At 60.4% G+C, this 115,343-nt stretch carries 92 protein-coding genes (2 of these 92 running past the window's edge); 47 read left to right on the forward strand and 45 right to left on the reverse strand.

The features are described 5' to 3' along the window. Positions 1-1,267, forward strand: the 3' portion of a protein-coding gene (locus tag BW979_RS16815) for an amidase (protein WP_083714407.1). Its footprint begins 191 nt before the window's first position; 1,267 of the gene's 1,458 nt are visible here — the last part of the coding sequence; the start codon falls outside the window, past its left edge; the stop codon is at positions 1,265-1,267. 106 nt (positions 1,268-1,373) lie between these two features. Here BW979_RS16815 and BW979_RS16820 read toward each other — a convergent pair whose 3' ends face one another. Then, positions 1,374-1,808, reverse strand: coding sequence for an Rrf2 family transcriptional regulator (locus BW979_RS16820; RefSeq protein ID WP_047229136.1), 435 nt, complete (start codon positions 1,806-1,808; stop codon positions 1,374-1,376). Positions 1,809-1,955: 147 nt separating this feature from the next. Here BW979_RS16820 and BW979_RS16825 point away from each other — a divergent pair, with 147 nt between their 5' ends. Beyond that, on the forward strand, positions 1,956-2,849 hold the full coding sequence (locus BW979_RS16825) for an NAD(P)/FAD-dependent oxidoreductase (protein ID WP_047229135.1): 894 nt from the start codon (positions 1,956-1,958) through the stop codon (positions 2,847-2,849). A gap of 23 nt (positions 2,850-2,872) precedes the next feature. On the opposite strand, the gene BW979_RS16830 is transcribed toward BW979_RS16825, so the two are convergent. The 3 genes from BW979_RS16830 to BW979_RS16840 are packed head-to-tail and all read right to left on the reverse strand — an operon-like array spanning position 2,873 to position 5,900. After that, complete coding sequence (locus BW979_RS16830) at positions 2,873-4,180, reverse strand: CitMHS family transporter (RefSeq protein WP_047229134.1); 1,308 nt, start codon at positions 4,178-4,180, stop codon at positions 2,873-2,875. A 50-nt stretch (positions 4,181-4,230) separates the two neighbouring features. Next, on the reverse strand, positions 4,231-4,554 hold the full coding sequence (locus BW979_RS16835; RefSeq protein WP_172833796.1) for an AtuA-related protein: 324 nt from the start codon (positions 4,552-4,554) through the stop codon (positions 4,231-4,233). Continuing rightward, complete coding sequence (locus BW979_RS16840; protein ID WP_076384571.1) at positions 4,554-5,900, reverse strand: acyclic terpene utilization AtuA family protein; 1,347 nt, start codon at positions 5,898-5,900, stop codon at positions 4,554-4,556. Before BW979_RS16840 ends, BW979_RS16835 begins: the two co-directional genes overlap by 1 nt. A 101-nt stretch (positions 5,901-6,001) precedes the next feature. Between BW979_RS16840 and BW979_RS16845 the strand changes: the two genes are divergently transcribed. After that, positions 6,002-6,880: a LysR family transcriptional regulator gene (locus BW979_RS16845; protein ID WP_076384573.1), complete on the forward strand. Its 879-nt coding sequence runs from the start codon at positions 6,002-6,004 to the stop codon at positions 6,878-6,880. A gap of 114 nt (positions 6,881-6,994) precedes the next feature. Here BW979_RS16845 and BW979_RS16850 read toward each other — a convergent pair whose 3' ends face one another. Both BW979_RS16850 and BW979_RS16855 read right to left on the reverse strand, forming a co-directional pair. Further along, on the reverse strand, positions 6,995-7,846 hold the full coding sequence (locus tag BW979_RS16850; protein ID WP_047229130.1) for a CAP domain-containing protein: 852 nt from the start codon (positions 7,844-7,846) through the stop codon (positions 6,995-6,997). 193 nt (positions 7,847-8,039) lie between these two features. Then, positions 8,040-8,813, reverse strand: a complete 774-nt coding sequence (locus BW979_RS16855) for an L-iditol 2-dehydrogenase (RefSeq protein WP_076384575.1) — start codon at positions 8,811-8,813, stop codon at positions 8,040-8,042. Positions 8,814-9,061: 248 nt separating this feature from the next. Here BW979_RS16855 and BW979_RS16860 point away from each other — a divergent pair, with 248 nt between their 5' ends. Next, positions 9,062-9,973 (forward strand): AraC family transcriptional regulator, encoded by a 912-nt coding sequence (locus tag BW979_RS16860; RefSeq protein WP_076384577.1) that lies wholly within the window; start codon positions 9,062-9,064, stop codon positions 9,971-9,973. Here BW979_RS16860 and BW979_RS16865 read toward each other — a convergent pair. Continuing rightward, positions 9,963-11,597 (reverse strand): methyl-accepting chemotaxis protein, encoded by a 1,635-nt coding sequence (locus BW979_RS16865; protein WP_076384579.1) that lies wholly within the window; start codon positions 11,595-11,597, stop codon positions 9,963-9,965. The genes BW979_RS16860 and BW979_RS16865 overlap by 11 nt on opposite strands. A 270-nt stretch (positions 11,598-11,867) precedes the next feature. Between BW979_RS16865 and BW979_RS16870 the strand changes: the two genes are divergently transcribed. Further along, complete coding sequence (locus tag BW979_RS16870; RefSeq protein ID WP_047229126.1) at positions 11,868-12,698, forward strand: undecaprenyl-diphosphate phosphatase; 831 nt, start codon at positions 11,868-11,870, stop codon at positions 12,696-12,698. Further along, positions 12,695-13,105, forward strand: coding sequence for a DUF1294 domain-containing protein (locus tag BW979_RS16875; protein WP_076384581.1), 411 nt, complete (start codon positions 12,695-12,697; stop codon positions 13,103-13,105). Before BW979_RS16870 ends, BW979_RS16875 begins: the two co-directional genes overlap by 4 nt. Before the next feature lie 3 nt (positions 13,106-13,108). On the opposite strand, the gene BW979_RS16880 is transcribed toward BW979_RS16875, so the two are convergent. Together BW979_RS16880 and BW979_RS16885 are read right to left on the reverse strand one after the other, a co-directional pair. Next, on the reverse strand, positions 13,109-13,462 hold the full coding sequence (locus tag BW979_RS16880; protein ID WP_047229124.1) for an MmcQ/YjbR family DNA-binding protein: 354 nt from the start codon (positions 13,460-13,462) through the stop codon (positions 13,109-13,111). After that, positions 13,459-14,367: a LysR substrate-binding domain-containing protein gene (locus BW979_RS16885; RefSeq protein WP_047229123.1), complete on the reverse strand. Its 909-nt coding sequence runs from the start codon at positions 14,365-14,367 to the stop codon at positions 13,459-13,461. Before BW979_RS16885 ends, BW979_RS16880 begins: the two co-directional genes overlap by 4 nt. A gap of 129 nt (positions 14,368-14,496) precedes the next feature. Here BW979_RS16885 and BW979_RS16890 point away from each other — a divergent pair, with 129 nt between their 5' ends. Continuing rightward, the gene (locus BW979_RS16890) at positions 14,497-15,105 is read left to right on the forward strand and encodes an FMN-dependent NADH-azoreductase (RefSeq protein ID WP_047229122.1); all 609 of its coding nucleotides are present in this window, start codon (positions 14,497-14,499) and stop codon (positions 15,103-15,105) included. A 61-nt stretch (positions 15,106-15,166) separates the two neighbouring features. Here the strand turns inward: BW979_RS16890 and BW979_RS16895 are convergent, their stop codons facing one another. Further along, positions 15,167-16,360 (reverse strand): MFS transporter, encoded by a 1,194-nt coding sequence (locus tag BW979_RS16895; protein ID WP_047229121.1) that lies wholly within the window; start codon positions 16,358-16,360, stop codon positions 15,167-15,169. Between the two features lie 338 nt (positions 16,361-16,698). Continuing rightward, positions 16,699-18,288: an ABC-F family ATPase gene (locus BW979_RS16900; protein ID WP_076384583.1), complete on the reverse strand. Its 1,590-nt coding sequence runs from the start codon at positions 18,286-18,288 to the stop codon at positions 16,699-16,701. 403 nt (positions 18,289-18,691) lie between these two features. On the opposite strand from BW979_RS16900, the gene lpxO reads away from it, so the two are divergent. Further along, the gene (gene lpxO / locus BW979_RS16905) at positions 18,692-19,591 is read left to right on the forward strand and encodes a lipid A hydroxylase LpxO (RefSeq protein ID WP_076386642.1); all 900 of its coding nucleotides are present in this window, start codon (positions 18,692-18,694) and stop codon (positions 19,589-19,591) included. A 23-nt stretch (positions 19,592-19,614) separates the two neighbouring features. Here lpxO and ligD (BW979_RS16910) read toward each other — a convergent pair whose 3' ends face one another. Both ligD (BW979_RS16910) and ku read right to left on the reverse strand, forming a co-directional pair. Further along, positions 19,615-21,600, reverse strand: a complete 1,986-nt coding sequence (ligD, locus tag BW979_RS16910; RefSeq protein WP_076384585.1) for a DNA ligase D — start codon at positions 21,598-21,600, stop codon at positions 19,615-19,617. Positions 21,601-21,633: 33 nt separating this feature from the next. Beyond that, a complete protein-coding gene (gene ku / locus BW979_RS16915) occupies positions 21,634-22,524 on the reverse strand; it encodes a non-homologous end joining protein Ku (protein ID WP_076384587.1) in 891 nt (296 codons plus the stop codon). Between the two features lie 198 nt (positions 22,525-22,722). Between ku and BW979_RS16920 the strand changes: the two genes are divergently transcribed. The 4 genes from BW979_RS16920 (at position 22,723) to BW979_RS16935 (ending at position 26,126) form a co-directional block, all read left to right on the forward strand. Then, entirely contained in the window at positions 22,723-23,064 is a 342-nt protein-coding gene (locus BW979_RS16920; RefSeq protein WP_047229118.1) for a hypothetical protein, read from the forward strand. 47 nt (positions 23,065-23,111) lie between these two features. Then, positions 23,112-24,260 carry a PQQ-dependent sugar dehydrogenase gene (locus BW979_RS16925; protein WP_076384589.1) on the forward strand — a complete coding sequence of 383 codons (1,149 nt, stop codon included), beginning with the start codon at positions 23,112-23,114 and terminating at the stop codon, positions 24,258-24,260. Positions 24,261-24,458: 198 nt separating this feature from the next. After that, complete coding sequence (gene ilvA / locus BW979_RS16930) at positions 24,459-25,466, forward strand: threonine ammonia-lyase, biosynthetic (RefSeq protein WP_076384591.1); 1,008 nt, start codon at positions 24,459-24,461, stop codon at positions 25,464-25,466. Positions 25,467-25,847: 381 nt separating this feature from the next. After that, positions 25,848-26,126 carry a DUF1652 domain-containing protein gene (locus BW979_RS16935; RefSeq protein WP_047229116.1) on the forward strand — a complete coding sequence of 93 codons (279 nt, stop codon included), beginning with the start codon at positions 25,848-25,850 and terminating at the stop codon, positions 26,124-26,126. Positions 26,127-26,205: 79 nt separating this feature from the next. On the opposite strand, the gene BW979_RS16940 is transcribed toward BW979_RS16935, so the two are convergent. The 10 genes from BW979_RS16940 to BW979_RS16985 all read right to left on the reverse strand — a co-directional run bounded on the left by BW979_RS16940 (position 26,206) and on the right by BW979_RS16985 (position 37,774). Continuing rightward, positions 26,206-27,144, reverse strand: a complete 939-nt coding sequence (locus tag BW979_RS16940; RefSeq protein WP_076384593.1) for a carbohydrate kinase family protein — start codon at positions 27,142-27,144, stop codon at positions 26,206-26,208. A 12-nt stretch (positions 27,145-27,156) separates the two neighbouring features. Continuing rightward, positions 27,157-28,644, reverse strand: coding sequence for a xylulokinase (xylB, locus tag BW979_RS16945; RefSeq protein WP_076384595.1), 1,488 nt, complete (start codon positions 28,642-28,644; stop codon positions 27,157-27,159). Between the two features lie 210 nt (positions 28,645-28,854). Then, complete coding sequence (locus tag BW979_RS16950; RefSeq protein WP_076384597.1) at positions 28,855-30,336, reverse strand: mannitol dehydrogenase family protein; 1,482 nt, start codon at positions 30,334-30,336, stop codon at positions 28,855-28,857. Positions 30,337-30,351: 15 nt separating this feature from the next. Further along, positions 30,352-31,455 (reverse strand): ABC transporter ATP-binding protein, encoded by a 1,104-nt coding sequence (locus BW979_RS16955; RefSeq protein ID WP_047229112.1) that lies wholly within the window; start codon positions 31,453-31,455, stop codon positions 30,352-30,354. Positions 31,456-31,494: 39 nt separating this feature from the next. Continuing rightward, positions 31,495-32,325, reverse strand: a complete 831-nt coding sequence (locus tag BW979_RS16960) for a carbohydrate ABC transporter permease (RefSeq protein ID WP_047229111.1) — start codon at positions 32,323-32,325, stop codon at positions 31,495-31,497. Between the two features lie 10 nt (positions 32,326-32,335). Then, a complete protein-coding gene (locus BW979_RS16965; protein WP_076384599.1) occupies positions 32,336-33,268 on the reverse strand; it encodes a carbohydrate ABC transporter permease in 933 nt (310 codons plus the stop codon). 140 nt (positions 33,269-33,408) lie between these two features. After that, positions 33,409-34,719, reverse strand: coding sequence for an ABC transporter substrate-binding protein (locus BW979_RS16970; protein WP_047229109.1), 1,311 nt, complete (start codon positions 34,717-34,719; stop codon positions 33,409-33,411). Positions 34,720-35,045: 326 nt separating this feature from the next. Beyond that, positions 35,046-35,951 carry an AraC family transcriptional regulator gene (locus tag BW979_RS16975; protein ID WP_047229108.1) on the reverse strand — a complete coding sequence of 302 codons (906 nt, stop codon included), beginning with the start codon at positions 35,949-35,951 and terminating at the stop codon, positions 35,046-35,048. A 57-nt stretch (positions 35,952-36,008) separates the two neighbouring features. Further along, the gene (locus BW979_RS16980; RefSeq protein ID WP_076384601.1) at positions 36,009-37,322 is read right to left on the reverse strand and encodes a glycosyltransferase; all 1,314 of its coding nucleotides are present in this window, start codon (positions 37,320-37,322) and stop codon (positions 36,009-36,011) included. 80 nt (positions 37,323-37,402) lie between these two features. Next, positions 37,403-37,774, reverse strand: a complete 372-nt coding sequence (locus tag BW979_RS16985) for a response regulator (RefSeq protein ID WP_047229106.1) — start codon at positions 37,772-37,774, stop codon at positions 37,403-37,405. 247 nt (positions 37,775-38,021) lie between these two features. Between BW979_RS16985 and BW979_RS16990 the strand changes: the two genes are divergently transcribed. From BW979_RS16990 to BW979_RS17010, 5 genes are read left to right on the forward strand one after another with little or no spacing between them, the layout of a single operon-like run. Further along, the gene (locus tag BW979_RS16990; protein ID WP_076386644.1) at positions 38,022-41,507 is read left to right on the forward strand and encodes a response regulator; all 3,486 of its coding nucleotides are present in this window, start codon (positions 38,022-38,024) and stop codon (positions 41,505-41,507) included. Continuing rightward, positions 41,507-42,322: a CheR family methyltransferase gene (locus BW979_RS16995; RefSeq protein WP_047229105.1), complete on the forward strand. Its 816-nt coding sequence runs from the start codon at positions 41,507-41,509 to the stop codon at positions 42,320-42,322. Before BW979_RS16990 ends, BW979_RS16995 begins: the two co-directional genes overlap by 1 nt. Then, positions 42,319-42,906, forward strand: coding sequence for a chemotaxis protein CheB (locus BW979_RS17000; RefSeq protein WP_047229104.1), 588 nt, complete (start codon positions 42,319-42,321; stop codon positions 42,904-42,906). Before BW979_RS16995 ends, BW979_RS17000 begins: the two co-directional genes overlap by 4 nt. 5 nt (positions 42,907-42,911) lie before the next feature. Beyond that, positions 42,912-44,192, forward strand: coding sequence for a hybrid sensor histidine kinase/response regulator (locus tag BW979_RS17005; RefSeq protein WP_047229103.1), 1,281 nt, complete (start codon positions 42,912-42,914; stop codon positions 44,190-44,192). After that, positions 44,185-44,562 carry a response regulator gene (locus BW979_RS17010; RefSeq protein WP_047229102.1) on the forward strand — a complete coding sequence of 126 codons (378 nt, stop codon included), beginning with the start codon at positions 44,185-44,187 and terminating at the stop codon, positions 44,560-44,562. The genes BW979_RS17005 and BW979_RS17010 overlap by 8 nt, the downstream gene beginning before the upstream one ends. Before the next feature lie 103 nt (positions 44,563-44,665). Here the strand turns inward: BW979_RS17010 and BW979_RS17015 are convergent, their stop codons facing one another. The 8 genes from BW979_RS17015 to BW979_RS17050 all read right to left on the reverse strand — a co-directional run bounded on the left by BW979_RS17015 (position 44,666) and on the right by BW979_RS17050 (position 57,210). Continuing rightward, positions 44,666-46,336, reverse strand: a complete 1,671-nt coding sequence (locus BW979_RS17015; protein WP_047229101.1) for an ATP-binding protein — start codon at positions 46,334-46,336, stop codon at positions 44,666-44,668. Further along, positions 46,333-47,835, reverse strand: coding sequence for an ATPase domain-containing protein (locus tag BW979_RS17020; RefSeq protein ID WP_076384603.1), 1,503 nt, complete (start codon positions 47,833-47,835; stop codon positions 46,333-46,335). Before BW979_RS17020 ends, BW979_RS17015 begins: the two co-directional genes overlap by 4 nt. Before the next feature lie 153 nt (positions 47,836-47,988). Then, positions 47,989-49,044, reverse strand: a complete 1,056-nt coding sequence (locus BW979_RS17025; RefSeq protein ID WP_076384605.1) for a HEAT repeat domain-containing protein — start codon at positions 49,042-49,044, stop codon at positions 47,989-47,991. A gap of 286 nt (positions 49,045-49,330) precedes the next feature. After that, a complete protein-coding gene (locus tag BW979_RS17030; RefSeq protein ID WP_076384607.1) occupies positions 49,331-50,752 on the reverse strand; it encodes an efflux transporter outer membrane subunit in 1,422 nt (473 codons plus the stop codon). Continuing rightward, positions 50,749-53,928 (reverse strand): efflux RND transporter permease subunit, encoded by a 3,180-nt coding sequence (locus BW979_RS17035; RefSeq protein ID WP_047229097.1) that lies wholly within the window; start codon positions 53,926-53,928, stop codon positions 50,749-50,751. The genes BW979_RS17030 and BW979_RS17035 overlap by 4 nt, the downstream gene beginning before the upstream one ends. A 15-nt stretch (positions 53,929-53,943) precedes the next feature. Continuing rightward, on the reverse strand, positions 53,944-55,197 hold the full coding sequence (mexE, locus tag BW979_RS17040) for a multidrug efflux RND transporter periplasmic adaptor subunit MexE (RefSeq protein ID WP_076384609.1): 1,254 nt from the start codon (positions 55,195-55,197) through the stop codon (positions 53,944-53,946). A gap of 208 nt (positions 55,198-55,405) precedes the next feature. Next, positions 55,406-56,170 (reverse strand): substrate-binding periplasmic protein, encoded by a 765-nt coding sequence (locus tag BW979_RS17045; protein ID WP_076386646.1) that lies wholly within the window; start codon positions 56,168-56,170, stop codon positions 55,406-55,408. Between the two features lie 164 nt (positions 56,171-56,334). After that, entirely contained in the window at positions 56,335-57,210 is an 876-nt protein-coding gene (locus BW979_RS17050; protein WP_076384611.1) for a LysR family transcriptional regulator, read from the reverse strand. 102 nt (positions 57,211-57,312) lie between these two features. Between BW979_RS17050 and BW979_RS17055 the strand changes: the two genes are divergently transcribed. The 5 genes from BW979_RS17055 (at position 57,313) to BW979_RS17075 (ending at position 65,940) form a co-directional block, all read left to right on the forward strand. Beyond that, the gene (locus tag BW979_RS17055) at positions 57,313-57,738 is read left to right on the forward strand and encodes a VOC family protein (RefSeq protein WP_076384613.1); all 426 of its coding nucleotides are present in this window, start codon (positions 57,313-57,315) and stop codon (positions 57,736-57,738) included. Between the two features lie 232 nt (positions 57,739-57,970). Beyond that, positions 57,971-59,686, forward strand: a complete 1,716-nt coding sequence (locus BW979_RS17060; protein ID WP_076384615.1) for a type I secretion system permease/ATPase — start codon at positions 57,971-57,973, stop codon at positions 59,684-59,686. 18 nt (positions 59,687-59,704) lie between these two features. Beyond that, entirely contained in the window at positions 59,705-61,024 is a 1,320-nt protein-coding gene (locus BW979_RS17065) for an HlyD family type I secretion periplasmic adaptor subunit (RefSeq protein ID WP_076384617.1), read from the forward strand. 1 nt (position 61,025) lies between these two features. Beyond that, a complete protein-coding gene (locus BW979_RS17070) occupies positions 61,026-62,354 on the forward strand; it encodes a TolC family outer membrane protein (protein WP_047229091.1) in 1,329 nt (442 codons plus the stop codon). 109 nt (positions 62,355-62,463) lie between these two features. Then, on the forward strand, positions 62,464-65,940 hold the full coding sequence (locus BW979_RS17075) for a M10 family metallopeptidase C-terminal domain-containing protein (RefSeq protein ID WP_076384619.1): 3,477 nt from the start codon (positions 62,464-62,466) through the stop codon (positions 65,938-65,940). Positions 65,941-65,997: 57 nt separating this feature from the next. Here the strand turns inward: BW979_RS17075 and BW979_RS17080 are convergent, their stop codons facing one another. From BW979_RS17080 to BW979_RS17105, 6 genes are all read right to left on the reverse strand, one after another. Further along, complete coding sequence (locus BW979_RS17080) at positions 65,998-66,990, reverse strand: LacI family DNA-binding transcriptional regulator (RefSeq protein ID WP_047226423.1); 993 nt, start codon at positions 66,988-66,990, stop codon at positions 65,998-66,000. A gap of 75 nt (positions 66,991-67,065) precedes the next feature. Continuing rightward, positions 67,066-68,568, reverse strand: a complete 1,503-nt coding sequence (locus tag BW979_RS17085) for a glycoside hydrolase family 32 protein (RefSeq protein ID WP_076384621.1) — start codon at positions 68,566-68,568, stop codon at positions 67,066-67,068. After that, entirely contained in the window at positions 68,565-69,710 is a 1,146-nt protein-coding gene (locus tag BW979_RS17090) for an ABC transporter ATP-binding protein (protein WP_076384623.1), read from the reverse strand. The genes BW979_RS17085 and BW979_RS17090 overlap by 4 nt, the downstream gene beginning before the upstream one ends. Before the next feature lie 27 nt (positions 69,711-69,737). Further along, positions 69,738-70,580 (reverse strand): carbohydrate ABC transporter permease, encoded by an 843-nt coding sequence (locus BW979_RS17095; RefSeq protein WP_047226425.1) that lies wholly within the window; start codon positions 70,578-70,580, stop codon positions 69,738-69,740. Next, positions 70,577-71,539, reverse strand: a complete 963-nt coding sequence (locus BW979_RS17100) for a carbohydrate ABC transporter permease (RefSeq protein WP_076384625.1) — start codon at positions 71,537-71,539, stop codon at positions 70,577-70,579. Before BW979_RS17100 ends, BW979_RS17095 begins: the two co-directional genes overlap by 4 nt. A gap of 22 nt (positions 71,540-71,561) precedes the next feature. Further along, positions 71,562-72,836, reverse strand: coding sequence for an ABC transporter substrate-binding protein (locus BW979_RS17105; RefSeq protein ID WP_076384627.1), 1,275 nt, complete (start codon positions 72,834-72,836; stop codon positions 71,562-71,564). A 167-nt stretch (positions 72,837-73,003) separates the two neighbouring features. Between BW979_RS17105 and BW979_RS17110 the strand changes: the two genes are divergently transcribed. Beyond that, the gene (locus tag BW979_RS17110) at positions 73,004-74,566 is read left to right on the forward strand and encodes a carbohydrate porin (RefSeq protein WP_076384629.1); all 1,563 of its coding nucleotides are present in this window, start codon (positions 73,004-73,006) and stop codon (positions 74,564-74,566) included. Between the two features lie 182 nt (positions 74,567-74,748). Here BW979_RS17110 and BW979_RS17115 read toward each other — a convergent pair whose 3' ends face one another. Continuing rightward, the gene (locus tag BW979_RS17115) at positions 74,749-75,663 is read right to left on the reverse strand and encodes a LysR family transcriptional regulator (protein WP_076384631.1); all 915 of its coding nucleotides are present in this window, start codon (positions 75,661-75,663) and stop codon (positions 74,749-74,751) included. A 258-nt stretch (positions 75,664-75,921) separates the two neighbouring features. On the opposite strand from BW979_RS17115, the gene BW979_RS17120 reads away from it, so the two are divergent. From BW979_RS17120 to BW979_RS17140, 5 genes are all read left to right on the forward strand, one after another. Beyond that, positions 75,922-76,947 (forward strand): zinc-dependent alcohol dehydrogenase family protein, encoded by a 1,026-nt coding sequence (locus tag BW979_RS17120; RefSeq protein WP_076384633.1) that lies wholly within the window; start codon positions 75,922-75,924, stop codon positions 76,945-76,947. A gap of 684 nt (positions 76,948-77,631) precedes the next feature. Continuing rightward, the gene (locus BW979_RS17125; protein WP_076384635.1) at positions 77,632-79,119 is read left to right on the forward strand and encodes a hypothetical protein; all 1,488 of its coding nucleotides are present in this window, start codon (positions 77,632-77,634) and stop codon (positions 79,117-79,119) included. Between the two features lie 48 nt (positions 79,120-79,167). Further along, the gene (locus tag BW979_RS17130; RefSeq protein ID WP_047226437.1) at positions 79,168-80,565 is read left to right on the forward strand and encodes an aminotransferase-like domain-containing protein; all 1,398 of its coding nucleotides are present in this window, start codon (positions 79,168-79,170) and stop codon (positions 80,563-80,565) included. Between the two features lie 91 nt (positions 80,566-80,656). Further along, complete coding sequence (gene pgm / locus BW979_RS17135) at positions 80,657-82,303, forward strand: phosphoglucomutase (alpha-D-glucose-1,6-bisphosphate-dependent) (protein WP_076384637.1); 1,647 nt, start codon at positions 80,657-80,659, stop codon at positions 82,301-82,303. Positions 82,304-82,528: 225 nt separating this feature from the next. Then, complete coding sequence (locus tag BW979_RS17140) at positions 82,529-84,997, forward strand: UvrD-helicase domain-containing protein (RefSeq protein ID WP_076384639.1); 2,469 nt, start codon at positions 82,529-82,531, stop codon at positions 84,995-84,997. A 64-nt stretch (positions 84,998-85,061) separates the two neighbouring features. Here the strand turns inward: BW979_RS17140 and BW979_RS17145 are convergent, their stop codons facing one another. Both BW979_RS17145 and BW979_RS17150 read right to left on the reverse strand, forming a co-directional pair. Beyond that, complete coding sequence (locus BW979_RS17145) at positions 85,062-85,340, reverse strand: DUF1652 domain-containing protein (RefSeq protein WP_047226440.1); 279 nt, start codon at positions 85,338-85,340, stop codon at positions 85,062-85,064. A gap of 190 nt (positions 85,341-85,530) precedes the next feature. Further along, the gene (locus BW979_RS17150; protein ID WP_076384641.1) at positions 85,531-86,997 is read right to left on the reverse strand and encodes an MFS transporter; all 1,467 of its coding nucleotides are present in this window, start codon (positions 86,995-86,997) and stop codon (positions 85,531-85,533) included. A 132-nt stretch (positions 86,998-87,129) separates the two neighbouring features. On the opposite strand from BW979_RS17150, the gene BW979_RS17155 reads away from it, so the two are divergent. The 8 genes from BW979_RS17155 to BW979_RS17190 all read left to right on the forward strand — a co-directional run bounded on the left by BW979_RS17155 (position 87,130) and on the right by BW979_RS17190 (position 97,288). Continuing rightward, positions 87,130-88,035: a LysR family transcriptional regulator gene (locus BW979_RS17155; protein WP_076384643.1), complete on the forward strand. Its 906-nt coding sequence runs from the start codon at positions 87,130-87,132 to the stop codon at positions 88,033-88,035. A 335-nt stretch (positions 88,036-88,370) separates the two neighbouring features. Continuing rightward, a complete protein-coding gene (locus BW979_RS17160) occupies positions 88,371-89,828 on the forward strand; it encodes a serralysin family metalloprotease (protein WP_076384645.1) in 1,458 nt (485 codons plus the stop codon). Positions 89,829-89,940: 112 nt separating this feature from the next. Further along, complete coding sequence (locus tag BW979_RS17165) at positions 89,941-90,309, forward strand: AprI/Inh family metalloprotease inhibitor (protein ID WP_231990575.1); 369 nt, start codon at positions 89,941-89,943, stop codon at positions 90,307-90,309. Positions 90,310-90,441: 132 nt separating this feature from the next. Then, positions 90,442-92,217: a type I secretion system permease/ATPase gene (locus BW979_RS17170; protein WP_076384649.1), complete on the forward strand. Its 1,776-nt coding sequence runs from the start codon at positions 90,442-90,444 to the stop codon at positions 92,215-92,217. After that, on the forward strand, positions 92,214-93,548 hold the full coding sequence (locus BW979_RS17175; protein ID WP_076384651.1) for an HlyD family type I secretion periplasmic adaptor subunit: 1,335 nt from the start codon (positions 92,214-92,216) through the stop codon (positions 93,546-93,548). The genes BW979_RS17170 and BW979_RS17175 overlap by 4 nt, the downstream gene beginning before the upstream one ends. A gap of 14 nt (positions 93,549-93,562) precedes the next feature. Next, positions 93,563-94,912, forward strand: coding sequence for a TolC family outer membrane protein (locus BW979_RS17180; protein WP_047226629.1), 1,350 nt, complete (start codon positions 93,563-93,565; stop codon positions 94,910-94,912). Between the two features lie 67 nt (positions 94,913-94,979). Then, complete coding sequence (locus tag BW979_RS17185) at positions 94,980-96,830, forward strand: polyurethane esterase (protein WP_076384653.1); 1,851 nt, start codon at positions 94,980-94,982, stop codon at positions 96,828-96,830. Between the two features lie 71 nt (positions 96,831-96,901). After that, positions 96,902-97,288: a hypothetical protein gene (locus BW979_RS17190; protein ID WP_316913193.1), complete on the forward strand. Its 387-nt coding sequence runs from the start codon at positions 96,902-96,904 to the stop codon at positions 97,286-97,288. Positions 97,289-97,330: 42 nt separating this feature from the next. On the opposite strand, the gene BW979_RS17195 is transcribed toward BW979_RS17190, so the two are convergent. After that, a complete protein-coding gene (locus BW979_RS17195) occupies positions 97,331-97,555 on the reverse strand; it encodes a YgdI/YgdR family lipoprotein (RefSeq protein ID WP_047226447.1) in 225 nt (74 codons plus the stop codon). A 208-nt stretch (positions 97,556-97,763) separates the two neighbouring features. Between BW979_RS17195 and BW979_RS17200 the strand changes: the two genes are divergently transcribed. The 3 genes from BW979_RS17200 to BW979_RS17210 all read left to right on the forward strand — a co-directional run bounded on the left by BW979_RS17200 (position 97,764) and on the right by BW979_RS17210 (position 103,791). Beyond that, complete coding sequence (locus BW979_RS17200; RefSeq protein ID WP_076384655.1) at positions 97,764-99,431, forward strand: VRR-NUC domain-containing protein; 1,668 nt, start codon at positions 97,764-97,766, stop codon at positions 99,429-99,431. Next, a complete protein-coding gene (locus BW979_RS17205; RefSeq protein ID WP_076384657.1) occupies positions 99,428-101,749 on the forward strand; it encodes an ATP-dependent DNA helicase in 2,322 nt (773 codons plus the stop codon). The genes BW979_RS17200 and BW979_RS17205 overlap by 4 nt, the downstream gene beginning before the upstream one ends. Before the next feature lie 110 nt (positions 101,750-101,859). Further along, positions 101,860-103,791, forward strand: coding sequence for a hybrid sensor histidine kinase/response regulator (locus BW979_RS17210; protein WP_047226631.1), 1,932 nt, complete (start codon positions 101,860-101,862; stop codon positions 103,789-103,791). A 25-nt stretch (positions 103,792-103,816) separates the two neighbouring features. Here the strand turns inward: BW979_RS17210 and BW979_RS17215 are convergent, their stop codons facing one another. Then, positions 103,817-104,047 (reverse strand): hypothetical protein, encoded by a 231-nt coding sequence (locus BW979_RS17215; protein WP_047226450.1) that lies wholly within the window; start codon positions 104,045-104,047, stop codon positions 103,817-103,819. A gap of 156 nt (positions 104,048-104,203) precedes the next feature. Between BW979_RS17215 and BW979_RS17220 the strand changes: the two genes are divergently transcribed. Next, positions 104,204-104,740, forward strand: coding sequence for a hypothetical protein (locus BW979_RS17220; protein WP_076384659.1), 537 nt, complete (start codon positions 104,204-104,206; stop codon positions 104,738-104,740). A 4-nt stretch (positions 104,741-104,744) separates the two neighbouring features. Here BW979_RS17220 and BW979_RS17225 read toward each other — a convergent pair whose 3' ends face one another. Further along, positions 104,745-106,082, reverse strand: a complete 1,338-nt coding sequence (locus tag BW979_RS17225) for a cation:proton antiporter (protein WP_076384661.1) — start codon at positions 106,080-106,082, stop codon at positions 104,745-104,747. Between the two features lie 249 nt (positions 106,083-106,331). Here BW979_RS17225 and BW979_RS17230 point away from each other — a divergent pair, with 249 nt between their 5' ends. Genes BW979_RS17230 through ligD (BW979_RS17245) form a run of 4 tightly spaced genes read left to right on the forward strand, consistent with a single transcriptional unit; the run spans position 106,332 to position 112,453 of the window. Beyond that, positions 106,332-107,717: an iron-containing redox enzyme family protein gene (locus BW979_RS17230; RefSeq protein ID WP_076384663.1), complete on the forward strand. Its 1,386-nt coding sequence runs from the start codon at positions 106,332-106,334 to the stop codon at positions 107,715-107,717. An 8-nt stretch (positions 107,718-107,725) separates the two neighbouring features. Next, positions 107,726-108,727, forward strand: a complete 1,002-nt coding sequence (locus BW979_RS17235; RefSeq protein ID WP_047226454.1) for a methyltransferase — start codon at positions 107,726-107,728, stop codon at positions 108,725-108,727. Next, positions 108,699-109,862 (forward strand): carboxylate-amine ligase, encoded by a 1,164-nt coding sequence (locus tag BW979_RS17240; RefSeq protein ID WP_076384665.1) that lies wholly within the window; start codon positions 108,699-108,701, stop codon positions 109,860-109,862. The genes BW979_RS17235 and BW979_RS17240 overlap by 29 nt, the downstream gene beginning before the upstream one ends. Beyond that, positions 109,859-112,453 (forward strand): DNA ligase D, encoded by a 2,595-nt coding sequence (gene ligD / locus BW979_RS17245; protein ID WP_076384667.1) that lies wholly within the window; start codon positions 109,859-109,861, stop codon positions 112,451-112,453. The genes BW979_RS17240 and ligD (BW979_RS17245) overlap by 4 nt, the downstream gene beginning before the upstream one ends. A gap of 22 nt (positions 112,454-112,475) precedes the next feature. On the opposite strand, the gene BW979_RS17250 is transcribed toward ligD (BW979_RS17245), so the two are convergent. Then, positions 112,476-113,090 carry a Yip1 family protein gene (locus BW979_RS17250; protein ID WP_047226457.1) on the reverse strand — a complete coding sequence of 205 codons (615 nt, stop codon included), beginning with the start codon at positions 113,088-113,090 and terminating at the stop codon, positions 112,476-112,478. Between the two features lie 166 nt (positions 113,091-113,256). Between BW979_RS17250 and BW979_RS17255 the strand changes: the two genes are divergently transcribed. Genes BW979_RS17255 through BW979_RS17265 form a run of 3 tightly spaced genes read left to right on the forward strand, consistent with a single transcriptional unit; the run spans position 113,257 to position 114,739 of the window. Beyond that, positions 113,257-113,757 carry a CinA family protein gene (locus BW979_RS17255; RefSeq protein ID WP_047226632.1) on the forward strand — a complete coding sequence of 167 codons (501 nt, stop codon included), beginning with the start codon at positions 113,257-113,259 and terminating at the stop codon, positions 113,755-113,757. A 9-nt stretch (positions 113,758-113,766) separates the two neighbouring features. Further along, positions 113,767-114,285, forward strand: coding sequence for a hypothetical protein (locus BW979_RS17260; RefSeq protein WP_047226458.1), 519 nt, complete (start codon positions 113,767-113,769; stop codon positions 114,283-114,285). A 7-nt stretch (positions 114,286-114,292) separates the two neighbouring features. Continuing rightward, positions 114,293-114,739, forward strand: a complete 447-nt coding sequence (locus tag BW979_RS17265) for a DUF421 domain-containing protein (protein ID WP_047226459.1) — start codon at positions 114,293-114,295, stop codon at positions 114,737-114,739. Positions 114,740-114,806: 67 nt separating this feature from the next. Here BW979_RS17265 and BW979_RS17270 read toward each other — a convergent pair whose 3' ends face one another. Beyond that, positions 114,807-115,343, reverse strand: the 3' portion of a protein-coding gene (locus tag BW979_RS17270; RefSeq protein WP_047226460.1) for an SDR family oxidoreductase. Its footprint extends 321 nt past the window's final position; 537 of the gene's 858 nt are visible here — the last part of the coding sequence; its start codon lies off the right edge, out of view; it ends in the stop codon at positions 114,807-114,809.

A 115,343-nucleotide genomic window follows, 5' to 3' on the forward strand; every position in this document is an offset into this window, starting at 1 on the left:
GCCTGAGGTCGGGCAAGGTCTGTTGGCGGGCGTGCCGACGTTGATCAAGGACCTGTTTTCGCCCGTTGCGGGGGCGGCAATGACCAACGGTTCACGCTCATTGGGGGATTTTCGCGCGGATTTCGAATCCGAAGTCGTCACCCGCTTGCGCCGTGCGGGCTGTCAGGTAATGGGCACCAGCACTTCACCGGAGTTCGGCACGTCGTACTCCACCGAATCTTTGCGGTTTGGCGCCACCCGAAACCCTTGGAGCACCCGGCATAGCGCCGGTGGTTCCAGCGGTGGCGCGGCAGCGCTGGTGGCGGCCCGGGTCGTGCCGTTCGCCCACGGCAACGATGGCGGCGGGTCGTTGCGCGTGCCGGCGTCATGCTGTGGCGTCTTCGGGTTCAAGCCAAGCCGTGGCCTGCTGCCGTCAGGGCCGATGATCGGCGAGGGGTGGGCGGGGATGGGCACGCCCCATGCGATCACCTTGTCGGTGCGCGACAGCGCCGCACTGTTGGACGCCACCGCCGGAATGGACCTGGGAGCGCCCTATGCCGCGCCGGTCCAGACGTTGCCCTATGTGACGGCGTTGCAGCGCGATCCGCAACCGTTGCGCATTGCCCTGGTGGAGCAACTCGGTCCCTGGCCAACATCGCCACAGAGCCTGAAGGCCGTAGGCGAGGCGGCGCGGTTGTGTGAGTCCCTCGGCCACCGTGTCGAACCAGTAAACCTGCCGGTGGTATTACCGGAGTTTCTCGATCAGGTCTTCACCATCATCGGCGCAAGCACTCGCCATTACGTTGACCTGCTGGGCCAGATGCGCGGGTTCGCGGTACAGGCCGAGGAGCTGGAGGTGCGCACCCGGATCATCCTGCGGGACAAGGGCAACGTCAGCGGCGCCCAGTACGCGGCTGCAGTGGAGTGGATTCATACCCTGGGTCGACAACTGGCGACGTTCATGCACGATTACGACCTGATCCTCACCCCGGTCCTGACCCGTGAACCGGTACCGATTGGCGAGCTGGACGTTGAGGACGTGTGCATGAGCCTCGATCAACTGCTGGAGCGCTACCACAGCTACTCGCCATTCACCGCGCTGTTCAATGCCAGCGGTCAGCCGGCGATGTCCGTGCCGTTGTCCTGGAGCAGCAACGGCCTGCCGATGGGCGCGCACTTCGCCGGTCGCTTTGGCGAAGAAAGCACCCTGCTGGCCCTGGCCGCGCAATTGGAACGTGCCCAGCCGTGGCGTGGCCGGGTGCCTGCGGTGAACGCCTGTCGTCGTTGAAGGCGGCGATGTCTCAATAAAGTGAAGCGGGCCGGTTCCAAGCACGGAACATCCAGCGTCGATGGAGTGCCGATCTCGATGCCTGATCAGGCCCGCTTCCCACCACTCAGCCGTGCCCCTCCCGAAAACGCTGATCAAAATCCTCCGCCAACTGCGCCAGAGTGATGCTGCCCAAACGCTTGAGCAGCAGCGCCTGAGCCTCATCGAACGCATCCGTCAGCGCCGCATTCACCGCTTGTTCCACCAGGCACTGCGGGTGATCGGTGGACAGGCCGATGGCAAAAATCGACGTGCTACCCAAGGCCTGATGGATGTCGAGCAGGGTCATCTCTGCCAGGGATTTGCTCAACGTCCAGCCGCCGCGATGGCCTTTCTCTGACGTGACATAGCCCTGTTCCTTGAGCAGTGCCATGGTCCGGCGCACCACCACTGGGTTGGTGCCGAGCATCTGCGCGATGGTGTCGGAGGTGGCGGATTGCTGGTGACGGTCCATGTGGATGAGTACATGAAGCATGCGGGACAGGCGCGTGTCGTTTCTCATGGTAACGGCGTTGTTCTGTGGTTGAGACGGGGTGGAGTATCGCCTGTAATTACAAAAGTTACGAGATCGTTGACAGGCGCTTTTCAAGGAACTTACGATGTGTCGAGACTTTAGCGGTCCTTCGAAAACCACCCTTGGAGAGAGATCATGAGCTACGACGTCATCATTACAGGCGGCAGCTACGCGGGTATGTCGGCAGGACTTCAACTGGCACGGGCCCGGCGAAAGGTGCTGGTGATCGATGGGGGGCAACGCCGTAACCGGTTCGCCGCGACTTCCCACGGGTTTCTTGGCCAGGATGGCCGCGCACCCGCTGACATCGCCGAGGATGCCCGCGCCCAGCTCATGGCTTATCCGACGGTGGAGTGGGTGTCGGACACCGTGGTCCAGGCGCGCAAGGAGGAGGGCGGCTTCACCCTGGAAACTGCCCGTGGGCAACATTTCCAAGCCCAACGCCTGCTGCTGGCCACCGGAGTGGTCGATGATTTGCCGGCGGTGCAAGGCCTGGCTGAGCGCTGGGGCAAAAGCGTTTTCCACTGTCCTTACTGCCACGGCTATGAGTTGGACCAAGGGCCGATAGGCGTGCTGGCGACGTCGCCAATGTCGCTGCACCACGCCTTGATGCTTCCCGACTGGGGGCCGACGACGTTCTTCACCAATGGCGTATTCGAGCCCGATCCGGAGCAGCGGGCCAGCCTGGAACTACGTGGGGTGACGCTGTTAGCCGAACCGGTCGAACGCATTGAAGGCGAACGGGCGAATGTGGTCCTGGAAGGGGGGCGCGTGGTTGTCATCGATGGTCTGTTCGTCTTGCCCCGCACCCGCGTGGGCAGTTCGTTGGCTGCGTCTCTGGGGTGTGAGTTCGAGGACGGCCCGCTCGGTGCCTTCATCCACACTGACATGACCCGCGAAACCAGCGTGCCGGGATTGTTTGCCTGTGGTGATGCGGCCATGCCGTTCGGCTCGGTGGCACTGTCGGTGGGCGATGGTGTGCGGGCGGGGTCGGGCGTGCACCGATCGTTGATCTTCGGCACACACTGAAAACCCGCTTCCCGCGCTGCCCCCTAAACCTGTACCGCCCCGGTCGCCACGGCGAAGGCGAGCATCACCAGGCTGACGCCCCAGGCCCAGAAAAAGGTGTAGGCCATGTGTTTGCGCAACTCGACGCCGGACAACGCCAGGGCCAGGTACACGCTGGGCACCACCGGGCTGATGGAGAAACCGGTGTTTTCACCGATCAGCATGGCCCGGGCCACCGCTTCCAGGGGAACGCCCGCGGCGGCGGCCACATCCCTGATCACCGGCAACAGGGCAAAGTAGTAGGCGTCCGGCGAAAAGATCATCCCCAGGGGAACGCCAAAGAATCCGACGATCACATGCAGGTACTGAGCGGATCCGCCAGGCAGAAAGTCGATCAGCGCCAAGGCCATGCCGTCGGACATTTTTGCTCCGGACAGCACACCCAGCAACACGGCGGCGGCCATCATCACCAGCACCATTTGCAGGGCATCGGATGCGTGGGCCTTGAGACGTTCGGCCTGGGCATCCAGGGAAGGGAAGTTCAGCGGCAGGGCAATGCCCAATCCCACCATGAAACAGGCATAGAGCGGAAAGATACCGGTGAACAGGCAAGCCAGGATCGCGCCGGTCAGGGCCACGTTCAGCCAGTACCGCAGGTTGCGGGGCGAGAGGCCGAACTCGCGACCTTCGGTGGACAGACTGTCCAGATCGACGCTGGCGGCCGCTCCCAGTGACATTGGCCGGCGACGCTGGGCTCGCGAGCCCAGCACGGTGGCCACCAGCAACATGCAGACCAGCCCCACCAACTGCACCGGCAGTAAACCTAGCCAAAGCTCCGTGGCGTCCAGCCCGGAAACTGCGGCAGCCCGAGCGGTGGTGCCACCCCAAGGCACCATGTTGATGACCCCGGCGGTGGTGCCCACCAGGCACAACAGCATGGCCGGGCTCATGTTCAGACGCTTGTACAACGGCAACAGCGCCGGAATGGTCAGCAAAAATGTCGCGGCGCCCACCCCGTCCAGATGCACCACTGACGTCACCAGCACCGTGACCAGCGCCACAGCCAGCGGCTTGCCACCGGTACTGCGGATCAGCAGGTTGACCAGCGGGTCGAACAGCCCGCGATCACGCATGATCCCGAAGAACAGAATGGCAAACAGAAACAGCGCGGCGGTGGGCGCCACGGTGATCAGCCCGGCCTTGATGAACTCGCCGATCTGTCCGGGGTTGAAACCGGCCAGCAGGCAAGCGGCGACGGGGAGGGTGGTGAAGGCGACGACGGGGCTGATCCTGCGCAGCAATATCAGCCCGATGATGACCAGCATCATCAAAAAACCCAACGTTGTAATCATGGTGCAGCCTCTCTTTTTATTGTTGTCGACGGTACGGGCGCGTGAATCCTTCAGCCCTGTGGTTGGGGCAGGCGCAGGGACAGCAGCAGATAACTCAAACTCTTGCCGTGGCGATCAAGGCCGCAACTGAGGTTTACGCCGCCTTCCAGAGCGTCTTCGAGGACGAAATTCAGCGCATGCAGGTTCGGCAGTTCATAGCGATGCACCTTGGCAGGCCGGCGCGTGGCGAATTGTTCGGCGACTCGTTCGCAGGTCAGTTCGCGCAGCAACCATGGGTAGTGCGCCGGATCGAGGGGGAATACCGCAATGCTGAGGATATTGCCTTTGTCTCCGGCACGAGCGTGGGCGAAGTCGGCGAGGGTGACCAGCTTCATCAGTACCACTCCAGGGTTGTGTGGATTTCGCTGCGCGGCAGCAGGAAGCTGCGGGTGGTGACGGCTTCAGCGAGGTGCCGGCGCACGCCGCCACCGCCGGCCGGACCGTTGGTGTAGAGCGATTCCACCTCGGCCAACAGCGTCTGAACCATTGCCTGGTCGGTATGGGTCAGGCCGACGCGCACACGTACATCATCGAGGGCCGGCGCCAGGGCCAGTCGTTGTTGCAGATAGCGGCCACCGTGGTCATTGAACAGACTGGCGACACCCGACAAATCGATCCAGGGCTGTACGCCTGGCGCCAATCGGTCAAAACGTTGCAGCAGAATTTCCCGGGCCAGGACGGCACGGGCCACGGCACCGGGGCCAGCATAGGAAATTTCCGCCTCGCCGAACCAGAGCCCACGCACACCGGCCAGGCCCTTGAGCGTATCGGGGCGCGGATGGCCCAGCAGGCCGCTGATCTCAACGCGGTCATCACCCAGGTCCCGGACGCGGGCCTGCCCCAGGTCCAGCACCACATCCGGGGTCAGGTAGCGGCGCGGATCATGCACCTCGTAAAGCAATTGTTCCTTGACCGTTTGCTCGCTGACGCAGCCCCCGCAGCCCTGGGTTTTGCCGATGATCAAACGCCCATCCTCATGGATTTCGGCAATGGGGCAACCGAGGTTCGCCGGGTCCGGGATCTCTTTGATCCCAGGGTGGGCAAAGTACCCGCCGGTGACCTGGGTGCAGCACTCCAGCAAATGCCCGGTCGCGGTGGCGATGGCCATTTTCTGCCAATCGTCGGCGGCCCAACCCAGCCCGTGGCGAATCGCGCCCACCGCCAGCGAAGGGTCGGCCACTCGCCCGCACAGCACGATACCGGCACCTTCTTGCAGCGCCGTATGAATGCCGTCGGCACCGGTGTAGACGTTGACCGAAACCACGTCTGCCGGGTCCACGGGCAGCCATTGCTTGAAGCGCGGTGTGGTTTCTTCCAGCAGGTCATCGCCCAGTACGCAGGCAATTTTCAAACTCGGATAGCGTCCTGCCAGTGTTGCTCGCAGGCGCTGCGCGGCGGCTCTGGGATTGGCTGCCCCCCCATTGGTAATGATGGGGATGCCGGCGTCGATACACACATCCAGCATCGGCTCGAGGAAATCGAACAGGCGAGAGGCGTATCCGGCTTGAGGATCGAGGCCCCTGCGCAGTTGCGCTTCGGCCAGCGTCCGTTCGGCCAGCAACTCCAGCATGATGTAGCGCTGGCCGTTTCGTTGCGCCAGGTCCTGGGCCAGGCGCAAGGCGGCGTCCGGGCGATCATTGGCAAAACCGGCGCCGCATCCGACGAGAATTGTTTTTGTCATGTCCGTTTCCACTGATGGGATGGCCCATAGTGGCGGCCATGGATTGTTCTGTGAATTTTAAAGGTAGAATCAATTGATCCATTATCTTTATAAGTACGGCCATGAACGTTTCTTTCCGACAGCTTCGTGCCTTTATCCTGATCGCTGAAACCTCAAGCTTCACGCGCACCGCTGAACAGCTTCACCTGTCCCAGCCAGCGCTGAGCTACAGCATCCGCAAACTGGAGGAGACCATGGGTCTGCAGTTGCTGGCGCGTAACACCCGCAGTGTCGAACTGACGCTGGCCGGTGAACACTTTCTGCCCCAGGCCAGGCGCATGCTCAGGGACATGGACGATGCCGTACGGGACGCCCGCGACACCCTCAGCCTGAGTCGTGGCTCCCTTCGCCTGGCGGCACTGCCCACGGCCGCCGCTTCGTTCCTGCCTGTGGTCATCGCTTCGTTCCAGCGCAAACACCCGGGTGTAAGGGTGAGCGTACTGGATGGTCGGGCCGGGGAGATCATGGGGTGGGTGCAGCGCGGTGAGGTGGACGCGGGCATTACCTCGTTACCCGACGACCTGTCCGGGCTGAGCTTCGTGCGCCTGTTGGATGACAATCTGGTGTTGCTGACCCACAAGGATCATCAGCGCGACAGTCTGGACGACTGGAAACGCAGGCCCTACATTGCCCTGACTCCCGACACGAGCATCCGGCCCTTGGCCGACGCAGCGTTGCGCTACCTGAATGTCGAGCCTGAGCCGGCTTGGGAGGTGGCGCACATGAGTACCGCCACTGCGCTTGTACGCGAAGGGTTGGGATTTTCCCTGCTGCCGGCCAGTTGCACGGCGGTGTTCAATATTGGCGAGCAATGCGAGGTGATTGCCATCGACCAGCCCGGCAAGCGTTCGATCGGCCTGTTGCAACGCAAGCCAGTGGCCCAGTCGCCGTCGTTGAGCCAGTTCATGCAGCATTTGCGGCAGACGCTGCGTCAGCAATGACAGTTCCATGCTCATCGCGAGCAGGCTCGCTCCCACAGTGTGTAGAACCCTTGTGGGAGCGAGCCTGCTCGCGATAGCGGGATTGCCGCCAGTGCCAAGCGATCTGATCAAACGCTATTGGGTGCCAAACATCGCTGTCCAATAAATCCCCGCATCGCTCTTCGGGTCCACCGCATAGCCGGCGCCCAGTTCCTTGAACTGCGGGTTCATCAGATTGGCGCAATGACCGGGGCTTGCCAGCCAGCCGTCCACCACTTTGAGGGCCGTATCCTGTCCGGCGGCGATGTTCTCACCGATCAATTGGCCGAGGTAACCGGCCAACTCGGCGCGGTCGCCCGGCATGCGGCTGTCGCGATCCTTGTGGTCAAAGAAGTTGTTGTTGGCCATGGCCCGAGTGTGGTTCACGGCGGCCAGGGCCAACGTAGCGTTCCAGGCCAGCGGCGTCGTCGCCGTGAAGGCTTCGGTGCCGCAGCGGCGCGGTTGGGCACGAGCACTGTTGATCAGCTTCAGTAGCTTCTGACCTTCGGCTTGCCAGTCTCCCAGACGCGCCGACAATAGCGGGCGCGCCAACACGATGCGCCATTCGCGATCCAGGCGACTGACGCCGATGTCGACGAACTGTGGATCCAGCACCACCTGGCAGAAGCTTTCCTGCACGGCCTTCATCGCGGCTTGCGCGTCCCGTGGCCCGGACAGGCTGATGGCCTGTACGTTGACCATCGGGTAGGCCGTGCGGGCCAACGCCTGCTGCAGGTCACCAATGCCGTTGGCCGACAGGATCAGCCGCGAATCCATGGCCAGCGGCGGTAGCTCCAGAGAGGCCTGATCCGCACAACTTTGCGACTGACTGCGATAAAGGTTGATGGACTCGACCAGTTGCGTCTCTTCGGTGGCCAGGACACTGGTGGCGAAGGCCAGCCCCAACGACAGCCCGATAAGACGCATGACGGATGAAATGGCACGCATGTAAATCTCCCTTGAGCGGACGGCGCCTATGATGCGCAATTTTTGCCCGGCTGGGGCAACGGTATTCACGCTCTCTTGAAATCCCTTGCAACGGCACCGTTGGGTACCGTTTGGGACAATCCTCAAGTAGTGGGATCAATTTTCAGGCAAATAAGTCCATATCCGTCGATTCAAGGGCAAAACTTGCGAATTATCAGCTCATCCAGTTCCCGCCATCGACGTTATATGTCTGTGCTACCACATATTCGCTTTCCGCCAAGGCCAGGAATATCGCCATCCCCACCAGGTCCTGCGCGGTGCCCATCCGGCCATAGGGCACTTGCGCGCCGACCTGACGCTTTTTCTCTCCCAGGGGCAGGTTTTCATGATGGGCGAACAGCGCATCCACACCATCCCAGTGCTCACCCTCCACCACACCAGGGGCAATGGCGTTGACGTTGATTCGATGCTTGATCAAATCAAGGCCGGCCGACTGGGTCAGGCTGATCACCGCAGCCTTGGTGGCGCAATACACCGCCACCAGAGCTTCTCCACGTCGGCCGGCCTGGCTGGCCATGTTGATGATTTTGCCGCCATGCCCCTGGCGGATCATCTGCCGGGCGGCGGCCTGCAGCGTGAACAGTGTGCCGGCGACATTGATGCAAAACAGCCGTTCGTAGCTTTGGCGCGTAATCTCCACGATAGGCGCCAGGTCGAAAAGCGCTGCGTTATTGACGAGGATATCGAGCTTGCCCGTCCGGGCCACGACCGCCTCGATGGCCTGGTCAATCGAAGCTTGTTCAGTGACGTCCATTTTGACCGCGTAGGCGCTGTCGCCCAGTTCGGCGGCGGTGGCTTGGGCGCTTCCAAGATCGATATCGGCAATCGCCACAGTAGCCCCTTCGTTGATATAGGCCTGGGCGAACGTCCTGCCAATACCACGGGCAGCACCGGTGACCAGGGCGCTTTTTCCTTCCAGTCGTTTCATGGGTTGTCCTGTCTCGAATGACAAAATAAACAGCAGGGGAGCGCGGCTCACCTTCAATGACGTGCCGATTACAGCAGCGCCATTGGCGCCGGACAAACGCAGGAGGGATCATCGGCTGGTACTTTTTTTAACGCCGTGACGTGTCCCTTGGCCGGGTTAAAAAAGTATCGGTGGACGATCAGGTCAGGGCTGGTGAACCGGTGCGCGCCGAGCGTAAGGTGCTGCCTACAGCGATAGAGACGCGCGACATGCCTGATCACCCAACGCCCCTGTTCGAGCAGCCACCCGCCGAACTTGAAGTCATCCTGCCTGAGCCCGAGCACAGTTTTCGCTGGTATGAGCACGACTATCCGTATCCGCTGGCGCGCTGGAACCACCATCCCGAATTCGAGATCCATCTCATTCGTCGGGGCAGCGGTAAATTGCTGGCGGGCGATTATATTGGTCCATTCGGCCCCGGCCACGTGGCGATGATCGGCCCGGGCTTGCCCCACGATTGGATGGGCGACCTGGCCCCGGGCGAGTACCTGGCTGGAAGGGACGTGGTGCTGCAATTCGATGGCGCAACGCTGTTGAGCCTGCGCCGGACGCTACCTGAACTCGGGGATTTACAGCCGCTGTTCGAAAGGGCACGACGAGGTCTGGTCTTCAGCGACGACACCGCGGTGAACGCCGCAAGGCTGTTGGAGAGCATCGGCCCGGCCCAGGGACTCGGGCGGCTGGCATTGTTTCTCCAACTGCTCAACACACTCAATCTCGCCCCGCAGGAGCAGGCCCAATGCCTGGCCAGCCCTTGTTATGCACCCAGCCTGGATGCCCGCAGTTCCGAACGCATCCACAAGGCCTTCGAGTACCTGCAGACTGAACTCACGGGTGACCTGCGCCTGTCGGTGATTGCTCGGCAACTGGGCATGAGCGAGCCCGGTTTTTCGCGTTTCTTCAAACGCATCACCGGACACGGTTTCATTGACCTGATGCGCAAGCTCCGAGTCCAGCGAGCCTGCCGGTTGCTGTTGCACAGTGAAATGCCGGTGACCGATATCTGTTTTGAGGTGGGTTACAACAACCTGTCCAACTTCAATCGGCACTTTCGCATCGAGATGCACCAGACGCCCAGCGAGTATCGATCAGGCGCTAGTGGCCAGGCCACTAGACCCTGAACTGCTTCAGCAACCCGTTCAATTGCTCACTCAGCGACTTGAGACGGGTACTCGCCAGGCTCGATTGTTCAGCCGCCAGGGCGGTGCTGTGGGAGAGGCCGGCGGCCTGGGTCACGTTCTGGTTGATGTCTTCCACCACATGGGCCTGTTGCAGCGTGGCGCTGGCGATGGAGGCGTTCAGGCTGTTGAGATTGCGCAGGGCCTGGCCGATGGCGTTGAGGCTGGCGCCGGCCAGCCCGGCTTGCTCAATGGTCAATTGCGAAGCACGGCTGCTGTCGCTGATGACTTTCACCGCCGCTTCGGAGTGGTTCTGCAAGCGTTCGATCATCGCCTGGATCTCGGCGGTGGACTTCTGCGTACGCTGGGCCAGCAGCCGCACTTCATCGGCCACCACGGCAAAGCCCCGACCTTGTTCACCGGCGCGGGCCGCTTCGATCGCGGCGTTGAGGGCCAGCAGGTTGGTCTGCTCGGCAATGGAGCGGATCACCTCCAGCACACTGCCGATCTGGGTGCTTTCGCTGGCCAGGGTACGAATCACCTCGACCGCCTGATCAATGGTCTGGGACAGTCGGTCAATCTGCTGCAAGCTGCCATCGATATTCACCTGGCCCTGCTGGGCCTGGGATTCGGCGTCGCGCATTTCGCTGGCGGCGTGTTCGGCATTCTTGGCGACGTCTTGCACGCCGTAGGTCACTTCGTTGATCGCAGTCGCCACCAGTTCCATCTGTTGCGATTGTTGCTGGCTGCGCTCCTGGGCTTGGACGGCGTCGTTACCCAGGTCGTTGGACGATTGCCCCAGGGCCCTGGCCGAGTCCTGCAACTGGCTGACTACTTCGCGCAGTTTGGCGGTAAAGGCATTGAAATGCCGGGCCAGTTGCGTCACTTCATCCTGGCCGTGGGTGTCGAGGGTGCGGGTCAGGTCGCTTTCACCGCTGGCAATGTTGGCCATGGCATTGACCGTTTCCTGCAGCGGCCGAACGATGCTGCGCACGATCAGGGTCAGGAGCAGGCCCATGAGCAGGGTGATCGCCAGGCCGATCAGCGAAGCCTTGATCACTTGAGAGCGGAATTCGGCCTCCACGTCATCCACATACACGCCTGAACCGATGATCCAGCCCCACGGCTCGAACAGTTTGACGTAAGAGGTTTTCGCCACCGGCGCCTCGGCGCCCGGTTTCGGCCAGAGGTAATCCACCATCCCGGCGCCCTTGGCCTTGGCAATGGCGACCATCTCGTTGAACAGCGCAAAACCATTCGGGTCGCGAATCGCCGAGAGGTTCTGACCTTCGAGTTTCGGGTTGGTCGGGTGCATGACCATCACAGGCGTCAGGTCATTGATCCAGAAGTAATCACTCTGGTCATAGCGCAAGCCGCGCACCGCGCTAAGGGCCTGCTTCTGCGCAACCTCGCGAGTCAGGGTGCCAGCCGTTTCCAGACCATGGTAGTAGCTCAGCACGCCGCTGGCAGTCTGGACCACATGCTGGGTTTTCTGCACCTTGGCCTGATACAGGTCGGTGTGGATCTGCTTAAGCATGAACGCGCCTAACGTGAACAACATCACGATGGACACGACCAAGATGAGCCACAAGCGTCGGCTGATCGACACACTGCGCAAGCTATTCATACGCTGTCACTCCGGTTTCTTATTCTTGTCATCTGCGACCGCCTGAGTCTGGCGTCAGGCGGGTATGCCTTTGTGTCCTGAGTCATAACGCGGCAGCGTTATCAGGGCTTGTCTGATAGGATTTCGGCCCCGCGGCGCAAAACCTGAGCCTGTTCCGGTTTTTTCATTGGTTTTTTTGAGAAATCGCAGTCACCGTGCGCCTGCTGTTTACACCTGCATAACGCTTAAATTTTGATGAGACGTGCGCAAGCATAGTCTTTTGGGGGATGAATGGATTTGTGGACCGCCTTTCAGGCACTGATTCTTGGCGTGGTAGAAGGCTTGACGGAGTTCCTGCCGATCTCCAGTACGGGGCACCAGATCATTGTCGCGGACTTGCTCGAGTTCGGCGGCGAGCGCGCGATGGCGTTCAACATCATCATCCAGCTCGGGGCGATCCTGGCGGTGGTGTGGGAGTTTCGGCGCAAGATCTTCGACGTGGTACTGGGTTTGCGCACCCAGCCCAGCGCTCGTCGGTTTACGGCCAACCTGCTGATTGCCTTCATGCCCGCTGTGGTATTGGGCGTGTTGTTTGCAGACCTGATCCATGAATACCTGTTCAACCCGATCACGGTGGCCATGGCGTTGGTGCTGGGCGGTTTCGTGATGCTCTGGGCCGAGAAGCGCCAGCACACAGTGCACGCCGAAACGGTAGACGACATCACCTGGAAGGATGCACTGAAAGTCGGCTTCGCCCAGTGCCTTGCGATGATTCCCGGCACCTCCCGCTCAGGTTCGACCATCATCGGTGGCTTGCTGTTCGGGCTGTCGCGCAAGACCGCGACCGAGTTTTCATTCTTCCTGGCGATGCCAACCATGGTCGGCGCGGCGGTCTACTCCGGCTATAAATATCGCGAGCTGTTTGTGCCGGCGGATTTTCCGGTGTTCGCCATCGGCTTCGTCACGGCGTTCATTTTCGCCATGATCGCGGTCAGGGGCTTGTTGCTGTTCATCGCCAGCCACAGTTACGCCGTATTTGCCTGGTACCGGATCGCTTTCGGCCTGTTGATCCTGGCCACCTGGCAATTCGGTTGGGTGGACTGGACGGCGGCCCAGCCATGAGCCGTCCAGGCCGTGAGCCGGGCCCAGCCGTGCAGAGTTTGCGGCTCAAGCTCGTGGTATTTGCGCTGGTGTGCGCCTTGCCGCTGCTCGGATCACTTTTGCTCGGGTTGCGTGCGGAGTCCTGGGTGCCGCTGACGGCCTACGGGCTCGTCAGCGTGGTGGCGTTTCTGTTGTACTGGAGCGACAAGCGCAAGGCCCGCGCTGACGCCTGGCGCACCCCGGAAAACGTATTGCACGCCGTGGAGCTGGCCGGGGGCTGGCCCGGGGCGTTGTTGGCTCAGCAAGTGTTTCGCCACAAGACCCGCAAGGTGTCGTTTCAGGTGGTGTTCTGGTTCATCGTGTTGCTGCACCAGGTGTTCTGGATCGACCAGTTATTCCTGGGCAGTCATCTGCTGATGCTTTTCTGAGCTTCACGACAGCAGCAAACCCACCTGGGTGCGCTTGGGCAGCTTGCTCACCACCAGTTGGTGGGAGCGCTGCAGCAGGCCACGCAGTTCATCGGCGCCCAGCGGGTAGGGCGTCTGCATGATGACCCACTGAGCCCGCGCCAGATAGGGCGCCGGGTGGATCCCCGGGCGGTCGCAATGCCCCAGGAACAGATCCTTGTCCACCTTGAACGCCAGTGATTCGCCCCGCAGGTTCTGCAGGGCGAACATCTTGTTGCCGGCAATGGAAAATACCCGCACGCCGCCCCATTTGTAGTCCTCCCTGGCGCCCGGCAAACCCAGGCAGAACTGCGCGACATCCTCTTCGCTCAAGCTCATATTTTTCTATCTCCACAGCCATCGAATGCTTCTACCAAGTGGTCGATCCACGCGCGCACCGCTGGCAACATGCCGCGTCGATGCGGATAGACTGCCTGCAGCCAGCCGTCCGGCAGCGACCACTCGGGCAACAATTCCACCAGTGTGCCGTCCTGCAGTTCCTCCTCGCAATACATGCTCGGCAACAAGGTGAAACCCAGGCCGGCGAGGGCGCAGGCGCGGCGCACAATGAAGTCGTCGATGCCCAGCCGGGCTTCCAGGGCCAGTTCGACGGGCTCTGCGTTGGCCTTGAGCAGGCGCAGATGGACCAGGCGATCGGCGTCCAGCGCCCCGAGTATCGGCAGTTTCTTGAGATCCTCCGGGGTATTGATCTGCCGTCCTGCGACGAACGCTGGGCTGGCGACCATGATCAGCCGCGCCTGACGCAGCCGTCGCGTCATCAGCAGCGGGTCTTCGTCCCCCAGATCGCGCACGCGCAATGCCACGTCGATGCCTTCGCTCACCAGGTCTACCCGCCGATTGACCAGCATCATTTCCAGCTGCACTTGAGGGAATTTTTCCAGAAAGCTGGCGATCACCCCGCCCAGCATCTGATGAGCCAAACCCACCGGACTGGAAACCCGCAGGCGCCCGCGCGGCTCAGTGGACATGCTCGCCACGGCTTCATCGGCCATCTCGGCTTCCAGCAGCATGGCTTGGCAATGGCGCAGATAACGCTCGCCAACGGCCGTGAGCTTCAACTGGCGGGTGGTACGTTGCAGCAGTCGGGCGCCAAGGCGCTCTTCCAGTTCAGCGATACGCCGTGACAGCCGCGACTTGGGAATACCCAACAGGCGTCCGGCCGCGGCGAAACCACCGGCTTCGACCACTTTGGCGAAGTAGTACAGATCATTGAGGTCTTGCATATCGAGTTCTATTGTCCTGTCAGTGGAACGAACTATCGCATTAATACTGACTTATCGGCTATTGGCTTCATCGATAGGATTGTTCTCAATTGATCGCTTGGTCGCGATCCTCACTTGGAGAGCACTCATATGAAACTGTTGCACATCGACTCGAGCATCCTGGGCGACAATTCCGCGTCCCGCCAACTGAGCCGTGACGTGGTTGAGGCCTGGAAAGCTGCCGAAGCGGACGTCGTCGTGACCTACCGCGACCTGGCGGCCGATGCCATCAGCCACTTTTCCGCCCAGACCCTGATCGCCGCCGGCACCAGCGCTGAACTGCGCGACGCTGCCCAGAAGCACGAGACTGATCTCAGTGCCTCGACCATGGCCGAATTCCTGGCGGCGGACGCGGTGGTCATCGCAGCGCCGATGTATAACTTCACCATTCCGACTCAACTCAAGGCCTGGATCGACCGTATCGCCGTGGCCGGCCAAACCTTCCGCTACACCGAAGCCGGCCCCGAAGGCCTGTGTGGTGGCAAGAAACTGGTGATCGTTTCCACCTCTGGTGGCCTGCATGCCGGCCAGCCAAGCGGCGTGGCGCATGAGGAGTATCTGAAGGTCATGTTCGGTTTCCTCGGCATTACCGACATCGAGTTCGTTCGCGCCGAGGGCCTGGCTTACGGTGACGAAATGCGCAGCAAAGCCATAAGCGAAGCCAAGCTGCAGATCAGCGAGCAATTCGCCGCAGCTTAAAGACCGCGCAAAAAAACACCAGGCCTGGGCGAACCGGCCTGGTGGGTTTGCACAAGGTCGATCAATAAGCGGCTGTTTCGGTACGGCGCCGCAGCAGTAAAGTCAGCCCCAGTCCGATGATCGACAGCAGTGCCGCACTGAAAAAGATCGAGGAATACCCCAGATTCAACGCCACCGCGCCCATCAAAGGGCCGGCAATCGCCAGCGCCAGATCGAAGAACACCGCATAGGCGCTCAGTCCTGCGCCACGGCTGGTATTCGGTACTTGTTTGATGGCTTCCACACCCAACGCCGGATACACCAGCGACAGCCCGAAACCGGCCAGCCCCGCGCCAATCAGCGCGAACGCGGTAGAAGGCGCCAGCCATAGCAACACCAGCCCCAGGGTTTCTATACACATACAGGCAATGGCCGTCCTGAAGCCTCCGAAGCGGGCGATGCTGGAAATGAACAACAAGCGCGACAGGATGAAACAGACGCCAAACACCGTCAGGCACCAGGCTGCACCCGTCCAGCCGCGACTGACATAAAACAACGTGATGAAGGTGGTGAGCGTACCGTAGCCGATCGACGCCAGGCACAGGCTCGTCCCGTACGGTGCAATACGCCCGAACACCGCCCAAAAGGGCAGGCGCTCGCCACGAATGACCGGCACCGATGGCTTGTTGCGTATCAACAGCAGCGCCGCGCCGGCCAGCAGCGACAAGGCGATCCCCAGGCTGACAAAGCCCAGCTCACTGACCATTACCACTCCCAGCGGCGCGCCGATGGCAATGGCCCCATAAGACGCGATGCCGTTCCATGAGATCGAGCGGGCCGTGTGTTCGACCCCCACCTGGCCCATGCACCAACTGATGGTGCCCACGCCAATCAGGCCCTGAGCCACCCCGAGCAGCAAACGCCCGGCGATCAGGATCAACAGGCTCAGCAGTGGAAAGCTTTGCAGCAGCGTCGAAAGCAACGTCAGCAAACCACTGAGGACGATCCCGTACAGCCCATAAACGATCGCCCGCTTGGTGCCGATACTGTCCGACAGCCGCCCGGCCATGGGCCGACTGAGCAGCGTCGCCAGATACTGGGAGCCGATGGTCAGCCCGGCCACCACGGCACTGAAGCCCAACTGTTCGTGGACATAGCCCGGCAACACGGCAATCGGCAGGCCGATGCAGAGAAAGGCGATGAAGGTATAGAAGACGATGGAGATGATCTGCCAGGTGATCGACAGGGAACTGGGGGTGGATGGGTGTGTTGGCATGAGGCTCGTTCGCGGGCAGCGGGAAGAGGGGCTCATCATGGCGCGCGGCGGGAATAAAAGAAAGCAGGCTAACGGTTTGCCCGGGTGGTGATGGTGCCGACGCTATCGCGAGCAGGCTCGCTCCCACACTGGCCGCAGGGCTTGGAAGAACATCGGTTCCTTGTGGGAGCGAGCCTGCTCGCGATGACGGTAGGTCGGCCAATACCAAGTCGACTGAAACGGCCAAATCGCAAGCAAGCTGTGCTCCCACAAGCTGTTCTACCTTGAAAACAAAAAGCCCCGTCACAACGGACAGGGCTTTTCACTTGCAGCTTGAAGCTTACAACTCAGCGCTGCTCTTAAATCAGCACACCCTGGCTGCGCAGGTAATCGTCATAGGTGCCGCTGAAGTCGATCACGCCATCGGCGCTCAACTCGATGATGCGGGTGGCCAGGGACGATACGAACTCACGGTCGTGGCTGACGAAGATCAGCGTGCCCGGGTAGTTTTCCAGCGCCAGGTTCAGCGCCTCGATGGATTCCATGTCCAGGTGGTTGGTCGGTTCGTCCATCACCAGCACGTTCGGCTTTTGCAGGATCAGCTTGCCGAACAGCATGCGACCCTGTTCACCACCGGAAATGACCTTGACCGACTTGAGGATCTCGTCGTTGGAAAACAACATGCGGCCCAAGGTGCCGCGAACCAGTTGTTCGCCGCCCTGGGTCCACTGGCCCATCCAGTCGAACAGGTTGACGTCGTCTTCGAAGTCGTGGGCGTGGTCCTGGGCGTAGTAACCCAGTTCCGCGGCGTCGGTCCATTTCACAGTACCGGCGTCCGGCTCCAGTTCATTGACCAGGGTGCGCAGCAACGTGGTCTTGCCGATGCCGTTCGGGCCAATGATCGCCACGCGCTCGCCGGCTTCGACGGTGAAGCTGAAGTCCTTGAACAACGGCTTGCCGTCAAACCCTTTGGCCATGCCTTCGACAATGACCGCCTGACGGTGCAGCTTCTTGGTCTGTTCGAAGCGAATGAACGGGCTGACACGGCTCGATGGCTTGACCTCGGCCAATTGGATCTTGTCGATCTGCTTGGCACGGGAGGTGGCTTGCTTGGCCTTCGAGGCGTTGGCCGAGAAGCGGCTGACGAACGATTGCAGTTCGGAAATCTGCGCTTTCTTCTTGGCGTTGTCCGACAGCAGTTGCTCGCGGGACTGGGTCGCCACGGTCATGTACTCGTCGTAGTTGCCCGGGAACAGGCGCAGCTCGCCGTAGTCCAGGTCCGCCATGTGGGTGCAGACACTGTTCAGGAAGTGACGGTCGTGGGAGATGATGATCATCAGGCTCGAACGCTGGGTCAGCACGTTTTCCAGCCAGCGGATGGTGTTGATATCCAGGTGGTTGGTCGGCTCGTCCAGCAGCAGCACTTCCGGGTCGGAGAACAACGCCTGGGCCAGCAGTACCCGCAGTTTCCAGCCGGGCGACACTTCGCTCATCGGGCCGAAATGCTGCTCGATGCCAATTCCCAGGCCCAGCAGCAGTTCACCGGCACGGGACTCGGCGGTGTAGCCGTCCATCTCGGCGAATTCGGTTTCCAGCTCGGCCACGGCCATGCCGTCTTCTTCGGTCATTTCCGGCAGCGAATAGATGCGGTCGCGCTCGGCCTTGACCTTCCACAGCTCTTCGTGGCCCATGATCACGGTGTCGATCACGGTGAATTCTTCGTAGGCGAACTGGTCCTGGCGCAGTTTACCCAGGCGCACGTTCGGCTCAAGCATGACCTGGCCGCCGGACGGCTCGAGGTCGCCGCCGAGGATCTTCATGAAGGTCGACTTGCCGCAACCGTTGGCGCCAATCAGACCGTAGCGGTTACCCGCGCCGAACTTGACAGAGACGTTTTCGAACAGTGGCTTGGCGCCGAACTGCATCGTGATGTTAGCTGTAGAGATCAAAGGTTTATCCTGCGGAACATTCAGAGTAGCTAAGGGTGCGGCAGTACCTGTTCAGTACCTGTTTGCGCAGGTCCCGACCGCGCGAAAGCTTCGCGGTCGCAAGCGCAAGGGTCCATCCGGCATAAGAGGACAGCAGCATACGGAGCGCCTGACCCAAATAGACGTACGCCGAAGCCGGAATCCGGTATCGGCCAAAAAGGGGGCGCGTAATGTTTGGCGGCAATTGTACTGATCTGGCCGCGTTAACGATAGGGTGTAACCCAGGCAAGACAGTTTTTCACAACGCAGGGATAACCTTTGGTTACGAGTTGTGGCTAAATTGCCGTCTCACTTACGCCATTCCCCACGCTGTTCGGCTGTGCGGGAAGTGGCAGCCTGTCCACTTTTGATGTGTGCGGATACTGTGAAACTCATCATTGCCGCGATCTATCTTCTCTCTATCGGTTATGTGCACCTGCGCGGGCGCGTTCGGCACAAGCTCGGACGCCAGTTGAGCGACCATTCGTCCTTCCTCGCGCCGATCAACTGCCTGCTTTACCTGTGCTCGAAACTGCCCAACAAGCCTTTCCTGAACCCGGCGCAGTTTCCCGACCTGAGCCCGTTGCAGGCCCATTGGCAGGAGATCCGTGCCGAAGGCCTGAATTTGCTGCGAGCGGGGGAGATCAAGCGTTCCAACCAGTACGACGATGTGGGCTTCAATTCGTTCTTCAAGACCGGCTGGAAGCGTTTCTACCTGAAGTGGTACGCCGACAGTCATCCCTCGGCCATGAAGCTGTGTCCGCGCACCACTGAACTGGTGCAGAGCATCGGTTCAATCAAGGCGGCGATGTTCGCCGAACTGCCACCGGGCTCCAAGCTGGTTCGTCATCGCGACCCGTATGCCGGGTCCTACCGGTATCACCTGGGTCTGGAAACGCCCAACGATGCCGGCTGCTACATCAATGTCGATGGTGAGCATTACCATTGGCGTGATGGCGAGGCGGTGATATTCGACGAGACGTTCATTCATTACGCCCAGAACACCACGCCTCACAATCGCATCATTCTCTTTTGCGACGTGGAACGCCCCATGAGATTTCGCTGGGCCAGTGCCTTCAACCGCTGGTTCAGCCGCACCGTGATGGCGGCCGCCGGAGCGCCCAATGACGCCGGAGACAAAACCGGCGGCCTGAACCGGGCGTTTTCCAGGCTTTACAGGATTCGCCTGCAAGGCAAGGCGCTGAAGAAGCGCAACCGCAAGCTGTATTACTTGCAGAAGTGGGCGTTCTTCGGCGGTCTGCTGGCGGTCTTCATCTGGATATGAGCGGGTGACTCTCCGTACCTGCGTCATTCCCCAGGTTTTTGCGCATCCAGTTGCTCCCACATCCTGGCCGTGATTCGCTGGCGATGGTTGTACCCCTCCCAAGGATCGGCGCCCAGGTTTCTGGCCCGTTCCAGGGCCGTATAGATGTCCCACTGCTGGGCGTTACGCAGACCGTCAAGCTCGGCCCGGGCAATCGGCACGGATACCGGCAGACCTGGCCGAGCGCGCACGGAATAGGCGCTGACGGTGCTGGCGCCCCGGGCGTTACGCAGGTAGTCGACAAATATCTTCCCGACACGATTCTTCGGCCCCATGGTCGCGGTGATCCGCTGCGGCATCTGCCGGGTCATGAACAGGGAGATGGCCTTGGCGAAAGCCTTGGTAATGTCCCAGCCTTCACTGCGCGCCAGCGGCACGATGACATGCATGCCTTTGCCTCCGCTGGTTTTGAGGAAGGCCTGCAAACCCAGTTCGTCGAGCACCGAGAGGGTCAGGCGAGTCGCCTCGATCATCGCGCTCCAGGGCAGCGACGGGTCGGGGTCCAGATCAAGAACGAACAGGTCCGGCGTCTCGATCCGATCATGCGTGGCGGCCCATGTGTGCAACTCCACCGTGCCCATCTGGGCCGCGCTGACCAGCGACTGCCCACTGTCGATTTCCATCAGCGCGGCATGCCCGGGATCCAGTCGCGGATCCAGCTGTTTGATGTGGGGAATGTCCAGGCGATCGGCGTGTTTCTGAAAGAACTGCTCTTCGCCGATTCCCTCTGGCGCCCTGAGCAGGGCAACCGGGCGCTGCTTCAGGTGCGGCAGAATCCAGGGAGCGATGTCTTCGTAGTACTGCGCCAGTTCGACTTTCTGCACGCCGCTGACACTGTCGATGACGCGTTCAGGGTGGGAAATCTCCACCCCTGAGACCTGTACGCTACGGGCTTTGCCGCGAGGCGTGGTTTTGGCGGGCAGGGGTTTTATCGGAACTGGCTGCTGACGCACAACCTTGCTTGCCGGTATGTCGTTCTGTAGATCCAGGAACACCGCCTGGCGCACCAGGCCGTCGCGGGTCCAATCAGCGAACTCGACTTCACAGACCTCGGTTGGCTCTACCCAATGCACGCCGCGGCTTTGCGCGCTGCTGACCGGTGCGACCAGTGGCGAATCGTCCCGCTCCAGGCTACAGAGTTGCTCGTGCAGTTGTTTGAGCCGGGCTTGTGCGAACCCTGTGCCGACACGGCCGGCATACATCAATCCCTTGGGCCCGTTGACCGCCAGCAACAGTGCACCGAAACCATTGCGCCGACCTTTGGGGCGGGTGAAGCCGACGATCACGAACGGCTGGCGCAGACGGCACTTGAGTTTGATCCAGTCGGCGCTGCGGCGCGACACATAGGGGCTGCCCAGGCGTTTGCCAACCACGCCATCGAGTGCGAGGGCGTTGGCACTTTCAAAAATGTCGTGCTGGTTGGCGGAAAACGACTCGGAGAAGCGCAGGCGCTTGCTGGCATTGTTCTTCAGCGCCTTCTTGAGGGCTGCCCGGCGTTTTTCAACCGGCGCCTGGCGCAGGTCGACGCCATCTAGAAAAGGCGCATCAAACAGGACGTACACCAGGTCTACCGTGCGGCCAATCTCGAACGACTGTCGCAGGGCTGCAAAGTCAGAGTGGCCGTCGTCATCGAGCGAAACGAGGCCGCCGTCGAGCCAGCTGTCACCCAGATTCAGCTCAGACAACGCAGCGGCGTGCAATTGCAGTCGGTCGGTCCAGTCCTGTTGATTGCGGCTGAGCAATCGCACTTGACCCGCTTCAATGCGGGCCATCAGTCGATACCCATCGAACTGGACTTCATAACGCCATTCACCGGCCGGGGGCTGCTCAACGGGGGTGGCGCGTTGCGGCAACAAGCGCTCGGGAAGGGCACTGCTACCGGTCTGGCTCTGCCGGGTGCGCTTGCGGCTGTGCTTCTGCTCCGGCTCGGCACCGGACAAACGGGCGTATTCACTCTCGGCCTTGGCCATGACGGATTCCCTTGTATTGCTGGCGCCCGGGGATTAGCCCCGGGAGGCCTTGGTGGCTTTTTTCGCGGGAGCGGATTTGCTGGTCTTTGCGGGCTTTGCAGCGGTTTTTCCGGCAGGCTTTTCTGGCGCCTTGCCCTTGCCGCCCAGGCTGCGTTTGAGCAGTTCGGTAAGGTCGATGACATCGGCGCTCTTGCGTTGCTCTTCACCCGGATCGGTTTCCACCGCCTCCAGGCGGCCTTCTTTGGCCTTTTTCTCCACCAGTTCCATGATCTTGTCTTCGAAGCTGTCCCGGTACTCTTGCGGTTCCCAATCGGCGCTCATGTCCTGCACCAGCCGCTTGGCCATTTCCAGCTCCCCCTTGGCCAGGGTTGGCTTGATGACTTCATCGCCCAGTTCCAGGATGTCGAGTTCGCGCACTTCGGCGGGCCAGCGCAGCATCACCAGCACCAGCGCAGACTCCAGCGGCATCAGCGCTGCCAGATGCTGGCGGGTATGCAGCACGACATGGGCCAGCGCCACCTTGTTGGTCTTGATCAGGGTTTCGCGCAGCAGGGCGTAGACCTTGCCGCCGCGTTTGTCTGGCGCCAGGAAGTAGGGCGTGTCGATGTTTTGCAGGGGAATTTTGTCGCTGTCGACGAAAGAAAAAATATCGATGGTCTGGGTGGACTTGGGGTGGGCGGAGCGAATCTCCTCTTCGCTCAGCAGGACGTATTGACCCTTCTGGTATTGCACACCCTTGACGATATTTTCCTTGGTCACTTCCTTGCCGGTGACCTTGTTCACTCGCTTATAGCCAACCGGGTCCATGCTGCGCTTGTCCAGCCAGTCGAAATCCACTCCCTGGGAGGACGTGGCCGACACCAGCGCCACAGGAATGTGGACCAGTCCGAAGCTGATTGCGCCTTTCCAGATTGCCCGTGCCATGGAGGGGTTTCCTTGCCGATGAATGAGTCATTCAGGTGACCTTGCGGCGTTCGCAAAAGTTTCCATGGAGCGCCGGTTGACCCGCCCCGCATTGCCTTCGAGACGCTTGGTTACATCTTCGGACGGACATTTCTCTTAACAACGGCGAACCGGCGGCGTAGCGTGCTTTCGATATGCCTGAATCCAAGAGGTGCTCCGATGAACAGGCTGCTACTCACTCTCATGACGCTGTTGCTGACCACCGCCGCCCACTCGGCAACGCCCGACCGCGGGGCCATGGTCCTGGCCCAGAATCTGCCAGGTAACAACAATCCCTATAACAGCCCGATCCGCCGGGCCAATCCCAACAGCATGCAGGGCACCCGGCCCAACGTGCCGATGATCCATAACAACCCGACCGTTCCCGTTCCCCGGCCACCCACGCTGGAAAATGGCGGTATCGGCAACGGGTATCCCCGTTCCGGTCAGCCTGCCGGCTCGCCACGGCCTACCATCAAGCCCAATCCACCGCCGAGGGACACCTCAAACGACATTCGCTGAGTACCGAGCCCTGGCAGTCTTTATTCACACCACAGAAGGAAGTGTGCATGTTGCGTAAAACACTCCTGGCCGCATTCTGCGCCAGCGCTGTACTGACTCTCGCCACGCCGGCGTCTGCTGCGCAAACCCGGCAGCTCAAGAGCGAGGAGGGCACGGTGGAGGTGACCACCGTGGTCAAGGGGCTCGAACACCCCTGGTCCGTGGCTTTCCTGCCTGACCAACAGGGCATGTTGGTGACAGAGCGAGCGGGCAACCTGCGTCGGGTCAGCCCGGATGGCCAGCTCTCGGCACCATTGAACGGCGTACCTGAGGTCTGGGCCAGAGGCCAGGGCGGTTTGCTGGACGTCGTGCTGTCGCCGGACTTCAAGCAGGACCGTACGGTCTACCTGTCTTACGCCGAAGCCGGCGATGACGGCAAGGCAGGCACCGCCGTGGGCCGTGGGCAATTGTCCGAAGACCTGCAGAGTCTGAAGAACTTCAATGTGATTTTCCGCCAGCAGCCCAAGCTTTCCACCGGGAACCACTTTGGGTCGCGCCTGGTGTTCGACCGGGACGGTTATCTGTTCATCACCCTGGGGGAAAACAACGAGCGGCCCACGGCCCAGGACCTGGACAAGCTCCAGGGCAAGATCGTGCGCATCTACCCCGACGGCAAGGTGCCGGACGATAACCCGTTTGTCGGTCAGGCAAACGTACGCCCCGAGATCTGGTCCTACGGCGTTCGCAACCCTCAAGGGGCGGCGCTCAATCCCTGGAACGGTACGTTGTGGGAGAACGAGCACGGTCCCAGGGGCGGCGATGAGCTGAATATCATCGAACGCAGCAAGAATTACGGCTGGCCGCTGGCGACTCACGGCATCAACTACTCTGGGGCGCCGATCCCGGAAGCCGGCGGCAAGACCGCCGAAGGCACGCTTGGCCCTTTTCATGTATGGGAAGTGTCACCCGGGCTGAGCGGCATGGCGTTCTATGACAGTGACCGCTTCAAGGCCTGGCAACACAGCGTGTTCATCGGTGCGCTGGTGTCCCGGAATCTGATCCGCCTGGAACTGGAGGGTGACAAGGTCGTGCACGAAGAACGCCTGCTGGGTGAGCTTGGCGAGCGCATCCGCGACGTGCGCCAGGGGCCGGATGGTTTCCTGTACGTGCTGACAGATGATGACGATGGGACGCTCTATAAAGTCGGGCTCAAGTGATTCGCAACAGTGCCCATTGACTTGCCAGCCAGCGGCAGGCTAATTTCCAGGCATGACCAGCACCGTATTGCGTAGCCAGCCAAGCATTATTACCGCCATTCCTTATTTGGCGGGCTAGCTGACGACTGCACCCAACCCGCCTCCGAGGCGGGTTTTTTCTTTCTGTCTCCGGAGTTTTATCCAAACCAGGAGACCGCCATGCCTACCACCCGCCCCGAGCAAGCCCTGCTGGAACATTACGTCAAGAAGATCCTGGCCGCGCCGGTGTACGAACTGGCCATGCGCACGCCGTTGCAAGCGGCCACCGGACTGTCCGAAGCCTTGGGCAACCGGATCCTGCTCAAGCGTGAAGACCTGCAGCCGACTTTTTCTTTCAAGATCCGTGGCGCCTACAACAAACTGGTGCAACTGACCGCCGAGCAACGGGCTCGCGGTGTCATCACCGCTTCGGCGGGCAATCATGCCCAGGGCGTGGCGCTGGCCGCGCGGGAGCTGGGCATATCGGCCAGCATCGTCATGCCACTCACCACACCGCAGCTCAAGGTGCTGGGCGTGCGCAACCGGGGCGCCGAAGCAGTGCTGCACGGGGAGAGCTTTCCCTTTGCCTTGGAATACGCACTGGAGCTGGCCCGACAGACCGGACGAGAGTTCGTTTCGCCCTTCGATGATCCGGACGTGATCGCCGGGCAGGGCACCGTCGCCATGGAAATCCTGCGTCAACACCCAGGCAGCCTGGACGCGATTTTTGTCCCGGTCGGTGGCGGGGGGCTGATTGCCGGGGTCGCGGCCTACGTCAAGTACCTGCGCCCGGAGGTTCGCATCGTCGGGGTGGAGTCACAACATTCCGCCTGTCTCCAGGCGGCGCTGGCAGTCGGTGAACGGGTCAGTCTGGCGAGCGTGGGAACCTTTGCCGATGGCGTGGCTGTCGCACAAATAGGGGCCTACGGCTTCGACATCTGCCGTTTCTGCGTTGATGACGTGATCACCGTCACTGACGACCAATTGTGCGCAGCCATCCGAGACATCTATGACGATACCCGGTCGATAACCGAGCCCTCGGGCGCCTTGGCGGTCGCCGGCATCAAGCAGTACGTCGCCCAGACCGGCGCGCGAGGCCAAACACTGGTGGCAATCGATTCCGGCGCGAATATCAACTTCGATAGCCTGCGCCATGTGGCAGAGCGGGCTGGCGCCGAAGTCATTTGACGTTTTTTACGCGACGTCACACTTTTTTCGAAGCAGCCGACGGGTGCCCACTCACCCCTGCGCAATAGGGTCTAATCTAGCTTGCGACAGGATCACTGGCGATTGCAGTTTGCATGAGGAAAATCCCGCTTCCTTGCAATTTGCACGCGCGCTCTCACAGTCCTGGACGCTAAGTAGTTGATTTGGATCAATCGGGATTTTCTTTAAAGCAGGCATATTTTTTGCGGGATGATTAGGGAGTCGCTGCACGGGCTCATTAATTAGAAAACGCCAAGAACGAACGAACGGCACGGCATTCGTAGTCCCAGTCCGCAGGGAAGAACGGACGAAAATACCGCCGTCGTGAACATAAATTGGCCGCCTCAACAGGAGAGAGTCGCCATGTTTTTATCTGCCCTCGAAATGCGAAACATCATTGAAAGCAGCTTGCTGCCCAAGCGCTCGCAATGCACGTTGTCACCTGATTTGTCGATGACAATCAAGATCTATGACGATCATGAAACCGATCGTGTGGCATTGATCAAAACCGATATCGATGCCAATAAACTCAATGGCTGCCGGGCAATCAACGACCTGATCGCCGAGTTGCGCTCCGAACTCGACCAAAATCACCACACCGGTAATCACTTCCATCAGCAACACCGCATGACCGGGCGCTGATCACGGCCTTGTCTTCCCAGGAATCACCTCCGGGTTCGGTCATTGTCCGAACCCGGTGCCGTGCTTTTTCCCAAACAGCTCAATCCAATTGTTGCCGGTAAGGCAGATCCGGTCCGGTCCGGCCGCATGTCAGCGCAGCTGCGCGCATGGCAAAAGCGAGCATCTCGCTCACCTGCTCACGGGTCAGGGTATGCAGGCCTTCCACCGAATCCAGTTGGTGCTCGGTCAGCCAGGTAATCAACGCCGCCTGGAAAGTGTCTCCTGCGCCCACGGTATCGGCGATCTGCACCGAACATGCCGGCATTGACCAGGAACCGTGCTGGCGGCTGAATACCGTCGCGCCTTGACTGCCACGGGTAAGGAACACCAATTGGCAACGGTGCTCCATCCAACGCTCGATGATGGTCTGTGGCGGTTGGTAGGGATAAAGAAGACTCAGGTCTTCGTCGCTGACTTTGATCAAATCGGCATATTCGACCAGCGTTGCGATTCGCGAGCGCCACAGTTCGATGTCCGGTTGCGGGTTGAGTCGCACGTTCGGATCCAGGCTGACCAGGCGTTTACCGCTCTCGCGTCGCACCAAGGCCAGTAGGGTGTCGGCAATCGGCTGCACCACAAGAGAGAAGGAGCCGACATGCAGCCCCCGTACGTGCTCACCGAGCACCGGTAGGTGGTCCAGGCCTAGTTGCCGGTCCGCGCATCCTTCACCGCGAAAGCTATAGTGGGGCGAACCGTTGGCACCGACCGCCACCATTGCCAGGGTCGTAGGCGCGTCGAAGTCCAGTGCGTACTCGGTGCTGACACCTTCGGCAGCCAGGACCTGATGCAAGCGTCGGCCCAGGTAGTCCGTGGACAGCCCGCCAAACAGTGCCGATTCCACGCCCAGGCGTCGCAACCCGACTGCCACGTTGAACGGCGAGCCGCCCGCGATGGCTTTGAAGTTGACCTGCGACGCCGGACCGCCCATCTCGTTTTCGCTGAAAAAATCAAACAGTGCTTCACCACATACCAAATACATAGTTCTTTTATCTCAAAGGGTTGCGATACGTTCTTGATAGTTGGCATAAGCTTTTTGCGATGCTGCGACCTGCTCGGTAATGGGCCGGGTTTCGCTGGCTGGGTCGAGCTTGACACAGCGCTCGCACAGATCGGCCAGGCTTTGCTGTGAGCCTGAATGGCACCACGCCGCCTGAATCGCCGCACCCAGGGCGGCCGCTTCGCTCTGTTCAGTGCAAATGACCGTGGTATCCATGATGTCGGCGACGATCTGCCGCCAAACCGGGCTTTTCGAACCACCGCCGATCAAGCGGATGCTCTGGGCCTCGAGCCCGTTGGCGCGCAGCAGGTCCAGGCCATAGCGCAAACCGAAGGTGGTGCCTTCGACCACCGCCCGGCACAGATTGGCCCGGGTCAGGTTGGTGGTGGTCAGCCCGAAAAGGCTGCCGGTGGCATGGGGCAGGGCGGGAACTCGCTCGCCGTTGAGAAACGGCAGCATGCACACGCCTTCGGCGCCTATCGGGGCCCTTGCCACCAAGGCGTTGAAGGCGTCGATGTCCAGCTCCAGCAGCTCGCGCATGGCCCCGGTGGCGTTGGTCAGGTTCATGGTGCAGATCAGCGGCAGCCAGCCGCCGCTGGATGAGCAGAAGGTTGCCACCGACGGCTGCGGACTGACCGCAGGTTCGGCGGCATAGGCGTAGACCGTGCCGGAGGAGCCCAGGCTCATGGTGATCACGCCGGGCTGGATGTTGCCGGTGCCGATAGCGCCCATCATGTTGTCGCCACCTCCGCTGGCCACCAGCGCGTCGGGATTGATGCCCAGGTGCGCGGCAACGGCCGGCAGGATCCGCCCGACCGGCTGATGGGCCTCGATCAGCTCCGGTAATGCCGATTGCAGCCGACCGCTGGGATCGATGTGCTGCAGCAACCGCGCGTCCCATTGACGGGTGCGTACGTTGAAATAGCCGGTGCCCGAGGCGTCGCCGTATTCGCTGCAATGGCGGCCGGTGAGCCAGTGATTGAGAAAGTCGTGGGGCAGCAGGATGCTGGCGATGCGTTCGAAAACCTGGGGATGCTGCTCCCGCGTCCAGAGCAGTTTGGAAACCGTGTAGCCCGGCGCGATCACCACGCCGAGGCGTGCGAGACTGCCGTCTTCACCCCCCAGGTAGGCCAAAAGCCGATCGTTTTCCGGCGTCGTCTCGGTGTCGCACCACAGCTTGGCCGGGCGCAAGACCTGGCCCTGGTCGTCAAGCAGCACCAAGCCGTGTTGCTGGCCGGACACGCCGATGCCGAGGATCGCCTGGCCATCGACCCCGGCGGCGGCCAGGGCTTGGTGAGTCGCCTGGGTGAACGCATCGAGCCATTGCTGGGTGTCTTGTTCACGGCGACCGTTGGCCCCGCTGATCATGCTGTGGGCAGCGGCACCCTGGCCGAGCACCTGGCCGCTGAGCGTATCCAGGATCAGTGCCTTGGTGCCTTGGGTGCCGCAGTCGATGCCCAGGAACAGTTGTTGGTTTGCCATAAAAACCCTCGGATCAAAGAACAAAACACAGAACTTGTGGCCAGGGAATACCTGTGGCGAGGGGATTTATCCCCGCTGGGCTGCGAAGCGGGCCCAATGTATCTGCGGCTTCGGTGTAGGCAGCACGTCTGGGGGCCGCTTCGCGACCCAACGGGGCGGTGCGACGTTTCGCTAAATCCCCTCGTCACAGAAGCGGATTGCGTGCGCAGTTTAGTCCGCGTCAGCCAACACTCGCTCAAGCGTCCGCGTGACCCCGTGTTCGCGCAAGCTGTTGCAGCACCACTCGAAGGCTGCCACGAACTCGGGCGAGTGGGGAATGGCCGTACCGAAAATCTCTTCGACCTCCAGCAGGCGCTGGGTCACCAACGCATCGTCGGCCACCAGCGCCTGGCAGAACGCCGCCCGCGGGTCCGGGATCGAATACGTCACGCCGTTCTCATCCACGCCCTTCAGGTACACGGCCCAGGCCGCCACCACCAGCGCCGCGCGACGGGTTTGGCCGCCGTCGGCAATCAAGCGGTTGATCGTCGGCACGGTGAATTTGGGAAACTTCGACGAGCCGTCCGAACACACCCGCTCCAACTGGTCGGCAATTGCCTGGTTGGAAAAACGCTCCACCAGCGTGTTCTTGTAGTCGGTCAGGTCGATCCCTGGCACGGGTGCCAGTTGCGGGGTCACGTCCAGGTCCATGTAGGCACGCATGTAACGCACGAACAGCGGGTCGTTCATGGTTTCGTGGACGAAGCGATAACCCTTGAGAAAACCCAGGTAGGTCAGCGCCAGGTGACTGCCGTTGAGCAATTTGATTTTCATTTCTTCATAGGGCGAGACGTCATCGGTGAACTGCACGCCGACCTTTTCCCAGGCCGGGCGACCGTTGACGAATTTGTCTTCCAGGACCCACTGCACGAAAGGCTCGCAGACCACCGGCCAGGCATCGTCGACCCCATGCTCGTCATGCAGTTGCAGCCGGTGGGCGACGCTGGTCATGGGCGTGATGCGGTCAACCATGGCGTTGGGGAAGCTCACGTGGCGATCGATCCATTGGCCCAGCTCGGCGTCGCGCAACGCGGCGAATGCCAGCAGCGCCTTGCGGGTCACGGCACCGTTGTGCGGCAGGTTATCGCAGGACATCAGGGTGAACGCCGGGGTGCCGGCGGCCCGGCGCTTGGCCAAGGCTGCGCAAAGGAAACCGAAGACGGTTTTCGGCTCGTCAGGATGGGCCAGATCGTGCTGGACCTGCGGCAGGTGGGCCATGAACTCGCCGTTACTGTCGTCGATGCAATAGCCGCCCTCGGTAATGGTCAGCGAGACGATGCGGATTTGCGGGTCGGCCAGTTTGTCGATCAGGGCCTGGGCGCCGTCTTCGGCCAGCAGCATGTCATTGATGGCTCCGATCACCCGGATTTCGGTGTCGTCGGTGTCCCCCAGCTCGTACAGGGTAAACAGGTAGTCCTGGCTGGCCAGGTCATCCCGGGCGCGGCGATCTTCGGCCCGCAAGCCCACGCCGCAGATGGCCCAGTCCAGGTCGGTGCCGGTGTTCATCAGCGCATCAGTGTAGTAAGCCTGGTGCGCGCGGTGGAAGCCGCCGACGCCGATGTGGGCGATGCCCTGGCTGATCTCGCTCAAGGAATAAGCGGGCAGGGCGACCTCAGGGCTGAGGTTGTGCAGGTTCTGTCGATTGAGTTTCATCACAAGTCTCGGTAATCAGGCGGCGATGCGCAGCGCACGGGTGACCGCCACGCCCTCGGCATCGAATAAGTGGCAGTGTTCAGCATCCAGGTGCAGGTTCAGTTGCTCACCGAAACGGCTCGCCAGGTCGCCGCGCACGCGCATGGTCAAGGCTTCACCGGAGGCGGTGACGACGTGACAGAAGGTGTCGCTGCCCAGACGTTCGCTGACATCGGCGGTGACTTGCAGCGTGCAATCGCCCGGTTGTGCCAGGTTCAAATGCTCCGGGCGAATCCCCAGGGTCACCGCGCCGCCGACGCTCAGGCTGGCCCCACTCAGGGGCAGGCTGATCCGGGTGCCGGCGTCCAGCAGGACCTCACAACCCTGGTTCTCCAGCCGTGTGACTTTGCCTTTGAGAAAGCCCATTTTTGGCGTACCGAGGAACCCGGCGACAAACAGGTTGGCCGGCTGGTGATACAGCTCCAGCGGCGAGCCGATCTGTTCGACGCGCCCGCTGTTGAGCACCACCACCTTGTCGGCCAGGGTCATGGCTTCGACCTGATCGTGGGTGACGTAGATCATCGTTGCCTGCAGCTCCTTGTGCAGGCGCGCCAGCTCCAGGCGCATCTGCACGCGCAGGGCGGCGTCGAGGTTGGACAGCGGCTCGTCGAACAGGAAAATCTTCGGGTTGCGCACGATGGCCCGGCCAATCGCCACACGCTGGCGCTGGCCGCCGGACAACTGCTTGGGCTTGCGTTCAAGCATCGGCCCCAATTCGAGGATGCGCGCCGCTTCGTTGACCTTTTTCTCGACCTCGGCCTTGGGCACGCCGGCCAGGTCCAGGGCGAAGGACATGTTCTTGCGCACACTCATGTGCGGGTAAAGCGCGTAGGTCTGGAACACCATCGCCAGGTCGCGCTTGGCCGGACTGACTTCGGTGATGTCCCGGCCGTCCAGTTCGATGGTGCCGTCGCTGACTTCTTCCAGGCCGGCGATCAACCGCAGCAGCGTGGACTTGCCACAACCCGACGGGCCGACAAAGACCACGAACTCACGGTCGTTCACTTCAAGGTCGATGCCCTTGATGATGGAGAAACCTTCGAAGCCTTTTTGCAGATTCTTGATTTTCAGGTTGGCCATGATGATGGGCCTCCACTTCTGATAATGGTGTAAGGCGCGTTATTTCACGGCGCCGAAGGACAAACCGCGTACCAGCTGTTTTTGGCTGATCCAGCCAAAAATCAGGATCGGTGCGCAGGCCAGGGTCGATACGGCCGACAACTTGGCCCAGAACAAGCCTTCGGGGCTGGAGTAGGACGCGATCAGGGCCGTCAGCGGCGCGGCTTTGGACGAGGTGAGGTTCAGCGACCAGAACGCCTCGTTCCAGCACAGGATCAGCGACAGCAGTACGGTGGAGGCCAGGCCACCCTTGGCGATGGGCAACAGGACGCGAACCATTTCCTGCCACAGCGTGGCGCCATCCAGACGCGCGGCTTCAAGGATGTCGCGGGGAATGTCCTTGAAGTAGGTGTAAATCATCCAGACCACGATCGGCAGGTTGATCAGCGTGTAGATGATGATCAACGCAGTCCGCGTGTCCAGCAGGCCAAAGCTCTTGGCCAGCAGGTAGATCGGCATCAGCACGCCCACCGGTGGCAACATTTTGGTGGAGAGCATCCACAGCAACGTGCCCTTGGTGCGCTGGGTTTCATAGAACGCCATGGAGTAGGCCGCCGGCACCGCAATCAGCAGGCAAAGGGCGGTGGCGCTGAAGGAAATCACCACCGAGTTCCAGGCGAAGCTGAAGTAGTTGCTGCGCTCGTTGATGTGCAGGTAGTTCTCCAGCGTCGGCGTGAAGATGAACTGCGGCGGCGTGGCGAACGCGTCGATTTCGGTCTTGAAGCTGGTCAGCACCATCCAGAAGATCGGGAAGAAGATCAGGATCGCGATGGCCCAGGCCAGCGTACCCAGCAGCAGGCTTTGCAGGCGACGGGATTGTTGAAGTGTCATGGCTGCGGCCTCAGTTCTTGTCGGTGAGGTTTTTGCCGATCATCCGGACCAGGATGATGGCGGCGATATTGGCAATCACCACGGCAATCAAGCCGCCGGCCGAAGCCATGCCGACGTCGAACTGCACCAGCGCCTGGTTGTAGATCAGGTAGGCGAGGTTGGTCGAGGCATAGCCGGGGCCGCCGTTGGTGGTGGTGAAAATCTCGGCGAACACCGACAGCAGGAAAATGGTTTCAATCATCAGCACCACCGCAATCGGGCGCGCCAGATGGGGCAGGGTCAGATGCCAGAAAATCGCGATGGGCCCCGCGCCATCCAGGCGGGCGGCTTCTTTCTGTTCCTGATCGAGGGACTGCATGGCCGTCATCAGGATCAGGATCGCGAAGGGCAACCATTGCCAGGACACAATGATGATGATCGACAGCAGCGGGTAATGGGCCAGCCAGTCCACCGGCTGCGCGCCGAACAGTTTCCACACCGAGGCGAGAATTCCCGAGACCGGGTGGAAAATCAGGTTCTTCCAGATCAGCGCGCCCACCGTGGGCATGATGAAGAACGGTGAAATCAGCAATACCCGCACGATGCCCCGGCCGAAAAACTCGCTGGCCTCCAGCAGCGCACTGATCAACACCCCGAACACGATGCTGATCAGCAACACGCTGCCCACCAGCAGCAGGGTATTGGTGGCACCGGGTACGAAGCCCGAATCGGTCAGGAAGTAATTGAAATTCTCCAGCCCGACAAATTCGTTCTCGCCGGGGTAAAGCAGGTTGTAGCGGATCAGCGAGAAGTAGACGGTCATGCCCAGTGGCACGATCATCCACAGCAGCAGCAACCCCACCGAGGGGCTGACCAGAAACCAGCCTGGATTGGCCAAGCGGCTTTTGCGAACCGGTGGGGCAATCTCGCTGTGTGCTTTGGCGGTTGTCGTTGAACTATTCATGGCATTGAACCGATTTGTGCGGGCCTACAAAAATCCATTGTGGGAGCGAGCCTGCTCGCGATAGCGCAGGGTCAGGCAACATAGATGTTGAATGTGCCGGCCTTATCGCGAGCAGGCTCGCTCCCACATTGACGTCGGGGTTACTTGGGATAACCTGCGCGTTTCATCTCGCGTTCCGTGGTGGACTGCGCTGCGGTCAACGCCTGGTCCACGGTCTGCTGGCCGGTCAACGCGCCCGAAAAGAACTTGCCGACCTGGGTGCCGATGGCCTGGAACTCAGGAATGGTCACCAACTGGATACCGATATAAGGCACAGGCTTGAGAGTGGGGGCTTTCGGGTCAGCGACTTTCAACGACTCCAAGGTCACCTTGGCAAACGGCGCGGCCTTCATGTAGTCGTCGCTATAAGTCGACGTACGTGTGCCTGGCGGTACGTTGGCAACGCCATCGGTCTTGGCGACCAATTGGCTGTATTCCTTGGACGTCGCCCACATGGTAAAGACCTTGGCCGCTTCCTTGGCTTTGGAACTGGCGGGGATGGCCAGCGACCAGGAGTACATCCACGAGGTGCCTTTGTCAGTCGTTTCATGGGGGGCGAAGGTGAATCCGACGTGATCGGCCACCTTGCTTTGGGTCTTATCGGTGACGAACGAACCGGCGACGCTGGCATCGACCCAGATTGCACATTTGCCGCTGTTGAACAGCGCCAGGTTCTCGTTGAAACCGTTGCTGGAAGCGCCCGGCGGGCCGGATTTCTTCATGTTGTCGACGTAGAAGTTCAGGGCATTCTTCCACTCGGGGCCATTGAACTGCGGCTGCCACTTCTCATCGAACCAGCGCGCGCCAAAACCGTTGGCCAGGGTCGTGATCAGCGCCATGTTTTCGCCCCAACCAGCCTTGCCTCGCAGACACAGGCCATATTGCTCCTTGGTCTTGTCAGTGAGTTTTTCCGCGAACTCACCGATCTGGGTCCAGGTCGGGTGTTCGGGCATGGTCAGCCCGGCGTCCTTGAACAGGTCGGTGCGGTAGTAGGTGATCGAGCTTTCGGCATAGAACGGCAGGGCGTAGAGCGTGCCCTTGACCGATAGGCCTTCACGCACGGACGGAAAAATATCATCCAGGGCATAACTGGCCGGCAAATCCTTCATCGGCTCCAGCCAACCCTTGGCCCCCCAGAGTGCGGCTTCGTACATGCCGATGGTCAGCACGTCGAACTGCCCGCCCTGGGTGGCGATGTCGGTGGTCAAGCGCTGGCGCAGGACGTTTTCTTCGAGCACCACCCAATTGAGCTTGATGTCCGGGTGCTCAGCCTCGAAGGTCTTCGAGAGCTTTTGCATGCGGATCATGTCGCTGTTGTTGACGGTGGCAATGGTGAGGGTCTGTGCGCCGAAACTGACGCTGCTGAGGGTCATGCAGGTGGAGACAAGCAGAGCTTTTACCGAAGGTTTCATCGCGCACTCCTTTTCCGCGCCCAAGGGCTGCGGAAGGACAGTTATTGTTTTTGTGTCTTCCGGATGAAGGGAAGAATGTGCGCTGATTACAGCCCTCAATCGCCGGCGAGACAAATCATCCGTCGCACTTGCGCTGATACTTTTTTGCACTGGATGGGATTTGGTCTGAGAAGGGGTTAGCTGTGGCGAGGGGATTTATCCCCGCTGTGTGGGAGCAAGGCTTGCCCGCGATGAGGATGACGCGGTCTTCCGGAGAACCGAGGCGCCTGCATCGCGAGCAAGCTTTGCTCCCACATAAATCCCGCCACAGGGATAATCCGGGATTGTCAGCCCTGGTTCTGTTCGGTCAACCGCTGCACCGCCAGCCGCCGGTAATGGGAAGGGGTCATGCCCTTGAGCTGCTGAAAGCGCCGGTTGAAGTTGGATATGTTGTTGAAGCCCGATTCAAAACACACGTCCGTCACCGGTTTGTCGCCGTCGGCCAACAACTCGCAGGACTTGCTGATACGCAGGCGATTGACGAACTCGATGAAACAGCGGCCGGTGGCTTGTTTGAAGACGCGGCTGAAGTACGTCGGTTTCATGCCCAGATGGTCGGCCACTTCTTCCAGGGACAGTTCCCGTGCGTAATGGGCAAAGATGTAATCCACCGCGCGGTTGGTACGGTCAACGCTGTGCTCATCCGCCGGTTGCGCAGCGGTGGCCCCGGAAAGCAACTGATAGTCATCGGTTGCGGCCAGCAGCTCCATCAGGATGAAAAAATGCCCCAGGCGACTCATGCCTTGGGAATCGGCGATGCGCTGCATCAGGATCATGGCCTGGCGGATAGTGCGCTTGCAGCGAAATTCGATGCCGTACTGGGCGCGCTCCAGCAACGGCGCGACGGTCTTGAGCTCGGCAAACACCTGATGGCCGCTCTCGAACAGCTCGTCGGTAAAATTCACCAGCATGTCACGCTTGGGCACCACTTCGTCCTCGGCGACCTGGCTGATCCAGTTGTGGGGCAGGTTGGGGCCGGTGAGAAACAGCGATTGCGGGTAAAAGTTGCCGATATAGTCACCGATGAACACCTTGCCGGAGCTGGCGACGATCAGGTGCAACTCGTATTCCTTATGGAAATGCCAGCGCACCAGCGGGCATGGGAAACCGTGCTGGCGATAGATGATGGACAGCCCGTTATGGTCGTCCATCAGCTCATAGGAAGGGTCGGTGACTCTTGCAGTTCGGGTCATGGCCTGGCGCTTTTATTGTTATTGCCGCTGGATAATGCCCCCTTCGCCGCACGGGTGCTACCCCGTAACGCTTCCGGCCTGACTGTTGCGGTTCTTCTCCTCAATCCACTGGGACATGTATTGAGTGCTCTTGTGCTGGTGATGACGCAACATGCTGCCGGTGAAGTTATCCCGGCGCCGTTGCTCAAGGTCGGCGCGACAGGCTTCGAGGCAATCGATCAGCGCCGGGGCGTGGACCTGTCGGCGGTAACGGTCCGCCAGCAGCGCCAGGCCGTCATCCCGGGCGCGGGTCCAAAGGCTCTGCTCGCGGTACAACTGCACAGCGGCGTGGGCGATATCTTCGGCGCTTTGGGCAATCGCTCCGGGCCAGGGCATTTCACCGTGCATGGCTTCTGCGCCGATGGGTGTGGTGACATTGGGTGTGCCGCACAGCATGGCATCGATCAGCTTGCCCTTGATGCCGGCACCGAAACGCAACGGCGCCAGACAGACACGTGCCGCCGACATGACCTGCAGCGCATCCTCGGCCCAATTCATGATGTGAAACCCTTGGGCCGCGTTGTGCAGCGCCGCAGCCTTGGGCGGGGTGTAGGCGCCATACAGGTGCAGTTGCGCATCAGGCAGCTGTTGGCGGATCAATGGCCAAATGGCGTTTTTCATCCAGAGCACGGCGTCCCAGTTCGGCGCGTGGCGGAAATTGCCGATGCTGAGGAAATGCGCCCGGTCTTCGAACGGCACGCGTGCTTCGCTCGGCAGGTCCAGCATCAGTGGGCACCAATGCAAGAGGTTGCGGGGCAGTTTGAAGTGCTCTACCAGCAACTCGATCTCGACTTCGGACACCATCAGGCTCAGGTCGCACCGGTACAGGGCGGCGATTTCCCGCTTGGCCAGGTCGGTGCCGGCCATCAACTCGAACGCTTGAGGCAGGTCCTGCGCAAACAGATCGCTGAAATCCTGGGAAACGTCATCCTTCTTCAACCGATCCTTGAGCCGCTGATGCCGGGCGTGGCGCAGGCTTTGCAAATCGGACGTCTCCAGCACCCGAAGGGCGCCGGGGCAGTGTTTCTCGACCCGCCAGCCGAACTGTTCTTCCATCATGAACTGGTCGAACAACACGATATCCGGGGCCAGTTCAGCGATGAATGTATCGAAACTGCTGCTGTTGAGCTCGATCGGCACTTCGCCGATCCCCAGCGCGATCAGGTCGGCACGGTTCTCGCCAGGGCCCGCGGGACTGCTGAAGGTGATGTCCCAGCCTTGCCCAAGGAAGGCTTCGAGGATCTGCATGACGTGCCCGCTGGCAGCCGATGAACGCGGCTCGGGCCAGACATAGCCGATAACCAGGACCTTGGTGGCGGTGGGTTGACGCATGAGCGGGTGCTTCCTTGGAACGAATCGACGTGGGCGCTATCAGCGCGGGGCGCCGATAGTGACCAACAATTGCGTCAGGCTCAAGAAAGAATGCCGTTGACCTTGTCGCGCAACTGATCGATGGAAAAAGGCTTGCCAATCACCGCCATGCCTTCAGGCACATCGATGCTTTCGGCGTAACCGCTGGCAAACAGAATGGGTAACTGAGGCCGAGCCGATCGGGCCTGCTTGGCCAGCTCGCGACCGTCCATCACCGGCAGGCCGACATCGGTCATCATCAGGGCGATGGGCTGCGCATCGTTACGCAGATACGCCAAGGCCTGTTCGCAGCCGTCCGCTTCCAGTACCTGGTATTCCAGCTCTTCCAGCACGTCGACAATCAACATACGTACGATGTCGTCGTCTTCGACTACCAGAATGGTTGGCTGGGTATCAGGAGCGGGGTTGTGCATGGTAGACATTCTCAGGGGATTGGGTTGGGGAGGTGTGCCAAAAAACGGCCTTATGCATGAGTAAGTAGCGAGGGGGCACAAGTTCCCTGGGTTGTACAAGAAAGGATCTATAGTACAAGAGCTGACAAGGATCGTCGCTTCCTCAGGCTTTTCGTGGAGTTTGCGCCTTTGCCCCGTCAGAATGTGGATCCAACCGGTATTTTTCGGCAAACTCCACGGTTTTCAACTGTCCACCAAGGCTTATTCCATGACTCCTTCGTCTTCGGTTGACGAGCAAAGTTTTCGCAAGCTCCTGAGCCGCAATATCAGCCTGCCACTGGGCATGGGCGCCCTCAGCGCGGTGTTTTTCATTGTGCTGATCACCTATCTGCTGTCGGTGATCCAATGGGTCGGGCATACCGATCGGGTGATCAATAATGCCAATGAAGCGCTCAAGCTGAGCGTGGATCTGGAAACCGGCATGCGCGGCTACCTCCTGACGGGCGACGAGCATTTCCTCGACCCCTATGAAGTGGCCAAACCGCGTATCGCCGTCGCCCTGGAGACATTGTTGGAATTGACAGCCGACAACCCGATCCAGACCGACCGTCTGCATAAAGTGCAAGCGCTCCAGGTGGAGTGGGCCAACTACGCGCAAAGCATGATCGACCTGCAACGCAGCAGTGGCGATTACCGGGGAGCGGTGAAGGCCGGGCGTGGCAAGCGCTTGACCGATGAAATACGCAAGACCTACGAGGATATCGTCGAATCCGAGCAGCATCTGCGTGCCGAACGCAACGACCAGGTGCGCACCACCACCCTGTGGAGCATCGCTCTGTACCTGTTGTTCGTGGCCGCCGTCAGCGGCTTGCTGGCCTATGTCGGGCGCCGGGATCTGTTGGGGCTGTCCAACAATTACAGCGCCAGCCTGAAGGTCCAGCAGCAGAGTGCTTTGCATCTGGAAAAACAGGCCTGGCTGCGCAATGGCCAGACGCTACTGGCCGAGCAGGTTCTGGGGCAACTGACGTTGAACCTGCTGGGACGCAACATCCTGCAGTTCTGTGCCCAATACATGGGCGCTGTAGTGGCCGCACTGTATGCGCGGGAAGAAAGCGGCCTGCTCAGGCGCGTCGCCACCTACGGCATGTCCCGAGAGGATGAAGAGCAACAGCAACAGGTGATCGTTGTCGGCGAAGGCATCGCTGGCCAGGCGGTCCAACAGGCGCGACTCATCCGCCTGGATGACGTGCCCGACGACTACCTGAAAGTCAGTTCGGGGTTGGGCCAGGGGTTGCCCAACAGCGTACTGGTCATGCCCACCAGTGACGATGACCGGATCAACGGCGTTGTCGAACTGGGCTTCCTGCGACCTGTGACCGATCGCGATATCGAACTGCTGGAACTGGTGGCCGGCAATATTGGCACCTCCATCGAAGCGGCCCGTTACCGGCAGCGTTTGCAGGAAGTCCTCGCCGAAACCCAACAGTTGAACGAAGAACTGCAAGTTCAGCAGGAAGAACTCCGGACCGCCAACGAAGAGCTGGAAGAGCAGTCACGCATCCTCAAGGAGTCCCAGGCGCATCTGGAAGCCCAACAACAGGAACTGGAGCAGACCAACGAGCAACTGGCTGAACAACGCGATGCCATGGACCAGAAGAACAGCGAGCTGAACCTGGCGCAGATCCAGTTGCAGGAACGCGCCGAAGAGTTGCAGCGTTCGAGCAAATACAAGTCCGAGTTCCTGGCGAACATGTCCCATGAACTGCGTACACCGCTCAACAGCTCACTGATCCTGTCCAAGCTGCTGGCGGAGAATCCGCAGCAGAACCTCAACGAAGAACAGGTGAAATTTGCCGAGTCGATCTATTCCGCCGGTAACGATCTGCTGAACCTGATCAATGACATTCTCGACATTTCCAAGGTCGAGGCCGGGAAACTGGAAGTGCGTCCGGAGAACACCGGCGTGACGCGCCTGGTGGAAGGCTTGCGTGACATGTTCATGCCCCTGGCGACGGAAAAAGGCCTGAGCTTCGAGGTGCAACTGCTGCCCGACGCCCCGGCCATGCTGTATACCGACCGCCAGCGTCTGGAGCAGGTACTCAAGAACCTGCTGTCCAACGCCATCAAGTTCACCGAGAAAGGCACGGTATGCCTGACGGTGGCCGGCCAGGCCGGGGCGGGCATCGCGTTCATGGTGCGGGACTCAGGAATCGGCATCGCCGCCGATCAGCAACAAAGCATCTTTGAAGCCTTCCGCCAGGCCGATGGCACTACGAATCGCCGGTACGGTGGGACCGGTTTGGGCCTGTCGATTTCCCGTGACCTGGCCACCTTGCTCGGCGGCTCGATTTCTGTCTCCAGCGAACCGGGGCAGGGCAGTGTGTTTACGCTGGTATTGCCAGAACGCTATGTCGAGTCGGGTGAGCCGCTGGTAGAACCGGGGATATTCACTGCGACCACCACAATGGCGCCACCCGCGCCCCCTGAACCCGTCAGCGCTCCGCTGATCGCCCAGGTCGATGTGCCCGTCGCCCCCTTCGCCGATGACCGCGACAAGGCACCGTTCAACACCCGCTGCATTCTGGTGATCGAAGACGAGCCCAGCTTTGCCCGGATCCTGTTCGACCTGGCCCACGAACTCGGTTACCAATGCCTGGTGGCCCAAGGTGCCGATGAAGGCTTCGACCTGGCTTCGCAATTGAGCCCCGATGCAATCCTGCTGGACATGCGCCTGCCGGATCACTCCGGATTGACGGTGTTGCAGCGGCTCAAGGAGCAACCTGGAACCCGGCACATCCCGGTACACGTGATTTCCGTCGAGGATCGTGTAGAAGCCGCGATGCACATGGGCGCCGTCGGCTATGCGGTCAAGCCGACCTCTCGCGAAGAACTCAAGGAGGTATTCGCCCGCCTGGAAGCCAAGCTGACCCAGAAGGTCAAGCGGGTGCTGCTGGTGGAGGACGATGATTTGCAACGCGACAGCATCACCCGGCTGATCGGTGACGATGACATCGAGATCACCGCTGTCGGCCTGGCGCAGCAAGCCCTGGACCTGCTGCGAAGCAACGCCTACGACTGCATGATCATCGACCTGAAGCTGCCTGACATGCTGGGCAATGACCTGCTCAAGCGCATGTCCACCGAAGATATCTGCTCATTCCCGCCCGTGATCGTCTACACCGGACGCAACCTGACCCGCGATGAAGAAGCCGAACTGCGCAAGTATTCACGCTCGATCATCATCAAGGGCGCCCGTTCGCCGGAGCGGTTGCTGGACGAAGTGACACTTTTTCTGCACAAAGTCGAATCCCGGTTGTCCCATGAACGGCAGCGGATGCTCAGGACCGCCCGCAGCCGCGACAAGGTTTTCGAGGGCCGTAAAGTGCTGCTGGTGGACGATGATGTGCGCAACATTTTCGCCCTGACCAGTGCCCTGGAGGCCAAGGGGGCGATCGTCGTCATCGGCCGTAACGGCTATGAAGCGATCGAGCGTCTGAACGAAGTCGACGACATCGACCTGGTGCTGATGGATGTGATGATGCCGGAGATGGACGGTTTCGAGGCCACCGCGCTGATCCGCAAGGACCCGCGCTGGCGCAAGCTGCCCATCATTGCCGTGACGGCCAAGGCCATGAAGGATGATCAGGAGCGCTGCCTGGCGGCCGGTTCCAACGATTACCTGGCCAAGCCGATCGATCTGGATCGTCTGTTCTCGCTGATTCGCGTGTGGTTGCCGAATATGGAAAGAATTTAGTGGAACGTAACACTGACATTGAAATCCGTTTGTTGATCGACGCGATCTACCTCAAGTACAGCTACGATTTTCGGGACTATTCCGGCGCCTCCATCAAGCGCCGGGTCCAGCACGCGCTGAGCCAGTTCGAGTGCAAGACCATCTCGGCACTGCAGGAGCGCGTGTTGCACGACCCGGGCATGTTCATGCAACTGCTGCAACTGTTGACGATCCCTGTCAGTGAGATGTTTCGCGACCCGTCGCATTTCCTGGCGATCCGCGAAGAAGTGGTGCCGCTGCTCAAGACCTATCCTTCGATCAAGATCTGGATCGCCGGTTGCAGTACCGGGGAGGAGGTCTATTCCATGGCGATCCTGCTGCGCGAGGAAGGGCTGCTGGACCGTACGCTGATTTATGCCACCGACATCAATCCGCGCTCCCTGGAAAAAGCCAAGCAGGGCATTTTTTCGCTCGAGAACGTACGGGCCTACACCCAGAATTATCAGCGCGCGGGAGGGCGGCGATCATTTGCCGATTACTACACCGCCGCCTACGATTACGCGATGTTCGACAAAACCCTGCGCGAGAACGTGACCTTTGCCGATCACAGCTTGGCGACTGATAGCGTATTCTCAGAAACTCAGTTAATTTCATGTCGTAACGTCTTGATATACTTTAACAAAAAGCTGCAAGATCGCGCGTTCGGATTGTTCCATGAGTCCCTCTGTCACCGTGGTTTCCTGGTACTGGGCAGCAAAGAAACACTGGATTTTTCGTCTTTCGGCAAGCAATTCGAGCCGTTGGTCAAACAGGAACGGATCTATCGCAAGTTATGAACCAGACGATGCACAGATCCAGATCGCCCATTCAAGCCATTGTCGTCGGTGCATCCGCCGGCGGCGTCGAAGCGCTGCTCAAAGTCTTCGGGCAACTGCCAAAGGGCTTCGGCGTCCCCATTCTGGTCGTGTTGCATCTGCCCGATGAGCGTGACAGCCAGATGGCCCAGGTCTTCGGCCATCGTCTGGCGATACCGGTGCAGGAAGCTCAGGACAAGCAGAACATTCAACCGGGCACTTTGTATGTAGCCACACCCGGCTATCACCTGTCGGTCGAGGCCGACCGCAGTCTTTCGTTGAGCCTGGAGGAACCGGTGCACCATTCGCGGCCGTCGATAGATGTGCTGTTCGAATCCGCCGCCGACGCCTTCGGTCCGAACCTGCTGGCGGTAGTGCTGACCGGCGCCAACAACGACGGTGCCCAGGGCCTGGCCAAGGTCCGGGAGCTGGGTGGAATAACGGTGGTCCAGGACCCCGGCGAAGCCCAGGTTTCGACCATGCCCGAAGCAGCACTTGCCCTGCAAGAGCCCGACCATATCCTCACTTTGCAAGGCATCGGCCAATTGTTGGCCGCTCTGGAATGAACCACATGCCAAGAGATATTCAAGCCAAACTGCTGATCGTCGACGATCTGCCAGAAAATCTGTTGGCCCTGGAAGCGCTGATCAAACTCGACGGCCGCCAGGTTTTCAAAGCGCTGTCGGCCGATGAGGCGCTGTCCTTGCTGCTGCAACACGACTTTGCCCTGGCCATCATCGATGTACAGATGCCGGGAATGAACGGCTTTGAACTGGCCGAGCTGATGCGCGGCACGGAGAAGACCCGCAGCATTCCTATCATCTTTGTCAGCGCCGCCGGCCGTGAGCGCAACTATGCCTTCACCGGCTATGAAAGTGGCGCGGTGGACTTCCTGCACAAGCCGCTGGACAACCACGCCGTCAAAAGCAAGGTCAATGTGTTCGTCGAGCTGTATCGCCAGAGAAAGGCGATGAAGGAGCAGGTCATAGCACTGCAGGAGAGCCGCCGCGAGCAGGAGGCCTTGTTGCAGCAGTTGCAGGCTACTCGCAGCGAGCTGGAACAGGCGGTTCGCATGCGTGATGACTTCATGTCGATCGTTGCCCACGAGGTCCGTACGCCTCTCAACGGCCTGATTCTCGAGACGCAACTGCGCAAGATGCACCTGGCCCGGGACAACGCCGCCGCCTTCAGCCTGGATAAGGTGCAAGCGATGGTTGAACGCGACGAGCGCCAGATCAAGAGCCTGATCCGGCTGATCGAGGACATGCTCGACGTGTCGCGGATTCGTACTGGCAAATTGTCCATTCGGCCAAGCCGCTTCAACCTGACGACACTGGTTGAAAACCTGCTGCGCAACTTCCAGCCGCAGATCGCGGCGGCCGAATGCACATTGACGTGCTCGACCGAGCCGTCGGTGGAGGGACAGTGGGATGAGTTTCGTATCGAACAAGTGGTGTCGAACCTGCTGACCAACGCCTTGCGCTACGGCGGGAAAAGCCCGATCGAGGTGCGCGTCTACAAAACGCCTGACCATGCTTGCGTCGAAGTCCAGGATCACGGTATCGGCATCAGCGAGGAAAACCAGCAGCGCATCTTCCAGCAGTTCGAGCGGGTGTCGTCCAAAGCCGTCGCATCCGGTCTGGGCCTGGGGCTATTCATCTCCGAGCAGATTGTGACCGCCCATGGCGGTACTATTACGGTCAATAGCCGCCTCAATGAAGGGGCGTTGTTTCGCGTCTGCCTGCCTTTGCAGAAAACGGTCCTGGCCAAAACCGTCGAACAGACGCAACCTCTGAGTGACCCTACGGTCGTATCAGCAGCTATTGATCGAACAAAGGCTTCTCATGAGTGAAGATGCGCAAGACGTTGTACTGATCGTCGAGGATGACCCGTCGATCCTGATGGTGTTGTCGGCCTACCTGTCGGGCGAGGGGTATCGAGTGCTGCAGGCCGAAAACGGTGAGCAGGCGTTCGAGATCCTCGCCAGCAAGCCCCACCTGGACATGATGATCACCGACTTCCGCCTGCCCGGTGGTATCACCGGCGTGCAGATCGCTGAACCGGCGGTCCGGTTGCGACCCGACCTGAAAGTCATCTTTATCAGCGGTTATGCCCAGGAAGTGCGCGACACCGACAGCCCCATCACCCGCAAGGCGCCGATCCTGGGCAAACCGTTCGACCTGGATGTGCTGCAGGACATGATGCGGACGATGTTGTCCTAGGCCTGTAAAAGCAGGGTGCAGGGCGGGATTTTGTGGGAGCAGGCTTTGCTGCCACAAAATCCTTGATCACGGGCGCACGGTCGGCTGATATCCGGGCATTGCCTCAAACCTTGATCATCTCCCGCACCTTGGCCGTCAACAGGTCAAAGGTGAACGGTTTGGTGATCATCTGCATGCCTGGGTCCAGGAAGCCGCCGCGCACCGCCGCATGCTCAGCATACCCGGTGATGAACAGCACCCGCAGGTCCGGGCGAATCTGCCGGCCGATTTCCGCCAGTTGCCTGCCGTTCATGCCTGGCAAGCCCACGTCACTGATCAGCAGATCGATGCGCTGGCTTGACTGAAGGATCGGCACCGCGCCGTCAGCATCGGCTGCTTCGACGAAGGCATAACCCAGCTCGCTCAGTACGGCGCTGACCAGCACCCGCACCGCCGGGTCGTCCTCGACGATCAGCACGGTCTCACCGTCTTGTGCGTACGGAGCGTGTTGTGTATCGACCCGTGGTTCGTGAACCTCTTCACCGACGAAACGCGGCAGATAGAGGCTCACGGTTGTGCCTTTGCCGACTTCACTGTCAATCGTCACGTGACCACGCGACTGCTTACTGAACCCATAGATCATCGACAAGCCCAGCCCGGTGCCCTGGCCGATCGGCTTGGTGGTGAAAAACGGGTCGAACGCACGATTGATGACCGCTTCGGGCATTCCGCAACCGGAATCCTGCACACTCAGCACGACGTAATCGCCCGGCTCCAGGTTGGTATAAGCCTGGGTGAAGTCGGCATCCAGGTGTTGATTGAGCGTCTTGACCACCAGTTGCCCACCGTCGGGCATTGCGTCCCGAGCGTTGAGTACCAAGTTGAGTAGGGCGCTTTCCAGTTGGTTTGGGTCGGCTTCGGCGATCCAGAGCTGGTCGTCCAGTTCCATGTCCAGCCGGATACTCTCGTTGAGGCTGCGCTGCAGCAGCTCGCCCATGGACAGCACCAGGGTATTCATCTGCACCGCTTTTGAGTCCAGCGATTGGCGGCGGGAGAAGGCCAGCAAACGATGCGTCAGGCCGGCTGCGCGATTGGCCGATGTCACCCCCAGGTCGATCAGGCTGTCCAGATCCTCGGTGCGGCCTCGGGCCAGGCGCCGGCGCAACAGTTCGAGGCTGCCGATGATCCCGGTGAGCATGTTGTTGAAGTCATGGGCGATCCCCCCCGTGAGTTGCCCGACCGCTTCCATTTTTTGCGACTGGCGCAAGGCCTCTTCGTTGTGGCGCAGTTGGGCCGTGCGTTCTTCCACTTGTTGCTCAAGGGTCTCCAGGGTGGTTTGCAGGCGCAGCTCGCTGTTGCTCAGGTCGATCAGCCGGTCTCGGGCTTCATATTGCCTGCGCCGGCCCCGCAGGGCGGTGGTGACCACGCTGACCAGGGTTATTGGGTGAAAAGGGCGCTCGAGGAACGTTACGTTGCCCAACTGAGTGCCGATACGCGCCGCCGGGTTCTGTTCCGGCCCGCCGTGGTGGGTCAACAATACGATTGGCAAGTCTGACCAGGCCGGTTGCTCTTCGATATGCAACAACAGCGTTTCCAGCTCCGGCCCGACCAGGGCTTCGGAGGAAATCACCAACAGGCCGGCGCCGTGCTCCAGCTCTTCGCACAAGTGGCCCAGATGCTGGCAGATAAGGCCGCCGAAGCCGGCTTCGCGCAGGATCATCAGGGCGATCTGGCTGTCGCGCCCCAGCGGTGCGAGGATCAACGCCCGCTCCGACAGGGGCTCGACCAGCGTCACTGTTGATCATCCTTGAGCAACGGATTATCCGCTCCCATATAGTTCGGCACCCCACGCAATACCCCCTGGAATGCTTCCAGCGGCTCGCCGATGGTCATGCCCTCGCTGCTGATGCGGTATTCGCGAATAGTGGATTCATGGCTACCGGTGCGTTTCTTGATGATGGAGATCGCTCGACGAACTTTGCCCAGCGCTTCGAAATAACGCAACAGAATCACCGTGTCGGCCAGGTAGGTAATGTCCACCGGGGCCTGCATATCGCCCACCAGACCGTGTTGCGCAACGGTCATGAAGGTCGCAGCGCCCCTGCGGTTCAGGTAGAGCAGCAGTTCATGTACGTGCAGCACCAAGGCGTTTTCTTCCGGCATGGCGGCCTGGTAGCCATTGATACTGTCGATCACGACCGTCTTGATGTTACCTTCATCGACGCAACGGCGTACCCGATGGGAGAACTCACCGGGAGACAGCTCAGCGGCGTCCACCTGTTCGATCACCAGGTTGCCGGTTCGTCTCAGCGCTTCCAGGTCGATACCGACGTTCCTCATGCGCTCGAACAGCAAGCCCAATTCTTCATCGAAGATGAACAGCGCGGCTTTTTCGCCACGCTGCACGGCGGCTGCAGCGAAAATCATCGAAATCAGCGACTTGCCGGTGCCGGCCGGGCCCAGGATCAAGGTGCTGGAGCCTGTCTCGATGCCGCCGCCCAGCAAGGCGTCCACGCCATCGAGTCCGCTGGACAGTTGTTGGCGCAGGTATTGCCCGCGGTGTTCGGCGGCTACCAAGCGTGGGAAGACATGAATGCCGTCGCCCATGATGGTGAAGTCGTGAAAGCCGCCACGGTATTTCTGCCCGCGATACTTGACTACCCGAATGCGTCGCCGCTCGGCGCCGTAATTGGGTGTCAGTTCTTCCAGGCGAATCACCCCATGGGCGACGCTGTGCACGGTCTTGTCCAGGGACTCGGTGGTCAGGTCATCGAGCAGCAGTACCGTGGCGTCGTAGCGCACAAAGTAATGCTTGATCGCCAGAATCTGCCGGCGATAGCGCAGTGAGCTTTGCGCCAGCAGGCGAATCTCCGACAGGCTGTCGAGCACCACCCGGGTCGGCTTGACCCGCTCGACCACCTCGAAAATCTGCCGGGTCGCTTCCCCCAGCTCCAGGTCCGAGGAGTACAGCAGGCTTTGCTGATGCTCGGCGTTGAGCAGGCTCTCAGGAGGGGTAAGCTCGAAGATATGCACGTTTTCGTCGATCATCCAACCGTGGGACGCCGCGCCCTGGCGCAACTCACGCTCGGTTTCCGACAGGGTGATGTACAACGAACGTTCGCCGGCCTGGGCACCGGCCAAGAGGAATTGCAACGCGACCGTGGTCTTGCCAGTCCCGGGTTCCCCTTCCAGCAGGAACACATGGCCGCGGGACAAGCCACCGGAAAGGATGTCATCCAGCCCTTCGATACCGGTGGCGGCTTTAGCGCTGATCAACTCGTTAGATGTAGACAAAAAAAGCCCTCTCATGACTAGGGAAGTGGGCAGCAGGCTGGAGTACGCCTGAAAATGAACTGCCTGAACACTTGACCTTTTGCCGTGATCACGGTTCCGCTTTCGTTGATAAAACGAGGTGTACTGCTCAATTTTCTGGCATCGGGGAAACGCCTACAGGCCTTGCTGCAGCGCCGGATCATCGGGGTTGAGTTGCTCCAGTTGCGCCAACAGGATCTGCACATTCTGCAACTGCCCGGACTCCTTCCAGTAGTTGATCAGCAGCACCCGCGCCCTGCGATCAGCCGGGTAGCGCTGGACGATTTCCTGTAACTGTTTCTGCGCCGCTTCCAGTTCCTGTTCGGCATACAAGGTGGTTGCCAGGTCATAACGGTAATGTCGGTTTTCGGGCTCAAGCTCCACGGCTTTTGCCAAACCAAGCAGCGCGTACTCCGCCTGGCCATGGTGCAGCAGCCACAGACCCAATGCATGTTGCAGATAAGCCGACTCCGGCTGGTTTTTCAACTGTTGGGCAAGCAATTGACGTGCAGCGTCGGCCTGGCCCTGTTTGTCCAGCACGTCGATCTGCATGACCAGCGCTGGCAGGTTGTCCGGTTGCAGGCGCAGGACTTGTTCCAGCGCCAACTGAGCCTTTTTCAGTTCAGCGTTATGCAGATGCAGCCGGGCCAGCTGATAGTGGGACTCGGCGGTTGGTGGACCGTCTTCAAGCATCTGCTCCCACATACCGATGACAAGCTGCATAGGCCCGAAGTACAAACCAAGCTCATCCGGCGATAGGCCCAGCAACGCGTTCACTGCGGCGAAGCGGACGCTTGGGTCTTGATCTTCGAGCAACGGCCCCAGCAACAGGCTGCGTTGGCCGGTCGGCACCAGCCCGCTGATGCTGCCGATGGCCGCTCGACGCACATCCGGCGACTCGCTGTGCAGGTCCGCGTCCGCCAGTTTCAGGGCTTGGGGGCTTGGGTAGTTCGGTAGCTCGGCGTGCAGCCATACCCGGCGCTTGGGCGACAGGTCCGGGCGACCCAATTGTTGATAGAGCATCCGCGCCGCCCCTGGCTGCCCATTGCGTGCGTGCTCAAGGGCTTCACTGTAGCCACGCTTGATTGCCTCGGGAATTTGCGGCGTGGTGCTGCGTAGCCACATTGCGACTAGACCGATTACCAACAGGACGGACAGGCTGAGCAACAGATAGCGGCGAGGCGAGGGCATGCAGGTAGTCCATAACCAGGAAGCGTGAAATGCCGCAAGCTTCGGTCAGGTGCGGGCTTGAGTCAAACCTTGAAAGAATCTGCAGATAACCCGGTGGGAGCGAGCCTGCTCGCGATAGCGGTATATCAGTTGGCATTTGAGTTGACTGACCCAGCGCCATCGCGAGCAGGCTCGCTCCCACCGGGCGTTTGCAGCAGGCAAAAAAAGCCCCGCGTCCAACATGGGAGGCGGGGCGAAAATTTGGTTGGTTGCGGCCAACCAAAGGAGCTCGGTTGAATGAGGTCGGTCAGTTGCTGGCTACGGTTTCCGGTTGCCAGCCACCGCCTAGGGCCTTGTAGATCGCGACAATGCCGCGATACAGGTCCACTTCGGCCTGGGCCTGAGTGTCCTCGGCGGCCAGGCGCTCACGTTGGGCATCCAACAGGACGAGGAAATCCTCGGTGCCTTCGCGATAGCGGACTTCAGCCAGATCAGCGGCGGCTCGGCTCGATTCGCTCTGCCGGATCAGCGAAATCAGGCGTTGTTGGCGCTTGCCGTAGTCGCTGAAGGCATTTTCCGATTCCTCCAGGGCCAGCAGCACTTGCTGTTCGTAGGTCGCCAAGGCGCCGTCCGCCTCAGCGTCGGCACCGCGCAGACGCGCCCGCACACTGCCCAAATCGAAGGCAGCCCAGGTGATGCTTGGCCCCAGCGCCCAGGCATTGGCCGCCGATGAGCCGATCTGCGAACCGCGCCCGGCGGTAAAGCCCAGGAAACCGCTGAGGCTGACCCGTGGGAACAGATCGGCCTTGGCCACGCCAATGCGCGCGGTGGCGGCAGCGAGTTGGCGCTCGGCGCTGAGAATGTCCGGGCGACGTTGCAACAGTTCACCCGGATCGCCAATCGGCAGGGCCTTGGCGATGGCCGGAAGCTGTTTGGGACTCAGGTCCACACTCAGTTTGTCCGGGCGCTCACCCAGCAAGGTAGCGATGCGGTTGCGCTGGCGTACCTGTTCGGCCTGCAACTGCGGCACGCTGGCTTCGACCGAGGCCAGGCGCGCATCGGCACGGACCACGTCGAGCTGATCGCCGACGCCGGCATCACGCAGGCTTTCGGTGATCTTGCGCGACGCCTGCTGGTTCTCGAGGTTTGCCAGGGCGATTTTTTCCCGCAGTTGGGCGCCGCGCAGTTGACCGTAGGCGTCCACCAGTTCGGCGATCATTGTCACCTGCAACTGGTAGAGATCGGCTTCGACCGCCTGCTGATCGGCATCGGTGGCTTCCAGGTTGCGCTGGATGCGTCCGAACAGATCCAGCTCCCAGGCCATGTCCAGGCCAAGGTCATAGCGTTCGGTGCTGACCCGGTCGGTGGTCTGCCCCGGAATCTGGCCTTTGCCCAGGTTGCTGCTGGCGCGGCTGGTGATGGTCGGCATGACGTCATTGCTGGCGTCGTCGCGTATCGCTCGGGCTGCTCGCAAACGGGCGAACGCCACGCGTAACTCGCGGTTGCCCTCCAGGGAACGGGTGACCAGCGCGTTGAGCGTCGGGTCTTCGAACTGCTGCCACCAGATCCCTTCGAAACGGGCACGGTCGAAATTCTTCTGGCCGGCGGCACCGTCGGTGGCGGTGGTGATGTTCGCCGCCTCCGTTTGCGGTGCCTTGTAGTCCGGGCCTACGGCGCAAGCACTCAAGGCCAGTACCAGCAGGCTCGGCACAAACACTTTCAAACTCATTGTTGCGCCTCCAGTTTCAACGCCCGGGCCGCTTTGCGGGCCTCGCTGCGCTCGACGAAGTTGCGGATCAGTACATAGAACACTGGCGTGAGCAGCAGACCGAAGAAGGTCACCCCGAGCATGCCCGAGAACACCGCGACACCCATGGCATGGCGCATTTCAGCACCTGCACCGCTGGAGAAGACCAACGGCACCACGCCCATGATGAACGCGAAGGAGGTCATCAGGATCGGCCGCAGACGCAGGCGGCAGGCCTCCAGCACCGCAGCCAGGGGGTTCATGCCCTCGAGCTGTTTATCCTTGGCGAACTCAACGATCAGAATGGCGTTCTTACAGGCAAGCCCCACCAGTACGATCAATCCGATCTGGGTAAAGATGTTGTTGTCGCCGCCGGAAAGAATTACCCCGGTAATGGCCGACAGCAGGGTCATCGGTACGATCAGGATCACCGCCAGCGGCAAGCTCCAGCTTTCGTACTGTGCCGCCAGCACCAGGAACGCCAGCAGGACACAGAGCGGGAACACGAACAGCGCGGTGTTGCCCGAGAGAATCTGCTGGTACGTCAGGTCGGTCCACTCGTAAGTCATGCCGTTGGGCAATTCGTCCTTGAGCAGTTTCTCGATGGCTTTTTCAGCCTGGCCGGAACTGTAGCCCGGGGCAGCGGCACCGTTGATTTCCGCAGTGATGAAGCCGTTGTAGTGCATTACGCGGTCAGGTCCCGAGGTGTCGCTGACCTTGATGAAGGTCGCCAGCGGGATCATCTCGCCACGGTTGTTGCGCACCTTGAGCTGGCCAATCTGGTCCGACTCCAGGCGGAACTGTTGCTCGGCCTGAACGTTGACCTGATAGGTGCGGCCAAAGCGGTTGAAGTCGTTGGCATACAGCGAGCCCAGGTAGATCTGCAGGGTGTCGAAGATGTCACTGACGGCCACGCCGTGGGTCTTGGCTTTTTCACGATCGATGGCGGCATCGACCTGCGGCACGTTCACCGTGTAGCTGGTGAACAGCCCGGCCAGTTCCGGCACGTTGTGGCTCTTGGTGATGATGTTCATGGTTTCTTTGTACAGCTCGTCGTAGCCCAGGTTGCCCCGGTCTTCGATTTGCAGACGGAAACCACCGATCGTGCCCAGGCCCTGTACCGGCGGCGGCGGGAAGATCGCCATGTAGGCTTCCTGGATTTCCGAGTACTGGCCGTTCAAGGCCCCGGCAATGGCCCCGGCAGACATGCTGGGGTCCTTGCGCTCGTCGAAGGGCTTGAGGGTGACGAACACGATGCCGGCGTTCGGACTATTGGTGAAGCCGTTGATCGACAGGCCAGGGAAGGCCACGGCGCTTTCGACGCCCGGCTGCTTGAGGGCCATGTCCGACATACGCTTGATCACGTCTTCGGTGCGGTCCAGGCTCGCGGCATCCGGCAGTTGGGCAAAGGCCACCAGGTATTGCTTGTCCTGGCCGGGTACGAAACCGGTCGGGGTGTTGGAGAACCCGAAGAACGTCAGCACCATCAGGCCTGCGTACACCAGCAGGGCGATGCCGCTGCTGCGGATCACGCGGCCAACTGTGCCCACGTAGCTGTGACTGGCACGGTCGAAGAAGCGGTTGAACGGACGGAACAGCCAGCCACCGAATATCTTGTCCAGGAACCTGGAAAAACGGTCCTTGGGCGCGTCATGACTCTTGAGCAGCACTGCGGCCAGGGCTGGCGACAGGGTCAGGGAGTTGAATGCCGAGATCACCGTGGAAATGGCAATGGTCAAGGCGAACTGCTTATAGAACTGCCCAGTCAAGCCACTGATGAACGCCGCCGGTACGAATACCGCGCACAACACCAGTGCCGTGGCGATGATCGGCCCGGTCACTTCGCCCATGGCGCGTTTGGTGGCTTCCACCGGAGTCAGTCCCAAGCCGATGTTGCGTTCGACGTTCTCCACCACCACGATGGCGTCGTCCACCACGATACCGATCGCCAGTACCAGCCCGAACAGCGAGAGCGCGTTCAGCGAGAAGCCGAACAGATGCATCACGGCAAACGTACCGATCAGCGACACCGGCACGGCCACCAGCGGAATGATCGAGGCGCGCCAGGTCTGCAGGAACAGGATCACCACCAGTACCACGAGAATCAGCGCTTCGAAGAGGGTGTGAACCACCGCCTCGATGGAGCCGCGCACGAAGATCGTCGGGTCATAGACGATGCTGTAGTCCATTCCCGCCGGGAAGTTCTGCTTGAGTTCGTCCATCTTGGCGCGAACATCGTTGGAAATCTGGATGGCGTTGGAGCCGGGGCGCTGGAAGATCGGGATCGCCACCGCCGGCTGGTTGTCGAGCAATGAGCGCAGGGCGTATTGACTGGAGCCCAACTCCACTCGTGCGATGTCTTTGAGGCGGGTAATTTCACCGTCCTCGCCGGAACGGATAATGATGTTTTCGAACTCTTCCTCATTCACCAGGCGCCCCTGGGTGTTGATCGAGAGCTGGAATGCCTGGGCATTGGGTGCCGGAGGCGCGCCCAGGGCACCGGCGGCGACCTGACGGTTCTGTTCGCGGATGGCGGTGACCACGTCGGTGGCGGTCAGGTTACGCGAAGCAGTCTTGTTCGGGTCAAGCCAGACCCGCAGGGAATAGTCCCCCATGCCGAATAGCTGCACATCACCCACACCGCCCAGGCGCGCCAGCTCATCCTTGATGTTGAGCAGGGCATAGTTGGACAGGTAAAGCATGTCGTAGCGCTGGTCCGGCGAGGTCAAGTGCACAACCATGGTCAGGTCGGGCGATGCCTTGTCCACCGTGATGCCGATCCGGGTGACTTCTTCCGGCAACTTGGGTTCAGTCCGCGTGACGCGGTTCTGCACCTGCACCTGGGCGTTGTCCAGGTCGGTGCCCAGCGCGAAGGTGATGGTGAGGGTGATCTTGCCATCTGCGGTGGATTGCGAGGACATGTACAGCATGTTCTCGACGCCGGTGATGGCTTGCTCCAGGGGCGCGGCTACGGTTTCGCCGATGACCTTGGGGTTGGCGCCCGGGAAGTTGGCGCGCACGACCACGGTCGGCGGCACGACTTCCGGGTATTCGCTGATCGGCAACTGGAACAGTGAGATGGCGCCGGCGATCAGGATCAGCAGCGAAAGCACCGCTGCGAAGATCGGCCGCGAAATGAAGAACTGGGAAAATTTCATCTTGAGTTCAGTCCCTTAACCGCGTGGGGTCGCTGCGGCCAGTTTGCCTGCCGATCCGGAAGCAGCCTTGGCAGGCGCGACTTGGGGCAGGTTGCTGGCTTCGAGCGCTTTTCGTTGTTGTGCCAGGGCGGCAATGGTTTCTTCGCTGGCCATCGGCACGGTTTCAGGCGTGACTGGTGTACCGGGGCGAGCGCGTTGCAGGCCCTTGACGATGATGGTGTCGTCCTTGCTCAAGCCGTTGCGCACGATGCGCAGGCCTTCGATCTTCGGTCCCAGCTCGACAGCGCGGTAGGCCGGCTTATTGTCGGCGTCCATCACCAGCACGAATTTCTTGCCAAGGTCGGTGCCGACGGCTTCGTCGTTGATCAGCACGGCCGAGTAAGTGCCGCTGCCCACCAGTTTCAGCCGGGCATACAGCCCAGGGGTGTAGGCGCCATCCTTGTTGTCGAACACCGCGCGACCACGAATGGTACCGGTCTGTGGATTGACCTGGTTGTCGATGAAATTCATATGGCCCAGGTGCGGATTACCTTCCTCGTTGGACAGGCCCATGTAGACCGGAGTGGCCTGACCACGCTGGCCTTCGCGGGCGAGGCGGGTGTACTTGAGGAAGACGCGCTCGTCGGCATCGAAGTAGGCGTAGACCTTGTCGGTGGACACCACGCTGGTGAGCGGCGTGACATCGGCGGTCACCAGGTTGCCGGCGGTGATGTCCGCCCGGCTGACGCGACCGCTGATAGGCGAAGTGACCCGGGTGAAGCTCAGGTTCAGTTTGGCCAGGTCCAGTTGTGCCTGGATCGCCGCAGCGGCAGCGCGGGCTTCCTGGGCAGCACTGGTACGCGAATCTGCCAGCTCGGCGGAAATGGCATTGCTCAAGCGCAGGCGCTCGCCACGCTTGGCTTCGTTCTCGCTACGGGTAGCCGTCGCTCGGGCCTGGGACAACTGGGCTTCGAGGCGACGCACTTCAGCCTGGAAGGGACGCGGATCGATCTGGAACAACAGGTCGCCTTTCTTGACCAGAGCGCCTTCGGTGAACGCTACGTTATCGATCTGTCCTGAAACGCGGGGTCGGATCTCAACGGTTTCAGGTGCCTCGAGGCGCCCGGTGAATTCGTCCCACTCGTTGACCGGCTGCTCCAGCACCTTGGCCACACTGACTTTGGCCGCCGGCATGGAAGCCGCCGTATCTGGGGTCTTGCCGCATGCACTCATCACCAGCACCGCCATCAGTGCCAGGGGAAAGCGCAATTTTGAAAGTGAATATTCCATGGATAGCATCCGCCAAGAGTATTGAGATGGGCGGATGATGCGTGGGGAGGCGGTGAGGCACGAATCGAATGAAGCAAAGGTAACTATCATTCGGAATGATATAAGACATCGCCCAGCGCTCTAGCTGAGGGCTTTCGTTAGGCGGCTATCAATTGCGTTGATGTCCCTTCAGGTTGCCAGATGCACCGAATTACCTGCGTGAAGAACGCTACTGCGGCAGATAGCGGTCATGGATGCGCTGGATTTCGCCGCTGGCGCGAAGGCTTTCAACGGCCGCCCGCAGCTTCTTGACCATTTTCGGGGAGCACCGTTTGGAGCAGGCCAGATAGAGATCGGCACTGCTATTGACCGGGCTCATGAGCAGTTCGCGCTTGGACACCTTGGGCCAGATATACCGACTCTCAGGGACGCCGTTGAACCAAGCGTCGATACGTCCCATCAAGAGCATCTGGGCGGGGTTGTCGCCAATGACCAGCGGGTAGATCTGCTCATCGCTGAACCCTTCGGTGCGCAGGATCTCCTGCTGCGCACTTCCCAGGCCGACGCCGATCTTGCGGTAGGTTTGCCGGGCTTCGGCGAAACTGCTCACTTGCCGGTCGAGGGTGAAGAAGGCGCGTTCCATGGGCATGACCGAAGCGATCCAGGTAAAGCGATCCTCGCGTTCCGGCGTGCGCGACAAGGGCGCGATCAGGTGATTGCGCTGTTCGCTGACGTGCTTCTGTGAGCGGGCCCAAGGAAGGATATGGAACTGCACGGTATACCCGGCCTTGGTCATGGCCGCTACGGCAACATCGCCGACAATTCCGTGCCCCTTGGGGTCATCGACAAACGTCAACGGCGGCGCGTCCAGAATGTGCAGTTCAATCGTCAAAGGTGCGGCGTAGGCGCTACAGACAATCAGCGTCGGCAGCACCAGGCATAGGCGCGAGAGTGCTTTGGTACGGCCTTCCAATACGCGTTTGATCCAGCTCATGATCGATACTTCAGGCATTGAAAGTGATGCGCCATTCCAAACCCACGGCGCCAGAAACATCATCCTGCGATGTTCACCACGGCTTTTTTATTGTTGCCTATCAACGCTGTCGGCCTGACTGCGTGTATCTGAAGGTATAGATCATTCGGTCGACAAAAGCTTTTTTACTCAGAACCGGTCCTGGCTTGTTCGGCAATCAGTTGAGCCAAAGTCCGCACCGGTTCGGTGAGGCTTTGTCCCGACCGATGCACCAGTCCGATATCCCGATGGAAGGTGTGCTGACCAAGGTCCAGGGCTCTGACACCCGCCGGCCAGTCATGGGCCGATGTTTGCGGGACCAATGCCACTCCCACACCGTTTTCAACCAGCTTGATGATGGCCTCCAGTTCATCCAGTTCACACACCTCGCGCACGGTGAAATGCATTTGCCGCAGGAAACGATCCACCTGCCGGCCACCGAATGAAGCACGGTCATATCGAATGAATGGAAGGCTGGAAAGGAGTGTCGCCCAATCTTCCCCTGGCACTTCGCGGGCAACGATCAATCGATACGGCTCAAGTGTCAGGGTCGTCCAGCGCAGGTCGCTCTGAAGCGAGAAGGGCGGACGGATGATGGCCGCCATGTCGATTTCGCCAGCGTCCACCAGATTGACCAGCTCCATCGACAGCCCCGGCAACACCCGAGTACGGCACTGAGGGCATTGCTGATGGAACCTGGCCAAAGCGTCCGGCAAATAGGAACGCTGAACGGACGCAATGGCGCCGATGTTCACTAGGACATTGGTCGCAAGTTCGGCGGTGCCGCAGCCCAGGTTGTCGTAGAGGCGCAGCAACTCTTGTGCCTGCAAGAGCACTTGGTGGCCCTTGCGGTTGAGGTGCGCCGAGCGTCCTTTCCTGTCGAATATCTCGAAGCCCAGCTGCGCCTCCAGACGCTGGATTTGCGCGCTCACGGCGGCCTGTGTGAGGCCGATCCTGTTCCCGGCCGCAGCGAAAGTGCCTTCCCGTGCGACGGCGAGGAGCGTCTTGAGTTCTTTAATCATTCACAAATATTAATTGTGTTTCTAAGCAATATATATTGATTTTTCCGCCTGTAGCGCCGCTCTACGATGGCCTCACCCAAAAAGCACAAAAAAGGAGTCCTGATGAACCTCTCTCCCTTCCACTTGGCAATCCCGGTTTACGACCTCGCTGGCGCACGCACCTTTTATGGTGAAGTGTTCGGACTGCAAGAGGGGCGCTCCAGCGCCCACTGGGTCGATTTCAACTTTTACGGCCACCAGTTGGTGATCCATGAGCAGCCAAAAACCGCGGCCCAGGAAAGCGTTCACAGCAACCCGGTGGACGGCCATGACGTACCTGTTCCTCATTTCGGCATCATTTTGGGCTGGGAGGAATGGGAAGCACTGGCCGAACGCTTGAAATCCTTCGGTACCCAGTTTGTGATTGAACCCTACATTCGCTTCAAGGGGCAGGTGGGTGAGCAGGCGACGATGTTCCTGTTCGACCCTTGCGGTAACGCGCTTGAATTCAAGGCGTTCAAGGATATGAGCCAGTTGTTCGCAAAGTAGTCCAGCCAGAGGTGGGCAGGCGCAGAGGTGGGGCGACAAAGATGTAAGAACAGGCGATGGCGATCCTTTGAGGGTACCCTTCAGAACCGCACACACATGCCGATACAGCGCGCGTAGATCCTGATTGCGCAAGCGCTTCAGAGGGGGTCGCCCCCAATACTCAAGGCGTATGTGCGCCTGTACCCACTAGGTTTTCGCAGGTCTGCCCATCAGCGGGCCTCAGGTAAGAATCATGTCAGCCCACCCCAGGACCGAGCTGGAAGGTGCCCTTGCCCTATGCAAAGGCAGTTTTCTTTGCGTCGGTTTTTTCAGTTTTTTCGTCAATTTGCTGATGCTGGTTCCATCGTTCTACATGTTGCAGGTGTATGACCGTGCAGTAGGAAGCGCCAGCCAGTCGACTTTATTGATGCTCACGCTGATCATGTTGCTGTTGATGATCACGATGGGCGGCCTGGAGTGGGTTCGTTCGCGGATTATGGTACGAATCAGTACTCGCCTGGACACGCTGCTGGGCCAGCGTCTGTTCGACGCCAGTTTCAAGCGGGCACTCAACACCAACGGCATGAATGCCACCGCCCAGCCGTTGAGCGACCTGAACGCCTTGCGCCAGTTTCTGACCGGTAACGGCTTGTTTGCCTTTTTCGATGCTCCGTGGATTCCGATCTACCTGGCGGTGATGTTCATTTTTCATCCATGGTACGGGTGGATGGGGGTCGTGAGTGCGGTGATGCTAGGGGCGTTGGCGTTCATCAACGAGAAGCTCACTCATGCACCGTTGCAGGCGGCCAACCGCGAGCAGATCGCGGCTACCACCTTCACTAACAAGAGCCTGCGCAATGCCGAAGTGGTCGAATCCATGGGCATGCTTGCAAGTCTGCGTCAGCACTGGAACGGGCAAATCCATAAGGTCCTGACCTTGCAAAGCCTGGCCAGCGACCGCGCCGCGACCATGATGGCGATGTCCAGGACGTTCCGCCAGATTGTTCAGTCGCTGATGTTGGGCCAGGGCGCCTACTTGACGATCAATCATGAGATTTCGCCCGGGCTGATGATTGCCGGCTCCATTTTACTGGGGCGCGCCCTGGCGCCTATCGATCAGTTGATCGGCGTCTGGAAAGGCTTTCTTGGCGCACGCTCGCAATATGCCCGATTACACGAGTTGCTGGTCAAGATCGCCGCCGAGCCTGAGCGCATGTCGTTGCCCGCACCTGAAGGGGCGATTCGCGTCGAGGGGCTTTCAGTGGGGTCCCCGGACAATCGCAAGCCGATTATTCGCGGCGTGGACTTCCAGGTGGCCGCTGGTGAAGTGGTGGGGATCATTGGTCCCAGCGGCGCAGGAAAGTCGACCCTGGCCAGGGCGTTGCTGGGGATCTGGCCAAACCTGGCCGGAACCGTGCGCCTGGACGGTGCAGACATCAGCCAATGGCGCCGGGACGAACTGGGCCAGTACATCGGCTATTTGCCCCAGGACATAGAACTGTTCGAGGGCAGCATCAGCCAGAATATCTCACGCTTCGGCCCGGTGAATGCGCCTGCAGTGGTCGCCGCCGCGCGCATGGCCGGTGTACATGACCTGGTGCTGCAACTGCCCGATGGCTACGACACCTTGATTGGCGCCAATGGCGGTGGACTCTCTGGCGGCCAGCGGCAACGCATCGGGCTGGCCCGCGCCTTGTACGGCGAGCCGCGTCTGGTGGTACTTGACGAGCCGAACTCCAATCTGGATGACGCTGGAGAAAAAATGCTCGCCGAAGCGCTGCAGAAACTGCGGCAGAATCGGGCCACGGTGTTTGTCATTACCCATCGTTCCGGGGTGTTGGCGCAGGTGGACAAACTGCTGGTTCTCAATCACGGCGAGCTGAGTCTGTTCGGGCCGCGCGACAAGGTCCTGGCACGGCTACAGGGCGCGACGCCGACGGCCCACCAGGCTGCCGCGGTTGAATCGTAGGGACGGATGAACAACGTTATGCAAGACACTAAGCACTCATCCGTCGATATGTCCGGGCTGCCAATCGATGACAAACCAGTACGGCGCATCGGCTACTTGATGCTGCTGGTCACCTTTGGCCTGTTTGGCGGCTGGGCTACCCTGGCTCCGCTCGACAGTGCTGCGCTCGCGCCGGGTGTGGTAACCGTCAAGAGCTATCGCAAGACCGTACAACATCTTGAGGGCGGCATTGTGCGCGAACTGCGCGTGCATGACGGTGACCTGGTGAAAGCCGGCGATGTGTTGTTGGTACTCGACAACACCCAGGCGCGTTCGGAAATGGAAGCCATGCGTAGCCAGTTGATCGCCGCGCTCGAACTCCAGGCCCGATTGGTGGCTGAACGTGATGCGCTGCCCGAGCCACCGCTCGTGCCTACGCTGGATCCCAATGATCCCCGAGTGCGCGAGGCTCGCGACAGTGAAGGGCGGATCTTCCAGACCCGACGGACCTCGTTGCTGGGCGAAATCGGCTTGCTGGAGAAGTCCATCGGACAAATCGAAGAACAGATCCGCGGATTCAAGGCCGTCATCGCCAGCAAACAGATGCTCGCCGTTTCCTATGAAGAAGAGATTGTCGACTTGCGTGCATTGCTCGCCGAAGGCTACGTGGACAAGCAGCGTCTGCGCGAGCAAGAGCGAAGTCTTTCTCGGCTGCAGGCCGAAATTGCTGAAAGCCGCTCCGAAAGCGCGCGAGCGCGGGTTCATATCGACGAGGCGCGGTTGAAGATACTGCAACTGAAAAAGACTTTTGCCACCGAGGTCGCAGGTCTGCTGGGCGATGCGCAGACCAAGGTCTATGAATTGCGCGAGCGGCTGGCCACCCTGCAGGACCGCGACCAACGCACCGATATCCTCGCGCCCGAGTCGGGAATGGTCATGGGTATGACCGTACACACGCTGGGCGCAGTGGTCAGTCCAGGCACTGCGCTGTTGGACATCGTCCCGGCCAACGAAGAACTGATTGTTGAAGCACAGCTGTCACCGATGGACATCGACCGTGTCGCACTGGGCAAACTGGCGGACATTCGCTTCAGTGCGTTCAAGAGCAGCACCACGCCAGTCATCGAAGGGCAACTGGTGCAGATATCAGCTGATCGCCTGATCAACAAGGACACCGGTGCCGCTTATTACCTGGCACGCGTGGCCCTGACCGACAAGGGGCGTCAGGCCCTGGGCGATCTCACTCTGGTACCGGGAATGCCGGTCGAAGTGCTGATTAATACGGGCGCGCGGACGCTGTTGCAGTATTTGATGCAGCCGGCCAGCAATGCGTTTGCCCGTTCGTTGATCGAGGATTGACATGAAGCTTCTGATCGCGATGAGTCTGGCCCTCGTGCCACTTGGCGCTCTCGCTGACGACAGCTCGGCGCTCCCTTACACAGATCTGTTGCAACTGCATCAGGAAGCCCAAGTGGCTGACCCGCGTATTTTACGGGCACAAGCGATGGTCCGTAGTGGTGAGGGCAGCGAGCGGGCGGCCTTTGGTCAACTGCTGCCACAGCTCAATGCCAGCGGCAGTGTTAACCGCAGTCGGCGCGACGACGATTTGAATCGTATCCAATACAACGGCAAACGCCTGGCGATGATGCTCAATCAGGTTATTTACGATCCGCAGGTCTGGCGCAGCTACCAAAAGTACATAGAGCTGGCCCGCCAGAGCGAGTACGAGTCCGATGACACTCAAGTGCAGGCCAGCATTGATTTGTCCGAGCGCTACTTCGCGGTTCTCGCGGCGGAGGACGAATTGGCCCTGGTACGCAGCGAGCTGGACGCGACCGAGCGCAACCTCAAACGGACCCACGCGCTGTATGCACGCAAAATGGCGATGGTGACTGATGTACTTGACCTTGAGGCGCGTGTGGATGCGCTCAGGGCGGATGAGATCGAAGCCAGCAATGAGGTCGAGGTGAGTCGTCAAGCCATGTCCGAACTGGTGGGGCGTGATATCCGTGAGCCGCTCAAACGCATGGCTGGCAATCCAGCCTTCAGTTTACCTGCGCAAGCGCAGGACCATTGGGTGCAGACGGCACTGGACAGTAACCCGGCACTGCTTGCCCGCGAGCACAGTATCCGCGCCGCCGAGGCCGCTATCGGTGAAGCCAGGGCGGGACATCTGCCACGGTTGGGGCTGAACTTGACCGCGCAACGCAGTGATATCGGCTATGAAGGCGCGTTGGCGCCTCGTTCGGACAATCTCGTCGCCTCTCTGGACTTGCAGGTGCCGCTCTATAGCGGCGGCTCCACCCGTGCCCGAGTATCAAGCTCCGAAAACGATAAGGAAGTCGCCGAGCAAGAGCTGGAAGCCTTGCGGCGTCAGGTCATCACGCAAACCCGAACGGCCTATCTTGGCGTGACAACCGGGCTCAGCCGAATCAAGGCAACACAACGCGCCTTGGAATCCGCCGAAAAATCACGGATAGGCACCGAGAAGGCCTTCGGATACGGCGTCAAGAATGCCGTCGATGTGCTGGACAGTATCAAGGAAGAGTTTCGCGCACGGCGCGACTTCAATCAGTCCCAATACAAGTTCGTGACCAGTTTGCTGGTGCTGCATCGCTGGAGCGGCAGATTGGGGGAGGAGGATATCCGCAGGGTCAACGAATGGCTCGTTGCACCGTCATCTCACTGAAGACAAAAATAGTGGCAAGATGATGTTAAATCCACTCATTCTAATGCAAAATATCCCTCTGTAATGGCCGCACCCAGGAAAGGCCACAGACTGCCCAAGGAAGCTTCACATGCCCCATCCCGTTGGTTACTCGTTTGTTTCGTCCGCAAAGCTGACCGGCAATGCGCAGGTCAATAGCTTGCTTTATGGCACCTATTGGATGGGCAACTCGTGGAGCACCGGCACGTTTACCACGCCCCTGACGTATAGCTTCGTCACGGCGGACTCACGTTTCGCCATCAATTACAGCAGTGATAGTGAATATGAGTCCATCTATCTCCTGACGTCAGCGCAGCAAAACGCCATCGTCAGCGCGCTCGGCACCTGGAGTTCGGTCGCCAACCTCAAATTCACACGGGTCAGCGAGTCCTCCACCAACGTCGGTGATCTGCGCTTCGGCGGCTATCTGGATATGGACGAAGACACCGCTGCCTGGGGCTATTTTCCCGCTCACACACCCAGTGCCGGTGATGTCTGGATCGGGCCAGTGACGAACGACCCGACTCCGGTCAAAGGTACGTACGACTATCTGACTTTTATGCATGAGATCGGCCATGCTCTGGGCCTCAAGCACCCGTTCTCGCAAAGCCTGTCAAACCCCACGGTACTGGCGCCTCAGTTCGATGATGTCCGCTATACCATCATGAGTTACGACAGTGCTTATTCCTATGAGCCAACCACGCCCATGCTGCTGGACATTGCCGCCATCCAGAGTCTCTATGGGGCCAACACTCAGTGGCAGACCGGCAACAACACATACAGTTGGGCGGCAGACCAATCGGTTTTCGAAACGATTTGGGACGCAGGCGGCAATGACACTATCGATGCCACCAATCAGCTCGCAGCGGTGCGCATCAATCTGAATGAAGGCCAGTTCAGCAAAATAGGGCAAGCGTTCATCGACCTAGACACCCAGGCGGCGTTCAACGACGGGCTGGCGATCGCCTATGGCGCAAAAATTGAAAACGCAGTCGGCTCGGCCAATGACGACACGCTCATTGGTAACGCACTAAACAACCTGCTGAATGGCCGTGCCGGCAAGGACTTGATGATCGGCGGGGCGGGTAACGATACTTACGTCGTCGACAACAGCGGTGACGTGGTTCAGGAAAGCAGTGCCCTCAATAGCGGAATCGACAGCGTTGTTTCATCAATCAACTACATTCTTGGCAGCAACCTTGAGAACCTGACACTGAGCGGCACCGGCAACCTCGACGGTACCGGCAACGCGCTGAACAACCGCATCACCGGTAACGCTGGCGCCAACACCCTTTCAGGAGGGGCGGGCAGCGACACCCTGGATGGTGGCAGTGGTATCGACACGCTGATCGGTGGCACTGGCAACGACACCTACGTGGTCGATAACATCAGTGACCTGATCAGCGAAACCAGCACCCTGGTCAGCGAAGTGGATACGGTGCGTTCCTCGGTGAACTGGACCCTGGGCAGCAATCTGGAAAACCTCACGCTGATCGGGTCAGCCTCACTCAATGGCACCGGCAACACGCTGGGCAACGTACTGGTCGGTAACGCCGGCAGCAACCTGCTGAACGGCGGCGGGGGGATCGACACGCTGATCGGTGGTACCGGCAATGACACCTACGTGGTCGACAACCTCAGGGACATTGTTCGTGAGACCAGCACCCTGGCCAGTGAAATCGATACGGTGCGCTCCTCGGTGAGCTGGACCCTGGGCGCTAATCTGGAAAACCTTGCCCTGACCGGCGCTGCTCACCTCAGCGGCACCGGTAATGCCCTGCGTAACGTCCTGACGGGTAATGCGGGCAATAACGTGCTCAACGCAGGAGCAGGCAACGACACACTGGACGGTGGCAGTGGTATCGACACGCTGATCGGCGGCACCGGCAATGACACCTACGTGGTCGACAACCTCAGGGACATCGTTCGTGAGACCAGCACCCTGGCCCGTGAAATCGATACGGTGCGCTCCTCGGTGAGCTGGTCTCTGGGGGCCAATCTGGAAAACCTCGCCCTGATAGGCACTGCCCACCTCAGTGGCTCCGGCAACGCCCTGAACAACGTGCTGATGGGCAACGTCGGCAACAATCTGCTGAACGGTGGCACTGGTATCGACACGCTGATCGGCGGCACCGGCAACGACACCTACGTGGTCGACAACCTCAGGGATGTCGTCCGCGAAACCAGCACGCTAGCCAGTGAAATCGATACCGTGCGCTCCTCGGTGAGCTGGACCCTGGGCGCCAATCTGGAAAACCTCGCCCTGATAGGCACTGCTCACCTCAGTGGCACCGGCAATGCCCTGCGCAATGTGCTGATCGGCAATGCAGGCAACAATGTGCTGAACGGTGGCGCAGGAAACGACACACTGGACGGTGGCAGGGGCATCGACACGCTGATCGGTGGCACCGGCAACGACACCTACGTGGTCGACAACCTCAGGGATGTCGTCCGCGAAACCAGCACCCTGGCCAGCGAAATCGATACCGTACGCTCCTCGGTGAGCTGGTCCCTGGGTGCCAACCTGGAAAACCTCACCCTGATCGGCAGTACCCACCTCAATGGCACCGGCAACACATTGGGTAACGTGCTGATTGGCAACGTCGGCAACAATGTGCTGAACGGTGGAGCAGGTAACGACACCCTGGACGGTGGCAGTGGTGTCGACACGCTGATCGGTGGCACGGGCAAGGACACTTACGTGGTCGACAACCTCAGGGACATCGTCCGCGAAACCAGCACCACGGTTAGCGAGATTGATACCGTGCGCTCCTCGGTGAGCTGGTCCCTGGGTGCCAACCTGGAAAACCTCACTCTGATCGGCAGCACCCACCTCAATGGCAACGGCAACACATTGGGTAACGTGCTGATTGGCAACGTTGGCAACAATGTGCTGAACGGCGGAGCAGGTAACGACACCCTGGACGGTGGCAGCGGTATCGACACGCTGATCGGCGGCACCGGCAATGACACTTATGTGGTCGACAACCTCAGGGACATCGTCATCGAAACCAGCACCACGGTTAGCGAGATCGATACCGTGCGCTCCTCGGTGAGTTGGAGCCTGGGTGCTAACCTGGAAAACCTCACCCTGGTCGGCAGCACCCACCTCAATGGTACCGGCAACGCCCTGGGCAACGTGCTGAACGGCAACACCGGCAACAACGTGCTGAACGGTGGAGCAGGCAACGATAAACTCAACGGCGGCGCAGGCGATGACACGCTGATCGGCGGCATTGGCAGTGACACGCTCACTGGCGGCACTGGAGCCGATCGATTTGTTTTCAGTGCGTTGGATGAACTGGGTAAGGGAAGCGCTCGCGACGTCATTACCGACTTCAGCAGCATTCTGGGCGATAAGATTGACCTATCGAAACTGGCTGCCGATTTCCTGACCATGCCAATCAACGGGTTCAGCTTCATCGACTCGAACGACTTCACGAGCGCGGGGCAATTGCGCTTCGTCGATCAGGTGCTTTACGGCAACATCAACGACAATCTGGATGCGGATTTCGAAATCCAGCTACTGGGCGTCAATACCTTCAGTGCCAACGATCTGATTGCTTGATAAAGCAGTGTCCGGACGCTTTGAGACAGCTCAGAGCGTGCCCAATACAGACTCGGCTTACAGCGACGCCCTGACTACCAATGGGCAATCTACCGGCTGGGCGCCCGACACCTCGAGGTTCTCGATCAGGTGCCGGGCAGCCCTGCGACCGATCTCGTAGTACGGCAGTTGGACCGTGGTCAGTGGCGGAATGAACAGCTCGGCGATGCCGATCATGTTGTCATAGCCGAGCACCGCAACATCGCTGGGAATCTTCAGGCCACGGCCCAACAACAACTGATAGGCACAGAAGGCGATACGGTCGTTGCCGCAGATCAGAATGTCGAACTGCGGTCGCCCCTCGATGATGTGCCGGTCGAGAATGGCTGCGGTTTCACCGTAGGCATCGTGATCGGAAAGGTCGTATTGCAGAAGTGCTTCAGGCGCCAGCCCAAAGGCCTGGCAGGCACGTTGCAACCCTTCTTGTCGCAGGCTCCAGGCAAGGCTCTGTTTTGGCAGATTGATACACAGAGGGCGCCGATAGCCTTGGCTCAAGGCGTGATGCACCGCTCGATGCTGCCCCGTTTCATCGTCGGGCACATAGCTGACCAGGCGAGTGTCATCGGCCAGGCAATTGGCGAGTACCAGTGGTTTGCTTTTCAGGCGCTCGGGGATGCTCACCTGGCGCAATCCCATGGCACTGAAGATCAACCCGTCGGGACGGTGCGACATCATCAGGTCGATGTTCTGCTCGGTGGGCGGGTTGCTCAACAGGTTGAGGATAAACACATTCCAACCGGCTTGCTGCGCGGTCTGCTCGATGGACAGCAACAGCTCGACTGCGAAAGGTGTGGTCGCGGTATCCAGTGCGAACACACCGATGGTTCGCGCCTGGAGATTGTCCCCGCGCATCCTGCGCGCCGAAAGGCTCGGTACGAATTGCAGTTCGTCAATGGCGCGACGCACCCGCTGAAGGGTTTCGGGGCTCAGTTTTTCCGGATTGTTGAGCGCTCGAGAAACCGTCATCAGGGACACGCCGGCCAGCTGTGCAACGTCTTTCACTGAAGTCATGCGAGGTGCGGCCAGTCAGGTTGACGCCGAATCATGACACAGGCTCCGGGCTTGTCGCGACTCGAATGACATTGCTCATAGCCATGCGGAAGCCAGCGGCCATGCATTACCAATGGAGACGCGTCCGCCAGCCCCGCTTGCCAATAGTTTTACCCCCAGGCTGTCGGGCCGCGGATAGACGCGGCTGCTGAGGCTGAAGCGGCCGTCTTGCTCAAACACCTCGATGGACGAACGATCCAGAAACACCCGCAGGTGCAAGGACTTCTGGGCGTGGTCTATCGCCACGCTGCGCTGACCGCTCACCTGCGCGCCCGAACGACTGCGATCCAGTACCAGGCGCTGCAGCGAAGCGTCGTAATAGAGCAGGGTTTGTTCGTCGCCCTCGGCACTGCAACGCAAGGCGATACCCAGGTGACCTTCGGCGCAGCCGAGCAAATCCAGATGCACATGGAGCTCGAGCCTGTCGCCATTGACCTGTGGCACCCATTCGTAGCCCGGTCCAACCCACGCAGAGGTGTGCGGCAGCGGTGCCTTGCGTAAAGCGGTCAATTCCCGGGCCGGAAACACCCTGAGGCGGTCGGCATGCAACTGCAGTTCCCGGGGTAGGCCGAGCATGCCGCACCAGTGATGGGCCTGGCTCGGCATCGGACTTTCCCACATGTCGAGCCACGCCCACACCAGGCGCCGACCGTCAGCAGCCACCAGCGTTTGCGCAGCATAGAAGTCATGGCCGTTATCCAGCTCGATAAACGGGCCGCCGCTGAAGTGCCATTGGCTGTCGAGTTGCCCCACGCGATAACCGGCCTGGTACTTGTTGAGCCGCTCGTAACCCTCGGGGCGCATGCCCTGGGGGGAGTACAGCAGCACGTCGCGCCCATCGAGGCGAAACAGGTCCGGGCACTCCCACATATAGCCATCGCCCTCGTTGCCGCGGGCTACATAGTCAAGGAACTCCCAGGCGCGCAGATCGGTGGAGCGGTACAAGGGGAGTAAAGGCGTATCGCCCAGGCGTGCGCCGGCAATCAGGTACCAATAGTCGTTGTCCTTCCAGACCTTGGGATCACGAAAATGCATGATCGTGTCTTGCGGTGCGGTCTCGATGACGACACCCTGCTTGACGAACCGGATGCCGTCGACGCTGGTGGCAAGACACTGAACCTGGCGGATCTGGCGTTCGTCACCCACTTCCCCCAGCCAGGTGTGCCCGGTGTAGATCAACGCCAACGTGTCGCCACACACCACCGCACTGCCGGAAAAACACCCGTCGCGGTCAAAGTCATCGCCTGGCGCCAGTGCGATGGGCAGGTGCTGCCAATGGACCAGGTCAGCGCTCTTGGCATGCCCCCAATACATCGGGCCCCATTTCGCGTCGAAGGGGTGATGTTGATAGAACACGTGGTACTCGCCGCGAAAGTACACCACTCCGTTAGGGTCGTTCATCCAGCCTGCGGGCGGGGCAAGATGATAGTCGGGGCGATAGTCATCGGTGACGCGAGACAGACCAGCGCTCAGCGCCTGTTGCGCAAGCTCAAGGGTCGCGGATATTGGAGCGTTCATGGGATTCACACACACGGTCATAGGGCGCCTGCTCGTACCGAGCGCTGGGCAATGTCATCCAACGGGGTTTCGAGGGATTGTGGGTGGCGCCTCAAGGCCGTGCCGTCGGCATCGAACAGGTGCAGATTGTCGATCTCTACCTGCAGTTCGACCCGATCACCCACTCGCCACCCGGCGTGGACCTCACAGCGACAGATCATCGGCTCATCCTGACCGGTATCGATGTGCACATAGGTTTCACTGCCCAGGTATTCGACCCCGATCACGGCGATGCCGGCTGTGCCCTGTGCCGCCTTGAGTGCTACATGTTCCGGGCGAATCCCCAGGCTCAGTTGGCTGTTCGCCGCCAGGCTTGAGCTGTCAAAGGGCAGGGTGGTCCTGCCCAATACCAGGCTTTCCACCAGGCTGCTTGCGCCTGGCGTATGCAGGAACGCTGCAAGAAAGTTCATCCTTGGCGAGCCGAGGAAACCGGCGACAAAACGAGTCGCCGGGCGTTCGTAGAGTTCCCGCGGCGAGCCAACCTGCTCGATACGTCCGCCATTGAGCACGACAATCTTGTCGGCCAGGGTCATCGCCTCAACCTGATCGTGGGTCACGTAGATCATGGTCGTGCCCAGTCGGGCATGTAGCCTGGCGATTTCGTTGCGCATTTGCACCCGCAAAGAGGCGTCCAGATTGGACAGCGGCTCATCGAACAACAAGATGTCCGGTTCCCGTGCCATAGCCCTGCCCATGGCCACCCGCTGACGTTGGCCACCCGATAATTCCTTGGGTTTGCGTTGCAGCAGTTTGTCCAACTGCAGTATTTGCGCGGTTTTCAGCACGCGCTCGCGCAGGCTGGTCTTTTCGGTCTTGGCCAACTTGAGACCAAAACTGATGTTGTCGTAGACGCTCATGTGCGGGTAGAGCGCATAGGACTGAAACACCATGCCGACGCCACGCTCGCGCGGCTCCAGGTCATTGACCCGGCGCCCGTCGATCAACAGGTCGCCGGCGCAGATGGAATCCAGCCCGGCGATCAGTCGCAGCAGGGTGGATTTTCCGCAGCCCGAGGGGCCGACGAACACCACGAATTCACCGGCGGCGATTTCCAGGCTGACGTCGCGAAGAATGCGCATGCCGCCCAATTGTTTGTTCACGTTGTCTAGCTTCAACTTGATCACGATGCTGTTCCTTGTCTTTGTTGGGCATCAACCCTTTAACGCACCGGTAGTGAGACCGGAAACGATTCGGCGCTGGAAGATCAGCACCAGAATCACCAGTGGGACGGTGACCAGCACCGAAGCGGCCATCAACAGCCCCCAAGGCAACTCATGGGAGCTGCCGCCGGAAATCAGGGCGATGGCTACCGGCACCGTGCGCTGCGTGTCGGTGAGGGTGAAGGTCAGGGCAAACAGGAACTCGTTCCACGCAGCAATGAAAGCCAGCAGGCCGGTGGTGACCAGCGCAGGCCAGAGCAGCGGCAATAACACGCGGGTCAGGGTGACCCAGGGCGAAGCACCGTCCATGATCGCCGCCTCCTCCAGCTCATGGGGCAGTTGGCCCATGAACGTGGTCAGCACCCAGACGGTGAAGGGCAGGGTGAAGATCGTGTAGCTCAGGATCAGCGCCCAGGGCGTGTTGTACAGGCCCAGGGCACGGATCACCTCGAACAGCCCTGACAGCACCGCGACCTGGGGAAACATCGACACGCCCAGAACCATTATCAACACCGCGCCGCGTCCACGAAACTTCACCCGGCCCAAGGCATAGGCGGCGGTCAGGCTGAGGAACAGCGCCAGCGCGACCACACTCAGGGCAACCACCAGCGAGTTACCGATTGCCCGCAGGAACGAGGCCTGGTGGAGCACGGCGGCATAGTTGGAGAAGTCGGGGTTGTCGACCCAGTAGCTCACCTGGAACAAGGCACTGGACGGCTTCAGCGACGTCACGATGGCGTAGTAGAAAGGGAACACCGCATACAGCAGCAAAATCGCGATCAGGCACCAGAATCCGACGCGCAACAGCGCTTTTTTCAGTAGGCGCGGGCTCATGAGCGAACCTCCATTTGACGGCGTCCGAGGTACAGATAAATCATGGCGATGACTGCGACGACCAGAAACAACAAGGTCGAGGCCGCGCTGCCGTAGCCGACGTCCTGGAACTCCATCAGATGCTGGCGGGCGTACACCGACATGCTCATGGTGCTCGACGAGTTGGAGGTCAGCACATAGATGACGTCAAACACCCGCAACGAATCGAGGATGCGGAAAATCGCCGCCACCAGCAGCGCAGGCATCAGCAGCGGCAGGGTGACTCGCCAGAACACCTTCAGCGGGTGAATGCCATCGACGCGGGCGGCTTCGTAGCAATCGCCCGGCAACATCTGCAAGGCCGCCAGCATCAGCAGCGTGACGAACGGGACGGTCTTCCAGACGTCGACGATGATCACGGCCCACATCGACAAGTCGGCGTCTGCCGTCCAGGCCAGGGGCGCGTCAATCAGGCCGGCGCCCAGCATCAGATGATTGATGATGCCGAACTGGTCGTTGAGCATCCAAGACCAGATTTTCGCCGAGACAATGGTGGGGATCGCCCAGGGAATCAGAATCAATGCCCGCACCAAGGCGCGCCCGGTGAACTTGACGTTCAGCAGCAGCGCCACCAACAGCCCCAGCACCATTTCCAACCCCACTGAGACCACAGTGAAATGCAGGGTGTTGCGCACCGCGTTCCACCATTGTGGATCGACCAGGATGCCCGACCAACCGGTGCTGTTGTGCAGCAGATAATTGCTCAGGCCGATAAAACTTGCGTCACCGGTGTCCGCCAGGCTGGCGTCGGTCAGGCTGAACCAGAATGTACGCAGCAGCGGCCAGGCCGCCACCAGGGCCAGGCACAGTAGCATCGGAGTCAGGAACAGCCAGGCGGCGCGAACCCGGCGGCGTTGTACCGGCGTTTCCAGGGCGGGCAGCAGCTCGTCACCGGACGCCAGGGTAGTGGAGACAGACATGGTGAATTTCCTTCCTTGTGGCTTACCAGTTCCGGCGCTTGATGCGTGTCAGTTCGCTTTCCAGCTCCGCCAGCGCCTGATCGACCGGCACCTCGCCGGCCAGCACACCATGCACTTGATCGAAGAAGGCATTGGAGACACGTGGATAGCGATCGGCGGTAATCGAGGCGGGGCGCATGACCCCATCCTTGAGAATGCTGCGCAGTTGACTGTAATAAGGCATCGCCGCGAGCAGCTCGAGGTCTTGATAAAGTGACTCGATCACCGGGTTATAGGCGCCGACCAGGGCACGATGTTTCTGCTGCTGAGCACTGCTCAGGTAGCTCACCAGCTGCGCGGCAAGCTTTGGATTGGCGCTGTAACGCGACACCGCCAGGCCCCAGCCACCCAGGGTGGAGGCGTGGGTGCCGGTCTCGCCACCGCGGGGCAGGGGCGCCACGCCGACCTTGTCTTTTACGACACTTTCCGGGCTTTGTACCAGGGCCCAGACATACGGCCAGTTACGCATGAACAGCGCATTGCCCGACTGGAATACACCTCGTCCTTCTTCCTCGGTGTAGTTGAGTACGCCACGTGGGGAGATGTCTCCTACCCAGCTCTTGGCCAACGTCAGCGCGGTTCTTGCGGCAGGACTGTTGACCACGATGTCACCCTGTGGGTTGACCAACCCACCTTGCGGCTGGCTGCTGATCCACTCCAGTGCATTACACGTCAGGCCTTCATAGGCGCGGCCCTGAAAGACGTACCCCCAGGCATTGGCGTTCCCGGCGCTACGCTCAGCCTGTTGGACTTCCCGCGCGATTGCAGTCATTTGCTCCCAGGTCTGCGGCACCTGTTTGTGGTACTTCTCAAGCAAGTCCTTGCGGTAATAGAGCAGGCCCGAATCAGTGAACCAGGGCATCGTCACCAGCCGGCCGTTCACCGTGGCGTTATCCACCTGGGCCTGGAAGTAGCCCTCGGTCGCGTTGGCAGGGAGCACCTCGCGCAGGTCCATCAGATGGTTGGCCAGCATCCCCGGCCACACCATATCGATTTGAATGATGTCGAGGTCGCTGGATCGGGCACTCAGGATTTGTTGGTAGAACGACAACCTTTCGGTGGCCGAGTTAGGCGTGGAAACCACTTCGACGCTGTTGCCGGTCTGCTTCGACCACGCCTCGACAGCCTCCTTGCACAGCTGCAATTCAGCACCTACGGCACCGCAGGAGATCGTCAGATTGGCGGCAGTCGAGAGGGATGGAAGCCCGACACAAAGGCCGAGCAGCGCAGCAGGAAGGAGCGATTTGAGCTGTTTCATAAAGCCCTCTTTATTTTTGTTTTTAGAAAAGTTAACGTTAACATCGCCAAATGTAGCAGCGTATTAGCGATGAGGCATCCTTTTTTTCACGGTTTTTGACAATTCAAAAGCCGAAGAAAAAGACCATTGCGGGAACACAAAAATAAAAACAAAACAGGGAAATCCACATGCAGAAAGCACCAAGCTGGCTTCTCGCAGGCGTGCTCGGCACCTCGGCGGCCACCTCTCACGCTGCGACGCTGGAAGAACGCATGGCTGCGTTCGAGGCCCGGGCCAGCGCCGCCGAAAAACGCGCCGCGGCTGCCGAACAGCAAACCCAGGCCCTGGCCAGGGAACTGCAACAACTCAAACTCGCCGCTCCCGCGCTCCAACCGGTGGCATCCACTGCAAACGTTGCCACGTCGACGCTGGACACGCGGCTGGCAAAACTCGAAGCCCGTCAACAAAGCCTGGAAAAACAAGACAGTGGCGCATCCCTCACGGACGGATTCAGCTTCAAGGGCTACGCCCGCTCGGGGTTGCTGGTCAATGACGGTCTGGGTGGCGGCCGTGGCGGCCCTTATACCACTCCGGCCGGTTCCGTCGGCGGTGCCGTGGGGCGACTCGGGAACGAGGACGACACCTATATGCGGATCGACCTGTCGAAAGAGCAGTACGCGCAGAACGGCACCCGCTCAAAATTCACCGTGTCCATCGCCGATGGCGTAGAAAGCTCCAATGACTGGACGGCCGACGAAAGCAACCTGAACGTGCGGCAGGTGTTTACCGAACTGGACCACATCGCGGCGTTCAAGGGGAACTCGGTGTTTGAGAATTCCACCCTCTGGGCAGGCAAGCGGTTTGACCGGGACAATTTCGATATCCACTGGCTGGACTCGGACGTCGTCTACCTGGCTGGCACCGGCGGTGGCATCTACGACGTGCAGATGAACAAGAACTGGCGCTCGAATTACTCGTTGATCGGGCGAAATTACGGGGAGTTCAGTGACGGCGGCGTCAATGCCGATGTGGAAAGCTATATCCTGACCTCCAACCAGTTCTTCGACAACGGGCAGTGGCAGTGGATGTTCAACGCCATTGGCGCTAAAGAAAACGACATCGGCACCCGCACCAATGAGGCGGGCCTGACACCTGCGGACTCCGGCCTGCACAGCATGGTGGTCAATCACCAGAAGAATTTTTTCGGCAGGGAAGGCTTCTTCAAAACGGCGTTGCTCTATGGGCAAGGCCTGGGGGCAGAGGTCAAGAACATCGGCTCGGACGGCGAGCTGATCGACGACGCCCGCGCTTTGCGTCTGGCGCTCTATGGTGAGACGCCCATCGCCCCCGGCTGGCGCATCGGTCCCAGTTTACTGGCCGAACAGAGCAAGGACCGGTACGTCAAGGGCGACGACTACCGCTGGATGACACTGAACGTGCGCCTGGCCAATGAAATCAACAGCAATTTCGAGATGGCCTACGAGATGAGCTGGCAAACCATGGACCTCGATCCCAAGGGCTACCTGCAACGCAATGCAGTCGACGGCAACTTCTGGAAGTTCACGGTCGCCCCGACCTTCAAACCTGATTTTGGAGACCTTCTCACACGCCCCGAACTGCGCGTGTTCGCCAGCCTCATGAACTGGTCCTCGGATCTGGACAGATACAGCGCCTCCGATTCCTTTGGCAAGTCTGACTTCAACGCAGGCGGCGTGTGGCAATACGGCATACAGATGGAAACCTGGTTCTAGTTGGACGGGGGCGTCTTCTGAAGCTGGATTCGAGATGCCCCCGGTATTGCCGCTTTGATCACGTGCGCCTTGCTTCTGTTTCCCAGGCATGAGAAGGGCAGGTCGAGCGGGCACAGGTCAGGATTGGTTGGTCTATGGCGAGTGCCTGTGAGGGACTGGGTGGTGACAGCAGCCCGGAGTTTCTACAAGCTATCCGGATCGCCAAAAAACATCTGAATCCGCGAACGCAACCAGCGCTCACCCGGGTCGTTGTCCTGGGAGCCGCGCCAGGCCATGTGCAGTTCGAAGCTGCGCACCGGAATCGGTGGGTCTTCGGCGCGAACGCCGCCAGCGGCGGTCAGTGCGTCGGCGGTGTAGTCGGGCACGATGGCGATAATGTCAGTGCCCGCCAGCAGCGTGCTCAGGCCATTGAACTGCGGTACGGCCAATACCACGTGACGCTTGCGGTCCAGTTTCTCCAGCTCTTCATCGATGAAACCGCTCAGGTCCCCGGCGAAGGACACCAGCGCATGGGGCCGGGCACAGAATTCGTCCAGGGTCAGCCGACCCGGCGCAGTGTCGGCCCGCAGCACTTTGGGCATGCTGCGCCGCAAGACTTTACGCTTGGCGTTGGCCGGCAGATCCTCGGTGTAGCTGACGCCGATGGAGATTTCACCGGACGCCAGCAAGCCCGGCATCAGAATGTAGTTGACCCGGCGCACGACCAGGACAATCCCCGGAGCTTCGGCCCGCAGGCGCTTGAGCAGCATCGGCAACAGCGCGAACTCGGCGTCGTCCGACAGGCCGATGCGGAACACCGAGGTGCTGGTGGCCGGGTCGAACTCCGCCGCGCGGCTGACCGCCGTGGAGATCGAATCCAAGGCTGGGGAGAGCAGGGCGAAGATTTCGACCGCCCGGGCCGACGGTTCCATGCTGCGACCGGTGCGCACGAACAGCGGGTCATCGAACAGGTTGCGCAGCCGTGACAGCGCGGCACTGATGGCTGGCTGGCCGAGGAACAGCTTCTCGGCGGCTCGGGTCACACTGCGTTCATGCATCAATGTTTCGAACACGATCAACAGGTTCAGGTCGACACGACGCAGGTCATTACGATTCATCTGGGGTCCTGGCAGATTCAGCAAGCTTGACGTGAGCGGCCATATGAGAACAATGACCGGCATGAATCTTACGGGGAAAGACTGGTACTCTGCACCGGCTAATTGCTTTTTCTTAGGGATAGGCCCTACAAGACTGGGTTCATTTTCTTGCTGCGGAATCAATGACAGGCATGTCGACTATTAATAGCCACTGATGGTCTTGGGTACAAAGCCCGGATAGAGTTCATGGCATTAGAGGTTACTTTGACGAGGTTTGCGATGTCCCGCACGATCCGTTTTCACAAGTTTGGTGGTGCCGAGGTGCTCAAATGCGAAGAGCATGCGGCGGCTCTTCCTGCGCCAGGAGAAGTGCAGGTCCGTGTCGAAGCGATCGGCATCAGCTGGTATGACACCCTGTGGCGCCAGAATCTGGCGTCGTCCCAGGCGCGCCTGCCTTCGGGCCTTGGTCATGAAATGGCCGGGGTGGTGACGGCTGTCGGAGACGGTGTCGACGACTTGGCTGTAGGCGACAAAGTAGCCAGTTTCCCTGCCGAGAGCCCTAACGATTACCCGGTGTACGGTGAGATCATCGTGCTGCCGCGTACCGCGCTGACCCGTTATCCCGACGTGCTCACCCCGATCGAAGCCGCTGTGCACTACACGCCACTGCTGATCGCCTATTTCGCCTACGTGGACCTGGCACGGGTCAAGCCGGGGCAGTTTGCCCTGGTCACTGATGCCAGTCATTGCGCCGGACCATCCTTCGTGCAACTGGGCAAGGCCTTGGGTGTACGGGTGATCGCGGCCACCAAGACCGCTGATGAGCGTGAGTACCTGCTGTCGCTCGGCGCCGAAAAAGTCATCGTCACCGAAGAGCAGGACTTGCTGATGCAAATCAACAAGCTCACTGATAGCCGTGGCGTCGATGTGGTGTTCGATGGCCTCGGCGGGCCGCAAATGTCGCTGCTCGGTGATGTGCTGGCGCCGCGGGGCAGCCTGGTGCTGTATGGCTTGCAAGGCGGCAACCAGACGCCGTTCCCGGCCTGTGCGGCGTTCCAGAAGAACATTCAGTTCTTTGTGCACTGCATCGGCAATTTTACCGGCAAGCCGGAACTGGGCATCATCCAGGATCAGGTTGCATTGCAGCGGGCGCTGCGTGATATCAATCAACTGACCGCCGATCGCGTGCTGTTGCCGCTCAAGACCCGGGTGTTTCCATTCTCCGAGTTTGTCGAAGCCCACCGTTACATGGGCGAATGCCCCTGCCGTGAACGCGTTGCCCTTCAGGTAGTCGACCCCGCCTGATTCCTCCTCCGCGCAAGAGTCAGCATGGCGACTCTTGCGCTGCCTTCGGCCTGAACCTGCTTTCCTTCCTTTCTTCTGCCATTGCCGCTCCGTTCGGCAATGACGCCCTGGTGCGCGGCAACCACGCCTTCGCCTGGGCGGTCCAGTTCACTCAACACCCAAAAAGCGTTTAATCCCCAGAGAACTGAACTGGTTTTTGCCCTCAATCTGTATCTTCTAATCGTTATTTAAGTCCTGATAATTGAACGCTGATTTCCATCTCAAGGAAGAAGTCGTGGCGCAGTACAAGTTTCTAGAGAATCGTCATCCTTCGGGCAAAGGTGCATCAAGCGTTAATTGTTTTAACGCCATCAATCGACTGTGGGAAAAACTGACTGGGGCAGGGGGACAATTGAAGTTAGGCATGTTCTTTGTTTTTCGTACTCATTGTCTGAAGGATGCTGTCGGAATCTTCCTAGGACGCAGGGCGGAATCGCTGAAACCCAATGCCTCAGGGGCTTGCAGGCACGTACCAAGGCGAAGCGGGCGAACTCCACAGCTTATGTATCAAATAATTACGACAAGCAAAGCTTGAGCGTATTACCAATACTCTTTGCAGTACTAGAACAACCTTCCAGATCAACCCGTCGCCCGGTCACGCTATGCCGGTGCGACGCCGATATTTGAATTTCCAGGTATATGGCTATGAGTTCAATTCATGAGCAGGCAATGAATCACGTGTATCAACAGATATTGCAGCGACTGTCAGGTTTTTATTCCCGCGCGGAACGGACGGCGTTGCAGCTTTTGATCCAGCGTTTAATTGTCGCCGCTGGCGGCATCGACCGGATCGGCGACTATCGTGTGTTGACGGTCCAGAACGGCAGCCGGGACAGTTTTTATATCCTGACCGCCTTGCGGGCCGCACAGTTGAGCATCGCCGGCAGGCATCCGGTGACCTTCGACTTGCGTGTCGCCACGCCACGCCTGAGCGAAACCACCCAGGCGACCCTGGAAAACATCCACCGCTGTTACAGCGCGCTGTTCGTCTACGACGACCCCCGGGTGGAACTGCTGATGGCGGATAACCGCGAGGTGGTGCCGTTCAATCACAAGCAGCCATTGTCGGCGGCCGGGCATGAGGCCAATCGCATGGACACGCTGGTTCTGGGCCACCTTCGCTCGATCGACAGCCCCTTGGAAGTAGGCGATCACGGCTACCTGGCGATGGCTGAGTTCTATCGGCATATGGCTCGCTGGGAGCGCGGCGTGGACTCGTTAGTCAGCAGTGATACGCCTCGCGAGCAAAAACAGTTCATGTCGGGCCTTCGACGTGCCGCCCGCAAGGTCGGCCTGGCGACTGACCCGTCCAGCGGTTTCGACAGTCTCTTCGCGCAACTCGATACCTTGGGCGCTAGTCCGTACCTGGGCTTCTATGGTCAGGACCACGAGGGCGCGTGGAAACCCGAGGGGCATTTCGAGGCGTGTCGGCGCGTGAGTCACATCGGTATCGACGACCTGATCGTCGACAGTTCGCAAGAAACCAACTGGCCGCTGTTCAGTGAATTCCTTCGGGTGCGGACCGATGAACTCGTCGCATCGGCGCCGGAAAACGAATACCTGAGCCCACTGCTGTCAGCTCACCTGCATGGCCTGCAGGCCTGCTATCTGCAGGGGCGCAGCTATGAGGCAGGCTATGGAGACTATGTACAACGGGCGATCATGATCATGCATCGCAAGCAGTTGCCCGAGCACGTCTGCGAGCAGGCACGCATGCTGTTCGGCCCACCCACGGCCATCCCCGAGCGGCGCGCCCAGGCCGCCAGCGACGCGCACAAGACCCTGGGGCTCAACGAAACGCAACTGGTGTGCATGTTGTTCGCGCCCTTCGTGGAGCAAGGCGCTGGCCTGGAGCACTTCCTGCGCTGCTGTCATCCCGGCATGCTGGTGGCGATGCCCGATCTGCACAAGGCCATGCAGGGCGCGGCCATTGCCGATCAGGTGGCGCAATGGATGGTCGACGTCAGTGGCCTGTCCATCGATATGCTCGGCAAGCTGTATCGGGCGAGTATCACGCCGCCGGAGCAGGAGCAGGCATCGGGGATGGATACGCAGCAACCTGTCGATGACATCGACATTGAAGAAGCCGGGCAGGGCGACGATGCCATGCGCGAACGTGCGGCACGGCATTGAGGGGCAGGATTTGACGGATTCATTCGCCACGTCGCCTGGCCCAACCCCATGAAAGGTTGCCGGGAAACAGACTTCGCGTATCAGGCGGTTTATCGTTACCTCACCACCCTGATCAACGAACTGGGCGCCGACGCCCGAGTGCGTTTGCCGTCGTTACGGCAACTGGCCGAGCGCCTGAACGTGTCGATCTCTACCATCCAGTACGCTTATTCGTTGCTGGAGAAGGAAGGGCGTGTCTATTCGGTCGCCAAATCCGGTTATTACGCGTTGCCAGTACCCTGCGTCGCGACGCTGGGCGGCGGTGATGATTTGCTCGAGACCCTGTATGTCAATGCACGACGACCGGGAATGCTGGTACTCAGCGCTGACGAGCCTGCGTCGATGCAACCGCTGGACAGCCCGCTGTTGTTACTGGAGCGTGAGCTGCTGCGTCAGTATCCGCGCTCTTCACAAATGCCCTCGCAGCCTTGGGGCGAGCTGGAACTGCGCACCGCGCTGGCGGCTCGCTACACGTCTTCGCCGGCCCGATGCTGGAACGCCGACGATGTTTATATCGGCGCTGATCTGCGCGGTGTATTGGAGATTCTGATCGCCGTGCTGGCGCTCAAGGGCGCCACGGTGCTGATCGAATCACCCTGCGACTGGACCGTCCTGCGCTTGCTGCAGGCGGCCGATATCGACGTAATCGAACTGCCACTGCTGGCGGATGGGGAGATCAATGTCGAGCAACTGGAACAATTACTGACGAGTAAAGCGGTCCGCCTGGTCATCCTGTCCTCGGTCCTGAACATGCCCAGGGGCACGCTCGCTCCTGAAAACAACCGTCGCGCCGTCGCGCGCTTACTGGATCTGCACGGCACATGGGTGCTGGAGAACGACAGCTATACAGACCTGGCGTTCGAAGCCGGGGTGACGCCTTTTCGAGACTTGCTCGACCCCGACCGGCTGATCGTCTATTCCACTTTCGAAAAAACCATCGGCCCCGAGGCCCCCTACGGCTATGTGTTGTCGCGACAGCTGACGCTGGAGTTGCAGCGACATTTCCTGCTGCGCGCGTTTCGTCTGTCACCGATTCGCCAGAAGGCCATCGCCCGTTTGTACAGCAACGGACGGATCGATCAGCACTTGCTGGTGTTGCGACGATTGTTGCGTGAAGGTGCGCTATCGACAACGCAAATGCTGCGCGAGCGGCTGGGGGACAGCCTGCAATGGCTGGAGCCCCAAGGGGGCGCAACGATCTGGACCCGATCTTCGCGGCGCGTCGATCTGCGACGGGTGTTCCAGCGGCTGCTTGCGCAACGAATCGTCATTGCGCCGGGGGAACTGTTCAGTTTGCAAGGGCTGTACGCACAACATCTGCGCCTGACCCACGCCTTGAGCGGTTCACACGATCTGGATACTGCACTCTGTGCGCTGGCCGATGCCTTGAGACTTGAGCAATCGTAATGGAGGGCGATGGATCGAACCCATCGCGCCACGGTCGAACTGTCAGTAAACTGCATCCATTTTATCGAGCCACTCCATTCAGAGGTTTTGCATGACAGTCAGTCCATTTGCGGGCAAGCCGGCACCGGCAGAGTTGTTGATCGATATCCCGCGACTGGTGACGGCCTATTACACCGGCCGACCCGACGCCTCGGTTTCGACCCAACGGGTGGCTTTCGGCACCTCCGGTCACCGTGGCAGTTCCTTCGACCTGGGGTTCAACGAATGGCATGTGCTGGCTATCAGCCAAGCGATCTGCTTGTACCGTGAAGCCCAGGGCATCAACGGCCCCTTGTTCCTGGGGATCGATACCCACGCGCTGTCTACCCCGGCAGGCGCCAGCGCGCTGGAGGTATTCGCTGCCAACGGGGTCACCGTGATGATCGCCGAGGCCGATGAATACACGCCCACGCCGGCGATCTCCCACGCCATTCTTTGCTACAACCGTGGGCGCACCACCGGTCTGGCGGACGGCATCGTCATCACCCCGTCCCACAATCCGCCGCAGAGTGGTGGCTACAAGTACAACCCCACCAACGGCGGCCCGGCCGATACCCATATCACCAAATGGATCGAAGCCAAGGCCAACGAGCTGCTGGCAAGCCAGTTGGCCGGCGTCAAGCGCATCAGCTATGAGCAGGCCCTGAAGGCCGACACCACTCACCGTCACGACTACGTCAACACCTACGTGGCGGACCTGATCAATGTCATCGACTTCGATGCCATTCGCGCTGCCGGCTTGCGCCTGGGCGTGGACCCGCTGGGCGGAGCGGGGGTGCGCTACTGGCCCGCCATTGCCGAGCATTACCGCCTGGACCTGGACGTGGTCAACACCCAGGTGGATTCCACCTTCCGCTTCATGACCGTCGACTGGGACGGACAGATCCGCATGGACCCGTCCTCCAGCCATGCCATGCAGGGGTTGATTGGCCTCAAAGAGCGTTTCGATGTGGCCTTCGCCTGCGACCCGGACCATGATCGCCACGGCATCGTGACGCCGTCCGGTGGTTTGCTGGCGCCGAACAACTATCTGGCGGTGTCCATCGACTACCTGTTCCAGAACCGGCCGCAGTGGCGTGCCGATGCCGCCGTGGGCAAGACGGTGGTCAGCAGCGGTCTGATCAATCGCGTGGCCCAGCGCCTGGGTCGGCGTCTGTATGAAGTGCCGGTAGGCTTCAAGTGGTTTGCCGACGGCTTGTTCGACGGTTCCTTGGGCTTTGGTGGCGAAGAAAGCGCCGGCGCCTCGTTCCTGCGCAAGGACGGCGGTGTGTGGAGTACAGACAAGGACGGCCTGATCCCGGCGTTGCTGGCGGCCGAAATGACCGCGCGCACCGGTCGCGACCCAAGCCAGGCCTACCGTGCCCTGACGGATGAACTGGGTGAGCCGTTCTCCGTGCGCGTCGATGCCAAGGCCAGCCCGCAACAGAAGGCGCTGCTGAGCAAGCTGGCACCGGACCAGGTTGCATCCACTGAGTTGGCCGGGGAGACCATCCAGAGCATCCTCAGCCATGCACCGGGCAATGACCAGGCCATTGGCGGCCTGAAGGTCATGACTGAAAACGGCTGGTTCGCCGCGCGGCCATCAGGCACTGAAGACATCTACAAGATCTACGCCGAAAGCTTCATCGGTGATGAGCACCTCAAGCAATTGGTGGTCGAGGCGCAGGCATTGGTCGATGGAGCCATTTCCAGTCAGTGACTCAAAACCCATCGCGAGCAGGCTCGCCCCACATTGGCGCTACGGTGCACGCCGGCCTCTGTGGGAGCGAGCCTGCTTAAGGTGGGTCGGGCGACACTGATGGCCATGTGCGACAGCACTTTCACTTCATCGCCTAAATCCATGACTTAAAAGCTTTTGGGTGGAATCAGCTGGCAAATACAGACACCATAGCCGCCATGGTTCTGAACACCGGAGTCCCCCAGCGTGTCGCAACACACTCCCGATCTTCCCCCCGAACTTCTGCCCCTGGCCCAGATGCCTCTGCTCAAGCGCCTGGCCGCGCGTTTTCTGGGTCATGGCCTGACGCGACTTCGAGCCCAGCATCGGGCCTCCTGGCTACACGGCCAGGCCGATGGCTTTCGCAGCGGGCATAGCGCCGGTTTTGACTACGGCTATAAGGAAGGCAAAGCCGATGGACTGCAAGAGGGCCGGCAGGTCCTGCTGATCCGAGATTTCCGAAGCACCGAGCACCCGGCACCGAAAGTCGATGAACTGTTGTTCGATGACTGGCGCCTGCCGTTGACCGCCGAACTCAAGAAGCGCATCAAGGCCGATGTTGCCCGATTGCTTCCCGCTCACGCCCAGCCGAGCGCCGCGCAGTGGAAAATGATCCTGAGCGATACGCCGTCTACCTCGGTCGTCGCGGGCGCAGGCGCCGGGAAATCCACGACCCTGGTGCTACGCCTTGTGCTGCTGTCCCACTACCTGGGTTTTGAGTTGGATTCGATGACCGTGGTGACCTTCACGCGGGAATCGCGCAAGGACTTCATTCACAAGCTCATTGAAGTTTTTGCCCTGTGGGGGCGGACAATCAGCCTCAAGGAAGCCCGCGATCTGGTGCGGACCTTCCATTCACGCATCTTGCCCATGGTGCGCAGCCTGCCCGGGTTCGAGCGGCTCCAGGCGTTTGAAACCCTGAGCCATCGTAACGAAACGGCTGATGATGACGCCCAGAGCAATCCCTTTGAGCTGCGCATCAACGATGCTCAGCGCCAACAGCTCAATGCCTGCTATCACGGTCTTTATCAACGCGATGAGCGTTTTCGCGAACTGATCAAACCGATGTCCCGGCACGCCTTGCAGCTCAGGGAGCTGGAACGCGACCATCCCGATGTGCAGAAACGGGTGGCCGTGACCGAACTGGCCGCCCAGCGCGATGAAGAGTTGTGCGATGCGATCGAAGACCTGTGGTTTCGCGCCGGTGCCTGGCCGATCAAGGGCATCGAGCCAAAGCGTCAGGCCTTCCAGATCAACGGTGCGACGTTTCATTGCCAAGGCTACGTTCCAACTCTGGACGCCTGGGTGATGCTGGGTTTCGACCCGCGGGAAGATGCCCGGCTCAGCCGGCCCGGCGCCAAGCTGAGTATCCGCGCAGAGTGGGCGGTAAAGCGTACCCTGTTTCAAGCTTTCTGCTCTAAGCCATTGATATGGATAGATAGTTATGAGGCGTCAAAGCGTGTACTGAGCGTGTTGGCCGGGGATGCCAGCGCAGGCCCTGGGTTCGATTACAAGGTAAAAGGCGAACTGGCTTCGGCACCGTTGCTGGATTGTTTCGTCGCGGCGGCCGGCTTTATCGAGAACCTGGGTCTGGACGTCCCGGACGCCGTGGGCCGGATGTGTTTTGCCCAGGATGACCCGGATCGTTATTTCTTTGAGGCCCTGAGTCGCTACTGGCGAGCATTTGAAGACCACCTGCTGGACCAGTCGCCGCCCGTCATGACCTATAACCGAATGTTCGCGTTGTTCAGTGAGCACTCCCCAGAGAACTTCAAGCTGCTGAGCGATGCGACATTGCGTCCTCTGTCACACCTGATGATCGACGAGTTTCAGGATGTCTCGCCGCAGATTGTTTCCTGGCTTCGCGCCAGCCTGCGGGAAGTGCGCAGCCGCGGCCCTGCCATGCATGTCGGCCGGGGCGCCCAGCGTTCCTCCTTGCTGTGCGTGGGTGATGACTGGCAATCGATCTACGGCTGGCGCGGCAGTTCACCCAGTTATTTCATGGCGTTCAACAAACAGTTTCCTTCACCGGCAAACACCCGGGTCATGCTCACCGATAACTACCGCAGCCACCAACACATCATTGACGCCGCCGAACACGTGGTGCGTGCGGCTGCGGCGATTCCCGGCAAAAAGGCCAAGGCCAGCGGCACGCCTCGAACCTTGAGCCCGGTCAATGTGTTGGACAGAGACGACGAAGGCTTGGCCAAGCGCCTGGACGAGCACTACCGCAAGGGCGATTCAATCTTGATGCTCTATCGAAAAAGCAGCGATAAGTTATTGATTGAACAGCATATCCAACCAACAGTTAATGTGGATTCTAGCTTGCCGTACCCGGCAAGACGCCTCCGGCAGATGACCTACCATAGCGCCAAGGGGCTTCAGGCCGACGCGGTGTTTTTGCTCGGTGACTGCCAGCACTGCACCAGTTCCCCCTACAAGAATCAGGTCTACCGAATGGCCGGGCTTGGCCAGGAGGGCGATGCCGAGCCGTACGACACGGCACAGAAAGACGAGATTCTGCGCCTGGCCTATGTCGGCATTACCCGGGCGGTGCAGCATTGCTATTGGTATGTCGATGGGCAGGACACCCAAGTTAACAAGGCGCCCAAGGCGTCGGATCGGATAGGGACCGGCAAACCGTTCTTTGTCGATCATCGCCGCGCCCGCAGTTGAGAACTTCGGGGCACGAACAAAACTGTCAGGCAAAAAGAAGCCCACTGCTGTGGGCTTCATTTTTTCAGGAGGCAAATCGTCGCAAGCCAACTGGTGGCACGAAAGCTTCCAGCTCGGCTTCCACCGCTTCGATTATTCGCTCCACGTCAGGGGCGTTCATCACTGTCGCGCAGGGGATGCCCGCAATCGCGATCATAGTCTCGCCGCTGGCACGGTCAAACAGCCGGGCGACCATACTGCCCGGTGCGTCCATGCTGGCCTCGAATCCCATGGGATGAAAATGCCAGCGCATCAACTGGCAGGCGTTGGGAAACGTAACCTTGCTGAAAGATCCTCTATTCATCTGTTGCCCACCTTCTTCATCAAGCGCTTCCGTTTGCTCATAGTCAGGAAGGAAGAGCCATCATGGCTCTACCAGTGAGAACTAAAAATAGCACCTGAAAATGAATGTCATGTGGCTTTTTTCAGGTCGTTTGGCGATTGGTTCACTTTTTTTGATCTGCATCACGACTTATACCGTTTTGATCCTGGCCTCACTTTCTTCGGGCAAGGATGTCATCACACCCATCCAGGGGCTCTGGTTCACGGCATTTCAAGACGACGACCCAAGCCAGTAACATCAAAAACGTGGCAACAGAGAAGGTGAGATGCAAGCCATTTACCACAGCTTCGGGAGCTGCCTGGGCGATACCATTCGTCGGTACAGAGAGCGCAAACACTGCGCCGAGCGCCGATGCACCGGTCAAGAAACCCAGATTACGCGACAGATTGAGCAGCCCTGAGATGACACCACGCTTGCCCGCGGGCACATCCGCCATCACCGCTGTGTTGTCGGCCGTCTGGAACAGCGCATAGCCAAGGGTCGTTACCGCGATAGCGGCGACATAGCCGCCCACACCGAGGGTCGGTGACATCAGCGACAGCATCAGGCAGCCGAGAATCATGATCAGCAGCCCAACGAGTCGCACGGGGCGCACGCCAAAGCGGTCCACCAGGCGCCCGGCAGGCACCCCCGTCAGCGCGGCGACCGACGGTCCCGCCGCCAACGCCAGCCCCACCAGCACCGCCGGCAATCCAAGGGCGACGGACAGGTAGAAGGGCCCCACCAGCAGCGTCGCCATCATGACCGTTGCCACCAGAGCACTGGTCACCAGCCCGGCAACCAGCCGCTGGTCCTCCAGCAACGCCAAGGGGATCAATGGCCACGCGACCCGCCGCTGGGCCAGGACAAACAGGCCGCCACCCAGGATCGCTATCAGCAACAGCGCAATATTCGGCCAGCCGAAGTCACCACGGCCCAACGTCGTGGCGAGGGCATAGGCGCCAAGCGTTATCGCCAATAGCAGCGTACCCAGGGTGTCGAAGCGGGGGCGCGCGACCGATCCCTCCGGTTGCCGAGCCGGCAGTGAACGCCAGGCCAGTCCGAACGCCAGCAGTCCAAGCGGAACGTTAATCAAAAATAGCGCCTGCCAACCGAAACCGCTGATAAGTGCACCACCCAGAGAGGGGCCAAGGGCGGTGCCCACCGCAGATAGGGTGCCCAACAGCCCCATCGCGCTACCGGTCTTTTCCTTGCTAACGGTTTCACCCACCAGGGCCAAAGTCAGCGTCATCATGATCGCCGCTCCAAGGCCCTGTAACGCCCGACCAGCGACCAACAGCCAAAGCGAGGGCGCCATGCCGCAAAGCGCCGACGCGAGGGTGAACAGCACGATCCCGGCCAATAGCAACCTGCCACGCCCGAGCAAATCGCCCAATTTTCCGAGACTGACAATCAGCGTGGTAATCGCCAGTAAATAGGCGAGAACCACCCACTGAACCTGCTGGAAGGAGGCCTCGAACGCATGGGCCAGCGTCGGCAAACCGACCGTCACCACGCTGGCGCCCAAGGAGGCCAGCAAGGTCGACAGTGACAGGCTGGCCAAGGCCCAGCGCGGTGAAAAGACCCGTTGGGTGCCCGTCGCGCTCGACAGGCTGGATTGGGTATTGGCTGGTTTCATCATGTCCTCTGGCTCTGCCGCTCTGAAATGGAGCTGTCAGAACGTTACGCCTGGGCATAACATGGCGGAAGACGCATGGATTGCACTTTATAACTGCATGCAGCGCCACCTATTCCAACCTAGGACTGCGCCATGTCCACACCCGACCTCAATCTGCTGATTACCCTCGACGTCTTGCTGGCAGAAGGCAGCGTGGCCCGAGCCGCTCGGCGACTGCAACTCAGCCCCTCGGCCATGAGCCGGGCGCTGGCGCGGTTGCGCGAAACCACGGGTGATCCGCTGCTGGTGCGGGCTGGGCGTGGCCTGGTGCCCACACCCCGCGCCTTGGCGTTACGCGAGCAGGTCAGCCAACTGGTGCAGGATGCCCAAGCGGCGCTGCGGCCGTCCCAGGTGCCGGATCTGCGCCGGCTGAGCCGCACCTTCACGCTGCGCACACGGGAAGGGTTTGTTGAAAACTTCGCCATCGATTTGATTGCCCGTATCAGCGAACAGGCGCCCGGTGTACGCCTGCATTTCCTGGACAAGGCCGACAAGGACAGTACGGCGTTGCGAGAGGGCACCGTGGACCTGGAAACGGCCGTCGTGGACAAGGACACCAGCCCGGAGCTACGAACCCAGGCGTTATTCACTGATCGCCTCATTGGCGTGGTGCGCGCGGATCACCCGCTGAGCCAGGCCGAGGTGTGTGCCGCCGGTTATGCAGCGGGCGAGCACATCGGCGTTTCCTTGCGGGGCCTGGACCACAGCGCCCTCGATCAAGCCTTGCGGTCCTTGAACCTGACACGGCAGATCGCGATCACCGTCCCCGGCTTCTCCACTGCGCTGGGCCTTGCCCGGTCCAGTGACCTGATCGCCAGCGTGCCTGAGCGCTATACCACCCGCCTGCGTGCCGGCATGCACAGCTTTGCGCTGCCGTTTGCGGTGCCGACATTCACGATTTCCATGCTTTGGCACCCCCGAATGGATGCTGATCCTGTGCACCGCTGGTTTCGTGGTTGTCTGCGGGAAGTGTGTTCAGGCAAAACCATAGATATCTAGCCGCCATTAATTAGTAGCGTTTCGCTGGCACTTAGTTGCTAGAAGTGCGACGTGATTGGCAAATAGGTGGTTAACCTCATTTAATATTTAAATAGAGTTTTGTCCTACAATCTTTAATGTCGCCGGCGAAATACCTGTACTAACGGGGCGCCGTGTATCTTTTGCCGTTGTTGGAAGGCGTGAGTGTGAAAATGGGGCAAAAAAATTCGCTGGACGTTTGATTTCCAATTGTGTCAGTTTTCTTGCGTCCTCAATTGGGCGAGTGATAGGACGCTCTCGCCAGAGATTGTTCTATCTGACAAAAACTGTTCCATTGCAAACAAGGAAGTGTGTTTATGTCGAAAGTCAAAACCAGCGCTATTGATTCTGCCGAACAAATGCTCTGGGCGCCGCAGTCACTGGCGGCGGCCAGCAGTGCATTCAATCAGATCAATAGTTTCAGCCACCAATACGATCGGGGTGGCAACCTGACCGTCAACGGCAAACCGTCGTACTCGGTGGACGAAGCTGCCACCCAGTTGCTGCGCGACGGTGCGGCTTACCAGGACCGGGACGCCAGCGGCAAGATTGAGTTGACCTACACGTTCCTGACCTCTGCCTCCTCGAGCACCATGAACAAGCACGGCATCAGCGGTTTCAGCCAGTTCAGCGCGCAACAGAAAGGCCAAGCGGTCCTGGCCATGCAGTCCTGGGCGGACGTGGCCAATGTCACGTTCACTGAAAGGGCCAGCGGTGGCGACGGCCACATGACCTTCGGCAACTACAGCAGCGGCCAGGACGGCGCCGCGGCATTTGCCTATCTGCCGGGCACGGGCGCCGGTTATGACGGAACCTCCTGGTACCTGATCAACAGCCGCTACACCCAGAACAAGAATCCGGAACTGAACAATTATGGCCGCCAGACCCTGACCCATGAAATCGGTCACAGCCTGGGCCTGGCGCATCCTGGCGACTATAACGCCGGTGAAGGCAGCCCGACCTACGATGACGCCACCTACGGTCAGGACACCCGTGGCTACAGCCTCATGAGTTACTGGAGTGAAACCAACACCAGCCAGGACTTCAGCAAGGGCGGCGTCGAAGCCTATGCCTCGGGTCCGCTGATGGATGACATTGCGGCCATTCAGAAGCTCTACGGTGCCAACACCAGCACCCGGACCGGCGACTCGACCTACGGCTTCAACTCCAACACCGGTCGCGACTTCTACAGCGCATCCTCGTCTTCGGACAAAGTGGTGTTCTCGGTATGGGACGCCGGCGGCCGCGATACCCTGGATTTTTCAGGCTTCACGCAGAACCAGAAGATCAACCTCAATGGCGCCTCGTTTTCCGACGTTGGCGGCATGGTGGGTAACGTTTCCATCGCTCAGGGGGTGACCATCGAGAATGCCATTGGCGGCTCGGGCAGTGACTTGCTCATCGGCAACTCCGTGGCCAACGAACTCAAGGGCGGCGCCGGCAACGACATCCTCTGGGGCGCGGGCGGTGCCGACAAGCTGTGGGGCGGTTCGGGCTCGGACACCTTCGTGTTCGCGGCCAGTTCTGACTCACGGCCAGGTGCGGTCGATCAGATCCTCGATTTTGTCAGCGGCCTGGACAAGATCGACCTGACCGGCATCACCCAGGGCGCGGGCCTGCACTTCGTGAATGCGTTCACCGGTGCGGCGGGTGATGCGGTGCTGTCGACATCGGGTGGCAACAGCCTGCTGTCGGTGGACTTCTCCGGGCACGGCGTGGCTGACTTCCTGGTCAGTACCGTCGGCCAGGCGGCTGTCTCGGATATCGTGGCCTGATGTCCCCGATCCCGTGGGAGCGGCCAGCGCTCTTGCGGGATCCTTCAGGATTGAACAGATGTGCAGAAATCCCAAGCCCCAAGGCGTCCAGGCAAGTGCCTGGTTACTCGCTATGCTGATGATCTTTACCGGAGAAGCCGCCATGGCGCGCAGCCTGTTGTTAGCAGAACCTTCCCAGTTGGCCGGTCAGTGGCAGGCTGTTCTGTCGGGGCCGCAGGAGCCTGCGCAAACCCCGCCGTCCAGCATCTGCCTTGTCGAGCTCAGGGCAGATCAAACCCTGGTCGGGCAAACCGCCTGCCTGGGACAGTGGCTGGGCGATGAGCCGGTCCATTGGTTCACCGAACCAGACGGTCTTTCACTGATTGGCAAACAGAACAGCCGGATTCACTTGCAACTGCGTCAAGAACAACACTATCAAGTCACCTTGAAATCAGGTCAGGTAGTGACACTCGAACGGAGTCCGCCCCAAACCACTCCTTAACACGTGAGTACAGTTTGCGAATGCCCCAGGCACGCTTGTTTAACAGGCGTGCAGCGCTCCGCGGCCGGATGTAAATCATTTAAAGATTGGCAAGTTGAATAACCTGGCAAAGCCAACAGCAAGGATATCTTCATGAACATGACAAGGCGCGCTGCGACGGTGCCGCTGTTTAGAGCGCTGGGCGACTATAAAAATATTCTGATCAGCGTCGGTTGTTTTACCGCACTGATTAATGTCCTGATGTTGGCGCCTTCGATTTATATGCTCCAAGTGTATGACCGGGGCCTGTCATCACAAAACGAAACCACGCTGTGGATGTTGTCGTTGATGGTGGTGGGCTTCTTCATATTTATCGGGCTGCTGGAAATGGTGCGCAGCTTCATTGTCATCCGCATCGGCAGCCAACTGGAAAGGCGCTTGAACCTTCAGGTGTACAAGGCCGCGTTCGAGCGCAACCTGCGCCAGGGCGAGGGCAACGCCGGGCAGTCGCTGGGTGACCTTACCCACATCCGCCAGTTCGTCACCGGACCTGCGCTGTTCGCATTCTTCGACGCCCCGTGGTTTCCCGTGTATTTGCTGGTGATCTACCTGTTCAACGTGTGGCTCGGCGTGTTCGCCAGCGTTGGCACCTTGCTGCTCATTGGCTTGGCCTGTCTGAACGAAGCCATGACCAAAAAGCCGTTGGGGCAGGCCAGTGTCTACTCGCAACAGTCCAGCCAACTGGCGACCAGCCACTTGCACAACGCCGAGACCATCCAGGCCATGGGCATGCTCGGCGCGTTGCGCGGGCGCTGGTTTGCCGTGCATTCGCGCTTTCTCGGCCTGCAAAACCAGGCCAGTGATACCGGCGCGGTGCTCAGTTCCCTGAGCAAAACCCTGCGCCTGTGCCTGCAATCGCTGGTGCTGGGGTTGGGCGCGTTGCTGGTGATCAAGGGCGACATGACCGCCGGAATGATGATTGCCGGCTCGATCCTGATGGGTCGGGTGTTGAGCCCCATCGACCAGTTAATCGCCGTGTGGAAGCAGTGGAGCGGGGCCAAACTGGCTTATCGCCGTCTCGATGCGCTGTTGCAGGCTTACCCAGCCCAGGACGAAGCGATGACATTGCCGTCGCCCAAGGGTCAGGTGAGCTTCGAACAGGTCAGCGCCGGCCCGCCGGGGCAGCGCAACGCGACGCTGCATCAGCTCGGTTTCAGCCTGAGCGCCGGGGAAGTGCTCGGGGTGCTGGGGGCGTCGGGGTCCGGCAAATCCACCCTGGCCCGTGTGCTGGTGGGGGTGTGGCCTACGCTCGGAGGCACAGTGCGGCTCGACGGGGCCGACATCCATCGCTGGAATCGCGACCAGCTCGGTCCGCACATCGGTTATCTGCCCCAGGACATTGAGTTGTTCAGCGGCAGCATTGCCGAGAACATTGCCCGTTTCCGCCAGGCCGATCCACAAAAGGTCGTCGCCGCCGCGCAACAGGCCGGTGTGCATGAACTGATCCTGCGCATGCCGCAAGGCTACGACACCGTGCTGGGAGAGGATGGCAGCGGTTTGTCCGGCGGCCAGAAACAGCGCGTCGCCCTGGCCCGGGCCATGTATGACCAACCGAGACTGGTGGTGCTCGATGAACCCAATTCCAATCTCGACACGGTCGGTGAATCGGCACTGGCTGGCGCCATCGCGCAGATGAAAGCCCAGGGCACCACCGTCGTGCTGGTGACCCACCGCTCCTCGGCGCTGGCTCAGGCCGACAAGCTGCTGGTGCTCAATGAAGGCCACCTACAAGCGTTCGGTCCAAGTCAGGAGGTGCTGCGGGCATTGTCCGGCCAGCCGCCATCGCAACGCGACAAACCCCAGGCAGCCCCCAACGGACTGAGCATGAGTCGCCAGTATTCGGCTGCCAGCAAACCCAGCGGCGCATGAGCAAGGATCGCGACATGAATCTGCAACACTCTCAAGACCTCGAACATCCCGAGCGCGATGCCCGTTTCTTCACCCGCCTGGGGTGGGCACTGGCGCTCATTGGCGCTGGCAGTTTTTTCACCTGGGCCAGCCTGGCGCCGCTGGACCAAGGTATTGCGGTGCAAGGCACCGTGGTGGTGTCCGGCAAGCGCAAGGCCGTGCAATCGATGAGCAGCGGGGTGATCAGCCGGATCCTGGTGCGTGAAGGCGAGGCAGTGAAACAGGGCCAGCCGCTGTTCCGCCTGGACCAGACTCAGACAGCCGCCGATGTGCAAGCACTGCAGGCCCAGTACCGCATGGCCTGGGCTAGCCTGGCACGTTGGCAAAGCGAGCGGGACAACCTCCCACAGGTCAGCTTTCCGGCCGAACTGAGCCACGACCCCGACCCGCGCCTGGCGCTGGTGCTCGAAGGCCAGCGGCAGTTGTTCAGCAGCCGCCGCGAAGCGGTGGCCCGGGAGCAGGCCGCGTTGCGCGCCAATATCGAAGGTGCCACGGCGCAACTGGCGGGCATGCGCCGGGCTCGCAATGACCTCAATGCCCAGGCCCAGTCCCTGCGCCAGCAGCTAAGCAACCTGCAACCGTTGGCAGACAACGGCTACATCCCGCGCAATCGTCTGCTCGATTATCAACGGCAACTGTCGCAAGTGCAGCAGGAACTGGCGCAGAACACTGGCGAAAGCGGCCGGGTGGAGCAGGGCATCGTCGAGTCCCGCCTCACGCTTGAGCAACACAACGAGGAATACCAGAAGGAGGTGCGCAGTCAGTTGGCCGAAGCGCAGCTCAAGAGCGAAACCCTGCAACAGCAACTCAAGTCTGCCGCGTTCGAGCTGCAACACAGCGAGATCCTCGCCACCGCCGACGGCATCGCCGTGAACCTGGGCGTACACACCGAAGGCGCCGTGGTCCGTCAAGGCGATACCTTGCTGGAAATCGTGCCCCAAGGCACGCGACTGGAAGTGGAAGGGCGCCTGCCGGTCAACCTGATCGACAAGGTGGGCAGCCATTTGCCAGTGGACATCCTCTTCACCGCCTTCAACCAGAACCGCACGCCGAGGGTGCCGGGGGAGGTCAGCCTGATTTCCGCCGACCAGATGATCGATGACAAGACCGCCGAACCGTATTACGTCCTGCGCAGCAGCGTCAGCGAAGTGGCGATGGAAAAACTCAACGGGCTGGTGATCAAGCCCGGAATGCCGGCGCAAATGTTCGTGCGCACCGGCGAGCGCTCGCTCATGAACTACCTGTTCAAACCGCTGCTCGACCGAGCCGGCTCCGCGTTGACCGAAGAATGAGGATGTTCGGGGGTATGAAGGGACGTTACTGGGTCGCCGCGCTGGCGGCGGTTATCTGCAACAGTGCCTGGGCCATGGGCCCATTCGAGTTCTATGAACAAGCCCTGCGCAATGACCCGGCCTACCTGGGCGCGATCAAGGAGCGCGATGCCGGCCTGGAGAACCGCGCCATTGGCCGCGCCGGGCTGCTGCCGCACCTGGGCTACAGCTACAACAAGGGCCGCAACCAGTCCAAGGTCACCTACCTCAACGACCGCGGCGCCAGCCAGCATGACGACCGCAACTACAGCAGCTATGGCTCCAGCCTGACCCTGCAACAACCGCTGTTGGACTACGAGGCCTACGCCGCCTATCGCAAAGGCGTGGCCCAGGCGCTGTTTGCCGACGAAAACTTTCGTGGCAAGAGCCAGGAATTGCTGGTGCGGGTGTTGAGCGCCTACACCCAGGCGTTGTTCGCCCAGGATCAGATCGACATTGCCCAGGCCAGGAAAAAGGCTTTCGAACAGCAGTTTCATCAGAACGAGCATCTGTTTGCCCAAGGCGAAGGTACGCGCACCGACATCCTTGAAGCCGAGTCGCGCTATGAGTTGGCGATTGCCGAAGAGATCGAGGCCCGCAACGAGCAGGACGCATCCTTGCGCGAACTTGGCTCGTTGATTGGCGTCCCGACCCTGAACATCGGCGACCTGGCGCCCCTGAGCGAAACGTTCCAGACCTTCACCCTGCAACCGGCCAGTTTCCAGACATGGCACGAACTGGCCGTGAGCAACAACCCGACCCTGGCATCCCAGCGCCAGGCCGTGGACGTAGCGCGCTACGAAGTCGAACGCAACCGCGCCGGACACCTGCCCAAGGTCAGCGCCTACGCGACGATGCGCCAGAACGAATCGGAAAGCGGCAACACCTACAACCAGCGCTACGACACCAACACCATTGGACTTGAGATCAGCGTGCCGTTGTACGCCGGTGGAGGGGTCTCGGCGTCGACCCGTCAGGCCAGTCGCAACATGGAGCGGGCCGAATATGAACTGGACGCCAAAACCCGGGAAACCCTGATCGAGCTGCGCCGCCAGTTCAGCGCCTGCCTGTCGGGGGTGAACAAATTGCGGGCATACCGCAAAGCCCTCAGCGCCGCCGAGGCGTTGGTGGTATCGACCCGGCAAAGCATCCTCGGCGGCGAACGGGTCAATCTCGATGCCCTGAACGCCGAAGAACAGCTCTACACCACCCGACGCGACCTGGCTCAGGCCCGTTATGACTACCTCATGGCCTGGACAAAGTTGCACTACTACGCCGGCACCTTGGGCGCGCAAGACCTGGCCCAGGTGGATGAGGCATTTGTGGCCCCGGCGCTGACGCAATGACGGGCAGTGCCCAAGAACTTCGCCTGTATCGACAACCTTTCCAACAACAAAAAAAGAGGTCATCACGATGGGTATCTACGACTATAAAAACCTCGGCACCACCGAGTCCAAGGCGCTGGTCAGCGATGCAATGGCGATCATGCTGTATTCCTACCACAATCTGGACCACGGCTTTGCCGCCGGCTACCAGCAGAACGGCTTCGGCGCGGGACTGCCCGCCACGCTGGTGACGGCGCTGCTGGGCAGCACCGATTCGCAAGGGGTGATCCCCGGTGTGCCGTGGAATCCCGACTCGGAGCAACTCGCCCTGGAGGCGGTGCAAAAGGCCGGCTGGACCCCGATCAGCGCATCGCAACTGGGCTACACCGGCAAGGTGGATGAGCGTGGAACGTTTTTTGGTGAGAAGGCCGGCTACACCACCGCGCAGGTGGAAATTCTCGGCAAGTACGACGCCGATGGGCAACTGACGCAAATCGGGGTGTCGTTTCGTGGCACGAGCGGCCCACGGGAGACGCTGATCAGCGACTCCATTGGCGACGTCATCAGCGATCTGATGGCGGCTTTCGGCCCCCAGGACTACGCGAAAAACTACGTCGGCCAGGCTTTTGGCAACTTGCTCGGGGACGTCGCGGCGTTCGCCCAGGCCCACGGCCTGACGGGCCAGGACGTGCTGGTCAGTGGCCACAGCCTCGGTGGGCTGGCGGTCAACAGCCTGGCGGACTTGAGCACCAGCCAATGGTCGGGGTTCTACAGCAGCGCCAATTACATCGCCTATGCCTCGCCAACCCAAAGCAGCACCGACAAAGTGCTGAACATCGGTTATGAAAACGACCCGGTGTTCCGGGCCCTGGACGGCTCCACGTTCACCTCCGCGTCGGTGGGCGTGCATGATGCTCCGCAGGAGTCAGCTACCAACAACATCGTCAGCTTCAACGACCACTATGCCTCGGCGGCCTGGAACGTGTTGCCGTTTTCCATCCTCAACATTCCCACCTGGATATCCCACCTGCCCACCGGTTACGGCGATGGCATGGGCCGGATCCTCGATTCGGCGTTCTACGACCTCACCGAGAAAGACTCCACCATCATCGTCGCCAACCTGTCGGATCCCGCACGCAGCAATACGTGGGTCCAGGACCTCAATCGCAACGCTGAGACCCACACCGGCAGCACGTTCATCATCGGCAGCGAGGGTGATGACCTGATCCAAGGCGGGCAGGGCAATGACTATCTGGAGGGGCGCGCCGGCAACGACACCTTTCGCGACGAGGGTGGGTACAACGTGATATTGGGCGGGCAGGGCAGCAACACCCTGCAGCTGCAGTCCTCGGTGAAAGATGCAAGCTTCGTCCAGGACGGCGCCGGGACCTTGTATGTGCGCGATGCCCAGGGTGCAATCAGCATGACCCGCGACATCGACACGCTCGTCAGCAAAGAGCCCGGTTTGTTCTGGGGCCTGCTCAAAGACGAGGTGAGCCACAGTGTCACGGCCAACGGCTTGGTGGCGGAGGGCAAGCTGACGGCGTATGCATCGTCGACCGCAGGCACCTCGGCAGACGACACCTTGACCGCGCGATCATCGGGGGATTGGCTGTTCGGCCATGACGGCAACGACGTGCTGTTGGGCGGTACGGGTAACGACACCTTTGTCGGCGGTTCGGGCGATGACTGGCTGCAATCCGGCGGCGGCTCTGACAAGTTCGTTTTCAATGGCGCGTTCGGCCATGACCAGATCAGCGGTTATGATGCCGGCGACACACTGGTGTTCCTTGGCGTGCAGGGCGCCGGGGAAGGTTTCGACTACCGCCAGCACCTGTCTCAGGTCGGCAGTGACACGCTGCTTGAGGTCGGTGACAGTTCCGTGACCCTGGTGGGGGTCAATCCGAGCCAGGTAGGAGGCGAATTTGTGTTCGCCTGATCCAAGGTTGTTTTGAGTACGTGGTGCCGAGGGGATGCGTGTGTCCCCTCGGCACAAGAGGGAGTGAAGCAGTGAGCAGTAAACAAGCCTCAATCATCGGCCTGATGTGGGGACTGGCCTCGGCTGGCGCCTTGGCCGAATTGCCGGATCAATCGATTCTGACCCGCTACGGCGTCACCTCGGAGCAATTGCCCGCCGCCCAGGCAGGCGCCCCTGTCGAGGCGACGTCGCCCCGACCGCGCTTCGACGTGCAGGCAGAAAAGCCCTGGGTATCGGTGAGTCTCGGGGAAGTGAACAAACCGGCCACGACCGGAAACATCAGCATCGATCACGCCATTGAACAGGAATACAACCGCTGCCTGCGATTGAGGGATCAGATGATGCGGCGAAAAGGTGGGCTGATCAGTTGCCAAGAGGGTAGTCCGACACCCGGGATGGACATCGGATTGAGCCGATGACATGAGATCAGGCCCTCTCCGAGGGAGAGGGCCTCAATAAACTCAGTCTTCCTTGCGTACTGTCGCCACTTCATCGGCGCGAACCCGCACTTTCTTGCCGGAAATGTCTTCGAATTCGTAGAAGCCGTCGGCGGTACGGGTGTTAGGGGCATCCTTGGTCAAATACTGGGTACCGTTCTGCAAGGTCACCACCGTGGGTGACGAGCAGCCGGCCAGAGCCAGGAACGCAGCGGCGACCAGGGGCAGACCCAGAATCCTGATGTTCATATCCGTAACCTCTCAATCAAAAAGACGCGGTTCAGTTGATTAGACCGCGCCATCACTGTAGTTAACCGCCATTGGTCTCGCTTGCCGTAGGAAAGTTCATCGCCGACTGCAGGATTTCCCTCCTGAATGCGGGCGACCGCTCATCTTTTGCAGTTGCCTGGGCCCGCCGCAGCTGATATCTGTACGCATAACCAGTATTCCAGCAGGCATGGCACCTCTTTCCGTGACAAATAACCCCCTCGACGACCCTTTCTACTACCTGAACAACTTTCAGCAGGTGCTCGCCTGGTTGGCAACGCGCTATGCCGATGTGCTCAGCCCTGAGGAGCAACGCTTCATCGACGAGTTCGCCAGCTTGCCCCGTGCATCCCAGGGATTGCTGGTGCGCATGGTGATGCGCAAGGGGCTGCATTTTCGCCAAAGCAAGCTGCATTACCCTGAGATCGGTGATATTGGCAGCGCCATCGAGCCGTTGCTGGCGCGGGGCTGGGTCGAGGATCAAGCGCCTCTTGGCCTTGGCGAGCTGTTCGAGGTGCTGCTCAAACAGGAAATCATCCTGTGCCTGGGTCACCTGATCGAACACCCCAAGGCGACAAAGGGCCAGTGGCTGGAGTCCTTGCAGGATCATTTCAATCAACCACAGCCTTTTCGCAGCTGGTGCCCGCGGCTGGAAGACCGACTCTTCAGCCTGACGATCATGAACCTCTGCGACCGGCTGCGGTTGCTGTTTTTCGGCAATCTCTATCAGGACTGGTCAGAGTTCGTGCTGGCGGACCTGGGCATCTTCACCTATGAAACCGTCGAGTTCAGTGCCCAATCCCGTGGCCTGCGCAGCCGCCAGGATGTGGATGCCTGCCTCTTCCTGCACGAATGTCAGCAGCGTTTCGAAGCCGGCGAGCCTCTTGAAGAGATCGTTGCCCAAGTCCATGCCCTGAGCCTGGACAATCCGTGGCTGGAGCGACGCCGAGGCAAGTTGCTGTTCCAGATCGGCCAGCACGCTGAGCGTATCGGCGATTTCACCCTGGCCTTGCGCATTTATCAGGATTGCAACTACCCCGGCGCACGGCTGCGGATGATTCGGGTGCTGGAGCGCATCGGCGAGTACGCCCAGGCCCTTGAATGGGGTGAAGCGGCCGCACAATCGCCGCAAAGCGCCGCCGAAACCCAGGCACTGCTCAGGATCCTGCCCCGGCTGCGCCGCAAGCTGGGCGGGCCGCCGGTGCCGCGGCCCCTGGCGCGCAAGGTCGAGCGGCTGGACCTGCACCTGCCTCGTGTCGATCCGGCCTTGTCGGTGGAGTATCACGTGCAGGCCCATCTGCACGATGAAACCGCGCCGGTGCACTACGTGGAGAACAGCCTGATCAATTCGCTATTTGGCCTGCTGTGCTGGCCGGTGATTTTTGCGCCGTTGCCGGGGGCGTTTTTCCACCCGTTCCAGCGCGGGCCGGTGGACCTGCTCAACGAAGACTTTCACCACCGACGTGCCGAGCTGATCGCGGCCTGTTTCGCGCAGCTCGACGATGGCCGCTACCGGGACACCATCGTCCGTCGTTACACCGAAAAATGGGGCGTGCAGTCGCCTTTCGTGTTCTGGGGCGCGCTGTCCGAAGAGTTGCTCCATCAGGCCCTCGACTGCCTGCCTGCCGAACACCTCAAGCACTGGTTCAGCCGCCTGCTGCTGGATATCAAGGCCAACCGCGCCGGCATGCCGGACCTGATCCAGTTCTGGCCGCAGCACAAGACCTACCGCATGATCGAAGTCAAAGGCCCCGGCGACCGCCTGCAAGACAATCAACTGCGCTGGCTGGAGTTCTGTCACGAACACCAGATGCCCGTTGCCGTCTGCTATGTGCAGTGGGTGGAGCAGGGCGCATGACCCAGGAACCTGGCTACAGCATCGCCGTTCGGGCACTGTGCGAGTTCACCGCCAAGACCGGCGACCTGGACCTGCGCTTCACGCCGTCACCCACGGCCATGGAAGGGATCGTCGGCCATCGCACCGTGGCCTCGCGGCGTAGCGAGGGTTACCAGGCCGAAGTGAGCCTGGAGGGCCGCTACCAGACGCTGAAGATCAAAGGCCGGGCGGATGGCTACGACCCGGCCTGCAACCGCATCGAAGAAGTGAAGACCTACCGGGGCGACCTGGACAAGCAACCGGCCAATCATCGCCAGTTGCATTGGGCCCAGGCGAAAATCTACGGCTGGTTGATGTGCCAGAAGTTGCAACTGCCGCGGATCGACGTGGCGCTGGTCTACTTCGACATCGTCAGCGAAAAGGAAACTTGCCTCACGCAAAGCTTTGAAGCGGCGCAGCTTGAGGTTTTCTTTGAACAACAGTGCGCGCTGTTCCTCGCCTGGGCCGAACAGGAGATGGCTCACCGACAGGCGCGCAACCTCGGCGCTCAGACGCTGGCATTTCCTCACGCCGGCTTTAGGACCGGGCAACGCCACCTGGCTGAGTCGGTGTTCAAGGCCATCAGCACCGGCCGCTGCCTGATGGCCCAGGCGCCCACCGGCATTGGCAAAACCGTTGGCACCTTGTTTCCGATGCTCAAGGCACTGGCGCCACAGCGACTGGACAAGGTGTTCTTCCTCACGGCCAAGACCCCAGGGCGCAAACTGGCGCTGGATGCGGCCCGAGTGATTACCCAAAGCGCGCCCTCGATGCCGTTGCGGGTGCTGGAGATGATCGCTCGGGACAAAGCCTGCGAGCACCCGGACAAGGCCTGCCATGGCGAAGCCTGCCCGTTGGCCCGCGGGTTCTACGATCGGCTGCCGCACGCCCGTGCGGCGGCGAGCCAGATCACGCTGCTCGATCAGGCGGCGTTGCGCGATATTGCTCTGGCCCATGATATCTGCCCGTACTACCTGAGCCAGGAAATGGCCCGCTGGGCAGACGTGGTGGTCGCTGACTACAACTATTACTTTGACTTCAGCGCCTTGCTCTTTGGTCTGGCCCAGGCCAATGGCTGGACCGTCGCGACCCTGGTGGACGAAGCCCACAATCTGGTGGAGCGAGGGCGGCAGATGTACAGCGCGACCCTCGATCAGTCCGCTTTGGCGGCAGTGCGCAAAACCGCGCCCGAGACGTTGAAGAAGGCCTTGCAGCGGGTCAATCGCCAGTGGAACGCGTTGCATGAGCCCCAGGTTGCGGTCTATCAGGCGTATGAAAAACCACCGGAGAAACTGCTCCAGGCCCTGTCGCTGTGCACCACGGCTATCAGCGATTACCTCAATGACCATCCCCAGGGCCTGGACAGCGCTTTACAGGCGTTCTACTTCGATGCCTTGCAGTTTGCCCGGGTGGCGGAGTCCTTTGACGAGCACTTTTTGTTCGACATACACAAGCGTGAATACGGCCGCCAGCGAAGCGCATCGACCCTGTGCCTGCGCAATGTAGTGCCGGCCGCCTTCCTGCGACCCAGGCTGACGGCGGCCCGCAGCAGCGTGCTGTTTTCCGCCACCCTGAGTCCGCGGCATTATTATGCTGACCTGTTGGGCACCCCGACGGACACGGTCTGGATCGACGTGGAGTCGCCATTCCAGGCGCAACAGCTTGATGTACAGGTTGTCAGCCGGATCTCCACCCGCTTTGCCCACCGCCAGGCGTCCCTGGAACCTATCGTCGCGTTGATGGCCCGCCAGTTCAGCGAGCGCCCGGGCAATTACCTGGCCTTCTTCAGCAGTTTTGACTACTTGCAGCAAGTGGCCGGACTGTTTGCCGAGCGCCATCCGCAGATTGCCACCTGGTCGCAATCACGCGGCATGGGCGAAGCACCCCGGCAGGCGTTCCTTGAACGATTCATGGAACACAGCCAGGGGATTGGGTTTGCGGTGTTGGGCGGTGCATTCGGGGAGGGCATCGATTTACCGGGTTCGCGCCTGATCGGGGCGTTCATCGCGACCCTGGGGCTGGCGCAGTTCAACCCGGTCAACGAGCAGATGAAGCTGCGCATGGCGGCTATTTTCGGCGATGGCTACGACTACACTTACCTGTATCCCGGCCTGCAAAAAGTGGTGCAGGCTGCGGGGCGTGTCATTCGTACACAGCAGGATCGTGGGATGGTGATGTTGATCGACGATCGATTTGCTGAGGCGAGGGTGCAGCACTTGTTGCCGCGTTGGTGGTCAGTTAGTCAAGAGCAGCACAACTGCTGTGGGAGTGAGCTTGCTCCCACACAGGATCTGTGGTGAATCTCATATCGCGACCAAGCTGCTGATTCCCACGGATTTAATCACTATTTCCGATGCCGCACTTGCTCCATACTTCGCAAAAAATCCTTCTGGATGCCTTGGCCAAAAAAATGCTCGAAGACGCCCCCAAGACCGCACTCATCAATCAGGAACAGCGTTTTCGCCTGCTCATCGACGCCGTGGTCGACTACGCCATCTACATGACCGACCCCTCCGGCATCATCACCAGTTGGAACTCCGGTGCCAGGCGTTTCAAAGGCTATGAAGAATCCGAGATCCTAGGCCAGCACTTCTCACGCTTCTACACTGACCAGGATCGCGCCGACGGTCTTCCGCAACGGGCGCTGGACACGGCCCTGCGCGAGGGGCGTTTCGAAGGCGAGGGCTGGCGGGTGCGCAAGGACGGAACGTTGTTCTGGTCCCATGTCGTCATTGATCCGATCATCGATAGCCAGAGCGGCGACTTGCTTGGCTTTGCCAAGATCACCCGGGACCTGACCGATCGCAAGATGGCCGAGGAAACCCTTAAGCAAAGCGAACAGCAGTTTCGCCTGTTGGTGCAAAGCGTCACCGATTACGCCATCTACATGCTCGATCCAGACGGCCAGGTGACCAACTGGAACCTGGGCGCGCAACGGATCAAGGGCTATCTTCCGGCGGAAGCCATCGGCCGGCATTTTTCGATGTTCTATACCCCTGAGGACCGTGACGCCGGTGAGCCTCAACGGGCCTTGAGCATCGCCGCCAGTGAAGGGCGCTTTGAAAAAAGGGGCTGGCGGTTACGCAAGGATGGCACCCGGTTCATGGCTCATGTGGTCATTGACGCGATCCGCAACGACACGGGGACGCTACTGGGTTTTGCCAAGATCACCCGCGACATCACCGATGCCACCCGTGCGCAGCAAGCCTTGGAACAGGCTCGCGAGGCGCTGTTCCAGTCACAGAAACTGCAAGCCATCGGCCAGCTCACCGGAGGCATCGCCCATGACTTCAATAACCTGCTGACGGTGATCCTCGGCAACCTGGAAATTGTGCGCAAGCGCATGCCCAGCGATCCGAAACTCATCCAACTGCTGGATAACGCCACCCAGGGCGCGCTGCGCGGTGTCTCGCTGACGCAACGGATGCTCGCGTTCGCCCGCAGACAGAAACTGTCCTCCGAATCGGTCGAGCTGTCGGCGCTGGTGCAGGGCATCAGTGGTTTGTTGCAAAGCTCCATCGGCCCTTCGATACACATTCAGACCGACTTTGCCCAGGCGCTTTCGCCGGTGTTGGCCGATGTCAACCAACTGGAACTGGCCATCCTGAACCTGGCGACCAACGCTCGGGATGCCATGCCGCAGGGGGGGCGGATCCTGATCTCGGCCCAGGAACGCTCCGACACCGAGGCCGGCAAGGACGCGCCGATGGCACCAGGGCGATACATTTGCCTGTCCATCACCGACGAGGGCGAGGGCATGGACGAGGCGACGCTGGCTTCGGCCGTGGACCCGTTTTTCACCACCAAAGGGGTAGGCAAGGGCACTGGCCTGGGCCTGTCCATGGTGCATGGCTTGGCCGAGCAATTGGGTGGCCGCCTGATACTCAAGAGCCGCAAAGGCGAGGGCACTACCGCTGAGCTGTGGTTGCCGATAGCCGACAACTCCGCGCCAGACAAAGTGCCGGCCCAGGCCACGACGACACCGTCGGTGAACGAGCTACGGGTGTTGGTCGTGGACGATGACAGCCTGGTACTGACCAGCACCCGGCTGCTGATCGAAGACCTGGGCCACCGCGTGCTTTGCGCCCCATCGGCGGCTCAGGCGCTACAGATGTATGAGCTCAATCCGGACATCGACCTGGTGATCACCGACATGGCCATGCCGCAGATGGATGGTGCGCAATTGGCGAAACTGTTGCGTGATCGTCATCCGACCTTGCCCATCATCCTGGCCACCGGCTACGCCGAACGCCTGGAAGGGTTCGCCACGCAACTGCCGCGCCTGACCAAGCCGTTCAAGCAGATTGACCTGGTGCAGGTCATTGGGCAGGCGATGAAGTAACTCCAGGCATGGCGCTGCCACAGGTTCATTCAGTATTTTTCCTGAACCCTCGCAAGTTCATCGCACACAGGCAGAACTGCAGCACGATCAACGCATAGGCGTCTGAATGCAGCCCCCAGATGACCCACAGGATATTGCTCGCGATAAAACAACTGAACCCGGCCACCCGCCGTCGGGGCTGACGTGAGCCGATCAGCCAGGCGGCCAGCACCGTCACCACCATCGCCGGCCATTGCACCCATCCAAGATAATCCACAGAGCCCTCCTCAAGCTTTCGGTGATCTAGAGACCGTGACGATCACTGAGCGTTTCGTTGAGCCCGGGTCGCACCTCTGGTCCGGTGGCCGGAACTTGCCTGTCCCTCATTTCTTCTAACAAGTCCCAAACCCACACCCGAGGCGCAGCCTGCGCAATGCCCAGAATACTCACCAGCCATACCCCGGATGAAGAACTGACGGAACACAATGCCAAGCTGTTCGGCTCGCCCAAGGAACGCCTGGATTTTTATCGCCGGGAGATCCAGTACGAAACCAGTATTCTGGCCAATCGAACCGATGCCTACCTGGCCGCCCAGTCCTTCCTGGTGATCGCCTTTGCCTCATGCATGGCCAACCTGAACCCGGAGTGGGGCAAGTTGTTCACATTGATCGTCCCGCCGTTCCTGGCTCTGCTGGGCTTCCTGAGCTCGCTCAACGCCTGGCCGGGGATTCGCGCCGCTTACGAGATCATCGACCATTGGCATTTCAAGCAAAGCGAGTTGCTGCGCGCAGAGCCGTTGATGGGCCTGGCCTACGACGAATCCCCGCTATTCAGCGAGCAGGAATCGACCCACAAGGGCTATCGCAAGTCCTTGCTGTTTTCGGTGCGTACGCCATGGATCTTTGCCGCGTTCTGGGTCTTGCTGGGGGCGTACTCGGTTTATATCCAGGTGAGTGATCCAGGGGGCTGAAGCCTTAGCTCGATTTTTTGTGGCGCTCATACCAGGCCAGTATGGGTTGGGTACTCAAGCCATGGACCAAAATGCTCAGGGCCACCACCGACAGCGTGATATTGATGCACAACTGGACCATCTCTGGCTGTAAATCATGGTTCACCGCATAGAACAGATAAAACAGACTGCCGATGCCACGTATGCCGAACCAGCCAATCAGCAACCGTTGTGGCGTGTCCAGCAGCCGTCCCCAAGGCATCACCAGCAAGCTCAACGGGCGAATCACGGCAAACAGCAGACCACCGATGACCAAGGCCCGCCAGTCCCAATGAGTGGCAAGCGCCACCCCCAACAGCGTCACCAGAAACACTTCCATGGAACGCTCCACCAGACTGCCGAAGGCGAGCATGTCACTCATCATGACCCCCGCGGCCACCTGACCCTCTTCCATAGTCTCGGCGTCACCCCGGACCGCGTCCCGGGGGGTGACCGCTTCGTGCCCCACCACCGGTTGCACCAGGTGTTCTGCCGGGAGTGAGTGTTCATCCGTCGATTGCACCTCGGCTTGGCGCAGGCCCAGGCCAGCGGCGAACACCGAAAGAAAGCCATAACCCTGGAGGGCTTCGGCCACGACGTAGGCCAGGGCAATCAGCGCCAGGGCCAGGTAATCGTTGGGCGAGAGGGTGCTGTCGGCGTTCTTGATGCGCATCGACAGGGTCAACCAGCCGATACCGCGGCCCATCCAGTAACCGGTGAGCAAACCGACCGGCACTGCCCACAGCACATCCTGCAGCATCCAGTCACCGAGAAAGCCAAGGTCGTCCTCGCGCAGCAACAACAAGCCCAGAATCACAAAGGGGAAGGCCGTGCCGTCGTTCAAGCCGGCTTCCCCCGACAGGCCAAACCGTACCTGGTCATCATCCCGGGCATCGTTGACCTGCACCAACGCCGCGAGCACCGGATCGGTTGGCGCGAGGATTGCGCCAATCAACAACGACACGCCCCAACCGAGACCAAACAGGTAATGCAGGGTCAAGGTCAGGCCCGCGATGGTCAGGATCATCACCGGGCCGGCCAGTGTGTAGGCCACGCGCCAACTTCGGTCCTTGAGGGGCAAACGTAACTTGAGGCCGCTGACGAACAGCGAAAACACTACCGCGACTTCAGTGAGGTGCTCCATCCAGGCTGAGGCGTCGGCAATGTCCAGCCTCAACAACTCCAAGCCCGCCGGCCCGATGGCAACGCCCAAACCCAGGCATATCGCCGAGGTGGTTACCGGCATCCAGCGCAGGTAGGAGGACGTCAGGGCCAAGGTCAGCAATACGGCGCCGAGCACCGCTACCCATACTGTGAAAATCATTGCTGCTCCTTGGATAGCTCGTAGGCATAGCTCGCAGGCACAGCCCCGAGTGAAACAGACACCGTCAAGCCAGTATCCGGCTCCTGTCGTTCATTCGAGGGTCTGAGCCAAGCGCCGGTTCCGTCAAAGCGATACGGCTCCGTTTATCCGGAGGACTTTCATCTGAAGGGAATTTTTCGTCATTCCCGGCGCTCTGCCAAAGTAGAGACGTGTTGATTCAGCGTCCTGCCGAGAACCCAAGAGGCCCTTATGACTGCGCTGACACCCCTCCAATCCCGGCCTGCCACCGTGCATTCATTCATGGATGCCGGGAGCGTGCGCCAATGCTATGAACGGCTGCTCCATGGCCCTGACGATGCTGACAAGCAAACCGTCGCCCAGGCCTTCCTTCAGCAATGCGTGGGGCAGGCCGCGGCACTGCCCCTGGAACTGCCCGACACCCCCACGGCTCTGCAAGCCTGGGTCGAGCAACACAGTGCCGGTGTAGCCCGCCAGTACGCCGAGTATCTGGAGCGGCGCAAAAACGCCGGTCCACGAGAGTTTTTCACTTGCAAGGCCCACGCTTTGTATTTCCTGCAGGCGGTGGCGCCCACCAAACTGGTGGACGGCGCGTGGCTGTATGGCGTGCTCAAGCATTGGCACGACCACCGTTTCGAAGGGCTGCTGAGCACTTATCTGGAAGAGTTGGGCGACGGCAATCCCTCGCAAAACCATGTGGTGATATACCGCAAGCTGCTCGCCGAACACGACCTGTCGGACGCGCCGGACATTGAAGACGAGCGCTACCTGCAAGGTGCCGTGCAATTGGCCCTGGGCTATGGCGGCGATGAATACCTGCCTGAAGTGATCGGCTACAACCTGGGTTACGAACAACTGCCCCTGCACCTGTTGATCAGCGCTTATGAGCTGACTGAGCTGGACATCGACCCTTACTACTTCACCCTCCACGTGACGATTGACAACGCGAGCACCGGTCATGCCTACAAGGCCATCCAGTCGCTGCTGCAACTGATGCCGATGGAGGCGGATCGCGAAGCGTTCTGGCACCGGGTCACCCTGGGTTATCGCCTCAATGATCTGGGCCAAGGCAGCCGAACCATCATCGAGTCATTCGACCTGTATCGCGAAGTGCTGGACATGCTCGAACGCAAACGTCCGTTCGGCCAACACATGCATTCCGATTACTGCAAGTTCGAAGGCAAGACCGTCAATCAATGGCTGGCAGCACCTGGACAGCTGGAGGGCTTCCTGACGGCGATGCAAAACAAAGGCTGGATCAAACGTCATGAAGATCCGCAGAACAGCCGGTTCTGGACGCTGATCGAAGGGGCGGGCGCGGCCATGTTCGGGGTGTTCAGCCCCTATGAAAAACAGTTGCTGCACGACTGGATCGCCGGTGACTGGACGCAGGAGGGTACTAAGAAAACCCCGCGCCGCGCCCACGGTGCAGCGTGCGAGCCGCAGATGCCGATCGAGGACCCCGATGTACAGAGCCTGCAACAGACCCTGCGAGGCCAGACGCCCGATGCGCAGATGCAGACCCTGATGCCGTGGCTCTCGGCGCGCTGCCACAGCCATCCGGCCGGACTGCTGGCGACTCGTCGCTTCATCGAACTCAAATCCGCGCTGCGCTAGGAGCCCGCATGAATCAGGAAGAACGCCTATCCGAAACTGACCTGGCGCTATTGCAATTGGGCCGACGCCTGCAAGCCGACGGCTATCGCTTCATTACCCCGACACCCCTGACCCACGAACGCGTCAACCAACGACCTGGCAATGAACGCTCCAGGACCCTGAGGGATGTGTTCGGCTGGTCGCGCCCGTTTGCCCCGGGGCTGATCAGCGCCGATGAGCAGCGCCAGTTGCAGGAAGCCGAGGTGCTGCAAGCGCGCGACGGCCTGTTGCATAGCCGCGTGCGCTGGTCGAGCCTGGACGGCCTGCTGTTCGCTCATTCGCAATTTCCCACCCAAGCCAACGACGCGGTGTTTTTCGGCCCCGACAGCTATCGTTTCGCCCAACTGATCCATACTTATCTGCAACAGAACTTCACGGCAATACATCGGGCCGTGGACATCGGCTGTGGCGCCGGTGTCGGGGCGCTGGTCATTGCCCGCGCCCGGCGCGAGGCACAGGTGCTGGCCGTGGATATCAATCCGATGGCCCTGCGCCTGAGCGCGGTCAACGCGGCGCTGGCCGAGGTGTCCAACGTCGAGATCGCCCGCAGCGATGTACTCCAGGATGTGGAGGGCGACTTCGACCTGATCGTCGCCAATCCGCCGTACATGGCCGACCCCAGCGAACGGGCCTACCGCCATGGCGGTGGCGCACTGGGCGCCGGGCTGTCGCTGCGCATTGTCGAACAGGCCCTGCCACGGCTTACGCCCGGTGGCTCGCTGGTGCTCTACACCGGCGTGGCGATGGTCGATGGGCGTGATCCGTTTCTCGAGGCGCTTGAGCCTTGGCGCGACTCGCCGGACTTCGGCTGGACTTACAAGGAATTGGACCCGGACGTGTTTGGTGAAGAACTGCTCACCCCGGGTTACCAGGACGTAGAAAGGATCGCCGTGGTGGCGTTGGTTGTAACCCGCATCGGCGCGGGTATCGGAGGGACTATCGATGAACAGGCGACTGAAGTTCGGCATTGAAGAGGAGTATTTCATCACCGATCTGCAAACCCGTTGTATGCCGGATCAACCCTCAGCAGAGGTTGTCACGGCGTGCCAGGCGCTACTGGGCAAGCATTTCACCCATGAAATGTTCCAGTGTCAGATCGAGATGGCGTCGCCTATTTTCCGCAACTTGCCCGAGGCGGCCGATTACCTGGCCCAGGTCCGCACAGGCCTGACCCAGCGCCTGGCCGCCCATGGCCTGGGCCTGCTCAGCGCCGGCTCGCATCCCATGGCGACCCAGGGTCTGCAGCCCACCGACGAACTGCACTTTCAGCAGCTGTTCGACGATTACCAGCGGGTGGCCAGACGGAGCGTGCTTTCGGGCCTGCATGTGCACGTGGAGGTGCCGGCCCATAAGGACCGTGTCCGGGTCATGAACGAGGTGCTGCCCTGGCTGCCGATGTTCCTGGCGCTGAGTGCTTCGTCGCCGTTCTGGAACGGCGCCTACAGCGGGTTCAGCAGCTACCGTCAGGTCGCTTGCGATGAATGGCCGCGCATGGGCGTGCCGGAGTTCTTCGAGGATGAGTCGGCGTTTGCCGGCTACGTGGACATGCTCATGCGCACCGGATCCATTCGCCAGCCCAGCGATTGCTGGTGGGTGATGCGGCCTTCGTCGCGTTATCCCACGCTGGAGCTGCGAATATGCGATGCCTGTCCGCGTGTTGAGGATGTCCTGTGCCTGGTCTCGCTGTTTCGGGTGATGGTGGCCCATGCTATTGCACTACCCAAGCCCGGCGCGCACTTCAGCCTGACCTCCCACTGGATCCTCAAGGAAAATCGCTGGCGGGCCAAGCGTCATGGAATCCTGGCCGAGTTCATCCTGGAGGGGCAGGAGCAGCCGATGATGATCGGTGAGTGGATCACGCTGGCGGAGCAGACCTTCGGCGAGACTGCCGCCGCACTGGGCGTTGAGGATGTGTTCAAGCAGGCACGTCGTATCGTCCAGGAAGGCACCAGTTCCGATCGGCAAATCGTGCTGTACGAACAAGGGCTGCTGCTGGGCGACTCCACCGAGCACGCCTTGAGCAGGGTGGTTGATCAGTTGTTGGCGGAAACCGCCGGGATGCCCGTGGCCGACCCGTCACTGTTGCAAGTGGCAGGTGGTCCATGAGCAGCAAGACCCTGGAGGATTACAACCGGATGCGTGACTTCGCCGCCACCCCGGAGCCGGCGGCCAAGCGTTCACGCAAATCGGCGAAAACCGCCCATGCCTTGCAGTTCTGCATTCAGAAGCACGACGCTTCACGGCTGCATTATGACTTCCGGCTGGAGCTGGACGGTGCGCTCAAGAGTTGGGCGGTGCCCAAGGGGCCGTCCCTGGACCCCAAGGTCAAGCGCCTGGCGGTGCATGTCGAAGACCATCCGCTGGATTACGCGACCTTCGAAGGCAGCATTCCCGAAGGCCATTATGGCGCTGGCGACGTCATTGTCTGGGATCGAGGCGTGTGGATTCCCCAGGGCGATGCCCATGAGGCCTATGAAAAAGGCCGGCTCAAGTTCGAGCTGCAAGGGGAAAAACTCAGTGGCCTGTGGAACCTGGTGCGCACCCACATGCCCGGCAAGCAGGAGCAGTGGTTCCTGATCAAGCACCAGGACGCAGCGGCACGTCCCGAAAGCGAGTACGACGTGGTCCAGGCCGAGCCGGACAGCGTGCTCAGCGAGCGCACCCTTGTACCCAAGCGCCGTGGCAAGGCTGCCGCCCAGGTCAAGGCTGTCCAGCAACCGAAAAAAGCCGCCACGCCCAAACCGTCCAGAAAAGCCTCAACCACAACCCTCAGCGGCGCGGTGGCCGGGGCGATTCCCAAGACGCTCAAACCGGAATTGGCCACGTTGGTAGAGCGCGCGCCTGAAGGCGAATGGCTCTATGAAATCAAGTTCGACGGTTACCGCGTCATGGCCCGCATTGAAAACGACGATGTCAGGCTGATCACCCGCAATGGCCATGACTGGACCCACAAGCTGCCCAAGCAGGCCGAAGCGCTGGCCGGATTAGGGCTGGAGTCCGCCTGGCTGGACGGTGAGATGGTGGTGGCCAACGAGCACGGCGTACCGGATTTCCAGGCCCTGCAAAACGCTTTCGACGCCGGCAGCAGCAACAAGATTGCCTACTACTTGTTCGATCTGCCTTACCTCAATGGCATGGACCTGCGCGAAGTGCCCGTGCAAGAGCGGCGGGCCGCGTTGGCGGCAGTGCTTGCGAGCAACAAGAATCCGCTGTTGCGCTTCTCCGATGCCTTCGAAGAAACCCCTGAAGCCTTGCTCAACAGTGCTTGCCAAATGCAGATGGAAGGACTGATCGGCAAACGCATGGGCAGTGCCTACGTTTCCCGGCGCAGCAACGACTGGATCAAGCTCAAGTGCAAGAATCGCCAGGAGTTCGTCGTAGTCGGTTTCAGCGAACCCAAGGGCGCTCGCAACGGCTTCGGCGCCTTGTTGCTGGGGCTGCACGATGCCGACAGCGGGCAACTGCGCTATGCCGGCAAGGTCGGCACAGGGTTCAACGAGCAAACCCTCACAAGCATTCACCAGCAATTGTTGCCCCTGGAAAGAAAAAAAGCCGCGGTGGTCAACCCACCCACCGGATACGAGGCCAAAGGAGTGCATTGGCTGGAACCGACGCTGCTGGCTGAAGTGGCGTTTGCCGAGATGACCAAGGAAGGCTCGGTGCGCCATGCCGTGTTTCATGGTTTGCGCAACGATAAACCGGCCAAGGCGATCACCCAGGAGCTGGCCAAACCCGTGAAAAAGACTGCGGAAAAAACCAAAGCCAAAACCAAAACCAAAACCAAAACCACTCAGGCGCCAGCCATGGACGGTAAGGTGCGCATCACCCACCCTGAGCGAGTCATCGATCCCAGCAGCGGCACGACCAAGCTGCAACTGGCCGAGTACTACGCCAGCGTCGCCGAGTTCATCCTGCCGGAACTGGCCGACCGCCCGGTGGCACTGGTCAGGGCGCCGGATGGCATTGCCGGTGAGTTGTTTTTCCAGAAAAACGCCGAGCGCCTGGCGATTCCTGGTATCACCAGCCTGGACAAATCATTGACCGGGCAGCCGGTAATGATCATCAACAATCCCGAAGCGTTGATCGGCGCGGTACAAATGAGCACGGTGGAGTTACACACCTGGAATGCCACGTCGGTGAACCTGGACAAGCCTGATCGCTTTGTTCTCGATCTTGACCCGGATCCGGCCCTGCCTTGGAAAAGCATGGTGGAAGCGACGCATCTGACCTTGTCGGTACTCGATGAACTAGGGCTCAAGGCGTTTCTCAAGACCAGCGGCGGCAAAGGCATCCACATTGTCGTGCCCTTGACCCGCAAGTTGGGTTGGGACGAGGTCAAGGGCTTCAGCCATGCGATTGTCAGCCACATGGCCAAGCTGTTGCCGGATCGCTTCTCGGCGGTCTCCGGGCCAAAGAACCGGGTAGGGCGGATCTTCATCGACTACCTGCGTAATGGCCTGGGCGCCACCACCATCTGCGCCTATGCCGCCCGTACCCGTGAAGGGTTGCCGGTGTCGGTGCCGATCTTTCGCGAGGAAGTGGCCGAACTCAAAGGCGCGAACCTGTGGACCGTGCACAACGTCCATGAGCGTTTGGCGCAAGTGGGTCACGAGCCTTGGGCGGGCCTGAAGAAGACCCGCCAAAGCATCACCGCCGACATGCGTCGACGCATTGGTATGAAAAAGACCGATAAATAGCTTGGTTCGATGCCTCCCGGACTCATCCACTTACCGGAACGCGCAGATATTCCGGCTGCAGGACGTTGAACCACAGCAGAATCATTTCCACCAGGATGGTCACCAGCACCAACAGCCCTACGCCCCATACGCTGGCCGAGTACAACAGACCTTGTTCCTTCTTGAGATTCATGAACTTGGGCAGGCCAACAAACAGTAAAAAAGTCGAGTAGGCCGACGCCATTGCCAGCGCGATCACCGCCAGCCAGCGGTTGGGGTAGAGTCCGAAAATCCCGGCCAGGAAGTAAGGCGTGGCGGTGTAGGCGGCAAAACCAATGCACTGGTTGACCGTAGGGCGGGCATCGAAGGTGCGCGACATCCAGCGGATGAACAGCCCCATGAGCATCACGCCGGCCACGATGGTCAGGTACAGCAGCACACTCAGTTGAAGTGCGCTGGCAGTGCTCAGTCGTACCGTTTCGTTTTCAGCCAGGCTCCAACCGGTCCAAGTGGTCCCAATGAACAGACACACCACGGGAATCAGGGCGAGTAATAACAGGTGAGCCAGATAGTGGCGCGGGTGAGCTTGTTCCTGTTCGCGGATGTCTTTCCAGGCAAACTCGGGGTGGGTGAACAGTTTGACGAAAGGGGCGGACATGACGACCTCCTGATCAGTACAGCCTCTGGTGAGGCCCATACGAATTTGAGGTACAGGATCGGTCGGGGGTTCATTTATTTGGAGTGCCCGAGGAGGGGCGTGATCAGAGGGAATGAATCCATACGGCCGGGGTCAATCCATCAGCATCCCTGAAGGACTGTATGCCATGACCATTGCTTGCTCCCTGGTTGATTACTTGCGTGAACACGAGCTGCGCCTGACGACGGCCGAGTCCTGTACCGCCGGCAAGATCGTCACCTTGCTGGCCGAAGTACCCGGCAGTGGTTCGCTGATTGAAAGCGGTTACGTGGTGTATTCCCCGGAGGCTAAACAACGATTGCTGGGGGTCAACCCATGCACCATCGACACCTTCAATCTCACCAGCCGTGAAGTGGCCGAGGAAATGGCCCTCGGTGCCCTGCGCGACGCCAATGCCAACGTCGCCGTGGCCACCACCGGCATTCTCGGGCCGGATGACATGGACGGCATTCCGGCCGGCACTGTCTGTTTTGCCTGGGCGTTCGATATGGCCGGCGAGCGAGCGTTGTTCAGTCGCCTGGAAAGATTTTTCGGGACTCGCAACCAGGTCCAACTGTGGGCCGCCGAACATGCGCTCGTGCAGTTGCGGCACTTTCATCAACGCGCGCTGGCGGGTGAGCGCAGATAGGGGATCACCATGACCCATCCCACTGATCCCGAGGAATTGCGCAGCCGCCAGTTCCCGGTCCGCGAAGACATGGCCTACCAGCTCAAGGTCTGGCGTTTCGAGCGGGTGGGTTGGTACGTGTTGGTATTGCTGGTGATCCTGACGCTGCTTGGATTGTTCTCTCGTGGCCCGTTGAGCACCCGAAATGTACACAGCGCAGATGGCCGACTCGGCGTCGAGTACGAGATGTTCCACCGCAACGGTTCTACCAACCCCATGGTCATCCATCTGATGGGGCAGCCCAATGCCGTGCTGGAGGTGGAACTGGTCGGCCAGTGGCTGGAGGGTTTCGAGGTGCAAACCCTCCAGCCCCAGCCCGTGCGCTCGGCGAGTGCGGAGCGGGGCCTGAAGCTGTGGGTCCAGGCGGATGCCAAGGGAGAGGCCAGCCTTTATCTGTCACTGCTGGGCGATGGGCTGGGGCTCTATCACAGCCGTATCGACACGCCCGATGGCGCCACGGTCAGGTTCAATCAATTCATTTTTCCCTAGGTGACGTATGGACTCTGTGCTGCGGGCTGCCGCGATCTATGTGGCGTTGCTGGTACTGTTCAAGATCGCCGGGCGTCGCTCCCTGGCGGAAATCACCACGTTTGATTTTGTCCTGCTGATGATCATCGGCGAGGCCACCCAGCAGGCGTTGCTGGGGGATGATTTCTCGTTGACCAATTCGTTGATGGTGATCGTGACGCTGATTGCCATCGATGTGGGCTTGTCGCTGCTCAAGCAACGCTCCCAATGGGTCTCGCAACTGATTGACGGCGGCCCGACCATTATTGTGGAGGATGGGCGAATACTGAAGGCGCGCCTGCGCCATGCCCGCTTGATAGAAGAAGACATCATGGAAGCGGCACGGTCGAGCCAGGGAATCGAGACGCTGGAACAGATCAAGTTCGCGATTATCGAGCGTAACGGCAAGATTTCGGTGATTGCCAAGGAGCCGTGATCCCTTCACATGATCCATGACGAGGGCTACATCCCCTCGCCACAACAGCTGCCTATCATCGCTTGACTCACAGGATCGGCTTGCCGCCCGTAATCCCATACCGGGAACCGGAAATGTAGCTCGCCTCATCCGAAGCCAGCAGTACATAGATCGGCGCCACTTCCACCGGCTGGCCAGGACGGCCAAGGGGCGTCTGGGAGCCGAAGTTCTGTACTTCTTCCTCAGGCATGGTGGCGACAATCAGCGGTGTCCAGATCGGCCCTGGCGCCACGCTGTTCACCCGGATGCCCTTGGGGCCGAGCATCTGCGCCAGACCGCCGGTGAAGTTGGCGATGGCGCCTTTGGTGGTGGCGTAGGCCAGCAGAGTCGGCTTGGGCATGTCGGAGTTGACCGAACTGGTGTTGATGATCGAGCCACCCGCCTTCATATGCGGGACGGCGGCCTGGCAGATCCTGAACATCGAGGTGATGTTGATATCAAACGTGCGCACCCACTCTTCGTCGGGGATGTCTTCCAGGTTTTCGTGAGTCATCTGGAACGCGGCGTTGTTGACCAGAATGTCGATATGCCCGAAACGGGCGACGGTTTCGTCGACGATCTTGCG

Source organism: Pseudomonas sp. A214 (genome assembly GCF_900156295.1).
Classification (GTDB): Bacteria; Pseudomonadota; Gammaproteobacteria; order Pseudomonadales; family Pseudomonadaceae; genus Aquipseudomonas; species Aquipseudomonas rhizophila.

Bases quoted from the DNA above. Each gene is read 5' to 3' on its own strand.
- BW979_RS16895 (WP_047229121.1), bottom strand. From the start codon at position 16,360: ATGCCAACACACCCATCCACCCCCAGTTCCCTGTCGATCACCTGGCAG.
- BW979_RS17045 (WP_076386646.1), bottom strand. From the start codon at position 56,170: ATGAGCTGGATCAAACGCGTATTGGAAGGCCGTACCAAAGCACTCTCG.
- BW979_RS17095 (WP_047226425.1), bottom strand. From the start codon at position 70,580: ATGAGCCCGCGCCTACTGAAAAAAGCGCTGTTGCGCGTCGGATTCTGG.
- ligD (WP_076384667.1), top strand. From the start codon at position 109,859: ATGAGCAGCAAGACCCTGGAGGATTACAACCGGATGCGTGACTTCGCC.
- BW979_RS17150 (WP_076384641.1), bottom strand. From the start codon at position 86,997: ATGAAACCAGCCAATACCCAATCCAGCCTGTCGAGCGCGACGGGCACC.
- BW979_RS17255 (WP_047226632.1), top strand. From the start codon at position 113,257: ATGACCATTGCTTGCTCCCTGGTTGATTACTTGCGTGAACACGAGCTG.
- BW979_RS16850 (WP_047229130.1), bottom strand. From the start codon at position 7,846: ATGCGTGCCATTTCATCCGTCATGCGTCTTATCGGGCTGTCGTTGGGG.
- BW979_RS17210 (WP_047226631.1), top strand. From the start codon at position 101,860: ATGCTCGAAGACGCCCCCAAGACCGCACTCATCAATCAGGAACAGCGT.
- BW979_RS17005 (WP_047229103.1), top strand. From the start codon at position 42,912: ATGCCAAGAGATATTCAAGCCAAACTGCTGATCGTCGACGATCTGCCA.
- BW979_RS17265 (WP_047226459.1), top strand. From the start codon at position 114,293: ATGGACTCTGTGCTGCGGGCTGCCGCGATCTATGTGGCGTTGCTGGTA.
- BW979_RS17025 (WP_076384605.1), bottom strand. From the start codon at position 49,044: ATGCCCTCGCCTCGCCGCTATCTGTTGCTCAGCCTGTCCGTCCTGTTG.
- BW979_RS17060 (WP_076384615.1), top strand. From the start codon at position 57,971: ATGTCAGCCCACCCCAGGACCGAGCTGGAAGGTGCCCTTGCCCTATGC.
- BW979_RS16975 (WP_047229108.1), bottom strand. From the start codon at position 35,951: ATGACCCGAACTGCAAGAGTCACCGACCCTTCCTATGAGCTGATGGAC.
- ilvA (WP_076384591.1), top strand. From the start codon at position 24,459: ATGCCTACCACCCGCCCCGAGCAAGCCCTGCTGGAACATTACGTCAAG.
- BW979_RS16935 (WP_047229116.1), top strand. From the start codon at position 25,848: ATGTTTTTATCTGCCCTCGAAATGCGAAACATCATTGAAAGCAGCTTG.
- BW979_RS16840 (WP_076384571.1), bottom strand. From the start codon at position 5,900: ATGACAAAAACAATTCTCGTCGGATGCGGCGCCGGTTTTGCCAATGAT.
- BW979_RS16985 (WP_047229106.1), bottom strand. From the start codon at position 37,774: ATGCACAACCCCGCTCCTGATACCCAGCCAACCATTCTGGTAGTCGAA.
- BW979_RS16835 (WP_172833796.1), bottom strand. From the start codon at position 4,554: ATGAAGCTGGTCACCCTCGCCGACTTCGCCCACGCTCGTGCCGGAGAC.
- pgm (WP_076384637.1), top strand. From the start codon at position 80,657: ATGACAGTCAGTCCATTTGCGGGCAAGCCGGCACCGGCAGAGTTGTTG.
- BW979_RS17105 (WP_076384627.1), bottom strand. From the start codon at position 72,836: ATGAAACAGCTCAAATCGCTCCTTCCTGCTGCGCTGCTCGGCCTTTGT.
- BW979_RS16965 (WP_076384599.1), bottom strand. From the start codon at position 33,268: ATGAATAGTTCAACGACAACCGCCAAAGCACACAGCGAGATTGCCCCA.
- BW979_RS16875 (WP_076384581.1), top strand. From the start codon at position 12,695: ATGAGCCGTCCAGGCCGTGAGCCGGGCCCAGCCGTGCAGAGTTTGCGG.
- BW979_RS17145 (WP_047226440.1), bottom strand. From the start codon at position 85,340: ATGAATAGAGGATCTTTCAGCAAGGTTACGTTTCCCAACGCCTGCCAG.
- BW979_RS16870 (WP_047229126.1), top strand. From the start codon at position 11,868: ATGGATTTGTGGACCGCCTTTCAGGCACTGATTCTTGGCGTGGTAGAA.
- BW979_RS17030 (WP_076384607.1), bottom strand. From the start codon at position 50,752: ATGAGTTTGAAAGTGTTTGTGCCGAGCCTGCTGGTACTGGCCTTGAGT.
- BW979_RS17000 (WP_047229104.1), top strand. From the start codon at position 42,319: ATGAACCAGACGATGCACAGATCCAGATCGCCCATTCAAGCCATTGTC.
- BW979_RS17165 (WP_231990575.1), top strand. From the start codon at position 89,941: ATGCTGATGATCTTTACCGGAGAAGCCGCCATGGCGCGCAGCCTGTTG.
- BW979_RS17115 (WP_076384631.1), bottom strand. From the start codon at position 75,663: ATGAATCGTAATGACCTGCGTCGTGTCGACCTGAACCTGTTGATCGTG.
- BW979_RS17120 (WP_076384633.1), top strand. From the start codon at position 75,922: ATGTCCCGCACGATCCGTTTTCACAAGTTTGGTGGTGCCGAGGTGCTC.
- BW979_RS17070 (WP_047229091.1), top strand. From the start codon at position 61,026: ATGAAGCTTCTGATCGCGATGAGTCTGGCCCTCGTGCCACTTGGCGCT.
- xylB (WP_076384595.1), bottom strand. From the start codon at position 28,644: ATGGCAAACCAACAACTGTTCCTGGGCATCGACTGCGGCACCCAAGGC.
- BW979_RS16920 (WP_047229118.1), top strand. From the start codon at position 22,723: ATGAACAGGCTGCTACTCACTCTCATGACGCTGTTGCTGACCACCGCC.
- BW979_RS17100 (WP_076384625.1), bottom strand. From the start codon at position 71,539: ATGTCTGTCTCCACTACCCTGGCGTCCGGTGACGAGCTGCTGCCCGCC.
- BW979_RS16970 (WP_047229109.1), bottom strand. From the start codon at position 34,719: ATGAAACCTTCGGTAAAAGCTCTGCTTGTCTCCACCTGCATGACCCTC.
- BW979_RS16880 (WP_047229124.1), bottom strand. From the start codon at position 13,462: ATGAGCTTGAGCGAAGAGGATGTCGCGCAGTTCTGCCTGGGTTTGCCG.
- BW979_RS17240 (WP_076384665.1), top strand. From the start codon at position 108,699: ATGAACAGGCGACTGAAGTTCGGCATTGAAGAGGAGTATTTCATCACC.
- BW979_RS17200 (WP_076384655.1), top strand. From the start codon at position 97,764: ATGGCACCTCTTTCCGTGACAAATAACCCCCTCGACGACCCTTTCTAC.
- BW979_RS17110 (WP_076384629.1), top strand. From the start codon at position 73,004: ATGCAGAAAGCACCAAGCTGGCTTCTCGCAGGCGTGCTCGGCACCTCG.
- BW979_RS16845 (WP_076384573.1), top strand. From the start codon at position 6,002: ATGAACGTTTCTTTCCGACAGCTTCGTGCCTTTATCCTGATCGCTGAA.
- BW979_RS17155 (WP_076384643.1), top strand. From the start codon at position 87,130: ATGTCCACACCCGACCTCAATCTGCTGATTACCCTCGACGTCTTGCTG.
- BW979_RS16820 (WP_047229136.1), bottom strand. From the start codon at position 1,808: ATGAGAAACGACACGCGCCTGTCCCGCATGCTTCATGTACTCATCCAC.
- BW979_RS16940 (WP_076384593.1), bottom strand. From the start codon at position 27,144: ATGTATTTGGTATGTGGTGAAGCACTGTTTGATTTTTTCAGCGAAAAC.
- BW979_RS17250 (WP_047226457.1), bottom strand. From the start codon at position 113,090: ATGTCCGCCCCTTTCGTCAAACTGTTCACCCACCCCGAGTTTGCCTGG.
- BW979_RS16980 (WP_076384601.1), bottom strand. From the start codon at position 37,322: ATGCGTCAACCCACCGCCACCAAGGTCCTGGTTATCGGCTATGTCTGG.
- BW979_RS16860 (WP_076384577.1), top strand. From the start codon at position 9,062: ATGCCTGATCACCCAACGCCCCTGTTCGAGCAGCCACCCGCCGAACTT.
- BW979_RS17235 (WP_047226454.1), top strand. From the start codon at position 107,726: ATGAATCAGGAAGAACGCCTATCCGAAACTGACCTGGCGCTATTGCAA.
- BW979_RS17225 (WP_076384661.1), bottom strand. From the start codon at position 106,082: ATGATTTTCACAGTATGGGTAGCGGTGCTCGGCGCCGTATTGCTGACC.
- BW979_RS17065 (WP_076384617.1), top strand. From the start codon at position 59,705: ATGCAAGACACTAAGCACTCATCCGTCGATATGTCCGGGCTGCCAATC.
- BW979_RS17080 (WP_047226423.1), bottom strand. From the start codon at position 66,990: ATGACTTCAGTGAAAGACGTTGCACAGCTGGCCGGCGTGTCCCTGATG.
- BW979_RS17050 (WP_076384611.1), bottom strand. From the start codon at position 57,210: ATGATTAAAGAACTCAAGACGCTCCTCGCCGTCGCACGGGAAGGCACT.
- BW979_RS16960 (WP_047229111.1), bottom strand. From the start codon at position 32,325: ATGACACTTCAACAATCCCGTCGCCTGCAAAGCCTGCTGCTGGGTACG.
- ligD (WP_076384585.1), bottom strand. From the start codon at position 21,600: ATGGCCAAGGCCGAGAGTGAATACGCCCGTTTGTCCGGTGCCGAGCCG.
- BW979_RS17010 (WP_047229102.1), top strand. From the start codon at position 44,185: ATGAGTGAAGATGCGCAAGACGTTGTACTGATCGTCGAGGATGACCCG.
- BW979_RS16825 (WP_047229135.1), top strand. From the start codon at position 1,956: ATGAGCTACGACGTCATCATTACAGGCGGCAGCTACGCGGGTATGTCG.
- BW979_RS17205 (WP_076384657.1), top strand. From the start codon at position 99,428: ATGACCCAGGAACCTGGCTACAGCATCGCCGTTCGGGCACTGTGCGAG.
- BW979_RS16925 (WP_076384589.1), top strand. From the start codon at position 23,112: ATGTTGCGTAAAACACTCCTGGCCGCATTCTGCGCCAGCGCTGTACTG.
- BW979_RS16950 (WP_076384597.1), bottom strand. From the start codon at position 30,336: ATGAAACTCAATCGACAGAACCTGCACAACCTCAGCCCTGAGGTCGCC.
- BW979_RS17130 (WP_047226437.1), top strand. From the start codon at position 79,168: ATGAAAGGTTGCCGGGAAACAGACTTCGCGTATCAGGCGGTTTATCGT.
- BW979_RS17195 (WP_047226447.1), bottom strand. From the start codon at position 97,555: ATGAACATCAGGATTCTGGGTCTGCCCCTGGTCGCCGCTGCGTTCCTG.
- BW979_RS16955 (WP_047229112.1), bottom strand. From the start codon at position 31,455: ATGGCCAACCTGAAAATCAAGAATCTGCAAAAAGGCTTCGAAGGTTTC.
- BW979_RS16890 (WP_047229122.1), top strand. From the start codon at position 14,497: ATGAAACTGTTGCACATCGACTCGAGCATCCTGGGCGACAATTCCGCG.
- BW979_RS16855 (WP_076384575.1), bottom strand. From the start codon at position 8,813: ATGAAACGACTGGAAGGAAAAAGCGCCCTGGTCACCGGTGCTGCCCGT.
- mexE (WP_076384609.1), bottom strand. From the start codon at position 55,197: ATGGAATATTCACTTTCAAAATTGCGCTTTCCCCTGGCACTGATGGCG.
- BW979_RS17085 (WP_076384621.1), bottom strand. From the start codon at position 68,568: ATGACCGTGTGTGTGAATCCCATGAACGCTCCAATATCCGCGACCCTT.
- BW979_RS17125 (WP_076384635.1), top strand. From the start codon at position 77,632: ATGAGTTCAATTCATGAGCAGGCAATGAATCACGTGTATCAACAGATA.
- BW979_RS17185 (WP_076384653.1), top strand. From the start codon at position 94,980: ATGGGTATCTACGACTATAAAAACCTCGGCACCACCGAGTCCAAGGCG.
- BW979_RS17160 (WP_076384645.1), top strand. From the start codon at position 88,371: ATGTCGAAAGTCAAAACCAGCGCTATTGATTCTGCCGAACAAATGCTC.
- BW979_RS17175 (WP_076384651.1), top strand. From the start codon at position 92,214: ATGAGCAAGGATCGCGACATGAATCTGCAACACTCTCAAGACCTCGAA.
- BW979_RS17230 (WP_076384663.1), top strand. From the start codon at position 106,332: ATGACTGCGCTGACACCCCTCCAATCCCGGCCTGCCACCGTGCATTCA.
- BW979_RS17170 (WP_076384649.1), top strand. From the start codon at position 90,442: ATGAACATGACAAGGCGCGCTGCGACGGTGCCGCTGTTTAGAGCGCTG.
- ku (WP_076384587.1), bottom strand. From the start codon at position 22,524: ATGGCACGGGCAATCTGGAAAGGCGCAATCAGCTTCGGACTGGTCCAC.
- BW979_RS16830 (WP_047229134.1), bottom strand. From the start codon at position 4,180: ATGATTACAACGTTGGGTTTTTTGATGATGCTGGTCATCATCGGGCTG.
- BW979_RS16885 (WP_047229123.1), bottom strand. From the start codon at position 14,367: ATGCAAGACCTCAATGATCTGTACTACTTCGCCAAAGTGGTCGAAGCC.
- BW979_RS16990 (WP_076386644.1), top strand. From the start codon at position 38,022: ATGACTCCTTCGTCTTCGGTTGACGAGCAAAGTTTTCGCAAGCTCCTG.
- BW979_RS17075 (WP_076384619.1), top strand. From the start codon at position 62,464: ATGCCCCATCCCGTTGGTTACTCGTTTGTTTCGTCCGCAAAGCTGACC.
- BW979_RS17220 (WP_076384659.1), top strand. From the start codon at position 104,204: ATGCCCAGAATACTCACCAGCCATACCCCGGATGAAGAACTGACGGAA.
- BW979_RS17055 (WP_076384613.1), top strand. From the start codon at position 57,313: ATGAACCTCTCTCCCTTCCACTTGGCAATCCCGGTTTACGACCTCGCT.
- BW979_RS16865 (WP_076384579.1), bottom strand. From the start codon at position 11,597: ATGAATAGCTTGCGCAGTGTGTCGATCAGCCGACGCTTGTGGCTCATC.
- BW979_RS17180 (WP_047226629.1), top strand. From the start codon at position 93,563: ATGAAGGGACGTTACTGGGTCGCCGCGCTGGCGGCGGTTATCTGCAAC.
- BW979_RS17035 (WP_047229097.1), bottom strand. From the start codon at position 53,928: ATGAAATTTTCCCAGTTCTTCATTTCGCGGCCGATCTTCGCAGCGGTG.
- BW979_RS17260 (WP_047226458.1), top strand. From the start codon at position 113,767: ATGACCCATCCCACTGATCCCGAGGAATTGCGCAGCCGCCAGTTCCCG.